The 112334-nt window shown below is 70.3% G+C and carries 117 protein-coding genes, 3 tRNA genes and 1 riboswitch (2 of these 121 only partly in view); of the genes, 60 read left to right on the forward strand and 60 right to left on the reverse strand.

Features of this window, described 5'->3' with window-relative positions:
* Together trxB and trxA are read left to right on the forward strand one after the other, a co-directional pair.
* On the forward strand, nt 1-810 hold the 3' portion of the coding sequence (trxB, locus tag ACIBCT_RS19460; RefSeq protein ID WP_399190626.1) for a thioredoxin-disulfide reductase. It extends 126 nt beyond the left edge of the window; only the last 810 of its 936 coding nucleotides appear in the window; its start codon lies beyond the left edge, outside the window; its stop codon occupies nt 808-810.
* Between the two features lie 103 nt (nt 811-913).
* Nucleotides 914-1237: a thioredoxin gene (gene trxA, locus ACIBCT_RS19465; RefSeq protein ID WP_344892423.1), complete on the forward strand. Its 324-nt coding sequence runs from the start codon at nt 914-916 to the stop codon at nt 1235-1237.
* Nucleotides 1238-1482: 245 nt separating this feature from the next.
* Here trxA and ACIBCT_RS19470 read toward each other — a convergent pair whose 3' ends face one another.
* A complete protein-coding gene (locus ACIBCT_RS19470) occupies nt 1483-2103 on the reverse strand; it encodes a GNAT family N-acetyltransferase (RefSeq protein WP_399190308.1) in 621 nt (206 codons plus the stop codon).
* A 298-nt stretch (nt 2104-2401) separates the two neighbouring features.
* Between ACIBCT_RS19470 and ACIBCT_RS19475 the strand changes: the two genes are divergently transcribed.
* From ACIBCT_RS19475 to ACIBCT_RS19490, 4 genes are all read left to right on the forward strand, one after another.
* On the forward strand, nt 2402-3634 hold the full coding sequence (locus ACIBCT_RS19475; RefSeq protein ID WP_399190628.1) for a PLP-dependent aminotransferase family protein: 1233 nt from the start codon (nt 2402-2404) through the stop codon (nt 3632-3634).
* 96 nt (nt 3635-3730) lie between these two features.
* Nucleotides 3731-3976, forward strand: a complete 246-nt coding sequence (locus ACIBCT_RS19480) for a hypothetical protein (RefSeq protein ID WP_399190310.1) — start codon at nt 3731-3733, stop codon at nt 3974-3976.
* Nucleotides 3977-4151: 175 nt separating this feature from the next.
* Entirely contained in the window at nt 4152-5105 is a 954-nt protein-coding gene (locus tag ACIBCT_RS19485) for a D-alanine--D-alanine ligase (protein ID WP_344892417.1), read from the forward strand.
* Between the two features lie 311 nt (nt 5106-5416).
* Nucleotides 5417-6475 carry a threonine aldolase family protein gene (locus tag ACIBCT_RS19490; RefSeq protein WP_399190313.1) on the forward strand — a complete coding sequence of 353 codons (1059 nt, stop codon included), beginning with the start codon at nt 5417-5419 and terminating at the stop codon, nt 6473-6475.
* Between the two features lie 1557 nt (nt 6476-8032).
* On the opposite strand, the gene ACIBCT_RS19495 is transcribed toward ACIBCT_RS19490, so the two are convergent.
* The 8 genes from ACIBCT_RS19495 to rpmH all read right to left on the reverse strand — a co-directional run bounded on the left by ACIBCT_RS19495 (nt 8033) and on the right by rpmH (nt 13565).
* Nucleotides 8033-9007 carry a ParB/RepB/Spo0J family partition protein gene (locus ACIBCT_RS19495; RefSeq protein ID WP_399190315.1) on the reverse strand — a complete coding sequence of 325 codons (975 nt, stop codon included), beginning with the start codon at nt 9005-9007 and terminating at the stop codon, nt 8033-8035.
* 71 nt (nt 9008-9078) lie between these two features.
* The gene (locus ACIBCT_RS19500) at nt 9079-9945 is read right to left on the reverse strand and encodes a ParA family protein (protein WP_399190318.1); all 867 of its coding nucleotides are present in this window, start codon (nt 9943-9945) and stop codon (nt 9079-9081) included.
* Between the two features lie 238 nt (nt 9946-10183).
* On the reverse strand, nt 10184-10894 hold the full coding sequence (gene rsmG, locus ACIBCT_RS19505; protein WP_399190320.1) for a 16S rRNA (guanine(527)-N(7))-methyltransferase RsmG: 711 nt from the start codon (nt 10892-10894) through the stop codon (nt 10184-10186).
* A gap of 279 nt (nt 10895-11173) precedes the next feature.
* On the reverse strand, nt 11174-11677 hold the full coding sequence (locus ACIBCT_RS19510) for a R3H domain-containing nucleic acid-binding protein (RefSeq protein ID WP_344892405.1): 504 nt from the start codon (nt 11675-11677) through the stop codon (nt 11174-11176).
* Between the two features lie 35 nt (nt 11678-11712).
* A complete protein-coding gene (yidC, locus tag ACIBCT_RS19515) occupies nt 11713-12660 on the reverse strand; it encodes a membrane protein insertase YidC (protein ID WP_399190322.1) in 948 nt (315 codons plus the stop codon).
* A gap of 4 nt (nt 12661-12664) precedes the next feature.
* Entirely contained in the window at nt 12665-12943 is a 279-nt protein-coding gene (gene yidD, locus ACIBCT_RS19520) for a membrane protein insertion efficiency factor YidD (RefSeq protein ID WP_344893437.1), read from the reverse strand.
* A complete protein-coding gene (rnpA, locus tag ACIBCT_RS19525) occupies nt 12943-13317 on the reverse strand; it encodes a ribonuclease P protein component (RefSeq protein ID WP_399190324.1) in 375 nt (124 codons plus the stop codon). Before rnpA ends, yidD begins: the two co-directional genes overlap by 1 nt.
* A gap of 110 nt (nt 13318-13427) precedes the next feature.
* Nucleotides 13428-13565, reverse strand: a complete 138-nt coding sequence (rpmH, locus tag ACIBCT_RS19530) for a 50S ribosomal protein L34 (protein WP_184543430.1) — start codon at nt 13563-13565, stop codon at nt 13428-13430.
* Between the two features lie 540 nt (nt 13566-14105).
* Between rpmH and dnaA the strand changes: the two genes are divergently transcribed.
* The 12 genes from dnaA (at nt 14106) to ACIBCT_RS19590 (ending at nt 28345) form a co-directional block, all read left to right on the forward strand.
* A complete protein-coding gene (gene dnaA, locus ACIBCT_RS19535) occupies nt 14106-15884 on the forward strand; it encodes a chromosomal replication initiator protein DnaA (protein ID WP_399190327.1) in 1779 nt (592 codons plus the stop codon).
* A 608-nt stretch (nt 15885-16492) separates the two neighbouring features.
* A complete protein-coding gene (dnaN, locus tag ACIBCT_RS19540) occupies nt 16493-17632 on the forward strand; it encodes a DNA polymerase III subunit beta (RefSeq protein WP_399190630.1) in 1140 nt (379 codons plus the stop codon).
* A complete protein-coding gene (locus tag ACIBCT_RS19545; RefSeq protein ID WP_399190329.1) occupies nt 17632-18471 on the forward strand; it encodes a 3-keto-5-aminohexanoate cleavage protein in 840 nt (279 codons plus the stop codon). Before dnaN ends, ACIBCT_RS19545 begins: the two co-directional genes overlap by 1 nt.
* A gap of 34 nt (nt 18472-18505) precedes the next feature.
* The gene (gnd, locus tag ACIBCT_RS19550) at nt 18506-19450 is read left to right on the forward strand and encodes a phosphogluconate dehydrogenase (NAD(+)-dependent, decarboxylating) (protein WP_399190331.1); all 945 of its coding nucleotides are present in this window, start codon (nt 18506-18508) and stop codon (nt 19448-19450) included.
* Nucleotides 19451-19676: 226 nt separating this feature from the next.
* Nucleotides 19677-20852, forward strand: coding sequence for a DNA replication/repair protein RecF (recF, locus tag ACIBCT_RS19555; RefSeq protein ID WP_399190333.1), 1176 nt, complete (start codon nt 19677-19679; stop codon nt 20850-20852).
* Nucleotides 20842-21495: a DUF721 domain-containing protein gene (locus ACIBCT_RS19560; RefSeq protein WP_399190335.1), complete on the forward strand. Its 654-nt coding sequence runs from the start codon at nt 20842-20844 to the stop codon at nt 21493-21495. Before recF ends, ACIBCT_RS19560 begins: the two co-directional genes overlap by 11 nt.
* 319 nt (nt 21496-21814) lie before the next feature.
* Nucleotides 21815-23758 carry a DNA topoisomerase (ATP-hydrolyzing) subunit B gene (gene gyrB, locus ACIBCT_RS19565; RefSeq protein WP_399190337.1) on the forward strand — a complete coding sequence of 648 codons (1944 nt, stop codon included), beginning with the start codon at nt 21815-21817 and terminating at the stop codon, nt 23756-23758.
* A 31-nt stretch (nt 23759-23789) separates the two neighbouring features.
* Entirely contained in the window at nt 23790-26357 is a 2568-nt protein-coding gene (gene gyrA / locus ACIBCT_RS19570) for a DNA gyrase subunit A (RefSeq protein WP_399190339.1), read from the forward strand.
* On the forward strand, nt 26354-27256 hold the full coding sequence (locus ACIBCT_RS19575; RefSeq protein ID WP_399190341.1) for a DUF3566 domain-containing protein: 903 nt from the start codon (nt 26354-26356) through the stop codon (nt 27254-27256). The genes gyrA and ACIBCT_RS19575 overlap by 4 nt, the downstream gene beginning before the upstream one ends.
* A gap of 227 nt (nt 27257-27483) precedes the next feature.
* Nucleotides 27484-27557: transfer RNA gene (locus tag ACIBCT_RS19580), tRNA-Ile, on the forward strand.
* Nucleotides 27558-27913: 356 nt separating this feature from the next.
* On the forward strand, nt 27914-28105 hold the full coding sequence (locus ACIBCT_RS19585; RefSeq protein WP_399190343.1) for a hypothetical protein: 192 nt from the start codon (nt 27914-27916) through the stop codon (nt 28103-28105).
* 15 nt (nt 28106-28120) lie between these two features.
* The gene (locus ACIBCT_RS19590; RefSeq protein WP_399190346.1) at nt 28121-28345 is read left to right on the forward strand and encodes a hypothetical protein; all 225 of its coding nucleotides are present in this window, start codon (nt 28121-28123) and stop codon (nt 28343-28345) included.
* A 230-nt stretch (nt 28346-28575) separates the two neighbouring features.
* Here the strand turns inward: ACIBCT_RS19590 and ACIBCT_RS19595 are convergent, their stop codons facing one another.
* Both ACIBCT_RS19595 and ACIBCT_RS19600 read right to left on the reverse strand, forming a co-directional pair.
* Nucleotides 28576-30408 (reverse strand): CDGSH iron-sulfur domain-containing protein, encoded by a 1833-nt coding sequence (locus ACIBCT_RS19595; protein ID WP_399190348.1) that lies wholly within the window; start codon nt 30406-30408, stop codon nt 28576-28578.
* On the reverse strand, nt 30405-30710 hold the full coding sequence (locus tag ACIBCT_RS19600; RefSeq protein ID WP_344892351.1) for an antibiotic biosynthesis monooxygenase family protein: 306 nt from the start codon (nt 30708-30710) through the stop codon (nt 30405-30407). Before ACIBCT_RS19600 ends, ACIBCT_RS19595 begins: the two co-directional genes overlap by 4 nt.
* 65 nt (nt 30711-30775) lie before the next feature.
* On the opposite strand from ACIBCT_RS19600, the gene ACIBCT_RS19605 reads away from it, so the two are divergent.
* Entirely contained in the window at nt 30776-31387 is a 612-nt protein-coding gene (locus ACIBCT_RS19605) for a TetR/AcrR family transcriptional regulator (RefSeq protein WP_399190351.1), read from the forward strand.
* Nucleotides 31388-31549: 162 nt separating this feature from the next.
* Here the strand turns inward: ACIBCT_RS19605 and ACIBCT_RS19610 are convergent, their stop codons facing one another.
* The 3 genes from ACIBCT_RS19610 to ACIBCT_RS19620 all read right to left on the reverse strand — a co-directional run bounded on the left by ACIBCT_RS19610 (nt 31550) and on the right by ACIBCT_RS19620 (nt 34147).
* A complete protein-coding gene (locus tag ACIBCT_RS19610) occupies nt 31550-32107 on the reverse strand; it encodes a cysteine hydrolase family protein (RefSeq protein WP_399190353.1) in 558 nt (185 codons plus the stop codon).
* Nucleotides 32108-32181: 74 nt separating this feature from the next.
* Nucleotides 32182-32880, reverse strand: a complete 699-nt coding sequence (locus ACIBCT_RS19615; protein WP_399190355.1) for an alpha/beta hydrolase — start codon at nt 32878-32880, stop codon at nt 32182-32184.
* 250 nt (nt 32881-33130) lie between these two features.
* Nucleotides 33131-34147 (reverse strand): sigma-70 family RNA polymerase sigma factor, encoded by a 1017-nt coding sequence (locus tag ACIBCT_RS19620; RefSeq protein ID WP_399190357.1) that lies wholly within the window; start codon nt 34145-34147, stop codon nt 33131-33133.
* Nucleotides 34148-34272: 125 nt separating this feature from the next.
* Between ACIBCT_RS19620 and ACIBCT_RS19625 the strand changes: the two genes are divergently transcribed.
* Nucleotides 34273-34827 (forward strand): hypothetical protein, encoded by a 555-nt coding sequence (locus tag ACIBCT_RS19625; RefSeq protein ID WP_399190359.1) that lies wholly within the window; start codon nt 34273-34275, stop codon nt 34825-34827.
* A gap of 259 nt (nt 34828-35086) precedes the next feature.
* On the opposite strand, the gene ACIBCT_RS19630 is transcribed toward ACIBCT_RS19625, so the two are convergent.
* From ACIBCT_RS19630 to ACIBCT_RS19645, 4 genes are all read right to left on the reverse strand, one after another.
* On the reverse strand, nt 35087-35986 hold the full coding sequence (locus tag ACIBCT_RS19630) for a manganese catalase family protein (protein WP_399190361.1): 900 nt from the start codon (nt 35984-35986) through the stop codon (nt 35087-35089).
* Nucleotides 35987-36353: 367 nt separating this feature from the next.
* The gene (locus ACIBCT_RS19635; RefSeq protein ID WP_399190363.1) at nt 36354-36896 is read right to left on the reverse strand and encodes a cysteine hydrolase family protein; all 543 of its coding nucleotides are present in this window, start codon (nt 36894-36896) and stop codon (nt 36354-36356) included.
* An 82-nt stretch (nt 36897-36978) separates the two neighbouring features.
* A complete protein-coding gene (locus ACIBCT_RS19640) occupies nt 36979-37338 on the reverse strand; it encodes a MerR family transcriptional regulator (protein ID WP_399190365.1) in 360 nt (119 codons plus the stop codon).
* Nucleotides 37339-38297: 959 nt separating this feature from the next.
* On the reverse strand, nt 38298-38627 hold the full coding sequence (locus ACIBCT_RS19645) for a putative quinol monooxygenase (protein ID WP_399190367.1): 330 nt from the start codon (nt 38625-38627) through the stop codon (nt 38298-38300).
* Between the two features lie 432 nt (nt 38628-39059).
* Here ACIBCT_RS19645 and ACIBCT_RS19650 point away from each other — a divergent pair, with 432 nt between their 5' ends.
* A complete protein-coding gene (locus tag ACIBCT_RS19650) occupies nt 39060-39776 on the forward strand; it encodes a YqjF family protein (RefSeq protein WP_399190369.1) in 717 nt (238 codons plus the stop codon).
* Between the two features lie 153 nt (nt 39777-39929).
* Here ACIBCT_RS19650 and ACIBCT_RS19655 read toward each other — a convergent pair whose 3' ends face one another.
* From ACIBCT_RS19655 to ACIBCT_RS19665, 3 genes are all read right to left on the reverse strand, one after another.
* On the reverse strand, nt 39930-40397 hold the full coding sequence (locus ACIBCT_RS19655; protein WP_399190371.1) for an ATP-binding protein: 468 nt from the start codon (nt 40395-40397) through the stop codon (nt 39930-39932).
* Between the two features lie 191 nt (nt 40398-40588).
* Nucleotides 40589-40960, reverse strand: coding sequence for an STAS domain-containing protein (locus tag ACIBCT_RS19660; protein WP_399190373.1), 372 nt, complete (start codon nt 40958-40960; stop codon nt 40589-40591).
* Between the two features lie 183 nt (nt 40961-41143).
* Nucleotides 41144-41518 carry an STAS domain-containing protein gene (locus tag ACIBCT_RS19665; RefSeq protein WP_399190375.1) on the reverse strand — a complete coding sequence of 125 codons (375 nt, stop codon included), beginning with the start codon at nt 41516-41518 and terminating at the stop codon, nt 41144-41146.
* A 371-nt stretch (nt 41519-41889) separates the two neighbouring features.
* Here ACIBCT_RS19665 and ACIBCT_RS19670 point away from each other — a divergent pair, with 371 nt between their 5' ends.
* From ACIBCT_RS19670 to ACIBCT_RS19695, 6 genes are all read left to right on the forward strand, one after another.
* On the forward strand, nt 41890-42174 hold the full coding sequence (locus ACIBCT_RS19670) for a GNAT family N-acetyltransferase (protein ID WP_344892311.1): 285 nt from the start codon (nt 41890-41892) through the stop codon (nt 42172-42174).
* Between the two features lie 525 nt (nt 42175-42699).
* On the forward strand, nt 42700-42819 hold the full coding sequence (locus ACIBCT_RS19675; protein ID WP_279778966.1) for a DLW-39 family protein: 120 nt from the start codon (nt 42700-42702) through the stop codon (nt 42817-42819).
* Nucleotides 42820-42848: 29 nt separating this feature from the next.
* Nucleotides 42849-43586, forward strand: coding sequence for an HAD family hydrolase (locus ACIBCT_RS19680; RefSeq protein WP_399190378.1), 738 nt, complete (start codon nt 42849-42851; stop codon nt 43584-43586).
* 162 nt (nt 43587-43748) lie between these two features.
* A tRNA-Ala gene (locus ACIBCT_RS19685) sits at nt 43749-43824 on the forward strand.
* Between the two features lie 924 nt (nt 43825-44748).
* The gene (locus ACIBCT_RS19690; RefSeq protein WP_399190380.1) at nt 44749-45081 is read left to right on the forward strand and encodes a DUF6247 family protein; all 333 of its coding nucleotides are present in this window, start codon (nt 44749-44751) and stop codon (nt 45079-45081) included.
* On the forward strand, nt 45082-45327 hold the full coding sequence (locus ACIBCT_RS19695) for a hypothetical protein (RefSeq protein WP_399190382.1): 246 nt from the start codon (nt 45082-45084) through the stop codon (nt 45325-45327). It abuts the gene before it with no gap.
* A 1040-nt stretch (nt 45328-46367) separates the two neighbouring features.
* On the opposite strand, the gene ACIBCT_RS19700 is transcribed toward ACIBCT_RS19695, so the two are convergent.
* Both ACIBCT_RS19700 and ACIBCT_RS19705 read right to left on the reverse strand, forming a co-directional pair.
* Nucleotides 46368-46667, reverse strand: a complete 300-nt coding sequence (locus ACIBCT_RS19700) for a transposase (RefSeq protein ID WP_399190384.1) — start codon at nt 46665-46667, stop codon at nt 46368-46370.
* A gap of 68 nt (nt 46668-46735) precedes the next feature.
* Nucleotides 46736-47707 (reverse strand): aldo/keto reductase, encoded by a 972-nt coding sequence (locus ACIBCT_RS19705; RefSeq protein WP_399190386.1) that lies wholly within the window; start codon nt 47705-47707, stop codon nt 46736-46738.
* Nucleotides 47708-47856: 149 nt separating this feature from the next.
* On the opposite strand from ACIBCT_RS19705, the gene ACIBCT_RS19710 reads away from it, so the two are divergent.
* From ACIBCT_RS19710 to ACIBCT_RS19725, 4 genes are all read left to right on the forward strand, one after another.
* Nucleotides 47857-48462, forward strand: a complete 606-nt coding sequence (locus tag ACIBCT_RS19710) for a TetR/AcrR family transcriptional regulator (protein WP_399190388.1) — start codon at nt 47857-47859, stop codon at nt 48460-48462.
* Nucleotides 48463-48664: 202 nt separating this feature from the next.
* Entirely contained in the window at nt 48665-49057 is a 393-nt protein-coding gene (locus ACIBCT_RS19715; protein ID WP_399190390.1) for an ester cyclase, read from the forward strand.
* Entirely contained in the window at nt 49050-50168 is a 1119-nt protein-coding gene (locus tag ACIBCT_RS19720; protein ID WP_399190392.1) for a Gfo/Idh/MocA family protein, read from the forward strand. Before ACIBCT_RS19715 ends, ACIBCT_RS19720 begins: the two co-directional genes overlap by 8 nt.
* A 247-nt stretch (nt 50169-50415) precedes the next feature.
* Nucleotides 50416-50937, forward strand: a complete 522-nt coding sequence (locus ACIBCT_RS19725) for a hypothetical protein (RefSeq protein ID WP_399190394.1) — start codon at nt 50416-50418, stop codon at nt 50935-50937.
* Between the two features lie 238 nt (nt 50938-51175).
* On the opposite strand, the gene ACIBCT_RS19730 is transcribed toward ACIBCT_RS19725, so the two are convergent.
* From ACIBCT_RS19730 to ACIBCT_RS19745, 4 genes are all read right to left on the reverse strand, one after another.
* A complete protein-coding gene (locus ACIBCT_RS19730; protein WP_399190396.1) occupies nt 51176-51418 on the reverse strand; it encodes a hypothetical protein in 243 nt (80 codons plus the stop codon).
* A gap of 532 nt (nt 51419-51950) precedes the next feature.
* Nucleotides 51951-52370: a hypothetical protein gene (locus ACIBCT_RS19735; protein WP_399190398.1), complete on the reverse strand. Its 420-nt coding sequence runs from the start codon at nt 52368-52370 to the stop codon at nt 51951-51953.
* Nucleotides 52348-53559, reverse strand: coding sequence for a peptidase (locus tag ACIBCT_RS19740; RefSeq protein WP_399190400.1), 1212 nt, complete (start codon nt 53557-53559; stop codon nt 52348-52350). The genes ACIBCT_RS19735 and ACIBCT_RS19740 overlap by 23 nt, the downstream gene beginning before the upstream one ends.
* 19 nt (nt 53560-53578) lie before the next feature.
* Entirely contained in the window at nt 53579-54097 is a 519-nt protein-coding gene (locus tag ACIBCT_RS19745) for a hypothetical protein (RefSeq protein ID WP_399190401.1), read from the reverse strand.
* A gap of 398 nt (nt 54098-54495) precedes the next feature.
* Between ACIBCT_RS19745 and ACIBCT_RS19750 the strand changes: the two genes are divergently transcribed.
* The 3 genes from ACIBCT_RS19750 (at nt 54496) to ACIBCT_RS19760 (ending at nt 55708) form a co-directional block, all read left to right on the forward strand.
* On the forward strand, nt 54496-54807 hold the full coding sequence (locus ACIBCT_RS19750) for a hypothetical protein (protein ID WP_399190403.1): 312 nt from the start codon (nt 54496-54498) through the stop codon (nt 54805-54807).
* Nucleotides 54808-54926: 119 nt separating this feature from the next.
* Nucleotides 54927-55100 (forward strand): hypothetical protein, encoded by a 174-nt coding sequence (locus ACIBCT_RS19755; RefSeq protein WP_399190405.1) that lies wholly within the window; start codon nt 54927-54929, stop codon nt 55098-55100.
* 125 nt (nt 55101-55225) lie between these two features.
* Nucleotides 55226-55708, forward strand: a complete 483-nt coding sequence (locus ACIBCT_RS19760) for a hypothetical protein (RefSeq protein WP_399190407.1) — start codon at nt 55226-55228, stop codon at nt 55706-55708.
* A gap of 248 nt (nt 55709-55956) precedes the next feature.
* Here ACIBCT_RS19760 and ACIBCT_RS19765 read toward each other — a convergent pair whose 3' ends face one another.
* The 4 genes from ACIBCT_RS19765 to ACIBCT_RS19780 form a co-directional block, all read right to left on the reverse strand.
* Entirely contained in the window at nt 55957-56499 is a 543-nt protein-coding gene (locus ACIBCT_RS19765) for a hypothetical protein (RefSeq protein ID WP_399190408.1), read from the reverse strand.
* A 25-nt stretch (nt 56500-56524) separates the two neighbouring features.
* Entirely contained in the window at nt 56525-56827 is a 303-nt protein-coding gene (locus tag ACIBCT_RS19770) for a hypothetical protein (protein WP_399190410.1), read from the reverse strand.
* Between the two features lie 1589 nt (nt 56828-58416).
* Entirely contained in the window at nt 58417-58779 is a 363-nt protein-coding gene (locus ACIBCT_RS19775) for a hypothetical protein (protein ID WP_399190412.1), read from the reverse strand.
* Nucleotides 58780-58784: 5 nt separating this feature from the next.
* Nucleotides 58785-59048, reverse strand: a complete 264-nt coding sequence (locus tag ACIBCT_RS19780) for a hypothetical protein (protein ID WP_399190414.1) — start codon at nt 59046-59048, stop codon at nt 58785-58787.
* A 145-nt stretch (nt 59049-59193) separates the two neighbouring features.
* On the opposite strand from ACIBCT_RS19780, the gene ACIBCT_RS19785 reads away from it, so the two are divergent.
* A complete protein-coding gene (locus tag ACIBCT_RS19785; protein WP_399190416.1) occupies nt 59194-59718 on the forward strand; it encodes a DUF3841 domain-containing protein in 525 nt (174 codons plus the stop codon).
* A 186-nt stretch (nt 59719-59904) separates the two neighbouring features.
* Here ACIBCT_RS19785 and ACIBCT_RS19790 read toward each other — a convergent pair whose 3' ends face one another.
* The 4 genes from ACIBCT_RS19790 to ACIBCT_RS19805 form a co-directional block, all read right to left on the reverse strand.
* A complete protein-coding gene (locus ACIBCT_RS19790; RefSeq protein ID WP_399190418.1) occupies nt 59905-60834 on the reverse strand; it encodes a CPBP family intramembrane glutamic endopeptidase in 930 nt (309 codons plus the stop codon).
* A 503-nt stretch (nt 60835-61337) separates the two neighbouring features.
* Nucleotides 61338-61589 (reverse strand): Clp protease N-terminal domain-containing protein, encoded by a 252-nt coding sequence (locus ACIBCT_RS19795; protein WP_399190420.1) that lies wholly within the window; start codon nt 61587-61589, stop codon nt 61338-61340.
* Between the two features lie 217 nt (nt 61590-61806).
* Nucleotides 61807-62454, reverse strand: coding sequence for a methyltransferase domain-containing protein (locus tag ACIBCT_RS19800; protein WP_399190422.1), 648 nt, complete (start codon nt 62452-62454; stop codon nt 61807-61809).
* 278 nt (nt 62455-62732) lie between these two features.
* Complete coding sequence (locus ACIBCT_RS19805) at nt 62733-63386, reverse strand: hypothetical protein (protein WP_399190424.1); 654 nt, start codon at nt 63384-63386, stop codon at nt 62733-62735.
* 222 nt (nt 63387-63608) lie between these two features.
* Here ACIBCT_RS19805 and ACIBCT_RS19810 point away from each other — a divergent pair, with 222 nt between their 5' ends.
* The 5 genes from ACIBCT_RS19810 to ACIBCT_RS19830 all read left to right on the forward strand — a co-directional run bounded on the left by ACIBCT_RS19810 (nt 63609) and on the right by ACIBCT_RS19830 (nt 66845).
* On the forward strand, nt 63609-63998 hold the full coding sequence (locus ACIBCT_RS19810) for a hypothetical protein (protein WP_399190426.1): 390 nt from the start codon (nt 63609-63611) through the stop codon (nt 63996-63998).
* Between the two features lie 148 nt (nt 63999-64146).
* Nucleotides 64147-64338 (forward strand): ABC transporter permease, encoded by a 192-nt coding sequence (locus ACIBCT_RS19815; protein ID WP_399190428.1) that lies wholly within the window; start codon nt 64147-64149, stop codon nt 64336-64338.
* Nucleotides 64339-64487: 149 nt separating this feature from the next.
* A complete protein-coding gene (locus tag ACIBCT_RS19820; RefSeq protein ID WP_399190430.1) occupies nt 64488-64955 on the forward strand; it encodes an SRPBCC family protein in 468 nt (155 codons plus the stop codon).
* A gap of 245 nt (nt 64956-65200) precedes the next feature.
* Complete coding sequence (locus ACIBCT_RS19825; protein ID WP_399190432.1) at nt 65201-65581, forward strand: YciI family protein; 381 nt, start codon at nt 65201-65203, stop codon at nt 65579-65581.
* Between the two features lie 31 nt (nt 65582-65612).
* A complete protein-coding gene (locus ACIBCT_RS19830; protein ID WP_399190434.1) occupies nt 65613-66845 on the forward strand; it encodes an RNA polymerase sigma factor in 1233 nt (410 codons plus the stop codon).
* Between the two features lie 96 nt (nt 66846-66941).
* Here the strand turns inward: ACIBCT_RS19830 and ACIBCT_RS19835 are convergent, their stop codons facing one another.
* From ACIBCT_RS19835 to ACIBCT_RS19845, 3 genes are all read right to left on the reverse strand, one after another.
* Nucleotides 66942-68477, reverse strand: coding sequence for an MFS transporter (locus tag ACIBCT_RS19835; protein ID WP_399190436.1), 1536 nt, complete (start codon nt 68475-68477; stop codon nt 66942-66944).
* Nucleotides 68474-68710 carry a hypothetical protein gene (locus ACIBCT_RS19840; RefSeq protein WP_399190438.1) on the reverse strand — a complete coding sequence of 79 codons (237 nt, stop codon included), beginning with the start codon at nt 68708-68710 and terminating at the stop codon, nt 68474-68476. The genes ACIBCT_RS19835 and ACIBCT_RS19840 overlap by 4 nt, the downstream gene beginning before the upstream one ends.
* A gap of 444 nt (nt 68711-69154) precedes the next feature.
* Nucleotides 69155-69778 (reverse strand): hypothetical protein, encoded by a 624-nt coding sequence (locus ACIBCT_RS19845; RefSeq protein ID WP_399190440.1) that lies wholly within the window; start codon nt 69776-69778, stop codon nt 69155-69157.
* 344 nt (nt 69779-70122) lie between these two features.
* On the opposite strand from ACIBCT_RS19845, the gene ACIBCT_RS19850 reads away from it, so the two are divergent.
* Nucleotides 70123-71064: a ribose-phosphate diphosphokinase gene (locus ACIBCT_RS19850; RefSeq protein ID WP_399190442.1), complete on the forward strand. Its 942-nt coding sequence runs from the start codon at nt 70123-70125 to the stop codon at nt 71062-71064.
* An 85-nt stretch (nt 71065-71149) separates the two neighbouring features.
* Here ACIBCT_RS19850 and ACIBCT_RS19855 read toward each other — a convergent pair whose 3' ends face one another.
* Nucleotides 71150-71995, reverse strand: a complete 846-nt coding sequence (locus tag ACIBCT_RS19855; protein WP_399190444.1) for a L,D-transpeptidase family protein — start codon at nt 71993-71995, stop codon at nt 71150-71152.
* A gap of 151 nt (nt 71996-72146) precedes the next feature.
* Nucleotides 72147-73037 carry a GNAT family N-acetyltransferase gene (locus ACIBCT_RS19860; RefSeq protein ID WP_399190446.1) on the reverse strand — a complete coding sequence of 297 codons (891 nt, stop codon included), beginning with the start codon at nt 73035-73037 and terminating at the stop codon, nt 72147-72149.
* A gap of 252 nt (nt 73038-73289) precedes the next feature.
* On the opposite strand from ACIBCT_RS19860, the gene ACIBCT_RS19865 reads away from it, so the two are divergent.
* The 5 genes from ACIBCT_RS19865 (at nt 73290) to ACIBCT_RS19885 (ending at nt 76890) form a co-directional block, all read left to right on the forward strand.
* Entirely contained in the window at nt 73290-73802 is a 513-nt protein-coding gene (locus ACIBCT_RS19865) for a SigE family RNA polymerase sigma factor (protein WP_399190448.1), read from the forward strand.
* Nucleotides 73799-75025 (forward strand): hypothetical protein, encoded by a 1227-nt coding sequence (locus ACIBCT_RS19870; protein ID WP_399190450.1) that lies wholly within the window; start codon nt 73799-73801, stop codon nt 75023-75025. Before ACIBCT_RS19865 ends, ACIBCT_RS19870 begins: the two co-directional genes overlap by 4 nt.
* Nucleotides 75026-75157: 132 nt before the next feature.
* Nucleotides 75158-75880 (forward strand): PadR family transcriptional regulator, encoded by a 723-nt coding sequence (locus ACIBCT_RS19875; protein WP_399190452.1) that lies wholly within the window; start codon nt 75158-75160, stop codon nt 75878-75880.
* 150 nt (nt 75881-76030) lie between these two features.
* Nucleotides 76031-76444: an SgcJ/EcaC family oxidoreductase gene (locus tag ACIBCT_RS19880; RefSeq protein ID WP_399190454.1), complete on the forward strand. Its 414-nt coding sequence runs from the start codon at nt 76031-76033 to the stop codon at nt 76442-76444.
* Nucleotides 76441-76890: a hypothetical protein gene (locus ACIBCT_RS19885; RefSeq protein ID WP_399190456.1), complete on the forward strand. Its 450-nt coding sequence runs from the start codon at nt 76441-76443 to the stop codon at nt 76888-76890. Before ACIBCT_RS19880 ends, ACIBCT_RS19885 begins: the two co-directional genes overlap by 4 nt.
* A 107-nt stretch (nt 76891-76997) precedes the next feature.
* Here the strand turns inward: ACIBCT_RS19885 and ACIBCT_RS19890 are convergent, their stop codons facing one another.
* Nucleotides 76998-78386 carry an ATP-binding protein gene (locus ACIBCT_RS19890; RefSeq protein WP_399190459.1) on the reverse strand — a complete coding sequence of 463 codons (1389 nt, stop codon included), beginning with the start codon at nt 78384-78386 and terminating at the stop codon, nt 76998-77000.
* A 1-nt stretch (nt 78387) separates the two neighbouring features.
* Nucleotides 78388-79056 (reverse strand): response regulator transcription factor, encoded by a 669-nt coding sequence (locus ACIBCT_RS19895; protein ID WP_344892234.1) that lies wholly within the window; start codon nt 79054-79056, stop codon nt 78388-78390.
* Nucleotides 79057-79179: 123 nt separating this feature from the next.
* Between ACIBCT_RS19895 and ACIBCT_RS19900 the strand changes: the two genes are divergently transcribed.
* Entirely contained in the window at nt 79180-79821 is a 642-nt protein-coding gene (locus ACIBCT_RS19900; RefSeq protein WP_399190461.1) for a hypothetical protein, read from the forward strand.
* A gap of 356 nt (nt 79822-80177) precedes the next feature.
* On the opposite strand, the gene ACIBCT_RS19905 is transcribed toward ACIBCT_RS19900, so the two are convergent.
* The gene (locus tag ACIBCT_RS19905; protein WP_399190463.1) at nt 80178-80705 is read right to left on the reverse strand and encodes a hypothetical protein; all 528 of its coding nucleotides are present in this window, start codon (nt 80703-80705) and stop codon (nt 80178-80180) included.
* A 210-nt stretch (nt 80706-80915) separates the two neighbouring features.
* Between ACIBCT_RS19905 and ACIBCT_RS19910 the strand changes: the two genes are divergently transcribed.
* Together ACIBCT_RS19910 and ACIBCT_RS19915 are read left to right on the forward strand one after the other, a co-directional pair.
* Complete coding sequence (locus ACIBCT_RS19910) at nt 80916-81452, forward strand: peptidylprolyl isomerase (protein ID WP_344892225.1); 537 nt, start codon at nt 80916-80918, stop codon at nt 81450-81452.
* A 285-nt stretch (nt 81453-81737) separates the two neighbouring features.
* Nucleotides 81738-82613, forward strand: coding sequence for a rhomboid family intramembrane serine protease (locus ACIBCT_RS19915; RefSeq protein ID WP_399190465.1), 876 nt, complete (start codon nt 81738-81740; stop codon nt 82611-82613).
* Between the two features lie 49 nt (nt 82614-82662).
* Here ACIBCT_RS19915 and ACIBCT_RS19920 read toward each other — a convergent pair whose 3' ends face one another.
* A complete protein-coding gene (locus tag ACIBCT_RS19920) occupies nt 82663-82908 on the reverse strand; it encodes a cell division protein CrgA (protein ID WP_399190467.1) in 246 nt (81 codons plus the stop codon).
* Nucleotides 82909-83119: 211 nt separating this feature from the next.
* On the opposite strand from ACIBCT_RS19920, the gene ACIBCT_RS19925 reads away from it, so the two are divergent.
* The 3 genes from ACIBCT_RS19925 (at nt 83120) to ACIBCT_RS19935 (ending at nt 84544) form a co-directional block, all read left to right on the forward strand.
* Nucleotides 83120-83740 carry a class E sortase gene (locus tag ACIBCT_RS19925; RefSeq protein ID WP_399190469.1) on the forward strand — a complete coding sequence of 207 codons (621 nt, stop codon included), beginning with the start codon at nt 83120-83122 and terminating at the stop codon, nt 83738-83740.
* A 76-nt stretch (nt 83741-83816) separates the two neighbouring features.
* Complete coding sequence (locus ACIBCT_RS19930) at nt 83817-83975, forward strand: hypothetical protein (protein ID WP_399190471.1); 159 nt, start codon at nt 83817-83819, stop codon at nt 83973-83975.
* Complete coding sequence (locus ACIBCT_RS19935) at nt 83972-84544, forward strand: anthranilate synthase component II (RefSeq protein ID WP_399190472.1); 573 nt, start codon at nt 83972-83974, stop codon at nt 84542-84544. Before ACIBCT_RS19930 ends, ACIBCT_RS19935 begins: the two co-directional genes overlap by 4 nt.
* A gap of 213 nt (nt 84545-84757) precedes the next feature.
* Here the strand turns inward: ACIBCT_RS19935 and pknB are convergent, their stop codons facing one another.
* The 7 genes from pknB to ACIBCT_RS19970 form a co-directional block, all read right to left on the reverse strand.
* On the reverse strand, nt 84758-86641 hold the full coding sequence (pknB, locus tag ACIBCT_RS19940; protein ID WP_399190474.1) for a Stk1 family PASTA domain-containing Ser/Thr kinase: 1884 nt from the start codon (nt 86639-86641) through the stop codon (nt 84758-84760).
* Between the two features lie 82 nt (nt 86642-86723).
* Complete coding sequence (locus tag ACIBCT_RS19945) at nt 86724-88268, reverse strand: serine/threonine-protein kinase (protein ID WP_399190476.1); 1545 nt, start codon at nt 88266-88268, stop codon at nt 86724-86726.
* Nucleotides 88265-89722: a peptidoglycan D,D-transpeptidase FtsI family protein gene (locus tag ACIBCT_RS19950; RefSeq protein WP_399190478.1), complete on the reverse strand. Its 1458-nt coding sequence runs from the start codon at nt 89720-89722 to the stop codon at nt 88265-88267. Before ACIBCT_RS19950 ends, ACIBCT_RS19945 begins: the two co-directional genes overlap by 4 nt.
* Nucleotides 89719-91095 carry an FtsW/RodA/SpoVE family cell cycle protein gene (locus ACIBCT_RS19955; RefSeq protein WP_399190480.1) on the reverse strand — a complete coding sequence of 459 codons (1377 nt, stop codon included), beginning with the start codon at nt 91093-91095 and terminating at the stop codon, nt 89719-89721. Before ACIBCT_RS19955 ends, ACIBCT_RS19950 begins: the two co-directional genes overlap by 4 nt.
* A gap of 4 nt (nt 91096-91099) precedes the next feature.
* The gene (locus tag ACIBCT_RS19960) at nt 91100-92410 is read right to left on the reverse strand and encodes a PP2C family protein-serine/threonine phosphatase (RefSeq protein WP_399190482.1); all 1311 of its coding nucleotides are present in this window, start codon (nt 92408-92410) and stop codon (nt 91100-91102) included.
* Entirely contained in the window at nt 92407-92874 is a 468-nt protein-coding gene (locus ACIBCT_RS19965) for an FHA domain-containing protein (RefSeq protein WP_399190484.1), read from the reverse strand. The genes ACIBCT_RS19960 and ACIBCT_RS19965 overlap by 4 nt, the downstream gene beginning before the upstream one ends.
* Nucleotides 92875-92891: 17 nt before the next feature.
* On the reverse strand, nt 92892-93632 hold the full coding sequence (locus tag ACIBCT_RS19970; protein ID WP_344892191.1) for a DUF3662 and FHA domain-containing protein: 741 nt from the start codon (nt 93630-93632) through the stop codon (nt 92892-92894).
* 164 nt (nt 93633-93796) lie between these two features.
* Between ACIBCT_RS19970 and ACIBCT_RS19975 the strand changes: the two genes are divergently transcribed.
* Nucleotides 93797-93882 (forward strand) — tRNA-Leu (locus tag ACIBCT_RS19975).
* Nucleotides 93883-94238: 356 nt separating this feature from the next.
* Here the strand turns inward: ACIBCT_RS19975 and ACIBCT_RS19980 are convergent.
* The 6 genes from ACIBCT_RS19980 to ACIBCT_RS20005 form a co-directional block, all read right to left on the reverse strand.
* The gene (locus tag ACIBCT_RS19980) at nt 94239-94511 is read right to left on the reverse strand and encodes a GlsB/YeaQ/YmgE family stress response membrane protein (protein ID WP_399190486.1); all 273 of its coding nucleotides are present in this window, start codon (nt 94509-94511) and stop codon (nt 94239-94241) included.
* Between the two features lie 119 nt (nt 94512-94630).
* Complete coding sequence (locus tag ACIBCT_RS19985) at nt 94631-95824, reverse strand: ice-binding family protein (RefSeq protein WP_399190488.1); 1194 nt, start codon at nt 95822-95824, stop codon at nt 94631-94633.
* A 301-nt stretch (nt 95825-96125) separates the two neighbouring features.
* On the reverse strand, nt 96126-96809 hold the full coding sequence (locus ACIBCT_RS19990) for a hypothetical protein (RefSeq protein ID WP_399190490.1): 684 nt from the start codon (nt 96807-96809) through the stop codon (nt 96126-96128).
* A gap of 1765 nt (nt 96810-98574) precedes the next feature.
* Nucleotides 98575-99699, reverse strand: coding sequence for an ice-binding family protein (locus ACIBCT_RS19995; protein ID WP_399190492.1), 1125 nt, complete (start codon nt 99697-99699; stop codon nt 98575-98577).
* A 511-nt stretch (nt 99700-100210) separates the two neighbouring features.
* Nucleotides 100211-101245, reverse strand: a complete 1035-nt coding sequence (locus tag ACIBCT_RS20000; RefSeq protein ID WP_399190494.1) for a hemolysin family protein — start codon at nt 101243-101245, stop codon at nt 100211-100213.
* A complete protein-coding gene (locus ACIBCT_RS20005; RefSeq protein ID WP_399190496.1) occupies nt 101242-102729 on the reverse strand; it encodes a hemolysin family protein in 1488 nt (495 codons plus the stop codon). The genes ACIBCT_RS20000 and ACIBCT_RS20005 overlap by 4 nt, the downstream gene beginning before the upstream one ends.
* Nucleotides 102730-103403: 674 nt before the next feature.
* On the opposite strand from ACIBCT_RS20005, the gene ACIBCT_RS20010 reads away from it, so the two are divergent.
* Nucleotides 103404-104378, forward strand: coding sequence for an LCP family protein (locus ACIBCT_RS20010; protein ID WP_399190498.1), 975 nt, complete (start codon nt 103404-103406; stop codon nt 104376-104378).
* Between the two features lie 90 nt (nt 104379-104468).
* On the opposite strand, the gene ACIBCT_RS20015 is transcribed toward ACIBCT_RS20010, so the two are convergent.
* Nucleotides 104469-105116 carry a GPP34 family phosphoprotein gene (locus tag ACIBCT_RS20015; protein WP_399190500.1) on the reverse strand — a complete coding sequence of 216 codons (648 nt, stop codon included), beginning with the start codon at nt 105114-105116 and terminating at the stop codon, nt 104469-104471.
* Nucleotides 105117-105269: 153 nt separating this feature from the next.
* Here ACIBCT_RS20015 and ACIBCT_RS20020 point away from each other — a divergent pair, with 153 nt between their 5' ends.
* The 4 genes from ACIBCT_RS20020 to ACIBCT_RS20035 all read left to right on the forward strand — a co-directional run bounded on the left by ACIBCT_RS20020 (nt 105270) and on the right by ACIBCT_RS20035 (nt 108737).
* Nucleotides 105270-105893: a DM13 domain-containing protein gene (locus ACIBCT_RS20020; protein WP_399190502.1), complete on the forward strand. Its 624-nt coding sequence runs from the start codon at nt 105270-105272 to the stop codon at nt 105891-105893.
* Between the two features lie 142 nt (nt 105894-106035).
* Nucleotides 106036-106641 (forward strand): TenA family protein, encoded by a 606-nt coding sequence (locus ACIBCT_RS20025; RefSeq protein WP_399190504.1) that lies wholly within the window; start codon nt 106036-106038, stop codon nt 106639-106641.
* A gap of 146 nt (nt 106642-106787) precedes the next feature.
* Complete coding sequence (locus tag ACIBCT_RS20030; RefSeq protein ID WP_399190506.1) at nt 106788-107111, forward strand: rhodanese-like domain-containing protein; 324 nt, start codon at nt 106788-106790, stop codon at nt 107109-107111.
* 131 nt (nt 107112-107242) lie between these two features.
* Nucleotides 107243-107355: riboswitch (TPP riboswitch) on the forward strand.
* On the forward strand, nt 107346-108737 hold the full coding sequence (locus ACIBCT_RS20035) for a purine-cytosine permease family protein (RefSeq protein WP_399190508.1): 1392 nt from the start codon (nt 107346-107348) through the stop codon (nt 108735-108737). It overlaps the preceding riboswitch by 10 nt.
* A gap of 150 nt (nt 108738-108887) precedes the next feature.
* Here the strand turns inward: ACIBCT_RS20035 and ACIBCT_RS20040 are convergent, their stop codons facing one another.
* A complete protein-coding gene (locus tag ACIBCT_RS20040) occupies nt 108888-109472 on the reverse strand; it encodes a methylated-DNA--[protein]-cysteine S-methyltransferase (protein ID WP_344892159.1) in 585 nt (194 codons plus the stop codon).
* Between the two features lie 125 nt (nt 109473-109597).
* Between ACIBCT_RS20040 and ACIBCT_RS20045 the strand changes: the two genes are divergently transcribed.
* Nucleotides 109598-111469 carry a PAS domain S-box protein gene (locus ACIBCT_RS20045; protein WP_399190510.1) on the forward strand — a complete coding sequence of 624 codons (1872 nt, stop codon included), beginning with the start codon at nt 109598-109600 and terminating at the stop codon, nt 111467-111469.
* A gap of 175 nt (nt 111470-111644) precedes the next feature.
* Nucleotides 111645-112076, forward strand: coding sequence for an ATP-binding protein (locus ACIBCT_RS20050; RefSeq protein ID WP_399190632.1), 432 nt, complete (start codon nt 111645-111647; stop codon nt 112074-112076).
* Nucleotides 112077-112286: 210 nt separating this feature from the next.
* Here ACIBCT_RS20050 and ACIBCT_RS20055 read toward each other — a convergent pair whose 3' ends face one another.
* On the reverse strand, nt 112287-112334 hold the end of the coding sequence (locus ACIBCT_RS20055; RefSeq protein ID WP_399190512.1) for a YidC/Oxa1 family membrane protein insertase. 648 nt of this gene lie beyond the right edge of the window; the window shows 48 of its 696 coding nt (coding positions 649-696); its start codon lies off the right edge, out of view — the gene reads right to left on this strand; the stop codon is at nt 112287-112289.

Below are 112334 nucleotides of genomic sequence, written 5' to 3' on the forward strand. Positions count from 1 at the left end.
CTGATGAACACCACCGAGGTGGAGAACTTCCCCGGCTTCCCCGACGGCATCATGGGGCCCGACCTGATGGACGGGCTGCGCAAGCAGGCCGACCGGTTCGGTGCCGAGCTGATCGCCGACGACGTCGTCGAGGTCGACCTGACCGCCGACCCCAAGGTCGTCAAGACCGCCACCGACACCTACCTCGCCAGGTCCGTCATCCTGGCCACCGGCTCCGGCTACCGGGAGCTGGGGGTGCCGAACGAGAAGCGGCTGTCCGGCCACGGCGTCTCCTGGTGTGCCACCTGTGACGGCTTCTTCTTCCGCGGCCAGGACATCGTGGTCGTGGGCGGCGGCGACACCGCCATGGAGGAGGCCATCTTCCTCACCCGCTTCGCCTCCTCGGTCACCGTCGTGCACCGTCGTGACGAGCTGCGCGCCAGCAAGATCATGCAGGACCGCGCGTTCGCGAACGAGAAGATCCGCTTCGTCTGGGACAGCGAGGTGGTGGACGTGCTGGGCGAGAACAAGGTGAGCGGGGTGCGGGTGCGCAACCTCAAGACCGGCGCGGAGACCGACCTGGCCGCCACCGGCCTGTTCATCGCGATCGGCCACGACCCCCGCAACGAGCTCTTCAAGGGCCAGGTGGAGCTGGACGACGAGGGCTACGTCAAGGTCGAGGCCCCCACGACCCGTACCAACCTGGACGGCGTCTTCGCCGCGGGCGACGTCGTCGACCACATCTACCGTCAGGCGATCACCGCCGCGGGCACCGGCTGTGCCGCGTCGCTCGACTCCGAGCGCTGGCTGGCCGAGCGCGGCCACGCCTGACACCGGTCCGCGGCACCGGCCGGTTCGACGGCCCCACGTAGTGAGCGGCCCCACGTAGTTACAGGTAGCGCAGTAGTACCGGGAGCAAGGGAGAGCAGGAGCCTTGGGCAGCATCAAGAACGTGACCGACGCCAGCTTCGACGCCGACGTCCTCAAGAGCGACAAGCCCGTCATCGTCGACTTCTGGGCCGAGTGGTGCGGCCCGTGCCGGCAGGTCGCGCCGATCCTCGAGGAGATCGCCGGGGAGCAGGCCGAGAAGCTGACCGTCGTCAAGCTGAACGTCGACGAGAACCCGACAACGGCGAGCAATTACGGCGTACTCCAGATTCCCACCCTGAACGTCTATAAGAACGGAGAGGTCGTGAAGCAGATCATCGGCGCCAAGCCGAAGGCCATGCTGCTTCGCGAGCTCGAGGGCATCATCTAGGCCCCCTGCGGCAGGCGGCTCCCCACGGCCACCGCCGTATCACCCGCTTCCGAGCGGCACACCCACCCCAGGAAGGCCCCCCGTCCCACGCGGGGGGCCTTCCCATGTCCGGGCCTCTCGTGGCCCCTCGTGGCCCCGACGAACACGGCCCACCGAGCCCTCCCGCGCAAGGCCGGACGTCGTCGCGGATCGAGGCAGCGTCCTTCAGCACCCGGACGGGGCCCGGGACGGGGCCCAGAGGGCTCTCAGACGGGTCGCAGGGCCCTCTCCGGGCTCATGGACCCCAGCAGCCTCTCCAGTGCCACCTCGACGTCCTCACGCCACGAGACGGCGTTCTTGAGCTCCAGCCGCAGGCGCGGGAAGCGCAGATGCGGCCGTACCGTCTTGAACCCCACGGACAGCAGGTAGTCGGCGGGCATCAGGCACGCGCCCGGCTGCTCCCACTTCAGGTCGCCGAACGCCTCGATCGCCCGTACGCCGCGCCGGGTCAGGTCCTTGGCCACGCCCTGGACCAGCATCCGGCCCAGGCCGCCGCCGGAGAACTCCGGGATGATGTGCGCGGTCATCAGCAGCACCGCGTCCGCGCTGACCGGCGAGGTCGGGAAGGCCACCGCGCGGGGCACGTAGTGCGGCGGCGCGTACAGCACGAAGCCGGCCGCCACCCCGTCCACGTAGACGATCTTCCCGCAGCTTCCCCACTCCAGCAGGGTGGAGGAGATCCAGGCCTCCTTCTCCAGCCCGGGGTCCCCCGCCTTCACGGCGCGTTCGGCGTTGACCGGATCCAGTTCCCAGAAGACGCACCGGCGGCAGCGGCGCGGCAGGTCGTCGAGATTGTCGAGGGTGACGTTTGCCAGCCGACGCGACACCTGTTGGCCCCAATCCTGGCGAGACGAGTGCAAGCCATGGCGAAAAACGCGCGAAAACGGCGTCCTCAGCTGGCATCGTAGCCCAGTGCGGGTCCTGGTTTCAGGAGGTCCAGTCCCCACACGCAGACGACTACAACCCCTGACGTAACCTGGTTTCTCAAGCATGAGCCCTTTTGTGCTCCAACAACCTAGGAGGTGGACCGTGCCCCAGAACAAAGATCACGGTCAGGCCATCGCCCCCGCCCAGGGGTCGCGCATCGACTCCTACGTCGACCGCTACGCGGCCCGCGCAACCGGGATGGTCGCCTCCGAGATCCGAGCTCTCTTCTCCGTCGCGTCGAGGCCCGAGGTGGTCTCGCTCGCCGGCGGAATGCCCTACGTCACCGCCCTCCCCCTGGACGTCGTGGGGGAACTGGTCGCCGACCTGATCGCCCGGCGCGGCCCGGTCGCGCTGCAGTACGGCTCCGGCCAGGGCGACCCGCACCTGCGCGAGCAGATCTGCGACGTCATGCGGATGGAGGGCATCGAGGCCAACTCCGACGACGTCGTGGTGACCGTCGGCTCCCAGCAGGCCCTGGATCTGATCACGCGCATCTTCATCGACCCGGGTGACGTGGTGCTCGCCGAGGGGCCCTCCTACGTCGGGGCGCTCGGCACCTTCGCCGCCTACCAGGCCAAGGTCATCCACATCGCCATGGACTCCGAGGGGATCGTCCCCGAGTCGCTGGCCCAGACCGTCTACGCGCTGAAGAGCGCCGGCAACCGGATCAAGTTCCTCTACACGATCCCCACCTTCCAGAACCCCGCCGGGGTCACCCTCAGCGCCGAGCGCCGGCAGCAGGTCCTGGAGATCTGCCAGCGGGCCGACGTGCTGATCGTCGAGGACAACCCGTACGGCATGCTCGGCTTCGACGGCGAGCCCATGCGGACGCTGCGCGCCGACAACGCCGACGGCGTGGTCTACCTCGGCTCGTTCTCCAAGACGCTGGCCCCGGGCTTCCGGGTCGGCTGGGCGCTCGCCCCGCACGCCATCCGGGAGAAGCTGGTGCTGGCGATGGAGTCCGCGGTGCTGTCGCACTCCTCCTTCACCCAGCTCGCCGTCGGCCAGTACCTGGCCACGCAGCCCTGGCGCGAGCAGATCAAGACGTTCAGGGAGCTGTACCGCGAGCGACGCGACACCATGCTCTCCTCACTGGAGGCCCAGATGCCCGCGGGCGTCACCTGGACCCGTCCGGCGGGCGGGTTCTTCGTCTGGGCGACCCTGCCGGAGGGGCTGGACTCCAAGGCCCTCCTGCCCCGGGCCGTCGCCGAGCGGGTGGCCTTCGTGCCGGGGACCGGGTTCTTCTCCGACGGCAGCGGGGCGCGGCACATGCGGCTCTCCTACTGCTATCCGGAGCCGGACCGCATCCGCGAGGGCGTCCGCCGCCTGGCCGGGGTGATCGAGCAGGAGCTCCGCCTGCGCGACACGTTCGGCACCGGGTCGTCCCCGGAACGGGCCGGGGTCGACACCCCCGCACCCGACCTCGCCTGACCCCGGGGCCGGTCGGGCCCGCTCGCCGTCGCGGTCAGGGCGATCCCGTCCGTTCCCGCCTCCGATGCTCGTCCGGGCGCCGGTGACCATGTCCCGGTGCTCGTCCGGGCGCCGGTGACCACGTCCGGGTGGTTCCTGGCGCCGGTCACCACGTCCCGGTGGTTCCTGGCGCCGGTGACCACGTCCGCCTCCGCGTCGCGCGGTCGTGCCGGTCCCTGCGGCACGCCCGCGCCCTCGTGCCCGGCGGGCGTTCCTCACCGGGTGCCGGTGACGGTCGCCGGGGACGCCTCGCGCCTGTGGGCACCGGCGGCACGAGCTCTCCCCGCCGGTGCCGTACGGTGACCTTCTGCGCCGGTGCGCGGTGGTCCCCCTCGCCGCCGGCCCGGTGACGAGGGGGACCACCGTTCACACCTGACGGTCCGGTCGTCGTCGCCACCGGAGACGTCACCGATCCGTGCGGCACCGCGCCGCGTTTCTCCCCGGCCCGAGGCCGGGGTCTGGACGCTGGAGGTAACTGATGAGTGATCTGGGCCACGTGCTCGTCCTGGCGGGCGGCCTCTCCTACGAGCGGGAGGTCTCGCTGCGCTCCGGCCGCCGGGTGAGCGAGGTGCTCCGGGGGGCGGGCATCTCCGTGGAGACCAGGGACACGGACGCGTCGCTGGTGCCCGCCGTGCTCGCCGACCCGCCGGACGCGGTCTTCGTGACCCTGCACGGCGGCGCGGGGGAGGACGGCGCCATCCGCTCGGTGCTGGAACTCCTCTCCATCCCGTACGTGGGCGCCGGTCCCGACGCCTGCCGGGTCGCCTACGACAAGCCCACCGCCAAGACGGTCGTACGCTCCGTCGGGCTGCGGACCCCGGCGTCGGTGACCCTGCCCAAGGAGACCTTCCACGACCTCGGCGCCTCCGCCGTGCTGGCCCGCATCGTGGACCGGCTCGGCCTGCCGCTCTTCGTCAAGCCGTCCCGTGGCGGGTCGGCGCTCGGCGCCTCGGTCGTCCGCTCCGCCGAGGAGCTTCCCGCGGCCATGGTGGGCTGCTTCGCGTACGGCGACACCGCGCTGATCGAGCGCTGCATCGAGGGGGTCGAGGTCGCCGTCTCCGTGGTCGACCTCGGGGACGGGCCCGTGGCCCTGCCCCCGGTGGAGATCGTCCCCAACGAGGGGGTGTACGACTACGCGGCCCGCTACACCGCCGGGCACACGGAGTTCTTCGCTCCGGCCCGCCTCTCGCCCGAGGCGTCGGCGGCCTGTGCGGAGATGGCCGTGACCGCGCACACCGCCCTCGGTCTCCGGGACGTCTCCCGCACCGACCTGATCGTCGACGCCGACGGGCTGCCGCACTTCCTGGAGGTCAACGTCGCCCCCGGTATGACCGAGACCTCCCTGCTGCCCATGGCCGCCGAGGCGGCCGGGGACGACCTGGGGACCCTCTGCCGGGTCCTGCTGGAGCAGGCCGCGGCCCGCGGCGCCTGATCCCCTGCCCGTCCGTCCCTCGGCCGGTCGCCGATGACCCTGTCACGTGGAACCGGCCGGTCGTGTCACGTGGAACCGGCCCGGTTTCCGGTCGGTTCCGGTTCCGATCGATTCGGGCTCCGGTCAGCTAGGGTTCCGGTCGGTTCGGGCCTCGCCGGGCCATGGCTCTTGCCGGGCCTTACTGGGCCTTGCCGGGCCTTGCCGGGGAGGGCGACGGCCGGGGGTGGAAAGCAGGGCCTTCGGTCACGGCGTAGGGGGTGACATTTGGACGCGCGAGGCATGGCGATCCGGTCTCCCCCTACGCTGGCCGTGTGCAGACCTCCACCTCATTCCCCAAGAGCTTCGCCAGCGACAACCACACGGGCGTGCACCCCGCGGTTCTCTCCGCCATCTTCGACGCGAACGCCGGGGACGCTCCCGCGTACGGCGGGGACCCCTGGACCGGCGCGATGGAAGAGGCCTTCCGCGGCGCGTTCGGCCCTCAGGCGACCACCTACCCGATGTTCAACGGCACCGGTGCCAACGTCGTGGGCCTCGGGCTCGCCCTCCGCCCGTACGACGCGGTGCTCTGCCCCGCCACCGCCCACATCAACACCAACGAGGGCGGCGCCCCCGAGCGTGTGCTGGGCTGCAAGCTGATCCCCGTCCCCACGACGGACGGCAAGATCTCCCCCGATGACCTCCGGGGCGAACTGGCGGCGGTGGGCAACACCCAGCACTCCCAGCCCCGCGTCATCTCCATCTCACAGGTGACCGAGTGCGGCACCTGCTACACCCCGGAGGAGATCGAGCGGCTCGCCGAGTTCGCGCACGGGCACGGCCTCTTCCTTCACATGGACGGCGCCAGACTGGCCAATGCGGCGGCGGAGCTGGGCTGCTCGCTCCGCTCCCTCACCGCGGACGTGGGCGTGGACCTCCTCAGCTTCGGGGGCACCAAGAACGGCGCCATGGGAGCCGAGGCGCTCGTGATCCTCCGGCCGGAGCTGGACGCCTCGGCGCCGTTCCTCCGCAAGCAGGGCATGCAGCTGGCCTCCAAGATGCGTTTCGTCTCCGTCCAGCTGACCGCTCTCCTCACCGACGAGCTCTGGCGCGACAACGCCGCTCACGCCAACGCCATGGCCCACCGGCTGGCCGAGGGGATCGCGGATCTTCCCGGCGTCTCGCTCCGCTACCCCGTGCAGTCCAACGCCGTCTTCCCGATCCTCCCGGAGAAGGTCATCGCGGAGCTGATGCAGCGCTACCTCTTCCACGTCTGGGACGCCGCCGAGAACGTGGTCCGCTGGGTGACCGCCTTCGACACCACCCCCGAGCACATCGACACCTTCGTCGCCGACATCAGGCTCGCCGTCCAGGGAGCCGCTCGTTCGTGAGCCGTCAGGGCTCAGGGGTGCCGGGTCTTCACGAGGTCCTGGGCATCAGGGAGATCCTGGGTCTTCGGAGGGTTCTGGTCTTCGCAAGGTCCTGGGTCTTCGGGGGTCCTGGGTCTTCGGGAGTCCTAGAGGCTTCACGGGGTCCCGGGTCTTCAAGGCGAAGGGCCGAGCCGTCAAAGACCGCGAGTTCTCAAGTCGTCGCTGTTTCACGTGAAACATGGCCCGCCACCGTGCGGGCCATGTTCGTTTCCGAAGGGGAGTACGGCGTCCAGCCTCGCACGCCAGGATGCCTGTCTCCGTTCCGGCGAGCATGTCCTCCGTCCGGCTGATCCTTAAGGAAGCCCGGCTTCTTCGTCCGAGGAGAGCAAGACGATGTCCCCCACGTCTCCCGCCTCTCCTCCGGGCGGCAGGAGAACGGCAGCCTTCTCCCCGCTGAATCCCGAGGCGAGCCCTTCTACGGGTGGAGCCCCGGGGAGACCGACGAGAGATCCGAGTCGGGACCGAGGGGAGACCCAGGTCAGCTTGACCTACCGGCTTCACGCCTGTCGCTCCGCCTCTTAGGAGGCGCCCTTTCTGTCGATCCATCTCGCACCACGGCTCCCTCCGGCCATGTTTCACGTGAAACATGGCCGTCCAACCGCGCGGGTGGACCGGGTCCGGCCTCCCGGACAGAGGAAAGCATCACTCGTCGCTTACGGAGGCGTCCACCGGGCTCCGGGACCAGAAGGCTGGCCCTCTACAGGGAAACGACAGGCCCGATCAAAGGGCCGGCGTCTCTGGCCGCTGTGAGCGCTGGGGACGACGCTCCAGAAGAAGACCGAGTCCTCAGCCGACCCGTCGTTGTTTCACGTGAAACAACGACGGGCGTTCCCTGGGCGGGGCGGCCGGGAGATGGTCTGGCCCCGGAACAAGAACTTCGGGCAGAACCCGATGCCGACCGTTCCGGCAAGGCGCGACCCAGGGGAAGATCTCAGAATCGCGGATCATCAGAGGCCGCCCTGAGAAGGGTCCGAAGCAGAGCCGTGAGGACGGAGCCTGGAAGGCAAGAACTTCCGGGGGGACCTCGAATGAGAGCGGACCCTCGAACGTCTTCGACGCAAGGACTCCGAAACGGCCGACCGGTGCGCGATCACGGTCTACCGAAGGCCGCGCCTGAGAGGAGTCCGAAGGAACCATGGGAGTTGAAGCCTGAAAGGCAAGGGCTTCCGGGAGCGAACCCTCCGACGGGAGCAAGCCCTCAAGGGTGCCGGCGAAGGGACTCCGAAGCGGCCGAACGGGAGCGATCACGGACGACCTGCCGAGTGGCCGGCCCTCACCTCCGGGTGGTCGAGCGGTCGGCCAGGACCCGCCTCCCTCCGACCGGACAATCGGCCAGGATCCGCCTCCGGTGACCGGCGCGTGGCCATGCCTCGCCTCCGGTTACCGGCGCGTGGCCATGTCTCGCCTCCGGTGATCGGACCGGTCGGCCCGGACTCGCCTCCCGCCGGTCGGGCAATCGGCCAGGACCCCCTTCAGGCCGGAGTCCGGCCCGCGATCGGGCCGGACCACGAGCGCGGGTCACCCCTCCGTCGGCTGCAGCGACCCCGGGGCCATCGTGCCGATGATGCGCTCCAGATCGTCGATGGTCGCGAACTCCACCACGATGCGCCCCTTGCGCCGGCCGAAGTCGACCTTCACCCGGGTCTCGAAGCGGTCGGAGAGGCGGTCGGCCAGGTGCCGCAGGGCGGGCTCCTCGGCGGGCTTCGCCCGGGGGGCGCGCGGGGCCGGTGCCGACGCGGCCTTGGCGTCGCCGACCGCGACGATCTCCTCGACCGCGCGGACCGAGAGCAGCTCCGCCACGATCCGGCGGGCGAGGTGCTCCTGGGCGGCGGGATCCTCCAGCCGGAGCAGGGCCCTCGCGTGCCCGGCGCTGATCGTTCCCGCCGCGACGCTGCGCTGTACCGTGGCCGGCAGGTTCAGCAGGCGGATCGTGTTGGTCACGTGCGATCGGGAACGGCCGATACGGGTGGCGAGCTGCTCGTGGGTCGCGCCGAAGTCGTCGAGCAGCTGCCGGTACGCCGCCGCCTCCTCCAGCGCGTTGAGCTGCTCGCGCTGAAGGTTCTCGATCAGGGCGTCGAGCAGGAGCTTGTCCTCCTGGGTGCTCCGGACGATCGCGGGGATCTCCGACAGCCCGGCGAGCTTGGAGGCGCGCCAGCGACGCTCGCCCATGACCAGCTCGTACTTTCCCTCACCGGTCGCGCGCACCACGATCGGCTGCAGCAGGCCGACCTCGCCGATCGAGGTGGCCAGTTCCCTCAGGGCGTCCTCGTCGAAGACGTCCCGGGGCTGGCGGGGGTTGGGGACGATGTCCTCGACCGGGATCTCCATGAAGTAGGCGCCCATGACCGCCCGGGGACCGGGCTGCTCCGGCACCACCGGCTCGGGGGCGGGCAGCGTCACGGTCATCGACGCCGGCGTCTCCGTGACGACGGCGGGACCGGTCGGGATGAGCGCCCCCAGTCCCCTGCCCAGCCCTCTCGGTTGCTTACTCACGGCCCCTCCCGCGGCTCAAGGTGTCACCCAGACTGACATGTCCGCGGCCACGACCGCGATGCTCCCGGTGCTCATACGGTCACGGCGCGGTAAGCGATCTCTCGTGCGGCGTCCATGTAGGCCATCGCACCGCTGGAACCCGGATCGTACGTCATCACGGACTGCCCGTAGCTCGGGGCCTCGGAGACCCGTACGCTCCGGGGGATCAACGTGCTCAGCACGGTGGCTCCGAAGTGGGAGCGGACCTCCTCGGCAACCTGGGAGGCCAGGCGGGTACGCCCGTCGTACATGGTCATCAGGATGGTGGAGAGGTCGAGCGTCGGGTTCAGGTGGGCCCGTACCAGATCGACGTTCCGCAGGAGCTGGCCGAGCCCTTCCAGGGCGTAGTACTCGCACTGGATGGGGATCAGCAGCTCGTTCGCGGCCATCAGCGCGTTGACGGTCAGCAGGCCGAGCGACGGCGGGCAGTCGATGAGGATGTAGTCGAACGTGACGGCGTCGTACGCGGCCAGCGCGCGCTGCAGGCGGGCCTCGCGGGCCACCATGGAGACCAGCTCGATCTCGGCACCGGCCAGATCGATCGTGGCGGGAGCGCAGTAGAGGCCCGGCATGTCCGGGACCTCCTTCACCACCTCCGCGAGCGGCAGGTTCTCCACGAGGACCTTGTACATGTCCGGGACGTCGCCCCGGTGCTCGACGGCCAGGGCCGTGGAGGCGTTGCCCTGCGGGTCGAGGTCGACCACGAGGACCCGCTGGCCGTGCATGGACAGGGCGGCGGCGAGGTTGACCGAGGTGGTGGTCTTGCCGACCCCGCCCTTCTGGTTGGCCACGGTGAAGATCCGCGTCTTGGCGGGCCGTGGCCAGTCCCCGTCCCGGACGCCCGCGGAGGCTCCGGGTGCGGCGGCGGTCTTCTGGGCCGATGTTTCACGTGAAACCACTGAACTGAGTGCCTCTCGTACCAGCGGCGAGTCGCCGGGGTTAAGGGGGGTCTGGGTCACGGTCGTCGTCCTTTCAACCGGCCTGACTGGGGCACCGGGAGCCGGTGCCGGCCAGCCGAGACCGGAAAGGCGTCCATGTGGCGGAGCCGGGGAGTGCTCCGGCCAGCCGAGACCGCCGGTCGCGCTGGCGATCGCACGTGTACGGTCGTTCACTGGCCTCGTACTCGCTTTGCTCGGTTCATCCACTGGCCTCGCGCTTGCCCCGCGAGGCGCGATCCTTCCGGCCAGAGGCCTTCCGCGCTCCCTGGGGAGCCCGACCGGCGACCACCCGGATGAGAGTTGCGGGCGGCTCGACCTTACCGTGCCCGACCGATGCGAGCTCGGCGGTTTGCACCCCACTCGCCCGCAATTGCTCCTCGGCGTCCGCGAGTTCCTCGGTGGCACGCTCGCCCTTCATGGCCAGCAACTCGCCTCCCTCGCGCAACAGCGGTAACGACCATTTCAGCAGACGCCCCAGCGGCGCCACCGCGCGGGCCGAGGCGACGTCGAATTCGCGCTTCCCGGCGAACTCCTCGGCGCGGCCGCGCAGCACCTCGACGTTGCCGAGCTTCAGCGACGTCATGCACTCCTCCAGGAAGACCGTCCGGCGAAGGAGCGGCTCCAGCAGGGTGACGGTGATGTCGGGCCGGACGATCGCCAGGACCAGGCCCGGCAGGCCGGCGCCCGAACCGATGTCGACCAGGCTCACCCCCGGTCGTACGACCTCGGCGACCACCGCGCAGTTGAGCAGGTGGCGATCCCACAGGCGCGGCACCTCCCGCGGGCCGAGCAGTCCGCGCACCACGCCGGGACCGGCCAGCAGCTTCGCGAACGCCTCCGCCTTGCCCCAGGCGTCACCGGTGAAGACCTCGCGCGCGACCTCGGGCGGCTCGGGGATGTGGTCACTCACTCGACGTTCACTCTTCCCTTGGAAATGTCGGGGTCAGGCCGGTCTCAAGGCTAACGGCCCGCCTCGGCGTCGTCGTACAAGCCGCGCGTACGAGTGCCCGTCCGGAAGTGTCCGGCCGGGACCCGAGCAGGGGGAGGACGACGGCCCGGGACAACGAAAAACCGCCGTCCCCGGAAGAACCGGGGACGGCGGCTCGTGGCTCACCGGCGCGACCGTCACGCGGACGGACCGCACGCGGACGGACCGCACGCGGACGGCACCGTCAGGCGGGCAGGATCGTCACGCGGGCAGGACGACCACGAAACGGCGGGGCTCCTCGCCCTCGGACTCGCTCCGCAGGCCCGCCGCCGCGACGGCGTCGTGCACGATCTTCCGCTCGAAAGGCGTCATCGGCTGCAGCGACTTGGGCTCGCCGTCCCGCTTGACGTCCGCCGCGATCTTGGTGCCGAGCTCGCTCAGCTCGCTCCGGCGGCGGTCGCGGTAGCCGCCGATGTCGAGCATGAGGCGTGACCGCTCGCCGGTCTGGCGGTGCACGGCCAGCCGGGTCAGCTCCTGGATGGCCTCCAGGATCTCCCCGTTGGGACCGACCAGGTCGCCGCCCTTGATGTCCACGACCGACACCACGGCGCGGTCACCTTCGACATCCATGTCGATATCACCATCTATGTCGGCGATGTCGAGCAGACCCTCGACGTAGTCCGCCGCGATCTCGCCTTCCTGCTCCAGGGCGGCGAGATCGGGAGCCGCCTTCGCGGGCTCCTTCTCGGCCTCGGCCTCGGTCACGTCCGGCCACTCCTTCGTGCTGTCGGGATGGGACGTCAGGACTTCTTGCTGCCGGTCCGCTTGCTGCGGGGCTGGCGGGTGGGCTGCTGGCGGATGACCTTCGTCTCCGGCACGGGCGGCGCCTCGGGCTCGGGGGCCGGCTTTTTGACCTTGCTCAGCAGTCCCGGCTTGGGGTCGGGGATCGTGACGTTGCCCTTGGCGTCGGTCACCGGGGCGGGGTTACGGCTGTAGAACCAGTGCTGCTGGCCGAGGGTCCAGACGTTCGTCGTCACCCAGTACAGGATCAGCCCGAGGGGGAAGTTCAGCGAGAAGATCGCGAACAGCGGCGAGATGTACATCAGGATCTTCTGCTGCTGCGCCATCGGGTTGTCCGGCATCTGCGCGATCGAGCGGGTCACGCTCTGCCGGACGGTGAGGAAGGTGGTCAGCGAGCTGACCGCCACGAAGATCGCGAGCACGACCTTCGTGATGATCGGGTCGGCGCTCAGCTTGACGATGTCGGCCGAGCTCGTGAAGAACGTCGCGGGGACGGGGGCGCCGAAGATGTGCGCGGCCCGCGCGTCGTTCACCAGTTCCTGCGTCATGCCGAACTTGACCTGCCCGGCGGCCATGGCCTGGAGCACGGTGAACATCGAGATGAAGATCGGGAACTGCGCCAGGATCGGCAGGCAGCCCCCCAGCGGGTTGGCGCCCTGCCCCTGGTAGAGCGCCATGACCTCCTGGTTCATCCGCTGCTTGTCGTTCTTGTAGCGCTTGCGGATCTCCTGGACCTTGGGCGCCAGCTCCTGCATCTTCTTCGAGGAGTTCATCTGCTTGAGGAAGAGCGGGAAGATCAACAGCCGCATCAGCACGGTGAGCGTGATGATGGTCAGCGCCCAGTTGAGCCCGTTGTCCTTCGGGATGAAGGTGCTGTAGCCCTGGTGAATCCAGGTGATTACTTGGGCGACGGCCGTGTACAGCCAGTTCAGCCAGGACAGCTCCACCGAGCTAGCTCCCTTGCGTTTCGTCGGACCGGCCCGGGCGTGGGGGCACCGGGTCAAAGCCTCCGGGATGGAATGGGTGGCAACGCCCGATTCTCCGGATCGTCAACCATGTGCCGCGAAGCGCGCCGTGAACGGCCACGGCCTCGAGGCCGTAGGCGCTGCATGAGGGGTGGAAGCGGCAGCGGGGACCCAGCAGAGGGCTCACGAACGACCGGTAGAACCGGATCGGAGCCATCAGGATCCTGGCAGCCGGAGAAATTCCAGCGGTCTGCTGCGCCGTCATCATCGCCCATCCGTGCGAGCCCCGCGAGGCTCTAGCCGCCTGAGTAAACGATCCAGCGCGGCATCGAGTTCGGCGGCTAGGCGCTCGCTCCGCGCGGACGCGGCCGGTGGGTTGGCGCGTACAACCAGCAGGCTACCTCGCGGAAGCCGTCCGAGACGGTCTCGCATGAGGTGTCTCAGCCGACGTTTGACCCTGTTTCTGGTGACCGCATCCCCAACGGCACGGCTCACCACGAATCCGACCAGGGGGGGAGCGTCGTCGCCTGAGCGCATGCCGAAATGCGCGACCAACGTGGGGCGGCCTGCTCGGCTCCCCTTCTTGATCGCGCCGGCGAACTCGTCGCCCCGGCGCATGCGGGACGCGGGCGGCAACACCGAAGACCTTGTGGATCCTGGGCGGTAGCGCCCGTCGCCCGCCGGCGGTGATGCCGGCGGGCGACGGGGGTTAAGCCTCCGGGCCCGGGGGCCCCGGGGCGCCCGTGACGTCAGACGGTGATCTCGGCGCGGCCCTTACGGCGACGGGCGGCGAGGATGGCGCGGCCGGCGCGGGTGCGCATGCGGAGCCGGAAGCCGTGGGTCTTCGCACGACGGCGGTTGTTCGGCTGGAAAGTACGCTTGCTCACGAGTGGGCTCCAGGCTCAAGACGCATCCCCAGCACATGGGGACGCTCGACAGTGGCTGGCCTGCCGGGTGCGGGGCATGCGAAATAGCCGCCGCGTGGCAAGCCGACCGTCGTACGTTACGGGTCGGGCGCGTCCCAGGTCAAACCGGAGAGCTTCCGGGAACACGTGGAGAACAGGTTATCCACGTTTCCACAGGCACGTTATCCACCGGCGCCCCGCCGTCCACAGGATGTGCGCATCGTCCCACCCGTACTGCCCTAGGCTGTGGACAACGTCTTGTACACAGCTGTGGACGCGGCTACTGTCGTCCCTTCCAGACCTTCTCTCCACTGCAAGGATGCGTTGGACCGCAGGTACGAGACTGTGCACAACCTGTGGATTCGATGTGGATTTCCAGCGGCGCCCGCCGGGGCGCACGGGGGTCCGCGGGGACGCCGACGTGTGGACGACGCCGAGATCCGGTCCGCCCGGCGGCCATCGATGTGGATAAACGGATCGCGTGTGCCGGCGGGGCCGCGTCGGGAGGAGAGGAGCCGGACCATGGACGGAACGGACCTCAGCGCGGTCTGGGCGCGGGCGCTGGAGAACTCCCTCAACGAGAACGTCCCCTCCCAGCAGCGGGTCTGGCTCAACATGACCCGCCCCTTCGGCCTCATGAACGACACCGTGGTGCTCGCCGCGCCGACCGATTTCGCCAGGGATGTCCTGGAGAACAAGCTTCGTCCCCTGATCAGCCACGCGCTCTCCCAGGAGTACGGCCGGCCGATGCGGGTGGCGGTCATGGTCGACCCCAGCGCGGCCGGTCCCGAGCCGGGTCTGGCCTCCCGCCAGGACCCTTATCCCCAGGCTCCGCAGCAGGGTTATCCCCAGGCCGGCGGGAACCAGCAGGGTTATGCACAGCCTCCGTCGCCCCAGCACCACGGGGGTTCCGGCCCCCAGCACCCCTATCCGGGGGGTGCCCCCGGTAATCCGTCGTCCACCGACTATCCACAGCACCAGCCGTTCTCCTACCCGTACCAGCAGCAGGGCGAGGACTCCTCCGCGCCCTACCTGCCCGCGGACGCCTCCCAGCCCTCGCAGGGGGAGCAGAGACCGGGCTACGCCCGCGGCGGCTACCCCTCGCAGCCGTCCCAGGCGCGGTCCGAGCCCGACTCCTTCGACCGGGGCTCACCCGCCGCGGCGCCGCCCGGGGCGGGCGGCGCGGGCGGGGTGGGCGGGTCCGGCGGCGCGGGCACCGTGCAGAACAGGTGGGACGGCCGGGGGAGCCGCACGCAGGGGGAGCCGGCCCGGCTGAACCCCAAGTACACCTTCGACACCTTCGTGATCGGCTCCAGCAACCGGTTCGCGCACGCCGCGGCGGTCGCGGTGGCCGAGGCGCCGGCCAAGGCGTACAACCCCCTGTTCATCTACGGCGACTCGGGGCTGGGCAAGACCCACCTGCTGCACGCGATCGGCCACTACGCGCAGAGCCTCTACGACGGCGCGCGGGTGCGGTACGTGAGTTCGGAGGAGTTCACCAACGACTTCATCAACTCCATCCGCGACCACAAGGCCGACAACTTCCGGGGTCGCTACCGGGCCGTGGACATCCTGCTGGTGGACGACATCCAGTTCCTGGAGGGCAAGGAGCAGACGCAGGAGGAGTTCTTCCACACCTTCAACACGCTGCACAACTCCAACAAGCAGATCGTCATCTCCAGCGACCGGGCGCCGAAACAGCTGGTCACACTGGAGGACCGGCTGCGCAACCGGTTCGAGTGGGGCCTGATCACCGACGTCCAGCCGCCCGAGCTGGAGACCCGGATCGCGATCCTGCGCAAGAAGGCGATCCAGGAGGGCCTGGCCGCGCCGCCGGAGGTGCTGGAGTACATCGCCAGCCGCATCTCCACCAACATCCGCGAGCTGGAGGGCGCCCTGATCAGGGTGACCGCGTTCGCGAGCCTGAACCGGCAGTCGGTGGACCTGCAGCTCACCGAGGTGGTGCTGAAGGACCTGATCACCGAGGACGCCGGTTCGGAGATCACGGTCGCCACGATCATGGCGTCGACCGCGGCCTACTTCGGGCTGTCCATCGACGACCTGTGCGGCGGGTCGCGCTCGCGGGTGCTGGTGACCGCCCGCCAGATCGCGATGTACCTGTGCCGGGAGTTGACCGACATGTCGCTTCCGAAGATCGGCCAGCAGTTCGGCGGCCGGGACCACACCACGGTCATGCACGCCGACCGGAAGATCCGTTCCCTCATGGCCGAGCGACGCTCGATCTACAACCAGGTCAACGAACTCACCACGAGGATCAAGCAGCAGTCGCGTAATGGGTGAGATCGTCCCGGGCGTGATGCACAGCCTGTGGAAAACCTTGTGGATCAACGATTCGCGGGTGCGGGGGAGTCTCCGGGACCGTCAACCATGATCATCTGCGAAGACGCCGGTCCGAACCGCGTTCGGCACCTGTGGACGACTCTGGGGAGAACATGGGGACAACCTGGGGACAACTCGTGGATAACCTGGGGACGCCCTGTGAAGAGAGTTTTCCACAGGGACAAAAGGGTCTCTTACCCGGTGGATAACCTGGGGAAACCTCGTGGACAACTTGGGGACGAAGACCCCCGGATCTGGGGACGGCCTGTGTGTACCGCGCGGTTCTCCCCAGGCCCAAGAGTTGTCCACAGTGACCGCCCACAGCCCCGGTGGATGAAAAAACAGCACTTGACCTGCGGAAACAACGGCTTTCCACAGTATCCACACCCCCTATTACGATGGCCACTTGTATCTCTAACTAGGAAACCCAAGAGCCATAAGAGGGTTCCGGGAGAGCTCAGGTGCGCGACAGTGAACACTCGAACCCCAGGCACCGAGAACCCAGACGAACCCCAGCGCCGGGCGCACGACGCCCGATGCACAGCTCGACACACAGGAGGCGGATCCACGTGATGTTCCGGGTCGATCGCGACGTGCTCGCCGAGGCGGTGGCGTGGACCGCGCGCAGCCTGCCGGCACGCCCCTCCGTGCCGGTGCTCGCCGGCATGCGTCTCGAGGTCACCGAGACCGGCCAGCTCAAGCTCTCCGGTTTCGACTACGAGGTCTCCGCTCAGGTGACGCTCGAGCTGCAGACCGGGGAACCGGGCGTGGTGCTCGTCTCCGGCAGGCTGCTGGCCGAGATCACCAGGGCGCTTCCCGCACAGCCTGTGGACGTCGTGGTGGAGGGCGCCAAGGCGGTGGTCACCTGTGGAAGCGCCAGGTTCACCCTGCTGACCATGCCCGTGGAGGACTACCCCTCGCTGCCGACGATGCCCCCGGCCGCGGGCCGGGTGGGCAGCGACGTCTTCGCCTCGGCCGTCGGCCAGGTGGCGGTGGCCGCGGGCAAGGACGACACCCTGCCGATGCTCACCGGCGTGCGGGTGGAGATCGAGGGCGACACGGTCACGCTCGCCGCGACCGACCGCTACCGCCTGGCGGTGCGGGAGCTGAAGTGGCAGCCGGGCCAGCCCGACTTCTCGGCGATCGCGATGATCCCGGGCAGGACGCTCGCCGACACGGCCAAGGCCCTGGGCGGCACCGGCGCCGAGGTCGAGATCGCGCTGAGCTCGGCCGGCGGCACCGGTGAGGGCATGATCGGCTTCTCCAGCGCGGGACGCCGTACCACCACCCGGCTGCTCGACCCCGAGTTCCCCAAGTACCGCTCGCTGCTGCCCACCGAGTTCTCGGCCCGCGCGCAGATCCCCACGGCCGCCTTCGTCGAGGCGGTCAAGCGGGTGGCCCTGGTCGCCGAGCGCAACACCCCGGTGCGGCTGGCCTTCCGCGGCGACGAGGTCGTCCTGGAGGCCGGCAGCGGCGACGAGGCCCAGGCGGTCGAGGTGCTCCCGGTGGAGTTCGAGGGCGACGACATCAACATCGCCTTCAACCACCAGTTCCTGCTGGAGGGGCTGGGCGCGATCGACTCGGACGTGGCGCGGCTGCAGATGACCACCTCCACCAAGCCCGCCATCCTCACCGGCGGCAAGCCCGCCGACGACGGCGGCGTCCCCGACTACCGCTACCTGATCATGCCGATTCGGCTGTCCAGCTGATGGCGGACGCCCCCGCGCCCGACCCCGATCGTCCCGGCCGCCCCACCGGCGGCGACCGCGAGGGGCCGGAGGCGTCCCCGGGCCGCGGGGAACGTTCCGCCGCGGCGCCGACATGGCTCAAGGCGTGCCTGAACGGCGCCAGGAGGCCCGACGAGCACCCCGCCCTCCCCGTGACCCCCCTGCAGCTCGCTGAGGCGGCCCGTGAGGCGCGTGGGGCGGGTGCGGACGCCGTGCACATCCATCCCCGCGACGAGGCGGGCAGCGAGTCGCTCAGCGCCTCGCACATCGGCGCGGCGGTCCGCGCCGTCCGCGCGGCCTGCCCGGGTCTCCCGGTCGGGGTGAGCACCGGCCTGTGGATGACCGGCGGGGACGCCGGCGCCCGCCGGGCCGCGATCCGGGGTTGGGAGGCGCTCGACGCCTCCGGCCTGCCCGACTTCGCCTCGGTCAACCTCGCCGAACCCGGCTTCGCCGACCTGTGGAAGGATCTGCGGCGGCTCGGGGTCGAGGTGGAGGCCGGGGTGTGGACGCCGGAGGGCGCCGAGGCGCTCGCCGCCACCGGGCTCGAGTGCGCGCGGGTGCTCGTCGAGATCATCGGCGGACAGGCCGGCACCGCCCTGGCGCGGGCGCACGCCGTCCTGGACCGCCTCGACGAGCTCGGCGTCCCCGGTCCGCGGCTCCTGCACGGAGAGGAGGAGCCGACCTGGATTCTCCTGGACGAGGCGGGGCAGCTTGGACTGGCCACGCGCATCGGCCTGGAGGACGTCCTCCACGGTCCGCAGGGGGACCCGGTGGACGGGAACACCGAGCTGGTGAGGCTCGCGCGGGCGCGTCTGGCATAGGTGGATGACCGAAGACCCTGAAGGGGGTGCTCGTATGCAGATCGGCATGGTCGGACTGGGCAAGATGGGCGGCAAGATGGCCGAGCGGTTGCGCCGCGGCGGTCACGACGTCGTCGGGTACGACCGCGATCCCGCGGTCAGTGACGTCTCCAGCCTGGAAGAGCTCGTCGAACGGCTCCAGGCGCCGCGGGCGGTGTGGGTCATGGTGCCCTCCGGCGAGCCGACCAGGGCCACGATCGAGGCGCTCGCCGGCGTGCTGTCGTCCGGCGACCTGATCGTCGACGGCGGCAACTCGCACTACGTGGACGACCAGAAGCACGGCGCCGCGCTGAGCGCCAAGGGCATCGGCTTCGTCGACTGCGGCGTGAGCGGCGGCGTGTGGGGACTGGAGAACGGCTACGCGCTCATGGTCGGCGGCGAGCCGGCCGACGTCGAGCGGGTGACGCCGATCTTCCAGACCCTCAAGCCCGAGGGCGAGGACGGCTTCGTGCACGCCGGCAGCATCGGCGCCGGCCACTTCGCCAAGATGGTCCACAACGGCATCGAGTACGGCATGATGCAGGCCTTCGCCGAGGGCTGGGAGCTGCTGGAGGCCTCCGACATCGTCAAGGACGTGCCCGGCGCGTTCAAGAGCTGGCGCCAGGGCACGGTCATCCGCTCCTGGCTGCTCGACCTGATGGTCCGGGCGCTGGAGGAGGACCCCGACCTGGAGCGCCTGGAGGGCTACGCCCAGGACTCCGGCGAGGGCCGCTGGACGGTCAAGGCGGCCGTCGACCTGGCCGTCCCGCTGCCGGTGATCACCGCCGCCCTGTACGCCAGGTTCGCCTCCCGTCAGGACGACTCGCCGGCCATGAAGGTCGTCGCGGCCCTGCGCAACCAGTTCGGCGGCCACGCCGTCACCTCCCGGGCGGGCTCGGTCGAGAAGGGCGCCGACTCCCCCGGTGCCGACGTCGCCCCGCCCCCCGAGGCCACCGGCTGAGACGTGCCGGTACGGCCCGCGCCACGCCCGCCGAGGGCCGGACGCGGGCCGTACGCGGGCCCGGTGGGCGCGCGTGAGGGTGCGGCGCGGCCGCAGGCGCGGCGCGGGCGTGGCACGGGCGTGACGGCCACGCGGGCCCGTGCCGAGGGCGTGGCGCGACCCGGCCCGCGGCCGTACCGGGGACGGAACGCCCCGCAGGACGGTGGGGGCGACTAATCTTCCTGGGGTGCATGTCGCCCATCTCTCCCTGACCGACTTCCGGTCCTACGAAACCGTCGATCTCGGCATGGAGCCGGGGATCACGGCCTTCGTCGGGCCCAACGGCATGGGCAAGACCAACCTCGTCGAGGCGCTGGGGTACGTGGCGACGCAGGCGAGCCACCGGGTCGCCAACGACGGGCCGCTGGTCCGCCAGGGCGCGGCGCGCGCGATCGTCCGCTCGGTCGTGGTGCGCGACGACCGGCGCGCGCTGATCGAGCTGGAGATCAACCCCGGCAGGGCCAACCGCGCCAGGCTGAACCGCTCCCCCGTCCCCCGCCCCCGCGAGGTCGTCGGCCTGCTGCGCACCGTGCTGTTCGCCCCCGAGGACCTCGCCATGGTCAAGGGCGACCCCTCCGAGCGCCGCCGCTTCCTGGACGACCTCCTGGTGGCCAGGACGCCCAGGTTCGCCGGGGTGCGCGCCGACTACGACCGGGTGCTCAGGCAGCGCGGCGCCCTGCTGCGCACCGCCGCGCAGGCCCGCCGGGGCCGCGGCCGGAGCACGCGCCGGGCCGAGAGCGACGCGGCGTTCGCCGAGGCCGGCGCCGGGGACCCGCTGAGCACCCTGGAGGTCTGGGACTCCCACCTGGCCGAGCACGGCGCCGAGCTGCTCGCCGCCCGGCTGGAGCTGGTCGAGACGCTGCGCCCGCTGGTCGCCGCCTCCTACGCCCGCCTGGCGCCCGACTCCGCCGCCGCGGACCTGGAGTACCGCGGCACCCTGGCCGCGGGCGCCGGCACCGACCGCGCCAAGCTCGCCGAGCTGCTGCGGTCGGCCCTGCTGGAGGTGCGCGCCTCCGAGCTCGAACGCGGGGTGACCCTCGTCGGGCCGCACCGCGACGACCTGTTCCTGGGCCTGGGAGAGCTGCCCGCGCGCGGCTACGCCAGCCACGGCGAGTCGTGGTCGTTCGCGCTGGCGCTCAGGCTGGCCGCCTACGACCTGCTCAGGGCCGACGGCGGCGATCCGGTCCTGATCCTGGACGACGTCTTCGCCGAGCTGGACAACAGGCGCAGGCGCCGCCTGGCCGAGATGGTCGCCCCCGCCGAGCAGGTGCTGATCACCGCCGCGGTGCCCGACGACGTGCCGGTGGAACTGGTCGGGGGACGCTTCGACGTGACGGAGGGGGGCGTGGCCCGTGTCCGGTGACGACCCGTCCGCCCCGGCCGCGGGTCCCGCGACCGGGCCCGCGGCCTCCGGGACGACAGGGGGCGGCGCGGGCACCCCGACACCCGGCGGCGCGGAGGGCGCAGGTCCGGGCGGGGAGCGTACCGGAGGCGACGGGGTGGCGCCGGGGTCGGCGAAGAGCGCGGCCGCCCGGGGGGCGGCGATGGCCAGGGAGAAGCTGGCCCAGGCCAAGGCGGACGCGGCCAAGCGGGGGCAGCTGCCCCGCCGCGAGCCCAGGCGCCGGGCCTCGGGGGCGCGCAGGGACTCCGGCGACCCGCAGCTGTTCGGGCGGGCCATCGCCGACCTGCTGGCCGACCGGGGCTGGGAGCAGCCCGTCGCGGTCGGCGGGGTCTTCGGGCGCTGGCAGGAGATCGTCGGCGCGGACATGGCCGCCCACACCAGGCCGGAGACCTTCGCCGAGGGCGAGGTGGTCGTGATCGCCGACTCCACGGCCTGGGCCACCCAGGTCCGGATGCTGGCGCCGACACTGGTGAGAAGGCTGAACGAGGAGCTCGGGGACGGCACGGTGCAGCGCGTCAAGGTCCGCGGGCCGCAGAACGGGCCCCGCCGCAACGGGGGCCTGCGCGTCACCGGAAGCCGCGGCCCGGGCGACACCTACGGGTGACCCGCGGGCCTTCCGGCGGTCGATCCGCCGCCCTGGAACGGATCAGCGGGCCCTCTGACGCGACGGACCCCGTCCGCGTAGGGGGATGTTCACGATGATGATCGTCGCGCGACAGGCCATTCCAGAGGCCGTCAATGCCACAGGATGTGCTCTGAGCCGCTAGAATGAAATCGAATTCCGGACACGTCCGTTTGCGTGTCACCCCCGGCGTCCCTGCCGGTTCCCCTGGGTGAGCGCATCGGGGCATTCACGACGGTGACGGGCACGGCGGGGCAACACGGTCTCCCTGCCGCGTGTCCGCGGCAGGAGGATTTCGCACTTGTCCTACGACGCTAGCTCAATCACCGTTCTCGAAGGGCTCGAGGCGGTCCGCAAACGCCCCGGCATGTACATCGGCTCCACCGGAGAACGCGGTCTGCACCACCTCGTCTACGAGGTCGTGGACAACTCCGTGGACGAGGCCCTGGCCGGTCACGCCGACCGGATCGAGGTGACCCTGCTCGCCGACAACGGCGTCCGGGTCGTCGACAACGGCCGTGGCATCCCGGTCGGCAACGTCCCCGGCGAGAACCGTCCCGCGGTCGAGGTCGTGCTGACCGTGCTGCACGCGGGCGGCAAGTTCGACGACAAGTCCTACGCCGTCTCCGGCGGTCTGCACGGCGTGGGCGTCTCCGTGGTCAACGCCCTCTCCAGCAGGCTGGAGGTGGAGGTCCGCACGGAGGGCCACTGCTGGCGGCAGACCTACGTCGACACCCGGCCGACGGCTCCCCTGGTCAAGGGCGAGAAGACCGACGAGACCGGCACCTCGATCACCTTCTGGGCCGACGAGACCATCTTCGAGACCACCACGTGGCACTTCGAGACGCTCTCGCGCCGCTTCCAGGAGATGGCCTTCCTCAACAAGGGCCTGACGATCTCCATCAAGGACGAGCGGCCCGACTTCGTCAACGGCGAGCCCAAGGAGGTCGTCTACCACTACGAGGGCGGCCTGTCCGACTTCGTCCAGCACCTGAACTCCAAGAAGGAACCCGCGCACGTCTCGGTGATCGACTTCGAGGAGCAGGGCGAGGGCATCGCGGTGGAGATCGCGATGCAGTGGAACAACTCCTACAGCGAGTCGGTCTACACCTTCGCCAACACGATCAACACCGCCGAGGGCGGCACCCACGAGGAGGGCTTCCGCGCGGCCCTGACGTCCATCGTCAACCGCTACGCGCGCGAGCAGAAGTTCCTCAAGGAGGGCAAGGACGACAACCTCGCCGGTGAGGACATCCGCGAGGGCCTGACCGCGATCATCTCGGTGAAGCTGGCCGACCCCCAGTTCGAGGGCCAGACCAAGACCAAGCTGGGCAACACCGAGGCCAAGTCGTTCGTCCAGAAGGCGTGCAACGACCACCTGCGCGACTGGTTCGAGCGCAACCCCGGCGAGGCCAAGGACATCATCACCAAGTCCCTGCAGGCCTCCCGTGCCCGTCTGGCGGCCCGCCAGGCCCGCGACCTGACCCGGCGCAAGTCGCTGCTGGAGTCGGGCTCCGGCCTGCCCGGCAAGCTGGCCGACTGCCAGTGGAGCGACCCGGAGAAGTGCGAGCTGTACATCGTCGAGGGCGACTCGGCGGGCGGCTCGGCCAAGGGCGGCCGCGACTCCAAGTTCCAGGCGATCCTCCCGATCCGCGGCAAGATCCTCAACGTCGAGAAGGCCCGGATCGACAGGGTCCTGCAGAACAACGAGGTCCAGGCGCTGATCACCGCCATGGGCACGGGCGTGCACGACGAGTTCGACATCGCCAAGCTCCGCTACCACAAGCTGATCCTGATGGCGGACGCCGACGTCGACGGCCAGCACATCACGACGCTGCTGCTGACCCTGCTGTTCCGGTTCATGCGCCCGCTGATCGAGGCCGGGCACGTGTACCTCTCCCAGCCCCCGCTCTACAAGATCAAGTGGGACCGCAGGGGCGACGACGCCTCCTACGCCTACTCCGACCGGGAGCGCGACGCGATCATCCAGGCCGGTATCGAGTCGGGCAAGCCCGACCCCCGGCCCCGTGACAACGTGCAGCGCTTCAAGGGTCTGGGCGAGATGAACGCCTCCCAGCTCTGGGAGACGACCATGAACCCCGACACCCGACTGCTCCTCCAGGTCACCCTCGACGACGCGGCCCAGGCCGACGAGCTGTTCAGCGTGCTCATGGGTGAGGACGTCGAAGCCCGCCGTTCCTTCATCATTAGGAATGCCCGGGACGTCCGTTTCCTCGACGTGTAGCGGTAGCCGTACCAGAAAAGGATCTTGACCTGTGACGGAAGTCAACACTCCGCCCGGCCCTCCGGTGGACCGCATCGAGCCGGTCGACATCCAGTCCGAGATGCAGCGCAGCTACATGGACTACGCGATGTCGGTCATCGTCTCGCGTGCGCTGCCGGACGTCCGCGACGGCCTCAAGCCGGTGCACCGCCGCGTGCTGTACGCCATGTACGACGGCGGTTACCGGCCCGACCGCGGCTACTTCAAGTGCTCCCGCGTCGTCGGTGACGTCATGGGCTCCTACCACCCGCACGGCGACTCGCCGATCTACGCGACCGTGGTGCGGATGGCCCAGCCCTGGTCGCTGCGTTACCCGCTGGTCGACGGCCAGGGCAACTTCGGCTCGCCGGGCAACGACCCGCCGGCGGCGATGCGCTACACCGAGTGCAAGCTCGCGCCCATCGCCATGGAGATGCTGCGCGACATCGACAAGGACACCGTCGATCTCGTCCCCAACTACGACGGGCGCTCCCAGGAGCCGACTGTCCTGCCCTCGCGCTTCCCCAACCTCCTGGTCAACGGGGCGACGGGCATCGCGGTCGGCATGGCCACCAACATCCCGTCGCACAACCTGCGGGAGGTGGCCTCCGGCATCACCTGGTGCCTGCAGAACCCCGACGTGACCGACGAGGAACTGCTCGAGGCGCTGATCGCCCGGGTCAAGGGCCCCGACTTCCCGACCGGCGCGCTGATCGTCGGCCGCCGCGGCATCGACGACGCCTACCGCACCGGCCGCGGTTCGATCACCATGCGGGCGATCGTCGAGGTCGAGGAGGACGCCAAGGGCCGCCAGTGCCTGGTCGTCACCGAGCTGCCCTACCAGGTCAACCCGGACAACCTCGCGCTGACCATCGCCGAGGCCGTCAAGGAGGGCCGGATCACCGGCATCGCCGACGTCCGCGACGAGAGCTCCTCGCGCGTCGGCCAGCGCCTGGTGATCGTGCTCAAGCGCGACGCGGTCGCCAAGGTGGTGCTGAACAACCTCTACAAGCACACCCAGCTGCAGACCACCTTCGGCGCCAACATGCTGGCCCTGGTCGACGGCGTGCCGCGCACGCTCAGGCTCGACCAGTTCGTCAAGCACTACGTGGCGCACCAGATCGAGGTCGTGGTCCGCCGGACCCGCTACCTGCTGCGCAAGGCCGAGGAGCGGGCGCACATCCTGCGCGCGCTGCTCAAGGCCCTGGAGCGGATGGACGAGGTCATCGCGCTGATCCGGCGCTCGCCCTCGGCCTCGGCGGCCCAGGGCGGCCTGATGACGCTGCTGGAGATCGACGAGATCCAGGCGCAGGCCATCCTGGACATGCAGCTGCGCAAGCTGGCCGCCCTGGAGCGCCAGCAGATCACCGACGAGTACGACGTGCTGATGGCGCACATCACCGACTACCAGGCCATCCTCGCCTCGCCCGAGCGGCAGCGCACGATCATCCAGGACGAGCTCGCCGAGCTGGTCGGACGCTACGGCGACGAGCGCCGGACGGAGATCATCGCCTACGAGGGTGACATGTCCATCGAGGACCTCCTCGCCGAGGAGGACATGGTCGTCACGATCACCCGGGGCGGCTACGCCAAGCGCACCAACACCGACCTGTACCGGGCGCAGAAGCGCGGCGGCAAGGGCGTGCGGGGCGCGCAGCTGCGCCAGGACGACATCGTCGACCACTTCTTCGTCACCACCACGCACCACTGGCTGCTGTTCTTCACGAACAAGGGCCGCGTCTACCGGGTCAAGGCCTACGAGCTGCCCGACTCCGGACGCGACGCGCGCGGCCAGCACCTGGCGAACCTGCTGGCCATGCAGCCGGACGAGATCGTCATGGAGGTCCTGGACCTGCGCGACTACGAGGTCGCCCCGTACCTCGTGCTCGCCACCCGCAGCGGCCTGGTGAAGAAGACGCGCCTTTCCGAGTACGACTCGCCGCGCACCGGTGGCCTCATCGCGATCAATTTGCGCGAGGATGACGAGGTGATCGCAGCCAGGTTGGTGTCGGAGGAGGACGACCTCCTCCTCGTCTCGCGCGGTGCCCAGTCGATCCGCTTCACGGCCTCGGACGAGGCCCTGCGGCCGATGGGCCGGGCGACCAGCGGTGTGATCGGCATGCGCTTCCTCGACGGCGACGAGCTCCTGTCGATGAACCGCATCGCCGACGGCGACGACGTGCTCGTCGCGACCGAGGGCGGGTACGCCAAGCGCACCCCCGCGGACCAGTACCCCGTCCAGGGACGGGGCGGGAAGGGCGTCCTGACGGCCAAGATCGTCAGCGCCCGTGGCAAGCTTGTGGGTGCGGTCATGGTGAGGCCCGAGGACGAGGTCTTCGCGATCACGTCCGCCGGGGGCGTCATCCGGACCAGTGCCGGAGAGATCAAGCAGTCCGGCCGCCAGACGATGGGGGTTCGGCTGATGAATCTCGCGGAGGGGGACAGCGTCGTGGCGCTGGCCCGTAACGCCGAGGCCATGGAGAACGGCGAGGACGGCATCGGGATCGTCGAGGCGCCACAGGACGGCGCGACCGCCGGGCTCGCAGAGCTCGCGGAGCCCGGGGAAGGGGACAACCCGTGAGCGCTCAGGGAAAGCCGGGCTCACGTCCCGCCGCATCACGACGCGACCAGGCGATGGAGAAGATGGACAAGACCGCCGAAGCCGGTGACGTCGAGACGGCCTCCCCGCAGGTCAACGGCGGTTCGCCCGCACCGGGAACCGAGGAGCCGGCAGCCGACGCCAAGGGCAGGAAGAAGGTGTCGGCGGCCGACGACGGCAAGCAGGCCGAGACCACGGTGCGGATCCGTCCCGGATCCTCGCCCTCGTCCCCGCCTTCGTCCCCGCCTTCGTCCGCGTCCGGGCAGGCCCGGCCGTCCGGGCAGCCGCCCAGGCCGTCCGGGCCGGGTGGCCCGCCGCCGCGGTCGTCGGCGCAGCCGTCCGCACCCTCCCAGCCCTCTGTCGCACCGCCGTCCTCCCCGTCCTCCTCGTCGCAGCAGGCAGGGCAGCAGAACCGGGCGGCCTGGTCACCGGGGAGCATGTCGTCCTCCTCGCCCTCACCGGACGGGTCCGGCCGCAAGGCCGGTGACGCTCCCGCCCCGAGGGCGCCCCGCAAGGCACACCTGGTGCTGCGCAGGATCGAGCCGTGGTCGGCCATGAAGTTCAGCTTCGTGGTGTCGCTGGTCTGCTTCGTGGTGCTGTTCATCGCCGTCGCGGTGCTCTACATGGTGCTGTCCGGCCTGGGGGTGTTCGAGAACATCATCCAGCTGGTCAACCAGCTCACCGTCGCCGACGGCAAGTCCACCAGCGGTATCGACGTGGCCTCCTGGTTCGAGCCGGTCCGCATCCTGGGCTACACCGCCCTGATCGGCGCGGTCAACGTGGTGCTCATCACCGCCCTCTCCACCCTCGGAGCGGTGATCTACAACGTCGCCTCCGACCTGGTCGGCGGCGTCGAGGTCACCTTCAGCGAGGCCGAGTAGCCGTTCCCGTCCTCTCCCCGGCCCTGCCGGCCGGGGAGAGCACGGTGACCCCGCCCCGGGCGCCCCGGGAGCGCGACACCGGCACGGTGGGCCCAGGGCGGAAGCCCGGGGCGGTACGGCGAAAAGCATGGCGCAAGCAGGTGCCGAAACAGGGTAAGCTTTTCCCTGTTCGAGCGGACGGGTTCGCCTCCACCAGATGGACGCGAGGCCGTTCACGTGTGTGATGCGGGGCTATAGCTCAGACGGTTAGAGCGCTTCCCTGATAAGGAAGAGGTCCCAGGTTCAAGTCCTGGTAGCCCCACCCAGCTCAGAGGCCATTTCCCGGTTCGGGAAGTGGCCTTTTCGGTCTTCCGGGTGACCGGGGTCCCCCGGCCTCGCCGGGGAAGATCATGTTCATCGCTTCCGCTGCTCACGCCCGGCGGTGGCGTGGTCGCCGCGGGCACCGTCTGCCTCCCTCCTTCGACCGGCCGACCGCTTCCGTCCCGGACCCGTCCGGGGTTCGCGACACCGGTGTCCCTCTGCCGACCACCGAAAAGATCGACTTTGTCGTCGAGACGGTGGACACCTCACCTCGGACCGCCGATTCGGCGTGACTGGTTTGCCGGGTGTCCACTCGGGGAGGGCAGCCCTCGCAGCCATGGTTGGGAGAGGAGCCTCATGACACAGCCACAGCAGCCGGAACTCCGGCGGTCCGGCAAAGGCGGCAGCAGCGACGAGGAACTGGACGTCGTGCCGGAGTCGCCGAGCAATCACGCGGGCGGGCAACCGCACGGCACCGACAAAGGCAACAAGGGCGGCGGCGAAGGGGGAGGAGTTCCTCCCGAGCAGCAATCGCCGTACCCGTCCTGACGACGAGGAGACCTCATGACCAGTCAGCCCGGAAACGACGGAGACCCGATCGAGCGCGGGGGAAGCGAGGAGGCGACCGGCACGCCGCTGACCCCGACGGAGGAGGAGACGTCCAGGCGCCCCGCGGGCGCCACACCCGGCGTCACACCCGCCGCCGGACCGGAGGCGTCCGAGGGGCAGGCCGAAAGCGACGCGGAGTTCGAGCGGCGCAAGGAGCTCAACCCGGACGACTTCGAGTAACGCGGGCAGGCGCGGTCGGCACGTGATCACCGTGCTCGGCCGCGGCGGCCCTGACCACGGGCACCTCGGACCGGCGCGTGGGGAACCACGCCCGGCTGCGTCGCGGGATCACCCGAGCAGCCGGGCGAACGGGTCCGGGAGCCGTGCGGCACCCACCTGGGCAACCCGCTCGACCGGCGCGGGGCCGATCGGAACGATCAGGAACGGCCGGGTCTACGTCCTCCGTCCGTTCACCCCGGGGTGCCCTCGGCGACCCACCGGGCGAAGACGTCGACACGGTCGGCCGGCCAGGGGGCGTCGCACGGCATGTCGCCCCGGCGAAGGCGTACCAGGATGGCCTCGGCGTGCCGGGCGACGTCGGTGTGGGACCACAGGTCGAAGGCGGAGCTCATCGACCTGCGGTCGGTCTCGCGGAACAGCGGCCTGATGTGCGCGGCGAAACCGAGGGGTTCGCCGGGGCCGGGCAGGCCGGCCGCCGGTTCCTCGGCCACCGGGGCCAGGGCGGAGACGCGGGAACCTGGGGTGGCCGAGCACACCCACCACCAGCGGGGTACCGGCATGTGCGGTGGCGGGGCGGCGCCCGGCTGGGAGTTCTCGACCGCGATCCGGGAACCCCACTCCACGTAGGAGACGAAGGCCGCCCGGAACTCCGGGTCGGACGGCAGGCCGGCATCGTCGGCGGCCCGTACGATGAGCCGGGCCCAGCGCGCGCGCCACTCCTCGGTCAGCGCCTTGCCCGCGTGCTCGGCGATCATGTGCTCGTAGCCGCCGTAGCGTTCCGTGTAGAGCCTCGGGCCGCCGAAGGTCTCGCACAGCCAGGCCGCCACGCGCTCGGGATGGTCGGGTGACATCCGGGAGAACAGCGGCGCGAGCAGCGGATCCTGCGGGACGTACGTGCCGTAGAAGATCTGCGTCATCCGGGTCAGCGCCGGCAGTCCCCCGGCCCACTCGTACAGCGTGGGGTTCTCGGAGAGCGGTGGGTCGGTGAAGCCGACATCGTGGTGCATGCCACTGCAGAACGGCTTGTTCCGGGACCGGCCGCACCGGCAGAGGCTGTAGTGCTCGGTCGAGGCGCCGGCGTCGCGCGGCTCGGGCCGGCCGTCGTCACCGGTCAGCGGGATGCCGCCGGTGATCCGGTAGGGGCCGTCCCTGGAGATCTCGACGACCGTCTCACGGCGCTGGGGGGCGGGTTCCTGCCCGTCGATCGCGTAGCCGAGCGCGCCGGAGGGGCAGGTGCGCACCGCTCGCACGATCTCGTCCATCCGGCCGCCGCTGGGCGCCACGAACGGTTCCCTCCCCTGCCGGAACACCGTCGGCAGCCGGTCGGTGCAGAACCCCGAGTGGGCGCACAGGCCACGGTCGTCCAGGACGGTGATCTGGACGCCCTCGTGGCCCTCCCGGTGGCCGGGCACCCGCCGGGGGTCCTTGTCGCCGCTGAACCCGGTGCGCGCGTGGCTGCCGTCGCACAGCGGTTTCATCGCCGAGGCCCCGCACCGGCACAGCGCCATCTGGGGGAGGACCGTGATCGGCTCGCCCAGCCAGTCGGTGATCCGCGAGGGGTTGGTGACCAGGTACGGCCCGTCGGCCGCGACCTGGATCTGCGGTGTCAGGGCGGCCTGGATCTCCCGTAGCTCGGCGACCCGTGCCGCCCTGGTCCCGGCGTCGTCGGTGAACAGCCAGGCCAGATGCTGCAGCGCGGCCGTCGCCTCCTGGACGCCGGTCGGCAGGCCGGGCAGGGTGCGCAGCCGGGTGGCGTCCACGGCCAGCCGCCACAGGCGCTCTCCCGGCGTCCCGGGCTCCGGTTCCGCCGCCCGCCCGTCGTCCTCGCCGGCCGGTGTCCCGGGCTCATGCCCGTCGTCCTCGACGGTCAGGCGGGCGAGTGCCTCGGACAGCGGCCGGACGACCGAGTCGTCCAGCGGTTCGGCGCCCTCCTCGACGGTCATGAGACGGGTCAGGTCCCGGTCGAGCAGGCGGGCGCGCCCCAGTAGCGCCCGTAGTTCCGTGATCGCCGCCTGCCGCGCCGACCGCGCCGTGCTCGCCGCGTCCACCGGCGAGCCGGTCATCGGGCCGTCCCGCTCTGGCGGACGACGTAGTGCTTCATCTCCTGGATCTGCGGGATGAACGGCCGTACGGCGGCGAGGAAGACGCGGAAACCGGGGCTGCCGCGGAAACCCTGTTCGTGCCCCTCCACCGAGTCCCACTCGATCCGCACCACGTAGTTCTCGGGTTCCTCGACGCCACGGGCGATCTCGTAGGCCAGGCAGTGCGGGTCGGCGTCCAGGACGGGGGAGGCGGCCCGGTAGGCCCGCTCGAACTCGTCTGCCTGGGAAGACGGAACGGTATAACGGATGTACTCGATGACCACGGCCACCATCCTCGGCTCGAATGCGATTAATCAATACAATACAGTATTGGATTGGAGCGTCCGGTGTGAGTCAGAAGCAGGGCCGGGCTCGTGACAGCGCGATCGACGATCGGGTCCTCGCCGTCGCGGCCAGGCATCTCTCCCGGTACGGGTACGCGGCCATGTCCCTGTCGGCGGTCGCGGAGGAGGCCGGCACCACCCGCCAGGCCCTGTACCGGCGCTGGCCGGGCAAGGCCGACCTGGCCGCCGCGGTGATCGCGACGCTGGAGGACGAGGAGGGCCCGGACTCACCGGCCACCGACCCGTTCGCCGCGCTGGTGGCCGAGCTGACCGACTTCCAGCGCGGGGTGTCCATGCCCGGAAGGCTGTCGCTGGTGGGCACCATGCTCCAGGACACCACCGACCCCGATGTCCGCGCCCGCTACCGCGCCCGTGTGGTCGCCCCCCGGCGCGCCAGACTCCTGGCCGTCCTGGAGACCGCGCGGCGGCTCGGGCGCATCGACGCCGAGGCCGACCTGGAGGTCGCCCTCACCATGTGCACCGGCTCCTGGTACGGCCGCGAGCTCGCCGGAGCCCCCCTGCCCCCGCGCTGGCCGGAGCGGACGGCCGCGCTGGTGTGGCGGGCGCTCGGCGGCCGGGTTCCGGCCGGACGGCACGATGCCGCCGAGGACGACTGAGCCGTCCCCGGCGGCACCTTCCCTGCACGTCCCTGAGCGTCCCCGCGTGCCTTGGTGCGGTAGGAAGCCCGGGGCGGGAGCCTGAGGGCGAGGGGCTCCGGACGGGGGTCTTCGGAGGTCTCCGGACGAGAGCCTCAGGACGAGAGCCTCAGGACGAGAGCCTCAGGGCGTGCCGAAGTCGACGTCCGCGGTCGTGACCGTCCCGGCCGTCCGCCCGGGCGCCGTCTCGTAGGTCCAGTACAGGTTCGTGTGCGCGATGACCTTCTCCGGGGGCGGCGCCCCCCACTCCGTCTGGTCCTCGGCCGTGTGGGCGTCACTGACCAGGATCGTGTCGTACCCCCGGACGAGCGCGCCGTGCAGTGTCGCGCGGACGCACTGGTCGGTCTGCGCGCCGGTGACGACGAGCCGCCCGACGCCGAGGTCCGACAGCACCGTCTCCAGGGTCGTCTCCTCGAAGGAGTCGCCGTAGTGCTTCTCGACGACCGGCTCGGTCTCGTCCGGAGCCAGCTCGGGGACGATCTCCCACCCCTCGCTCCCCCTTTCGAGGTCCTCGTCGGAGTGCTGCACCCAGACGACCGGGACCCGTTCGCGCCGTGCCTTCCCGACGAGGCCGCCGATGTTCGTGACGACCGCGTCGCGTTCGTGGCCCTTCTCGACGACGGCGTTCTGCACGTCGACGACGAGCAGGGCGGTGTTCGGCCGGTTCTTCAGCGTGGTCATACTCTCCCTTTTGTACCGACGGGGACTTGTGTCCAGGATCACAGTAGGCATCGCCACCGGCAGAGCGACACCGGTTATCGCTCCGGCTCCGATGCCGTACCGGGGCCCGTGTACGCCTCCAGCCGGTCGGCCAGCTCGCGGGGACGGGCGAGGGCGACGGCGTGGCCCCCGTCCATCTCGTCGGGGACGATGCCCAGGCGCTCGCGCACGACGCGGCGGGTGAACTCCGCCGGGAGGAAACGGTCGTCGCGGCAGAGCAGGAACCGCGTCGGCACGGCAGGCCAGGAGGTGAGCGGCCAGGGCTCGGTGAACGGGGTCGCGGACTGGTCGCGGCCCCTGCGCCGGGCCTCCGCCGCCAGACCGGGCGGGACGTCGTGCAGGAACAGGGCGATGTCGTCGTCCGGGGCCCGGCCGTCGAGCTCGTCCCGCTCGCGCCGCGCCCGCTCCCAGCCGGTCGCGGCCCACCAGTCCCCGGCCGTCTCGCCCGGTGAGGGGATCATCGCCGTCAGCAGCACCAGCAGCTCGACCGGTACCCGCTCGCACACCAGCGGCGCGGTGAACCCGCCCAGGGACTGCGCGACCACGACGAGGCCGGTACGGTCGCCCACGGCCTCGACCACGGCGTCCGCGTACTCGGACAGCCCGGCCGAGTCGTCGTCGCACGGCAGGTCGGGCGCGACCACGTCGTGGCCGCGCGCCCGCAGCTCGGCCTCCAGCAGGTGCCAGTACCACGAACCGGACGCGGCGCCGTGGATCAGTACGTAGGTGGTCATGCCGGGTTCCTCCTCGTCGGCCGCGCTCGTCGCGACCCTCACCGTCGAGACGGCGGGACACCGGAAAAGGGGTCACCCCTGCGGCGGGCCGGTGCGTCGCCCGGCCGGACACGGGATCACCGGTGACTCCCCCACGGACGGCGGCCGGACACGGGACCGCCGACCACGGACGGCCGGACGCGGGACGGTCGACCACGGACGGCCGGGGGACGGTCGACCATGGGCGGCCGGACGCGGGAATCGCCGACGGTCAGGGCGACGTCGCCGGCAGCCCGAACGCGGCGAACAGGCGCGGCTCGAAGACGGTGATCTCCACGATCCTCCCGTCCTCGATCCGCAGCACGTCGATCACCTGGGCCCGGTACTCGCGGGCCCCCGGCGGCCTGACGTACCCCGCCACGGCAGGCTGCCGGTTCGCCCGGGTGGGCACGCTCCGCCACCGCCCCCCGTACAGCGGAGAGCCGGGTCCGAAGGCGTCCGCGGCGAAGGCCGTGACCGCCTCGCGCCCGGCGAACCAGAACGGGAGGGGAGGCATCGTCATCCGCACGTCCTCGTGGAGCAGCCGGGCGAGCGCTGAGGCGTCGGCCCGCTCGTGGGCCTCCATGAAGCGCCGCAGGAGCTCCCGTTCCCCGGCGCTCGGGGCCGTGGACGGCGCCCAGTCCAGGCGGCGTTCCGGCAGGTGCGTCCGCAGCGTCGACCGTGCCCGCCGCAGGGCGCTCTTGACCGAGTCGACGCTCGTTCCGAGCAGCGCGGCGGTCTCCTTGGCGGGCCAGCCGAGCACGTCCCGCAGGATCAGTGCCGCCCGCTGGCCGGGGGGCAGGTGCTGGAGGGCGGCGAGGAAGGCCAGCTCGATGGTCTCCCTGCCCACCACGGCCGCGTCCGGTCCGGCACCGGGCGCGAGGGGTTCCAGCAACCGGTCCGGGTACGGCTGGAGCCAGGGGATCTCGGCCGGCACGGCCGGCGCGTGCGCTTCCCGGGGTGCCTCGCGCGGCCGTGGCCGGCGCGGATGCCGGTCGAGGAAGTCCAGGCACGCGTTCGTGGCGATCCGGTAGAGCCAGGCACGGACGGTGGAGCGGCCCTCGAAGGTCCCGCGTCCGCGCCAGGCCCGCAGGAACGTCTCCTGCACCAGGTCCTCGGACTCCTCCAGCGAGCCGAGCATCCGGTAGCAGTGCACCCGCAGCTCCCGCCGGTGGCGCCCGACCAGCTCGGCGAAGGCCGTCTCGTCGCCCGCCCGGACGGCGTCGGCGAGCGCTCCGTCCTCGTTCATGATCCCCCCGGTGTCCACGCCACTCGTCCCCGTTGGGACGGGCGAACGGCCGCGAAGGGGTCGGTCCGTACCCGGGTGAGGTCCGTGACGTCGAACCGTTCGGGGCGAGGATACGTGATGAGGGCATGAGACACAGGTTCGTCGCCGTCCCGGCCGCCGTCGTCGCCTTCGCGGCCGTCATGGCCGTTCCCGGTACGGCGTGCGCCTGCAGCTGCGTGGCGTCGGGCCCCCGGGAGCGGGTCGAGCGCGCGGCGGTCGCCTTCACCGGGACGGTGGTCGCCCTCCGCCGGGTGCCCGCGGCCACCCCCGGGCCTCCCCCGTCGATCGTGTACGTCTTCCGGGCCGATCAGGTCTACAGGGGAAGGACCGGGACCCGCATCGAGGTGGCGAGCAGCACGAGCGGGGCCGCGTGCGGATACTCCTTCGACGTCGGCTCCCGGTACCTGGTGCTCGCCTCGGACGGCGGGAGGAGCCTGGCCGGGAGCGATCCGGGCGTCGCGCTGAGCACCGGGATCTGCCACGGGAACCTGCCCGTCCGGGCCGGTGACCGGCCGTTGCGCGAGCGGGACGGGATCCACCGGGGGGAGCCGCTCCGCCGGGAGCTGCTCGCCGCACTCGGCACGCCCGAGCCGCCGTCCTCGTCCTCGTCGGATGGGGGGATGCGGCGCCGCGGGCGGTGAGACGTCCCGGCCGGCCTCATCGGGGGTGCCGGTCGGGACCACACCCTCCTCGTGAACCGCCGGGCGGCCACCTCTCCGGGTGAACCACCGGAGACCGGCCCGCGGTGACGGGACGTCCGGCGCGTCCGGAAGGGCCGGCGAGAGGCGCGGGGAGGGGTGTGGAAGGAGCGGGGCGCCACCGTGACCCCGGTCGGACGGGTGTCACGGTGGCGCCCTCGGCCCGCCTCGGTTCCGCCGGACCGGATCGGACCGGGCCGGCTCAGGTCAGCTTGTCCTTGAGCTTGCCCAGCGGGCCGGCCTCGGTGCCGAGGGCGGGGCCGCTCGGCGCGCCCATGCTGCCGTCGTAGGTGGCGTAGAGCAGCGGGTCGGGCGGCGGCGGGCTGGCGGGACCGCCGAGCGGCTGAGGGTCGAGAAGGTAGGAGAACTCGTGCCGTCCGTCCGGCATGAGGCCGGACGCCCAGCCTCCCTGCGTGCCCTCGGTCCCCTCCGACAGGTCCCAGATCGCCGAGGCGTGCTCGGCGTACTCCTCGTCGAACAGCGCGTTCGGGGCGACGACGTCCTCCAGGCCGTCCGCCTGGAGCTCCTCGATGGCCTTCAGCCACATGTTCTGGTGCAGGGTGTCGCGGGCCAGGTTGAACTTGAGCATGTCGCGCACGCCCGGGTCGTCGGTCATGTTGTAGAGCCGCGCGGTCTGCAGGCGGCCCTGCGCCTCGGCCGCGACGTTGGCGTAGAAGTCGGCCAGCAGGTTGCCGCTCGCCACGATGAAGCGGCCGTTCCACGGATACCCGTTGCTGTCGGCCAGCACGGGGCCACCGCCGGAGATGATGGCCTGCTGCGGATCCATCCCGCCCAGCACGGCGCCGACCACCGGATCGGCGGCGGCCATCTTCGTGGTCGCGGTGGCGGGCGCGCCCTCCAGAAGACGAGCGATCATGGTGGCGATCATCTCGACGTGACCGATCTCCTCGGTCGCGACATCCATGATCAGATCCTTGTACTTGCCGGGCATCCGGCAGTTCCAGCCCTGGAACAGGTACTGCATGGCGACGGTCATCTCACCGTAGGCGCCACCGAGCAGCTCCTGGAGTTTGTGGGCGTAGACCGGGTCGGGCTTCTCGGGCTTGGCTTCGAACTGCAAGGGCTTGGTGTGCAGAAACATCAACCGCTCCTCGTGTCGGACTCTGGATCAGAGCCCGCGGAGCCATATGCCGCCTTCCGGCGCAGAGCTGACCCCGCTGATGGATCTGATGGGGGTCGTCCAGAAATTCCAACAGCTCCGTCGCCGGGGGAGGCGGAGTAACACGCCCGTACATCTCACCGACTGCTTAAAGTTCCTCCCATACGGAGGATCTCCCTCATATGCGGAGATACGTCTCTGCTTCTCGTACGTGCCGCTGCTCGCCATGAGGAGACCGGCGCCCGAGGCCCCACGGCCCGCCCTCCAGGGCCAGGGCCAGGGCCCGGCCGTCCGGACCCTGGCGGGCCGGACGGTCCCGGGACGGCGAGGCCGGGTACGGCGGTCCGGCTCAGACCTCCAGGCAGCTCTCGGCGGGCAGGAGCTCGGCGCTCATGTTGCGCTCCATCATCCGCATCGACGCCTCGGCCAGGTCGGAGTGGATGTGGGCCACGCAGTCGCGGGCCACCCGCAGGGAGAACTCGCGGACGTAGGCGTCCAGCGCGCTGTAGAGCACACACTGCTCGGTCACCTGACCGGCCAGCACGACGGTGTCGATCCCCTCGCTGCGCAGCAGGTAGTCCAGCGGCGTGCCGTAGAACGCGCTGTGGCGCACCTTGGGCATGAACGGGGAGTCGGGCGGCGCGAGCACCGGCTCGACCAGGTCGGGGCGCCTGCCCGCGAGCGCGCGCCGCTGCAACTCCTCGCGACCGGCGGTGAAGTCCCCGTGATTGTCGTTGACGAATATCAGCCGAGCGTGGGAGCTCCGGTGGGCCCGCCGGATCAGGCCCGAGAGGGGCTCGACGATCTGCTCGACGCTCTTCTCCAGAAGATCTGCATCATCGTGGTCGTAAGGGTTCAGCATGTCGACCACTACCACGGCAATGTTTCTCATCCCGCCTCCCTGCCCCAGGATGTCGGTTTCATCGCGGGGAGGGAGGTAAAGGTGAAGGAGGTAAAGCGGGAGGGGTGAACCCTCACTCCGATGGGCCAGGCGTTCCGGTGGCCTTCTCCGCGCGGGACCGCTGGAGCTCGGCGTTGATGCGCAGCGCCTCGGCGAGCTGGTCCTCCAGGATGATGATGCGGCATGCGGCCTCCAGGGGGGTGCCCTGGTCGACCAGCTCCCGGGCCCGGGAGGCCAGGCGCAGCTGGTAGCGCGAGTAGCGGCGGTGCCCGCCCTCGGAACGCTGCGGTTCGATGAGGCGGGCGGTTCCCAGACTCCGCAGGAAGGCCGGGGTCACTCCCACCAGCTCCGCGGCCCGGCCCATGCTGTAGGCGGGGTAGTCCTCGTCGTCGAGCTTGTCACCGGCTCCGGGGCCGGACGTCTGATCGGCCATGCCGGCCGTGTCCTGCGAACCGGCCCTCGATGGGAGGGCCGGAATTATCGGCGCTTGATCCATACAACCTTCTCGAACGCGAACAGGGGCCCCGGTGCCATAGTGCACCGGGGCCCAAACGAGGTTCAACACCATCTACCGGCCGGTTGGCCGATCTACTTCCACGTGGTCCGCCCAACGGGGCGGAGACGCGGGGAGTCGCGTGTGCGTGACCGTAGATCACCGTCCAATCCGTGGGACTGCGGCACCCGTGCGGTGAGAAACGACCGGCAACGGGCGATCCTGATGGCGTTCAACGCTCCCTTCTCTATCCCTGTATCTCTGACCTCAGGTGATGCCTCGACAGCGCGTCCACGGCCAGGACCCCTTCACTGCGTCGGCCCCGGCACGTCCGACCTTCTGTCGTCCGACTGCTTCGTCCACGGCGGGGGCCCTTTCACTGCTCCGGCCCCGGCACGTCCGACTCTTTTTCGTACCACTGCTTCGTCCACGGCCAGGACCCCTTGACTGCGTCGGCCCCGGCACGTCCGACTTTTGTCATGCACTTGCTTCGTCCACGGCCGGGGCCCTTTCACTGCCTGGCCCCGGCACGTCCGACCTCTGTCCTACAGCTACGTCGTCCACATCATCCACTTCGTCCGGGCAGTTCGTCGTGATGCTCGCGTACTGCTCTGCCCTGTGGATCCGTTCCTTGCGATGTCAGAAACTCTACCCCCGGTCGGGAGCAATGTCTACCGTGGCCACTACAGATTTTCGATTCCCGGGACGAGAGGTCCGCGGGACGACGACACGGGACCGCCGGTGGGCCGGAACGGAGAGGGCGAAGGGGCGCCCGCTTCCGCCGGGACGCGGTCGCGGCGTCCCGCGCCGCGAGACGGAGGATCGGGGGCCCGGACCAGGACCGCTCGGCTCTCGCGGCCCTCCTCGTCCCCCGACCTCGGCGCGCGTGGCGGTCCCGCTCAGTCCCGGGTGGGGGACAGCTCCGCCATCCGCGACCACCCCTCGCCGGGCACCTCCACATTGACGATCTCCGGTGTCTCCGCGATCACCCCGGGCATCCAGGACATGGCGGTCCTGAAGTGCTCGGAGTTCACGTGCTCCTCGCCCGCGGCGGGCGAGGCGAACGCCTCCAGCAGGACGAACCGGTCGGGTGCGTCGACGCTCCTGGACCAGTCGAAGAAGAGGTTCCCGGGCTCCTGCCGGGTGGCCCGGGTGAAGTCCTCGACGAGCGAGAGCCACTCGTCGGCCCGCTCGGGACGCACGGTGAACCTGACCGCGATGAAGATCATGCTGTGCCCTCTCTCGCTCTGCCGGAGCCTGCGGCCGACACCGCCGCCGCTCGTGTGCCGAAGGTGTACGGAACTCCCCGTGCCCGTGGCGTACGAAACCCCGTACACCCGTGGCGTACGGAACCCCGTGCCGTGTCGTGCGGAGCGGTGACAGCCCGCCTCCGTGGCCGCGCCGGCCCGGGCGGACCCCGGGCCGTGGGATCCCCGGCACGCCACGCCGACCTCCTGCCGCCGTCCCGGCGGCATGTCCGCTCTCCCACGGGGAAGATCGGCACACGACGGGCGGTGACGGTCCGGACGGTACGCCGTGGCCGCCCGGCATCATCCCCGGACCGATGGGTCCACGGAAAGGAGCACCCGAGAACCGTCGCCCGGGAACCGTCGCCCGAACCGCCGTACCGGTGGCACCGCACTTCCGCAAAGGAGCCGACCATGCAGGCCCCGCCGTCCCCGCACGTGAACCGGCCGGTCATGTACCACCGCTGGTCCGAGATGACCTTCATGCACTGGCGGTACCCGCCCGCCGAGATCCAGCGGCTGCTGCCCGACGGGCTCACCGTCGAGACCTTCGACGGTACGGCCTGGGTGGGTCTGACGCCCTTCCTGATGGAGGACGTGCGGCCCCCGGGCCTGCCCGCCCTGCCCTGGATCTCGCGTTTCCCCGAGACCAACGTGCGCACGTACGTACGGGACGAGCAGGGGCGCGACGGCGTCTGGTTCCTGTCGCTGGACGCCGGTCTCCTGCCGGCGGTGCTCGGCGCGCGGGCCGGCTACCGGCTGCCCTACTTCTGGTCCGACATGGCCGTCCGGGCCTCCGGCGCGCGCCGTGGCTACCGCTGCCGGCGGCGCTGGCCCGGACCGGCCGGGGCGCGATGCGACGCGGACGTGGAGGTGGGGCCGCCGCTGGAGGAGTCCGAGCGGGACGAGCTGGCGCACTTCCTCACCGCCCGCTACCGGCTGTTCACCACCGTGGGGGGAAAGACGGCCAACGCCCAGATCGAGCACGCCGACTGGCCGCTCCGCCACGCCCGGCTGCTCCGCCTGGACCAGGACCTGCTCCAGGCGAGGGGGCTCACCGCCCCGGACGGCCCCCCGTTGCTGCACGCCTCACGCGGGGTGACGGTACGGATCGGGATGTGGGGCCGGTGACCTCGGCGCATGATGTGGGGCCGATGTTCCCGGTGCGGGAATCAGGGCCGATGACCCCGGCGGGGGCGCAGGGCCGATGACCCCGGTCACCCGTGACGCCCCCCGGTCACCCGTGACACCCGGGACGCCCGGGACGCCCGGGACGCCCGGGACTCAGTGCGAGGACTGAGTCCCCTCCTGGCCGGGGTCCTCGCGCACGGAGCCGGCCGGGCCGCGCGATCCACCGTGGGGCGACGGGACGCGCAGGTCCATCCGCAGCCGGACCCGGGACCCCTCGGTGATCTGCTCGATCGTGAACTCGTCGCACAACTGGGTCATCAGCCACAGACCGAAGCCCCGCACGGTACCGGTGGGGCGCTGCGCCGGGACGTGCTCGCGTCCCAGCAGCCCCATGGTGTCGGTGACGTCGACGGTCAGGTGGGTCTCGTTCCGCCAGATGTCCAGCGTGCCCTTGCCGCCGCCGTGCTCCAGGACGTTGATGACCGCCTCGTTGGTCGCGAGGAGGAGATCGTCCAGGCGCTCGCCCCGCATGCCGGCTTGGACGGCTTGATCGTGCAGACGCTCCCGCAGCGTGCTGAGATCCTCGTCGATCGGCCAGTGCTGGCCGTGGTCGGCGGTCACGACACCCCCTTGACGTCGCCTTATCTGGCAGTCACCGGGGGGCGAGCCGACTTGCTCCAGAATCAGGGCGTTGCTGACGAGTTACACGATGCTAGACACCTGCCCGCTCGTTGCCAACTTACGACCGCCACGGCCATCGGATGTTCGTTCGGCGGGATCCGTCTCGAATATCCGAAGGCCGGGCCGATCGGCTACGACGGCTGGCTCGGGCGAAGGGAACTGACGGCGTCGGCGACGGTGGGCTGGACGCCGAAGGCCTGCAGGAGACCGGTCAGGTGGAAGAGCCGCTCCAGGCGGGGATGCAGGTTGACGAGGACGATGCTGCCCCCGCGGTCCTGGACGGTCTTGCGGGCGTTCAGGAAGGTCTGGATCCCGGTGGAGTCACAGAAGGCCAGCTCGGTCAGATCGATCACAAGATCACCACCGGCCTGGCCGATGGCCTGATTCAGATCATGCTGAAAGCGTTCGGCATTGCTGTAGTCAAGTTCGCCGGCCACGGCCAGCAGGAGCATCTCCTTCACGGCGGGGTCGGACACGTCGGTCACGCGGACGGCAGCGCTCACGGATATACCTCTGCAGACGGTCGGGTGGAGGGGAAGGCGGCCGAGACGCCGCCGGGCCGGCCCAGAGCGGAACGGGAGCGTGAGGACCCGATCGGAGTCGTCCCGGGCACAAGCCCGGTGACGGGGGACGGGGTCGATCCGGCTGCTCTCAGCTGTGGTCCTCCGAATTCCTCTAGAGAACACTTACGGTACAACTGAGGAGCAATTTGTAGTTATCCCACCAGAAGATAGGTTCTCCGGACCGGCCGAAAGTACCTCCGTCCAGCCGCACAGCTCCACGATCCGGCGCGTGTGCGGTGAGAGCCCCTCGACGACCAGCCTGCGGCCGCCGGCCATCCCGGACGCCGCCTCCACCAGCACCCTCAGCCCGCCCACGTCGACGAAGCCGACGTCGCGCAGGTCGGCGTGGAGATCACCGGTGCTCCTCTCCAGCGCCATGTTCAGCGCCCGGACCAGGACGTCCCGCGTACACAGGTCGATGTCGCCCTCGCAGCGCACGCCGGGCGGGCGGCCGGTGAAAAGAACGCGTAGTGAGCCGTGGTCGATGTCACCCGTCATCGCGATCACCTTCTAGGTGCGCATGAAGGTCAGCCGACGTCTGCCCCGGACAGCAGCAGGTGTGTCTGCTGATCGCCATGGATACCGGCAGTGCCGGACCTGCTCTCATCATCCTTCAATCGGGCTCCCCGCGATACGGCTCGCCGCTTCCCAGTTTCCGGTACGTACGAATCGGCGGACCGTTCCTCCGGGGCGGCGGGATCCGGGAGCGGTCCGGTGAAGCGCAGGGGATCGAGGGGGCGACGGGAATGAACGCCGCGCGAGATCGGCTGAGGATGACGACATGGCCCGGCACCCTCGGCGGGCATCCGCCCCCGTCCGGCCCCGGACCCGCGCAGGACCCCGTACGGCCTCTGGTGAAGGAGAAACCCATGCAGGTGGACGTCAGGCTCTCTCCCGGTGGTGACTCCTTCGTGGCGGAGGTGGACGGCAGGCCCGCGGGACGGCTCGATCTCGTCCGGCGCGACGGGGTCATCGTCTACCCCCACACCAAGGTCCAGCCGGAGTACGAGGGCAGGGGGGTGGGGTCCGCGCTCGTCCGCACGGCGCTGGACGCGGCCCGCGCGGAGGAGGCCAGGATCGTCCCGCTCTGCTGGTTCGTGAAGGAGTGGATCGACCGCCACCCCGACTACGCCGACCTCGTCCAGGCCACCTGAGCCCCGCGAGAGCGGTTTCCCCGCCCCGGGCCTGTCCGGTGCTCCCGCCGCCGGTTCTCCCGTCCTCGGCGTTCCCGGGCCGTACTGCCGGGCCGTGGTTCCACCGGGTCCTGGATCTCTGCCATCGGGATCGATAACGAGCGGGTCTGCCCTGTTCGGTCACGTTCGTCCCTGGCCGGATCATGCCGGAGCGGCCGGAGCCGCCGGTCACGAGGGCGTCCGCCCGGGCATGGCCCGTCGCGGTCCGGTGGCCGTGACCCGGGGGCGGCGAGGTCAGGTCCGCGCGGGGGTTATCGTGAGAACGAGGACGGTTTCGCGGCAAGGGTCACGGCGGATCGTGATCATCGGAACGCTGAGCGTACGGCATGATGGTGGCAATCACCCGGTTGGCGTAGATCGGCCCTGACGGCTCGGTCAGGCGAACCGGATCATGGCCCGGTCCCTTGCTAGGCTGCAGGGAACCGTTCGAACCGGGCGTTGTCTCACCCCGGCAGGTGAGACTTCTCAAGAAGATGGGGTCACACCGTGAAGAAGTTGCTCGTTCTGGCGATCGTCGCCCTCGGGGGGCTGCTGGTCTGGCGCAAGGTGCAGGCCGACCGCGCCGAGCTCGACCTGTGGACCGAGGCCACCGGCAGCGAGAACTGACAAACGCGGCTACCGATTCGGGTGCTTTCATGATCCTTGCTCACGATGGAGTGACACCCATCAGGCTTGTCTGCCTGGATCTGGCAGGCACCACGGTCGGTGACGTCGCCATGGTCGAGCGGGCGTTCGCCGAGGCGATCGCCACGCAGGGCATCGTGCCCGGGACCGGTGCGTACGCCCGTGCCATGGTGCACGTGCACCGGTCCCGGGGATGCTCCACGATCGACGTCTTCCGGGGCATCTTCCCGGACAACGAGGCCCAGGCCCAGGCGGCCAACCTGACGTTCGAGCGTTCCTACGAGGGAGCCCTGGACCGCGCGGGTCTCGTCCCCCTGCCCGGGGTCGTCGAGGCCCTCGACAAGCTCCGTGGCGCCGACGTCAAGGTCTGCCTCGTCACCGGCTTCAGCCGCGCCATGCTCGGCCGGGTGCTGGCCGCCCTGAACTGGGCCGACAAGATCGACCTCGCCCTGTGCCCCGAGGACGCCGGCCGTGGCCGCCCCATGCCCGACCTGGTCCTCACCGCGGTGATGCGCCTGGGCATCGAGGACGTCCGCCAGGTCGCGGTCGTCGGTGACTCCGAGAGCGACATGCTCTCCGGCCGCCGCGCCGGCGCGTCCCTGGTGGCCGGGATCCTGACCGGTGTCCACAGCAGGGAACGTCTCCTCAAGGGCGGCGCCACCCACATCCTCGACTCCGTCGCGGATCTTCCCGAGCTCCTCCTGGTGGACACCCTGGTCGAGCCCCCGGTCGCCGCCGCCGCCCACTGAGGCCCCGCCGGGCCCGTCCGCTCCAACCGCGTCCCGCGCCCGTCCCCGGCGCCGCCCGCCGCTTCCAATCAAGTGGCGTAGGAGTCGGTCCTGTTGCTACCGTGTACGACTGAAGCAGGCCGTGTGCGGGGAACATCTCCCCAGGCCACCGGCTTGAATCTCGGGGCCTTAGCTCAGTTGGCAGAGCGCCTGCTTTGCAAGCAGGATGTCAGGAGTTCGAATCTCCTAGGCTCCACCACCCTCACGGACACGAAGAAGCCCAGGTCAGGCGTGGTCGCCGTAACCTGGGCTTTGATCTTCATTCGGCCTTCTTCCGCTCCCGTGCCCGTTGCGTGTCCAATTCTTTCGCCAGAACTCCACCGGCACGCTCCATCGTGACTCCCTGACCCCCTGACTCTGGCTCCCCTGAAGAGTGGGACGACGGCGATGGAATGACCAAGCTTGGAGGACTGCGCGACATCGTGGTAAGGGTTGCGCACAAGGTCTTGTTCGGATTAACTGCTGCGGGGCTATAGCGCCAGCCTGTATCCACGGAACACCTCGGTTGGTATCCCGGCGATCAAGGTTCTCAGAATCGCGCTCTGTTTGTTGTGCCGACAGAGTGGGAGGGCCCATTGCTCGCCGGAGTCTGGATTACAGCTATTGTCGCTGCGATAACCACTGTGGGAGTTATCGCCCGCTACATCGTCGCTTTGATCGGGCTGGTCGTCGTGCTGCGAGGCGCACGACAAGATGACAGGGCAAGGATCTTTAGCCAGTTTGCAAACGCTCTGCGTCCACCCCTTACGAATTTCTTTCGCCGCAAACCGTTGGGGCCCTGACGCCAACCAAAATATCTTTCAACGGATCATGTATGCGACTCTCGGGGCCCTGGCTCACTCAGGCTGATACGGCCGTCCCCGTCGTCACTGTTCTTCTGTTCGGTCCACATGCGTGAGCTCGGCATGTTAGTGATCTTTTGTTCGGCGTTCCGGAGGGCGTGCTGGTGGATCACGCGGCCCGGTCGCTGTCGTGCTCCATCCGCGTCTTGAAGCTGGGCTCGTCTCGACTGTGCGGCCACCGCAGCACCGTTGCCCCTTTTTCGCGTGCTCGTGTGGCTGGATCTCTGAGCCATCCCGTCGGAAGTCTGTAGGCTCTATGAGCAGGGAGAGGAGATTCCAGCATGACCGCACAGCCGCAGGACTTCGTGCCCCCTGTCTCACCGATGCCCGAGAAGAGCTTGCGGGCTATCCGCGCCGCCCTGGTCGTGCCGCAGGATCGCGAAGCGTTCGACGCGGGGCTCAAGGCAGTGCTTGACGAGGTTCGAGTGAGTTTGGATCTCAGTGCGCTTAACGTCTTCGTGCATCGCTGGTGGATCTCCGCGTGTGACTCGGTGCGGGATCCGGAGGGACGTCGCCAGATGCATGCCAGAGCCGAGCAGGTCCTTGCCAGTGAACCGGTCTCCTCCGGAAGGCCGTGGCGTGAGGTTCTCGGCGCTCGTGGGATCGATCTGTAGGTGTACCAGATCACACTCGACCCTCTCGTCGAAGAACAGGTCGCGGCGATCCCTGCGGAGGCGCTACGCCCACTCGCCGAACTGCTCACCTTGCTGGAAGTCGCACCGTGGAGCGGTCAGCCGTACAACTTGGCCAACCCCAAGGCCAACATGCTCACTCACGCGTTCGGCGAGCGAGGGCTCGCGACTTATGTGGTCCTGGACAAGCAACGTGAGGTGTACCTCATCCGGGTCGAGTGGCCATGATCTCCGCTTGATGCGACGGCGGCACGGCGACGTTCGATGGGTACCAACGGCTTCAGCATCTGAGCCCTGCCGAGGGCCAGATCTCTGGGTGACCAACTGGGTGACGACGACCATGGACGAGGCCGGACGACGGTGGATCACCGTGGACCGTAAGCCCAGGTGGGAACGGGTATCGCCCATGGTCCCGCCCCCGCCTGGGTTGCTTTGCAAGCAGGATGTCAGGAGTTCGAATCTCCTAGGCTCCACCTCACGTCAAAGGCCACCTCCCATGATCGAGAAGTGGCCTTTTCGCGTCTGTACAGCAGCGAAATACAGCAACGGCCCCGATGCCGACCGGCGCGGGTCACCTGTGCTGTCGGCTTGGCTAGTCCGGAGGGATCGGGAAGCCGTACAGCTTGGAGATCTCTCGAAGAGCTTCAGCGCAGGCAGATTGCACGGGGGCATAGTCCTTGTACTGAAGCTTGACGCTGGCATAAGGGGTGTTGCCGCACGCACCGCGTTGAGGTCCAGTGCCGTGCCACCCGCATAGACCTTTGTGGCCTTCTCTACCTGGTTCATGGTGCTCGGGGTTCCAGGGCCTTACCCAGATGACGGTTTTCTCCATGGGGCGACGTTAGAGGCGTCAGGTGGCCAAATGGAGGAGATTCGATAGGAACGTGTTGGCACCCCCAAAATGAGCAAGCGTCGAAGGCCGCCCCATGCATGAGGCGGCCTTCATCGATCTCCGGTGGATTGCGAGGGCGTGGATCCGCGGAGCGCCGTAGGTGCCGCGCGAGTATCGATGGATCTCGGTGATGCGTGCGGCCAGGTGTCCATCACGTACCGCCCGAGGACCAGGGACGCCCTGGCGACGGGCATAGAAGGCGGCTCGGGAGACCTGCAGCAGCTCACACGCGCGTTTGGCTTTGTGGCCGCTCTGCTTTTCCGCCTCGATGAAGGGATGCACCCTCACCGGGTCTCCTTGATGCTCCTATGTCGTCAAGCCGCCGCTGCCAGCATCTGTCCAGTCGTTTCGGAGCGGGAAGAAAGCCGTCTTAGATTCAAAGAGTCAAGGCAACACATTGGGCCGGGGTTCGGTAGCCGAGGCACTTGCGGGGGCGGTTGTTCAACCGGGCGGTCAACTCCTCGCGCTCGTCGCTGGTCAGCCCGTCACGATCACCGGCGTCAACCTCGGCCTGGCGGATCCAGGCGCGGACCGCGGTCTCGGTCAGATCGAAGTCTGCCGCCACCTGGCCGACCGGACGGTCACCTCGCCGGCACAGCTCGACGATCTCGGCTTTGAACTCACGGGCGAACGAGCGGCGAGGGCGCGGTTTCTTCTTCCCCATGTGCTCCATCATGGACATCCTTCCGGGGGCGAGCTCCTGATCTCGGATGTCCGTCAAACCGGATCAAGCCCAGTCTTCGATCAGCGGTCGATGGCGGCCATGTTGTCCGCGTCGTAGCGCTCGCCGGAGGCCGGGGGCAGGTCGTTCAGGCGGGCGACGTAGCCGGCAGTGAGCTCGATGTGGTCGGCGGCAGCGTTCTCCTCCAGCCGGGCGACTCGCTTGGTGCCGGGGATGGGCGCGATGTCGTCCCCCTGGGCGAGCAGCCAGGCCAAGGCGACCTGTGCGGGCGTGGTGTCGATCTCGGCGGCTACGGCCCGGACCTCGTCGACGATTCGCAGGTTGCGTTCCAGGTTGCCGTCGGCGAAGCGGTGGTTGCTCCGGCGCCAGTCGTCGGCGTCGAGATCGTTCAGGGAGCGGATGTTGCCGGTCAGGAAGCCGCGGCCGAGCGGGGAGTACGGCACGAAGCCGATACCCAGTTCGCGCAGGACGGGCAAGATCTCGGCCTCCGGGTCGCGGGTCCACAGCGAGTATTCGGACTGGACCGCAGTGACCGGATGCACGGCGTGAGCGCGGCGGATCGTGGCAGGGCCGGCCTCCGACAGGCCGATGTGGCGGATCTTGCCTTCAGCCACCAGTTCGGCCAGCACGCCGACGGTCTCTTCGATGGGCGTGCCGGGGTCCACCCGGTGCTGGTAGTAGAGGTCGATGTAGTCGGTACGCAGACGCTTCAGTGATCCCTCCACGGCCAGGCGGATGTTGGCCGGGGTGCTGTCCGGAGCCGAGCCACCGGTGTGGGAGATCAGTCCGAACTTGGTCGCCAGCACGACCTCGTCTCGGTGCCCCTGCACGGCCCGGCCGACCAGCCCTTCGTTGATGAAGGGGCCGTACCCCTCAGCGGTGTCGATATGGGTGACCCCGAGGTCCAGCCCGCGGTGGATCGTGCGGATCGACTCGTCGTCGAACTGGCCGGCGCCGGTGTAGAACGCCGACATTCCCATGGCTCCGAGACCGATGCGCGAGACCTTGAGGCTGCCGAGCGAAATGGTTTTCATGGCGCGGACTTCCCTTCCCATTACTTAAGTACCGCTCGGTGCAGAACCATAGCACATTAAGACCGTCCGGTACTGAACTGCGTTCGCCACCTTCGGCAGGATGAAACTCATGGTCAGCACAAATCTGTACCGAGGGGTACGCTTGTGGCATGGGTAACTCTCGTAGGGCCGTCATGGGTCGGCCTCGAGGATTCGACATCGACCAGGCGCTGGAACGCGCGATGCGGGTGTTCTGGGCGCGAGGTTACGAAGGCGCGACCCTCGCTGAACTGACCGGCGCCATGGGGATCACCAAGACGAGCATGTATGCGGCCTTCGGCAACAAGGAGCAGTTGTTCCGCAAGGCCCTCCAGCGCTACGGCGCAGGGCCGGCCGCCTACGCCACACGCGCCCTGGAGGAGCCCACCGCACGGGCTGTGGCCTTGGCGTTCCTCCGCGGAGCGGTCTGCACCACGACTCCTCCCGGCGGCCCCTCCGGGTGCCTGGCCGTGCAGGGTGCGCTGGCGTCGAGCGACGAGAGCCGGGCCGCCCACGACCTGCTCGTCGACTGGCGCAACGACGCGGGGGTCCGCCTTGAGGAGCGCTTCCGGCGCGCCGTCAACGAGGGTGATCTTCCGCGCAACGCCGACCCTCGGCGTCTTGCCCGGTTCATCATGACGATGGGTTTCGGCATCGCAGTGCAGGCCGCCAACGGCCTCGGTCCTGCTGAGCTCGATGAGATCGTCGACACGGCGTTGCTCGGCTGGCCTGCATAGCGGCTGCACCCCTTCGCTCGCCCCGGTGAGACATTCTCCTCGCATGAGGGCCGTGACGGTGCGGCAAAACTTCGGTACCGTTCGGAACAGAAGTTGCGAGCAGTGGTTCCTCCCTCTGCCGACGATCACCGCGACGAAACCGTCAAGGGCCCTCGCGAAACACCGAGCATGACCTCCGCTCCGGGGGCCGAAGAAGGGGATCATGTCCGACACCGACCTGCGCGAGTTCTACCTGCGCTACATCGGGGCGCTCAACGCCCACGAGATCTACCGCATGGACGAGTTCATCGACGACGAGACCACTTTGAACGGTGAGCCGGGCACTCGGGACCAGGTCATCGCTGTGCTGAACGGCGACATCGACGCGGTGCCGGACTTCCACTGGAAACTCCAGGAAATCGCGGTCGATGGTGATCGTCTGGCGGCCCGTTTGATCAACACGGGCACGCCTGCGAAGGAGTGGCTCGGCGTGGCTCCCACCGGCGCCTCGTTCGAGATCGTCGAGTACGCCATCTATCGGATCCGTGACGGGCGGTTCGTGCACATGACGGCCCTGCACGACGCCGAGACCTTGAGGCGGCAGCTCGGTGCCTGACCCCGGTAAGCCGATCGGCGTCGGCATCGTCGGCCTGAGCGCCACGGGAGGCTGGGCGGCCGGGGCTCACGTGCCCGCGCTGAGCGCCGTCGAGGGAATCGAGCTTCGCGCGCTGGCGGCGAGCTCCGAAGCCTCGGCCCAGGCCGCGGGAGCGGCGTATGGCGTACCCGCGTACACGTCGGTCGAGCAGCTCGCCGGCGACGAGAACGTCGATCTCGTCGTTGTCGCCGTCAAAGTGCCTCAGCATCGCGAACTCGTGTTGCCCGTGCTGAAGGCGGGAGTGCCGGTGCTCTCCGAGTGGCCGCTCGCCGTCGACCTGCGCGAGGCCGAGGAGATGGAGCGTGCCGCCGGGACGACGCGCACCTTCGTCGGTCTTCAGGGACGCTCCTCGCCTACCTTCCGCTGGTTGGCCGACCTCGTGTCCGAAGGATTCGTGGGGGAAGTGCTCTCCGCCACCGTCGTGGCGTCTTCGACCGAATGGGGCACTCCGGTGTCTCAGAACATGGTCTACACGCTCGACCGCAAGCTCGGGGCCACGATGCTGACCATCGCGTTCGGACACGCGATCGACCTGGTGTCGATGGTCGTCGGCGAGCTTCAGGAAGTGGTTGCTACGACCGCGACCCGGCGCCGACAGGTTCCCCTCGGGCGTACCGGGCAGGTCGTTCTGATGACCGCCGAGGACCAGATCGCGATCTCGGGCACCGTGGCGGGCGGGGCCATCCTGTCCGTCCACCACCGTGGAGGCGCGGCATCGGGTGCAGGGTTCTCTCTGATCATCGACGGCACAGAGGGGAGACTCGAGATCACCGCCGCCGAGTTCCCGCACATCGGTCCGGTCACGGTGTGTGGCACACGCAGCGGCGGCCGGCCTACGAAGATCACGCCGCCCAGCGGCTACGACGACTATCCCGCCCTGGCCGGAACAGTGATCCACACGCTGGTGCACGCCTACGCCGCGATTCGGGACGACCTCGTCCACGGAACGGCTGTCGCCCCGGACTTCACCCACGCCGTCAAGCGCCACCGACTCCTTGACGCGATCGTACGGTCCGCCGCCACAGGCCAACGAAAAGCCCTCCGCCCTCACGACCTTGTGCGCAGTAGTTGATGGTGCGCGACCTGGGGTTACCAGGTGAGTCCGGCGGACTTTGTCGGAGACGAGGCCGGCGATGGCGTTGATGGTCTCGGGGAGGAGTTCGCGGCCAGCCACTCATCGGTCTTCACACCCCGAACGGCGAGGTCCGGCTCGGAGCCACGGTAGCGGGCTTTGAGCAGCTTGGCCGTTGGACGTCTGATTCCGTCGACGTGCAGCGAGCGGAGCGCCGGCCAGGTACCGGGGAGCGCGTTGGCCTCCAGTGCATAGGCGCTATCGAGTTGGCTCCGGAGACGAATACGCCATCGTCTTCTCGGCGGGGGGCGCGTACATCCGCGGCTTCGACCACGAGGCAGTGATGAGCCCCTACGGGAACGACGGGCCATGGCCGGGGATACTCGACTCAGTTCCTGATAGCTTCCGCCGCTGGGTGGAAGAGCCCGCGTTCTGCGACGAGGATGGCATGCCGGTCGTGACCGTCTGTTTGTGGCGCGAGGCCGACGACGAGGGCCGGCGAGTGGGCGAGATCGACTATCCGGACGGCGAACGTGACCCTGATGGATCGGCCCATCTGTTCAAGCTACTCACGGGTCCGTCACCTGAGGCGTTCCAGCGGTTCGCTGAGGACTACTACGAAGTCTCTGTAGATATCGATGCGGTACGGCACGTCTATGCTCTTCGCCCACTCACGCAAGCCGTCGTCACCCTGCTGAACGCCGACCTCACGTTGGAGGACCTTGCTGAGGACCTCGCGACAGCCCGGTACCCATCGCAGCGGCGATGATCGCATCAGCGGAACATCGGATGCTGTACAGCAGCTTGGTACAGCGACGCCGACGCACATGAGCACGCGTCACCAACCACCGTCTGCCGCTTGACCAGGAGGAAGACCCATCGACGTCATGACCGGCTCCTGTTTGCAAGCAGGATGTCAGGAGTTCGAATCTCCTAGGCTCCACCAGCCAGAACACCCGTCCGCTGATCCTGGTGTGAGGTGTGCGGGCCATTGACGGGCTGTTAGCTCACTCCGGCCGGTGTGGCCGCCTCGCCGCCATCGTGCTCCCCCGTTCGTCTTCCACCCGTGCGCTCAGCGCGTCGGCGATCTTCTGATCCGCGTCCCGTGTCGCGTGCTGGTAGATCAGTGCGGCCCGGTCACTGTCGTGTCCCGTCCGAGCCTTGAGATCGGCCAGGCTCGCTCCCGACTGCGCCGCCAGCGTGTTGCCGGTGTGTCGCAGGTCGTGGAAGTGCAGGCCCTTGACGCCCATCTCCTTGAGCGCGTCCGCTCACCTGGCCTCACGCCGGAAGTTGTTGCCCGGCAGGAATCCCCCGCGCTTGCCGAGGAACACGAAGGCGTCCGGCTCGCAGCCACCAAGCGGCGGCGTGCCGCGCCCCCGTGTTCCCCGCCCCGGCGTCCCCGCGCCGCGCATGCGATCTGGCCGCGCATGCGGCCTGGGGTCGGTCACGGCGCGAGCGCAGCGCGGGGCACCGCCGTAGCGGCAGCACGGCGTGCCGACCAACGCGCCGCACACCGGCACACCGCCGCTCGGTAGAGTCACCATTCGCCTGGGTCACGCCCAGCACGGACAGAACCGGCGGTTACCGGTACCGCCCTGGCGATCGCCTGAGATGGTCACTGCCCGAGCGGGGCTGGGGGCGATCGACGGCCTGGTGCTTCTTTCCTCAGCGCCAGCCCACCGGGATGTCCTGGCCATACCGTAGGTCGCGTACGCGATCTTTGGACCTCGGCATTCGACCGGTGCGGGTTCAAGAGTCGTTCCCCATCTCCGCCAGAACGGGTCAGCCGACGGAGTGGGTAAGAGTGCCGGTGTAGACGCCGGGTCTCACCAAGGTGTCAAAGGGGATCCTCAGCCGCAGGGTGGGGATCCAGGCTGCCTCGTTGACCCCGACGGTGGTGGTCCGGGAGAACGCGACCCGGGGGGCGCTGAGGTCCACCTGCTGCGCGGCGGTGGGCTGGCCGGGGATGAAGGTCCCGCCGCCCTGGCTGGTCGTGGCCGGGCCTGACCAGTACGTCAGGTTCGACCGGCTGATCGTGACCACGGGGGTGCCGGACTTGACGAAGTCGGTGGACGACACGGTCGCCGTCCACACCCCCGCTCCGGGGGCGCGGGTGTCGGTGACGGTCACCGTGCCCAGCTGCCAGGAGATCTCGGTGCCCGGGGCCATGGAGCCGAAGTCAACCGCTTGGGGAACGGTCATGGTCAGCGCTCCGGCGGCGCCCGTCGTGAAGGTGGACGGCGACGGGACCGCCCTCACCGGCGGGACGGCGGTGACGGCCCACATGACCAGTGTGGACGCCATGGTCATCGTGGTGATGAGTGCCGTTCTGCGATGCATCGATGTCTTTCGGGGCGACCGGGTCGGGGCTTGCTCGCCGTCGCCTTCTGAGCAGGAAGAACGCGCCGCCGAGGGCCAGGGTGAGCAGGATGAGCACCGGCAGGAGCAGGTCCTCACCGCTCAGCAGGATAACCACCTCACCCGTTCCGGAGTCGGGAAAAGTGATGGTGGCGGAGGCGGTTCGTATGATCATTCCGCTGCGTAGGGTCAGGTCGGCCTTCCATGGGCCGTTGGGTAGGCCTTTGCCCATCTGAATGATTACTCGTCCGGTCTCGCCAGGTTTGAGGAGGACGCTCACCGTGGCGGGATATGGTCCTGCCCGTATGCCCTCGGGTCCGTCGGTGAGCGAGAGCTGGCCGGAGATGTCCAGCGCGCGCCCGCCGGTGTTGACGACCTGGGCCAGGAGCCGGGGGTGTCCGGCGGCGTCACGTTCCGGGATGAGCTTTTCGATGCGCATGTTCGAGGGCCGTTCGCCGCCCGGCCCGACGTCGAGGAACACGCGGATACCGACGCGGGTGGCCAGTCCGACGTTGTGTTCCTTGTCGGGCGGCACCTCCGTCTGCGCCCAGATCTCCGCGAACCGCTCACCGCGCCACGCGGTCTTCGGCACCCGGATGGTGAACAGCGCGGTCCTCGCCCCGCCGGCCGGCACGTCGATCTCGGCCGGTTCGACGCTTATCCAGCTCGACAGCTCGTTCTGGGTGCGCCCGGGAGCGAACACGAACGTCTGATCCTTGATGTCGGCCGCCGCCGCGTACAGGAACACGTGCAGCCGGCGTCCCGTGGTGTTGGACACCTCGAAGCGCCGCTTGATGACGGTTCCGGGGTCCACGTGATCGACCACCCCGGCGAGCGCACGGGGGTCCTTGCGGCGCGACACGGGTGCTTCGAGCAGCCGGATACCGAGCCCCTTGCCGGGGCCGTCGACACCGGCGCGGACCGGCGCGGCGGCCATGGCCGTGGTCGTGGCCGCGACGTGGTCCGCGGTGAGGCTGGAGTGGGCCGTCGTGCCGCCCGCGCCCGTCAGAAGCGCGCACAGCAGGAGACCCACCACCAGCCTGTGAAGCCGCTCAGGAGACGGAATGGGTCACCGTCCCGGTGTAGGTGCCCAGCCCGGCCATGAGGGGGATGGCGACGGTCAGGACCGGGCTCCAGGTCGCCTGGCTGTTGCCGGTGCCACCGGTGTAGCTCATCGAGATGCGCTGCGCGGCCAGGGTCCCCGCCGTGCCGGCGGCGAGGGTCCCGTTGCCGACCACGACGGTGCCCGACTGAGGGGTGTAGGTGGCGTTGGCCGAGGGGATCGTGTCGGCGGGGCCGACGAAGCTCGTCGACGAGACCCGGGCGACCCAGTCGGAGGTGGGCGTGCCGCCGCGGGCGTCGGTGACCGTGACGGTTCCCAGCGGGCCGCTGACGGTGTTGCCCGCCGTGGCGCTGCCCAGGCTGACCGGGCCGGGCGGAGCCGTGACGGTCAGCGCGCCGGAGGTGACGGTGAAGGTCACGATGGTGTCCACGGCGTTCGCCGTCTGACCTCCCAGAGCCATCAAAGCCATCGTGCACCCCGCCAGCATCGCGATCTGTCTACGTCGCATGAAACCCTCCATCATGGTGGGACGCGCCTCGGCGAAGACGCGTGATCGACACACATTGTGAGTTGAGTATTACCCTATGTAGTCGAATGAACGCGTCCGATATGACACGTGCCTGATGGGCCGGAGTGACGGCCGTCCAGGTTCATCGGAACGATGGCGTCACGGCCACGATGGACTAGAGAGGCCGAAACGGCCTTGGCCGGGAGTGGTGGCAGGTGTGGTCGGGGGGCCACGGGCAGGGGCGCAGGCACGGGCGACCATGAACGCGTCGTTCTGTCCGTCGAGGATTGACGGCATCGTGCCGGTCGCCGGCGCCTTGCCCCAGCTCGCTCTCCGAAGGATGGGACGACGGGTGGAGCGGGAAGGGGGCGTGCGCGTCCACACGAGGTTTTCAAGTCGTGCCATTCACATATCAGAAGGTCGGGGAAGAAAAGGGAATTAGCGGGCCTTGCGGACAAAACGCACCTGTCCTCGACCGGCACCGCAACAGCCGGTGGATCACGTACCGAGTCGGCGACGACCCGTACGCGCTCGATCACCTGATGGACGGCCTGCGCTTCCAGATCAGTCCCGACGACGTCTTCGACGACCGCGTGGACCGGGAGAAGAGCGTCAGCTCGGCCTTGACGCTGATCGGACGCTTCACGGGAACCGATATCGCCACCGACCGGTCCGGAGCACAGCACTCCTGTATCGGACCCACCTCCTGACGGCTCATGCTCAGCCGGCGCGGCACGCCATGGCTGCCGCGCCGCTTCCAGTGCTCTGGGCTCGGCGGTCCTGCGCTGGGCTGGACTACGCCGAAGCGATCCTCACCACCCATCGCGCCATGGCCCACACCAAGGGTCACCCCACCGAGGTCACCGAGGTCACCGAGGTCACCGAGGTCAAGACCCCCGTCAACCGCTACGAGATCGGCTACAGCACCGAACTCGCCGATGACACCAGCGCGGTATTCACCCCACAAGAACTCACCGACAACGGCATCACCCTCATGATCTAGCACCTGTTCTGTCGATCAGAGACGGATGGAGTCATCAGGAATCTTCTGCTGGGGAACTGCGGTACATCGCTAACGGGGAAGCTGTTCTTGCCTGTCACGGGCATGAAGGGAACGGAGTCAACAGGTTGAAGCAGGTCGTCCAAGTCGCCAGGCCAGGTATGGTCGTCCTCTGCGCGCTCCTCTTTCTCTCCGGATGTCGGTCGGAATTGTTCCCAAGGGAAGAGCGGGTCGATCCTGGCGTTGTCCGCGACGTACGCAGCATCGTAAAAGTGCTGGCGGAGACTAAGGACGAGGTCACCTGGGACGGCCTGACCCTGGTCAGCGAGGTCCTGGTGATCGATGTCGGAAGCGCCGATTCCCGGCAGGCGCTGAGCAGGGCGAGTGGTCTCCTACAAGAGCACGGGTGGTCGATCATAGATCAGCAACTTCCTGAATCAGTCACCATGGAGTCCAGTCAACGAGAATATGTGCGACTGTCGCTTCATGGGATGGAGTTCGTTGAGTCCGTTGGACCCATGGATCCGCATGAGGAAAGGGTGCTCAAAGACGCTCGGACGCGAGGCGGGTCGAAAGCACTGCTGTTCCTGGAGTTGAGTCCCATTGGATGATCAGCCTTGCGGTCAATGATGCCTTTTGGCGCACTCTTTGGCTTTGATCGTTCACGCCTCCAGCAGATGCACCTCGAAGGTCGGCATACGCGCTGGCCGGGGTCTCAGGGCTCAGGACCCGTGCGACATATCCGGCGCAGGAGGCGGGCGACACCCCAACTAAATGATCTTTGGTATGTCTTGGCGACAGTATCGTGGCCGGCGTGCCGGGGACAGAGTGCGGTCAGGGATCGGCCGATCCGAGGAAGTCAGCCGGCCCAGAGGCGTTGGCCTTGCTTCAGCACGGCGAGGGCTGCGGGACTGCCGGTCGGCCAGATGTCCATGCGGTAGTGGAGGTGGTCGCCGGGTTCGGAATCGTCGTGTTCGGATGCCGGAGGAGCAGAAGGCGTGTAAGACACGCGCACCCGGTAGCGCCCGGCTGCGACGTTGACGTGCCGTTCTTGGCCGGGACCGTCGGCTGGACCGTAGACCGCCAGGTCACCGGTGGGTAGCTCGATGTCGGCCTCAACGACGTGATCGGCTTCTTCGAGACTTGCCATGGGGGCGGTGGGGTGGAACAGCAGCGTCGTCTCCACCATGTCGCTTCGAGCGGTTCCGATGGCGATCGAGTGCGGCTGCACGCCGATGCGGTGGACGTAGACGGCCTCCTCGGTCCACCCGGCAGGAGGATGCTGGTCGTCCTCGGCATGCGATCTCATCCACACACCATGCGCCTCAAGATCCTGCAGATAGAACTGGCCGCAATAGGCAAGAACCGTGAAACGGTGGCGATCAAACGATGAGGGGGGCATCCGCCAACGGTACTGAAGCCGGGCATCACGGCCCGGCCGTCCGGCCTGTCCACCCCATCTGGACCGGCGGTTCGGCCGTCCTGAGCAAAGGGCTCGGATCGTCGCGTTCACCGACCCACGTGGTCTTTTGTGGTCTGCGGACCTTGAAACGGGCGATCGGTTCGGTGGTTGTGCGAGCGACCTCGGAGACGACCTGGCCGGCGCGGGTGATGCGGAAGGTCGCGTCGGCTTCTTCGAAGATCACAGTCGTTCCGGCATGAGCGATGCCGACGCCGATGCGTTGTCCGGCGATGGCGGTCCAGCCGCGGCTGCTGACCCGCCGCTGCACCCGCACCTGCTCGGTGGCCGGTCGGGGTGCGGGTCCGGCGGGGCGGGCATCACGCAGACGGGCCGCCCCATCACCTCATCACCGGTAAGGGGGGTGGGCAGCGTGCGCAGCAGTTCCTGCCCGTCGCTCAGATGCAGTACGTTCTGACCTGAAGGAGAAACGCCCAGTCCTTGACTTTGGTTCCCCAGGGCCGCACGTCATCGATGGCAAATATTGGTAAATAAGAATAAATAACCACTTTTTCAGATAAGCCGGAAATATTGCTTATGCTGAAGTGATGATAACTTTATTCCTGTATGGACTCTTCATCTTGTTTCGTAGATCGAAGCGGGTGAATCGGTAGATGCGAACACTCAGGTCGCCGCCGGGCAGGTTGTCGGGCGATCCCGACCGGTCCGAGCCACTGAGCTCTTTCCATCCTGACGGCGCAGGTCGCAATGGGATGGCTCGGAGAGGTGGCGGACAAGAGGAGGCTCCCGGTAGGACAGCGGTCAATCAAGATCTGATGCTTCACCGGAGCCTTATTGCTGTCTCATCGTGCCTCGATTCCGTCGTCCAACCACACCCCGGCCCGCCTGTCCGACCTCATCCGGACGCGACCGGGCCCTTCTGGTCGACGACCATGATGGTGCCGTCGGCGGAGACGGGGCGCTGGAAGGCAAGGACTTGGCGCGCATAGTCAATGACATGTCCTCCGATGTTTGCGATGTTCCTACTTGACGAGAACGCAGCGGATCCATCACAAGTGATTTCGGCGAGGTGTTCGCTGCTTGATGTGAGGAGGAAATATGGGCAAGTCTGTGCGCGTAATGTGGCTCACCGCAGCGGCGGCACTGGGAATGCTTTTCTCCGCGGCTCCGGCGAGCGCGGCGGACGTAACGGTAGTCGTGTACGTCAATGGAGCCAAAGCTGGCTCCGGCACGTCATACAACAACAGCACCACGGTTCGAGCCTGCGACGTCAGGGCCGACAATCTCGGCATACGTACGGAGTACATCACCGCCAAGGGACTACGCGACTCCGTCGGTGACGGCAACGGGTCCGCTGACGGCTGTGGATCGGAGCGACCGGCCGACGGTGGCAGCATCGATCAACTCAGGGTGTGTGCCGGCTCAGGTACCGCGAACTGTTCGCCCTGGAAGCGCGGATATTAAATAGCTGCAAAAGGCCGTTAGGGGCTGTTCAGAGTTCGGATCATGTGGTTGAGGTGAGGAGCTTCAGCCACACGATCGAGCCTCGGAAGTAGATCCCGGCCTCGTGGCCTTCTGGAGCTTCGTCGTAGCGGGTGGCCCGACCGGGCAAGGCCTTGAGCTGCTGGAAGCAGCGTTCGACGGTGTTGCGCTGCCACTAGCGCTCAAGAGCCTCCCGCGCGGGCCCATCGAGCCGCCGGCCGCTTCCGGTTGCGGTCCACCGGAGCGCCAGATCCCGGCACGGAGGCGGAGGCGATGAGAACGACCCAGCGCTTACGCGTCACGTTCATTGAACGTCAGCCATACGGTGCCGGTTCACCGGAGAACCGAGGCTAAAGATCAACCACTGGGCGGCTACGGGGATACCCGGGTCACCTCGTACTCGGCCAGGTGAATTCCCTATGGCTGCGCGCCCGCGGTGTCCGTCACGCCGGCCGCCAGCTGCGCGACCCAATCGACGATCTTGTCACCCTCGGCGACGCCGTCGCGGCCGACGTCCTCTACGTAGGTGTGACGGGTACCGAGATAGGCGAAGGTGTGAGGGTCGAGGATGAGGACCATCTCCGAGCCGCCGAGCTCCGACACGGGTTCCCACGCGATGCCCAGCCCTCGGTGATCCGTCACGTCCAGGACGTCCTGAAGCACTCGTGTCCCGGGCACTTTTGCCGGCGCCCGGTAGGCCGCGGGCCGCAGGTCCGAGGGGAGTACGGGGTTGGACAGCAACCCGGCGAGGTACATGGCCACCTCCTTCGCTACGTTCACAGCGATCAGCCCGACGGCCATGGTGAGGGCGAGCGCGCCGGTGACCGCGAGCCGCGGCCACCGGCGAGGGTCCTGGTCGTGCTCGTGCGCGCGGCGGTGAGCAGCCGGTCACGGCCCAGGGCCAGCGCATGGGGGCGCGTGACGTATCGATGTATCTCCTCCGCGTGCCTGTCGTACAGGTCGGCGAACCGGTCGGGCTCATGACGGGACCGCTCGATGATGGTCGCGTCACAGATCCGCTCGGCCTCCACGCTCCATCCCGTCGTCATCTCCGGCCCTGTTCACTCATGCGCAATTCCTCGAGGCTCGGGTGGCAAGGTGGGTCATCACCTGCTCTCACCCGTTCACCCGGATCGGCTTCCCGCCCGGACAATCGTGTGGATCGCTCTGTCCCGGCGCCGGCACAATCGTCCGATGCGTTTGTGGACGGTGCAGCATCGAGCGGTTCTCGAGTCGCTGGAGGATGCCGGTGAGCTGCTCGGGGACTGGGACCGGATCATGGTCCGAAACTACCGGGCCTGCTACCAGGAGATGGTGGCGGAGATGGTACGGCGCGGCCTCGTCGGTGGAGACCGGCCACCGGTGTGGGCGTGGGCCGGGCCGGACACCCGCGACAACCGCGTGGCGCTCGTGGCGGAAGCGCTCCTGTGTCCACAGACCCCGGAGGAGTACGCCCGCTATGTGGTGCTCGACCTGGACGTGCCGGACGAGGTCGTCCTGCTCAGCTCGTACGGGCGCTGGAACGAATTCATGGAGGCGGTCATCCTCGGCGAGGAATCGCCGGTCATGGACTGGTCGATCGGACGGGAGGAGCTCAACGGAGTGCAGGCGTGTCTTCCGCGTGTCGCAGCCGGATGGGTGCTCGGTGTCCGTCCGCTGGAACCGTTCAGGCCCGAAGAGGAAGAGGAGGAGGACGAGGACGACGGAATCGGCTCCTGACCGTGCACCGGGAGCCGAGTCGTCGGCCGGCGCATGTCGGAGACTCACCCATGCCCGAGAGGAGCCCGCGGCCTGTCCGCCTCAGGAAGATCATGACTCTGGCGACGGTCGACGGCACCCCGACCGGGCCCGGCCGACATGAGCGGCTGAGCCTGGTCGGGGTGCCGACATGTTGTGACATGTCGCTCAGTTCTGATGTGCGACCTCCGAGGTGGGTTCCTCCTCCGGACGGTAACCAAGACGGCCACGGGTCGCGACGATCACCGCGATCGCCGCCACGGTGCCCGCGAGCAGGGTGACCCGGGACGCCTGCTCGGCGTCGGCGATCGAGGGGAACATGTCCGAGTAGGCGAGCGACATGAAGTTGTTGACGCCGACGTGCAGCAGCATGACGAGCGGCAGGCTCTGGCCGGTCCTGTTGAACACCCAGGTGACGACCACGCTGAAGACGCAGCAGAAGGCGATGAACTCACCGACCCTCATCCACGTGACGGCCGGCCAACCGCCCCACTCGCTCAGGAAGAGCGGCAGGTGCCACAGGCCCCACAGCGGGCCGAGGATGAAGGTGCCGCCCAGCGGACCGAATCTGCGCTGCATGCGAGGCAGGGCGAAGTCACGCCAGCCGGGCTCTTCCGCCAGACCGGTGGTGACCATCTGGATCATCAGGCTCGGCAGGTAGGCCACCAGCACGATGGCAGGCGGCAGACGGATGTCTCCGCCGGACACCGCGAGACCGGAGAGGATGATGGCGGCGGGAACACCGAGGAGGGTCACGAGGTACCAGATCCAGCTGACCCGCCACTTCGTCATTCGCCTGGCCCACCGACGGACGCCTTCCCTGCCGTCCGCGACCGCGGTCACGATGAACGCGGCGAGGATGGGGCCGAGGTAGGCGCCGGGGAGAACCCCGAGGATCTGCGAGCCGCCGAACCGCGTGGGGAACGTGAAATCCCAGACCCCCAGGCCGGTGGACGAAAGAATGTAGGGAATCCAGGCGATCCAGCTCATCAGGTTGGCCAGCACGAAGAAACTGATCAGCGGACTGCGACGGATGATGCCTCGAAGCCCGGTCCGGCTCGGATACTGCTCGACATCCGGTTGGCTGTTGACTGCCATTTCGCCATCTCCTCAGAGGGATTCACCGACAGCCATCAGCACACCAGGCACGGGCCCTCCCGGTCATTCCCACGTACACCCGAACGGAGGTACAGCTAGGGGTACCGGTGAGAGAACGTCCAGGTCGGAGAGTCGCTCAGGAGACGACGACGGCCCTCCTTTCGCATCGAAGCGGGAAGGCATCCGTGTCATGGTCAGCGACCGGTTGCGAAATGAGTCACAGTCCCATAGGTGCCAAGGCACCGGCGCTCCGCGTCACCGCACGGCCCGCCGGCCGCCGACCGGGCGTGCGGGGTGGGCGTCGGTCTTCCGGTATTCGTGGCGGCGGTCGTCATCCCCGTGGTGATGGCCGTCGTGCTCATCCGGCTCTTTCGAAGCCGATGTCTCCGGCGGGGGACTCCGCTCCGGGATGAGTGCGGCTGCCGATCACAGAGCCGTGGTCGGCCGAGACCGAAGGCCCGGTACCCGGCCGCGCCGGTGCCGGGGTCGAAGAGGTGCGCCGGTCAGTCGCCCTGGCCCGGGATTCCTTTGTACGAGTCGGAATCCATGATGGCCGGCAGGTTCCGTTCCAGATCCGCGATGTGGACACCTGACGATGCGAGAACCTGCGTCGGGAGGGAATGGGGGTCCCGGACTATGGCGAGGAACAGGTGCTCGACGCCGACGTGATCGTGATTCAGTCCTCGTGCGATCTCCCGGCCGGCTCTCACGATGTTCTCGTGACGGGGCGTCGGGCGTGGCTCGGTGGGGCTCACGGGTTCTCCCTTTCGTGATCGACGCCGGCATTCTCGAGGCCACCTCTTCATGCTGCCGCAGCGACCCGGTTCGCAGCCGGTCGTCCCGGTGGCGGGGCCGGTCTGCGGGCGGGAAGCCGTCGAGCCGATACGGTCCTGCGATCGGATCGCCGGGGGACGGCCGGTACCTGCCCGTGGCCTGGCATCCGTGCCTCGTGCCGCGGCGCGGGTCACCGGGTCACCGTTTGCGGGCCAGCAGTTGCACTGCTCGCGCCGGGTGGCCGTTCATCGTGACGACGGAGATCCGGCGTTCCTCCATGAGATCGAATTCAGGCAGCAGGGCGTACAGGCCGGCAATGTCGTGGTGTCGCACCACCGCACCGTCGTCGGTGGCGAACACCCCGTACGGGGTTCCGAATCGCCGGGCGTAGGCGGCGTAGCGGTCCCGGCTTCGTTCGTCGTCCTGCAGCACCATGTCACTGATGTAGAGAAGCCCGCCGGGTGCCAGGACGCGGACGAGTTCGGCGATGAGCGCCCGCTGCGCGTCGTCGTCGGGAATGCACGTCAGCACCGCGAACAACAGCACGACGTCGAAGCTCGTCGGCGGGTACGGCAGGTGTGGCGGGGACTCCAGTACCGCGAGGCGCAGGTCGGGGTGCAACCGGTGGCCCCGCGCGATCAGAGCGGAGGACAGGTCCACTCCCGACACGTCGGAGAAGCCCCGGCGGCTCAGCTCGGCGATGACACGGCCGTAGCCGCAGCCGTAGTCCAGGATTCGAGCCTCCCGGCCCATGATCGTCGTCCAGCCGGGATCGACGGGGTGGGTGAAGGTCTTCTCGGCGCCGGCGGTGTCCCAGTAGGTGAGTTGGCGATCAAGACCGTTCATGGGACCACGGTGCGCGGCGCGTCTCGACCGTCCCGTGGGTGGCGATCGGAGTGCCGGGGCGCACCGGTCGTGTCAGTGCCCACCGCCGAGCGTCCGGGCCGGTCGCCGGTCGGGTGCCGACATCGCTCCGGCTGCGCGGAGGCGGCCGTCTCCTCAGCCGGTGGCAGGAGCACGCCTTCGAGCTCCTCGGCCGGTGACAGGGGCAGGGCTTCGAGGTCCTCGGCCGACGACAGGAACAGGCCTTCGCGTTCGGGCGTGAGTACGGTGGCCATGGCCGTTCAGGTCCCTCCTGCCGAGTCGCCCCAGGGTTCGCGCTCCCGCGCTCCTTCGATCACGCGCCCATGCCCGGGTGACGGTACGTGGGTTCCCATGCTGTGAAATTCCGGGCGTTCTGCGAGGAACGCGGGGCCGTAGAGCTGGAATGCGAGGAGAACGCTGAACCATGGCGCGCCGGGACCCGTGAGGCGGAGCGGGTCGATGCCGTTGAAGACCAGGGTGAAGGTGAAGTCCTGCGGTGCGGGCCACAACTCCACGACGGCCCGGTGTTCCCAGGTGACCCACCGGTCCGAGGCGAACGCCATGATCCGATGGCTCGTCAGCATGGTGCGGTTTTGACCGTGGAACCGCCATTGCTGAGCCGCCATGGCCTCGGCCTGGCGTTTCCGGTGCGCGTTTCCGGCGGCGCTCGCCAGCAGGCCGGCGGCGAACATCACGGGCCCGCCGAAGGCGAACGTCGAGTGCGTGTAGGTGACGTCCATGCCGTACCACACCTCGTGGCGCAGCTGGGTGTCTCCGTGCAGGATCTCGCCGGGGAGAAGCCGTACGGTCTGTGGTGGAAGCCGAGGCACCGGGTGCCCGGCCAGCAAGGACTGCCGTAGGTGGGACGCGCTGTGCCAGCCGTGCGCCAGTTCCTCCTCGGTCCACGAATTCATGATCGATCACCACCAAGGCTGCGAAGGGGCATCCGTCATCTTCCCCGGAGCCTGAGCCCGTGGCGATCGTTGAGGGATTAAGGGATCTCCCATATGTGACATCCGTAGCGGGATGCAGCGCTTAATGTCACGCAAAGGAGTCCATAATGCATATGTCCTTTTGAAGTGCGCGTCGCTCCCTCCTGTGCGACGGGCCGGACCCGGAGGTGGCGGGCCGTCCCGGTGACCGCGGTGCCGATGTGGCCGACCAGGTTCGACACCACCACGCCCGCCGAGGTGGCCGAGGTGGCCCGGCGCCTCCCCGGCGCCGTCTTCTCCCGGGTCCGCTTCGCCGGCCACGACCTCACCACGGGTGCGCCCGCGGACGAGTGCGTCCGCGCCACGCTGCGTACGTTCCTGGCGAACCCGCGCGCCTTCCACGGCGCGCCTCGATGCGACCGGACGAACTGCGGTCGTCCGGACGGCGAGGTCACCGCCCGGCTGGACGTCACCGGCGGAACCGGGTCCCACCCGGTGCGCCTTTCGTGGAAGGCCTTCCACGCCACCGACGACACCACCGTCTCCGGCACCTTCGCGAACCGGTCCTTCACCGGGACGATCCCCCGGTTCTGAGCGATCCGGGCGGCGACAGGGGCGTCGGGGGCGTCGGGGGCGACAGGGGCGACGAGGGCAGGCGCACGGTCACCGTGAGCCCGCCCTCCTCTCGCGGTTCGGCCACCACTTCCTGACGGAGGCGCTGCTGCTGTCGGCGCTCGGCGGGGTGGCAGGGCTCGCGCTCGGCGTCCTGGCGACCACCGGGTACGCGCTGTCGCAGGGCTGGCCGCCCACGATGCCCGCCTGGGTGCCGGCCGGTGCCTTCACCGCCACGCTGGTCGTCGGCGCGATCGCCGGGATCCACCCGGCGATCAGGGCCTCCCGTCTGGCCCCCACGGTGGCCCTGGCGGCGAGCTGACGTCCGCCCGCGACCGCGGGGCCCCGACCGGCCTGGCCCGCCCTGTTCTCCGTGCTCAGGGCGGCAAGGTCGGGGGTGTCCCCGCGCCGACGGCCTCGACCGGCCGGACGTGACGGTCCGAACGGAGCCTGCCGCCTTAGGCTTGGTGCATGACGGGCTTTGAGATCGTCACGCATGTCATGGCGCCACCGGAGCGGGTCTTCGACGTCTCGTTGGACGTGGACGTTCACGCGGCGTCGATGGCGGGATCCTCTGAGCAGGCGGTCGGAGGTGTGACCGCCGGTGCCCTGAGGCTGGGCGACACCGTCACGTGGCGGGCACGGCACTTCGGCGTCCACTGGCGGATGACGTCCGTGATCAGCGCCTACGATCGCCCTGACCTTTTCGTGGACGAGCAGGTGTCAGGCCCTTTCGAGCGCTGGCACCACGTCCACCGTTTCCGGCCCGACGGCCGCGGCGGCACGGCGATGAGCGACGTCATCGAGTTCGCCGCGCCTTTCGGACCCGTCGGAGGTATCGCCGAGAGGCTGGTTCTCCGCCGCTACATGGCCGAGCTGATCGAGGCCCGGAATCGGTACGTCAAGAAGGTCGCCGAGACCACGCCCACGGCCGGTTGAGGATCCGTCCCTCCCGGGCGGGACCACCGTCCCCTGCTCGCCGAGACCGTGTGCCCTCGCCGCCTCCCGCACGTCGGTCCGCGGCACGGGTCTCGCCCTGGCCGAGTCCGCAGCTCCCGTTTTCTCTGAAAGTCAGGGATCCGGGGTCGCGGTGTAGAAACGGCCCGCTCCTCGTTCGACGTACAGGTGAGAAAGGGCCGCTCGGCGGAACGGGACGGGCGGCCACCACCGAGGAAGGACACGTCATGAAGGTCATGGTCATGATCAAGATCAACGGTGCCGACGAGGCCGGGATCACTATGACGCCGGAGATGGCGGCGGCCATGGACGCCTACAACGAGAAGCTGACGAAGGCGGGCATCATGCTCGACGGCACAGGTCTGGGGTCGAGCTCCGGCGGGGCGCAGGTCGTCTTCGAAGGGGGGACGACCTCGGTCGTCGACGGCCCGTTCACCGAGAGCAAGGAGATCGTCGTCGGCTTCTGGATCTGGCAGGTCTCCTCCGTGGAGGAGGCCGTCGAGTGGGCCCGGCAGTGCCCCGTCCACCCGGACGGGGCACGGGAGGTCCTGGAGGTGCGGCCCGTCCACGAGGAGGGGGACCCGGAGGCCGCGGGAGCGCGGGGCTGAGGACGTCCCCGGTGTCCGGGAGGAGGACCTGATGGACGTACGGCGCACGGTCGAGGCGGTGTGGCGGATCGAGTCCGCGCATCTGGTGGCCTTCCTGGCCAGGGTGGTCCAGGACCTCGGGCTCGCCGAGGAGATCGCACAGGATGCGTTCGCCTCGGCCCTCGAACAGTGGCCGCGACAGGGCGTCCCGGACAATCCCGGCGCCTGGCTGACCACCGTGGCCAGGCGCCGGGCGATCGACCTGATCCGCCGCGAGCGCATGCGGGACCGCAAGTACGCCGACCTGGCCACCGGCCTCCTGGAGTCGGGACCCGGGACCGGTGCCGCGGCGGACTCGGAGCTGCTGTCGCTGATCTTCGTCGCCTGTCACCCGGTCCTGTCCCGCGAGTCCCGCGCGGCGCTGGCCCTGCGGCTGGTCGCCGGGCTGGGCACCGAGGAGATCGCCCGCGCGTTCCTGGTGCCCTCCGCCACCATGGGGCAGCGGATCTCCCGGGCCAAGCGCACGCTGGCCGAGGCGCAGGTGCCGTTCGAGGTGCCCGGCGACGGGGAGCTGACGGCGCGGCTGTCGGCGGTGCTGGAGGTCGTCTACCTCGTCTTCAACGAGGGCTACTCGGGCACGTCGGGACAGGAGTGGGTGCGCCGGGACCTCGCCGAGGAGGCCATGCGCCTCGGCCGGATCCTGGCCGGCCTGCTGCCCCGCGAACCCGAGGTGCACGGGCTCGTGGCGCTGATGGAGCTGCAGGCGTCCCGCTTCCGGGCCCGTACCGGCCCGGACGGCGAGCCGGTCCTGCTCCAGGATCAGGACCGTTCCCGCTGGGACCGCACCCTGGTGGCGCACGGCCTGTCCTGTCTCGCGCGCGCCAGGAGGACGGGCGGGCCGCTGGGGCCGTACACCGTGCAGGCGGCCATCGCCGCCTGCCACGCCCGCGCCCCCCGCTTCGAGGACACCGACTGGGAGGCCGTCGTCTCCCTGTACGACGCCCTCGTCCAGCTCGCGCCCTCACCCGTCGTGGAGCTCAACCGCGCGGTCGCGCTGGTTCACGCGGACGGGCCCCAGGTCGCGCTGGAGGCGCTCGACGCGGTCCGCGCCGATCCGCGGATGGCCCGCTACCACCTGTTCGGCGCCGTGCGCGGCGACGTCCTGCTGCGCCTGGGCCGGCACGCCGAGGCGGCCGAGGAGCTGGAACGGGCGGCCGCCCTGGCGCCGACGGCACGCGAGCGCACCCTGCTCATGGAACGGGCGGCGGCCGCGGCCTCCCTGTGAACGACCGGGGACGCGCCCGGACCAGGCCGGACCAGGTCGGACCAGGCCGGACCAGGCCGGACGTGCTCCATGAGGGGCCGGCCGCGGCCCGCGTCCTCAGTGCGTCCCGGCGTGGCCGGCCGGCACGTCCCGGAGTCCGGCCAGTACCATCAGCGCCGCGGCGGTGGTGAGGACCGCGCACATCACGGCGCCGCCCCGCAGGCTCGCGGTGACCGCCTGGTACGCGCTGTCCAGCAGGGGCCCGGCCGTGGAGGCGGGCAGGCCGCCGGCGACGGCCAGGGCGCCGCCCACGCTCTCCCGCGCGATCGCGGCCGCACCCTGCGGTACGGCGTCGCCGATGTGGATCGTGGCCCGGTACAGGGCGGTTCCCACGATGCCGATCGTGGCGATGCCCATCGCGATGCCGAACTCACCGGCCGTCTCGGTCAGCGACGCGGCGGAACCGGCCCGTTCCGGTGGCGCGGACCGCATCGCCAGCGTCGCGCACAGCCCGCCCATCGGGCCGATGCCGATGTTCACGACGACCAGGGCGGTGACGGTGAGGGGCAGGTCCCCCGACCCGTCGAGCAGGGTCAGCAGCAGGTACCCGGCGGTCGCGAGGGCGAGCCCCGCGGAGATCACGTACGCGGGCCGGAACCACCGGATGAGCACCGTCGAGAGCTGGATGACGACGAGCATGGCGAGGACCGGCGGCAGCATCCACAGCGCGGCCGCCAGCGGTGACAGCCGCTCGACCGACTGCAGGTACGCCGAGACGAACAGCTGGTTCGCCCCGGTCAGCCCGGCGCACAACGTCATCAGCAGGGCGGTGCGGAAGGTGCGGTCGCGGAACAACCTCAGGTCGAGCAGCGGGTCGGCCAGCCGGTTCTGCCGGCGCACGAACAACGTCCCGCTCACCAGCCCGATCACTAGGGCCACCAGCGTCAGGACGTCGAGACCGTCGCGTGCCGTCTGCTTGAGCCCGTACACCAGCGGCAGGACCGTGGACAGCGACAGGGCGACGCTGGCCACGTCGATGCGTCCCGCGTCCGGGACGCGGTGCTCGGGCAGCAGCTTCGGGCCGAGGACCAGGAGCAGCGCCATGACCGGCACGCCGATCAGGAACGCCGAGCCCCACCAGAACGACTCGAGCAGTACGCCGCCCACGACCGGCCCGAGCGCGGTGCCGCCCATGAAACAGCCCATCCACACCGCGATCGCCGTCGCGTGCCGTCTCGGGTCGGGGAACATCGTGCTCAGCAGCGCGAGCGTGGACGGCATGATGGTGGAGCCGGCCACCCCCAGCAGGGCGCGGGCGGCGATCAGCATCTCCGGGCCGGTGGAGCAGGCCGCCAGCACCGAGGCGGCGGCGAAGCACACCGCGCCGATCAGCAGCAGCCGCTTGCGGCCGATACGGTCGCCGACGGTGCCCATCGTCACCAGCAGACCGGCCAGGACGAATCCGTAGATGTCGACGATCCACAGCTGCTGGACGCCGTCGGCGCCGAGGCCGCCCGCCACGTGCGGCATCGCCAGGTACAGCACGCTCATGTCGAGCGCGACCAGGATCGTGGGAAGCGCCAGCACGGCCAGGCCCACGTACGCCCGGCGCCCGGCGCGGGCCGGGGTGGCGCCGGTGACCGGGGCGTTCACCGGACCGTCCGCACGACCGGGGCGACCGGGGCGACCGGGACGGTCGGGGTGATCGGGTTGGCCGAGGTGACCGGGATGCCGGGGGCGGATGGGGGGGCAGGGGTGGCCGGGGCGGTGTCGGCGGCCCCGGTGGACGCGGTCGCGTCGCCGGGCGCGCCGGTCGGCGACGACGGGGCCGGGCCGGTGCCGGCCACCTCCCGGCACGGCGGGTAGGGCATGTGCGGTATCGGCATGACCAATCTCCGTCTTGTTCGGCGTGGTGTCGCCGGTACAACCCGCGGCGACCGCCGAACTCATCGCCCGGCGCGGAACCGGCCCCGATCGTGCCGGGCGTGCCGACGGTATGACGTGGACGCACCTCCTGGTTCCACGGTCATGAGCAGGGTTCCGGTGACCGGTGCGACCGGCAGTGCGCCGGAGACGGCCCGCGAGCGGTCGACGGCGGCAGGGGAACGCGGCCTTCGCAGAGGCCGGCCCGAGGGCGTGGGAGTCGTTCGTGGCCTCGCCCGAGCGGGTGACCGACACCGTGGAACGCCTGCTCGGGCGACCGGCGCGGACGTCCCGCCCGTGGGCCGAGGAACACGCGGACGACCTCCGCCGGCGTCCGCGGGATTTCACGGGAACGGCGTCCGGCCCGGCTGGTGCGGGCGGCCCGGTCGGTGCGGCCGGTGCGCGGTTCAGAGGCCGGGGGCGGGCCGCTGACCCGGGCACGGCGCTCCGACGCCGATGAGGACCTCCCGGAAGGCGCGCCCGTCCACGCTGACCAGGACCGGAAGGCAGCCGGCCTTCCGGGCGAGGTATCCGCCGACGAAGGCGATCCACTCGTTCCCGGCGTCGCAGCGATTCACCACGCGCATGCCGGTCGGGCCCTGACGACCCCATTTCAGCCAGAAACGGTCGGCCACCCTCTCCGGCACGGCCAGCTCGACGTGCCGTCCGCGCCGCACCATGAGGCCCTGCTTGGCGAACAGGCCCTCGCTCCCGTCGGGCAGCCTCGTCCTGGACACCTGCAGGGCCCGCTCGTGCGTCCTGCTCGTCGGCAGGGCCACGGCACCGCCGACGACCTCCAGGTTCGCGGAGGGGGCGCGTTCGGCGGCGACCATGCCGTCGCACTCCATGACCACGGAGTCCGTCGAGCCTCGCGGGGCCGCCGTGGAGGGCGGGGATGGCGGGGAGGCCGACGGTGGTGGCGGGGAGGACGGGGACGCGCTGCGCGGCCGTGCCGGGGACTCGCCGGACGAGCATCCGGCCGCGCCCTGGAGGGCGGCGAGCAGGACGACCACGGCGACGCGGGTTCGCATGCGCCCAGTCTGCCCGCCGCCCTCCCCTGACGCACCGGCCCGCCGGCCGCCCTCCCGCGACGCACCGGGCCTGACGCACCGGCCTGTCCGCCGCCCTCCCGCGACGCACCGGCTCGTCCGCACCGGCCCGCCTACCCACCGCCCTTTCGCGTCCCCCTCTCCCGACGTGCCGGTACGGCACCTCCGGAGACGATCGTCGTTCCGGCCTGTCCCGGACCCCCTCCGATCGTTCCGCCGGGTCGTCCGAGATGCTTGGAAGCGACACCGGAGTCCGGCCCGGGGCCGCCGGTGACACGGCCGCGGGACCGGCCGGTCCGGACCACCACACAGGCAAGGAGCGCCTCGTGCGAGACATCACCGTGTTCAGCGGTAGTGCCCACCCCGAGCTGGCGGCGGAGATCTGCGCCCACCTCGGGACCCCGCTGCATCCGGTCCGGGTCAAGCGCTTCGCCAACGACTGCATGGAGGTGCAGCTCCAGGCCAACTGCCGGGAACGGGACGTGTTCCTGATCCAGCCGCTGGTCCCCCCGGTCCAGGAGAACCTGGTCGAGCTGCTGCTCATGCTGGACGCCGCCAGGGGGGCCTCGGCGGCCAGGACGACCGTGGTGATGCCGCACTACGCCTACGCCCGCTCGGACAAGAAGGACGCTCCCCGCATCTCCATCGGCGCCCGCCTGGTGGCCGATCTCCTGGTGGCGGCGGGCGCGGGCCGGGTGCTCACCATGACCCTGCACTCGCCCCAGGTCCACGGTTTCTTCAGCGTCCCGGTCGATCACCTGCACGCCCTGCGCGAGCTGGCGGCCCACTTCCGCCGGTACGACCTCTCCGAGACCGTCATCGTCTCCCCCGACCTGGGCAACGCCAAGGAGGCGGCGACGTTCGCGCGGATGCTCGGCGTGGGGGTCGCGATGGGGGCCAAGCAGCGGCTGAGCGACGACCGCGTCGTCATCAGCTCGGTGATCGGCGACGTCGAGGGCAAGGACGTCATCATCCTGGACGACGAGATCGCCCGGGGCACGACGGTGATCGAACTCCTCGACCGCCTGCGCGAGCGTGGGGTCCGTTCGGTACGCGTCGCCTGCACGCACGGCCTCTTCGCCGACGGGGCCGTGGACCGCCTCGCCGACCGGGCCGAGGTCGAGGAGGTCGTCTGCACCAACACGGTGCCCGTCCCCGACGTCAAGCCCGACTCCAGGCTGACGGTGCTGTCGATCGCTCCCGCGCTCGCCGAGGCCATGCGCCGGATCCACGACGGCGAGTCGGTCAGCGCGCTGTTCGACGCCTGATCCTCCCCGGGACGCCCTCCCCGGACAGTGCTCAGCGGACAGTGCTCAGCGGACAGTGCTCAGCGGACCGTGCTCAGCGGGACCTTCAGTAGGCGGGCCGGAGAGCGGGACCGGGATCGCGCGAGGTCCCGCGTCGTTCGCCGGGAGTGCGCAGGTTCGGCTCCCGGCCGGACTTCGAGCGGTGCCCCTCGCGCAGGTGGGAGCGCCGGACATGGACGGGGTGGCCGGGGCGGAGCAGCCGGTACAGGTCGACGGCGTTGTGCAGCGGGACCCGGACGCAGCCGTGCGAGGCGGGGTAGCGGGGGACGAGGGTGGAGCCGTGGACGGCGATGCCGCCGTTGAAGTACACGGGGTGGAACATCGACCCCAGGACCCCGGTGGACCAGCCCGGTGCCCGCTGCCCGGCCCGGAAGTCCCCGACCGGGGTCTCGGCGAAGCCGCAGTGCCCCTCCTCGCAGTACGACCTGCCCGCGCCGGTGGAGATGTGGCTGACCAGCACCGGCCGCCCGCGGCTCCAGACCGTGAGGAGCTGGCGCCGCAGGTCGATCTCGGTCCGCTCGGACTCGCCGTTCCTCACCAGGGGCCTGATGGGCCGGGGGTGCAGCAGGGCACGCCAGGTCGGCGGGTCGATCCTGTTGACCGGTCTCAGCCCGTTGGCCTTCTGAAAGGCCCAGACGGTCATGCGGAGGGCGGGGTCGTACGTGAGGGTGAGATTTCCCGGAGAAAAGCCAAGTCGCTTAAGTCTTTTTTTCACGTTATATACTTCGATTCCCCTGTTGCCCTCCCTGATGGCGGTGAACTGGTCCGGCAGCGGAACGCGCCGGAAATTCGGGGACGGATCGACCATGGCGCCCGCGGTGCCGCAGCACAGGGCCGTGACCAGGGTGAAGGCCGAACCGGCGATCAGACAGCGGTGGATGGTGCTTCGCATATGTGACGTCTATCCGCTGCCAGGTGAGATCAACCCTGTAATGCCGCTTGCCAGTAAGTAAGAGTTATAAGGCCGCGTGCGATCTCATGATCGTCGTAGGGGAATTTTCGATACAAGGGGGATATGTCGTATCGAGAAAGGCGCACGCGTTTTATCGAAGCCGCGTGTAGCGGACCGTCCGGTCGACGGCCCGGAAGCCGAGCGTCTCGTACAGCCGGGCGGGCACCGGATGGCCCGCGTCCCCCCGGGGGTGGACGATCGCGCTTCCCGCCCCCGTCCGCCCGAGCCGGTGCAGCGCGTGCAGGCAGACCGCGCGGGCCAGTCCCATCCGCCGGAAGTCCCGGTGCGTGCCGACCGGCTCCAGCTCCCCGACACCGTTGACCTCGTCCGGCCAGATCAGGCAGTACGCGGCCAGGCGGCCGTCCGGCGCCTCGATGACGCAGTCCAGCTCCGGCCGGTACGGCCACGCGCGCATGACGTTCCGGTAGCTCTCCTCGGTGACCGACGAGGGGGCGAACGCCGACCGGTGGACGGCCACCCTCCCGGCCACGTCCTCCTCGCCGCGCACGTGCCGCGCGGTGAAACCGGCCGGCACCTCCGGCTCCGGCAGGTCGCGCAGGTCGCGCGCCATGCGCAGCAGGAAGGGCGCGTCCGCCGGTCCGGGCCGGTATCCGTGCCGGACCAGGGTCGCGGCGAGCTCCTCCTCGCCCGCGAGGATCGTCACGGCCGTCCCGGTCGTCCCGCTCCGGGAGACCACCCCGTGGAACCAGGCGAGCACCTCGCCGGCCAGCTCGGCGTGCCCGGGATGCACGAACAGCTCCAGCTCGCCCGGAGGCGTCGCCCACCCCCAGGCCAGCGTCTCGTCGCCGCGTTCCCAGAGCACGGTCGGCCACTCCGCCTCCCGGCCCACGTGCTGGAACCGGCTCCACGCGAGACCGCCGACGTGCGGCCTGGCGGCGGGGTGCCAGGCGGCCCGTACGAGATCCTGCATCCTGCGCAGGTCGGCGGGGCCCTCGTAGGGGCGCGCGACGATGTTCCGCACCGTGTCCGGTGTCCTTCCCGTGGGGCGGTCTCGCGGCGAGCGGGGTGTCCCGCCCCGCCACCCCGCATTCTTCCTCCCGCTTCGTGGGGGCGCATCCGGATATCGTCCGGCCCGCCGCCCCTCTCGTCCGTCCCGTCCGTACGAAGGCCGTCCGCGCGGAAGACGCTCCCCGGGGAAGGTCGTCCGCGCGGGGAGGCATAGCGGCGACCCTCCGGCGCGTCTACAGGGGGACGACACGAAGTGGAGGTGATCGTGGACGCCGCAGAGGAGCGACGTTTCCGCGAGTTCGTCTCGGCGCGCTCTCCCGCGCTGATGCGCCTGGCCTTCCTGCTGACCGGGGGCGACCAGCACGCGGCCGAGGATCTCCTGCAGACCGCGCTGGTCAGGACGGTCGCCCGGTGGAAACGGGTGGAGACGCCCGAGGCGTACGTCCGGCAGGTGATGTACCGCCAGCAGGTGTCGTGGTGGCGGCGGCGCGGTGAGACCGTGGTCGCCGACCTGCCGGAGGGAGCCGTGGAGGACGGCACGCGGGGGACGGATCTGCGCATCGTCATGCGCGAGGCCCTGGCCAGGCTCACACCCCGGCAGCGGGCGGTACTGGTGCTGCGTTACTACGAGGACCTCCCGGAGGCGGAGGTGGCCGGAATCCTCGGCTGCTCGGTCGGCACGGTCCGCAGCACGACCCACCGCTCCCTGGCCCGCCTGCGCCACCTCGCACCCGAGTTGAAGGGGCCGCACACGATCTTCGGGGAAGTGACGAGATGACCATCGACGAACTGGTGAGGCAGACCTTCAGGGAGTGGGCGGAGCAGGCCCGGGTGCCGTCCGGCGACCTGGCCGGATCCGCTCTCCGGCGGCGGCGGTGGGCCCGGACGCGGACGTTCGCGGTGGCCGCGGGGGCGGCCGCGAGCGTCGTCGTGGCGGCGGTCACCGTCCCGGCACTGGTCCGGGGAGAGGAGCCGCGGGACGACCGGAGGGGGGGAACGGTCGTGGTCGCCGAGCCGGACCCGTCCACCGAGACCGCCGCGGACCCGGACTCCTCGCCCCCTGAGACCCTGGTCGCCGCGGGCAGGGCGGCGGCCTACTCCTACTACACCTGGGCCGAGGAGAAGATCTCCGAGGACCGCCAGGTCAGGAAGATGACCTGGCACCGCTACGACCGGGAGCTGGGCCGCTACGAGCCCACCCCGTGGGCCTGGCTCGACGTCGCCAGGGGGGGAAGGGCGGCGGCGTTCCTGGAGACGGTGCCCGCGAGCCGGGTGGGGGTTCTCACCGGGCGCGGGACCGAGGTCCACTGGATCACCCTGGATCGTCCCGCCGCGTCCGTGTACTGGTCCCCGGACGCGACCAGGCTGCTGCTCACGAACTACTCCGCCAACCCCGACGAGTCCTACGTCGTAGAGGAAGGCACGCAGCAGACGTCGGCACCCAGCCGCATCGGCTTCACCGTCGTCGAGCTGGCGGAAGGCCGGTCCACCTTCCAGGGCCTGCCGCATCATCCCGACGAGATGGGTACCCGTAGCGATCTCTCCTGGGCGGACGACGGCACGCTCGTCTGGGAGCACAGTTCCAGCGGGTCCCCGATGAAGAGGTACTACGACCTGCGGGGCAACGCCCAGGCCGCGCCGTCAGAGGAGGCCGACACCTACCAGCAGGCCGGCCTCTCGCCGGGCGGCAGGCGTCTGGCCGTTGACGGTCCCGACCGGAGCGCGATCGTCGGCGTCCGGGACCTGACCACGGGGAGCACGGTCCCGTTCAACGCGGCCCCCGGGTACTGGATCGAACAGGCCGTGGCGTGGGCGGACGACGAGCGTCTCATCGTCTGGGCCTGCGAGAGGAAGGGCGAGAACGACTGCGTGGGCGGCGAGTTCCGCAACCGGCTGCTCCTGGTCGGCCTGAACGGCGGCGAGGCCGTGCCCCTGTCCGGCTACCGGGAGAACAACCAGGTGGCGGACAAGACCTGGGAACCGGACTTCACCACCCGCTGACCGTCCGCCCGGGGGCGACCGGATCCGTCCTGTGAGTCGTACGAGACTCCTGTCTTGTACGGCTCACAGGCATGTCGCTATAGTGCAAAACGCCATAAGGAATTTCGCACTAGAGCGTCGACGGGAGCGGTCATGGCACGGGGAGCGGATCTGGCCGGGCTGACCGTGCTCGCGCTGCTCTCGGTCAGACCGAGCCATCCCTACGAGATGCACCGGTTCGTGGTGGACACGCACAAGGACTACCTGACCGGCCTGCCGCGCAGCCTCTACCACGCGGTCGACCGGCTGGTCAGGGACGAGCTGATCGTGCCCGTCAGCACCGGCAGGGAGGGGCGGCGGCCCGAGCGCACCGTCTACGAGCTGACCGGCGAGGGCAGGGCCGAGCTGGCCACCCGCCTGCGCCGGTCGCTGGAGGAGGTGGGGCCGGACGGCCTCGCCTTCACCGCCGCGCTCTCCATGGCGGGATGCCTGCCCCCGATCGAGGTGGAACGGGCGCTGCGCGGCAGGGCCGCCACCCTGGAGGGCAGGGTGGTCACGGCCGACGAGAGCCTGCGGGGGCTGACCGGGAGCGGGCTGCCGCCCGTGCTGCTGCTGGAGGTCGAGTACGAGCGCGCCCTGCGCGCGGCCGAGCTCGGCTGGGTACGCGGCCTCCTGGCCCGGCTGGAGTCGGGCGAGATCACCTGGGACGACCCCGGCAACCGCGAGCTGCTCGGCCGGACCGGCGTGGACGCGGGACCGGCCGGGTCCCACGACCCCGGCGGGGAGCCCGGCCGGTCCCGCGTACCGGAACGAGAACCGGAAACCGGGAAAGGGGAACGGAACGCGCGTACGGACGACCGGAAGGACCGCACGTGAACGAAAGGGCCGCCGACCCGCGGCCGTGAGCGCCGGCCGGGTGCGCCAACACCCGGCCGGCGGAGAAGACACCGAACCGACCGCGAGGCGGCCGTCCCGGACTCCAGAACTCCAAGGATAGGCCCCTCGCCCATCGCGAGGAGAAGACCCATGCCCACCCCCACATCCGCCGACGCCGAGATCCGCGATCTGCTCGACCGCCTGACCGCGGCCTGGAACGCGGGCGACGCCGACGCCTACGGCGACCTGTTCACCGAGGACGCCGACTACATCACCTTCTTCGGGCTCCGCCTGACGGGCCGCCAGGCCGTCACCGAGGCGCACCGCGCCCTGTTCGAGGGACCGCTCAAGGGCTCGCGCCTGACGGGCCTCTCCTCGGGAGAGGGCGGAGCCGACGTCAAGCGGGTACGGCCCGACGTCGCCGTGGTGATCTCCACCGGTGCCCTGGCGGGGGCCGACGCCCCGCCCGACCCCGCCCGGGACTCGATCGTCACCCTGGTCGCCGTACGCGACGACGCCTGGAGGTTCACCTCCTTCCAGAACACCCGCCGGACCTCGCCGTGAGGCCCGCCCCGCTGTTCGAGGCGGCCGGGGTGGTCGGGGCCCCGCCCGGCGAGGTGGGACGGCTGCTGCTGACCGTGCGTCCCGGACCGGTCGGCCGGGACAACCTCTGGCTGCTCACCGCGCACGGCGGCGTCGTCTCGGGCGGGCCGGAGCGGTTCACCCTCAGCACGCCGGCACACGCCATGACCGTCGAGGTGACCGGGAACGGCGGGGACACCATCGCCGTCCAGGGCGGCTGGTGGTACCGCGGTGAGTACACCGTCGCCCCGCACCCGGAGGGGACCCTCGTCACCCACCGGGTCCGCAACGTGGCGAACCGCTGGAGATGGGGCGTCCCGCTCGCCAACCGTTTCTTCGTCGGGTTCCGGCGGGACACCCGCGCCGGGTTCACCGACGGGCTCCGGCGGATCGGCGACGAGCTGGGCTGCCCCGCGCGCCTGCTCTGACCCCCTCGGGGGCGTGATCCCGTACGGGCCGATCCGTGCGGGGTCGTGCGAAGAGCGGGTGTTCCGATCCCGCGCGGGAGTACGGCCCCGCGGGAGTACGGCCCCGCTCAGCGGGACGGGCCCGGTTCCCTCGCCGGGAACCGGGCCTGGAGCCACGCCCCGGGGGATCCGGCGACCACGCGCAGGCCGCCGCCGTGCCGTACCGCGATGTCCCTGGCGATGGCCAGCCCGAGGCCGGAGCCGCCCGCGTCCCTGTCCCTGGCCTCGTCCAGGCGGGTGAACCGGTCGAAGACCGCCTCGCGGTGCTCGGCGGGGATGCCGGGACCGTCGTCGCGCACGTCGAGCACCACCTCGTCCCCCTCGACGGCCAGCCGGACGACGACCGCCGAGGCCGCGTGGCGCACCGCGTTGTCCACCAGGTTGGCGACCAGCCGGCGCAGCTGTCCCGCGGAGCCGAGCACCACCGCGTCGGCCGCGACCTCCAGCCCGACCTCGATCTCCGGCCTGGGCCGCGCCCGCGCCGCCTCCTCGGCGACGACCTGGCCGGCGTCGACCTCCTCGGCGTGGACCGGCTCGCCGGCGTCCAGGCGGGCGAGCAGCAGCAGGTCGGAGGTGAGCGCCTGGATCCGTTCCACGTCGGTCAGCGCCTCGGCCGCCGGCGGTCCCGGCGGGGCCAGCTCCAGGCGGGTCCGCAGGACGGCCAGCGGGCTGCGCAGCTCGTGGGCGGCGTCGGCGACGAAGCGCTTGTGCCGCCCGACGGCCACTTCGAGGCGGTCGAGCGTGCGGTTCATGGTCTCGGCCAGGCGGGCGACCTCGTCGCGCGCCCGCGGCACCGGGACCCTGCGGTGCAGGTCGCTGGCGGTGATGTCGGCCATCTCCGCGCGGATGGCCGAGACCGGCGCCAGCGCCCGGCCGACGGCCAGCCAGGTGAGGGCGGCGACCAGCAGCAGCAGCGCGGGGATGCCGGGGATCAGCAGGCCGCGCAGGGCCCCCAGGGCGTTCTCGGCCGGCTCCAGCGACGCCCGTGCCTGTACGAGCAGCACGCCCTCGGCGGTGTCCACCGGCATCGTGGCCACGGCGAAGGACTCGCCGGGCGCCCACCGCGTCATCTCGTCCTTCTCGGCCGGGACGACCCTCTCCACGAGGGTCGTGAAGGTCCCGCCCTTCGCTCCGGGGGGCGGGACGCCGTCCGACATGCGGGTGGAGAGGACCGGGCCCGGCCGTACGGCCTTCGCGAAGACCTTGATGTCGGGGTCGAGGACGGCCGGTTCGGCGGACCCGATGGTGCCGCTCATCACGAGGTCGCCCCGCACGGAACCGGTGGCGAGCACGTCGGCGGTGGCACCGGCGCGGCGGGCGGCCTCCCCGGCGGCGCTGCGGGTCAGGTTCCCGGTCAGCACCCCGACGAGCACCGCCGCGGCCACGCCGAGCGCGATCGCGACGATGGCGGTGGCGGCGAGCGTCGCCCGGAGCCGTACCGACAGGTGCGACGCCATCTCAGGCCTCCAGCCGGTAGCCGGCGCCGCGGACCGTCACCAGCGACGATCGGCCGAACGGAGAGTCGATCTTGCGGCGGAGCGCGCTCACGTAGACCTCCACGATGTTCGGATCGCCGTCGTAGGAGAAGTCCCACGCCTGGGCCAGCAGCTCCCTCTTGGAGACCACCTCGCCCTGCCTGCGGGCCAGGCCGTGCAGGACCGCGAACTCCTTGGGGGTCAGCGGGATGTCCACCTCTCCCCGGCGGCAGCGCAGCCCCGCGGGGTCCACGGTCAGGTCGCCGACCGTGATGGACACCGGCCTGGCCGTGCCGCCCCGCCGTACCAGCGCGCGCAGCCGGGCCAGCAGCACCACGTAGGAGAAGGGCTTGGACAGGAAGTCGTCCGCCCCGGTGTCGAGCGCCTCGGCCTCGTCGTGCACCCCGTCCTTGGCGGTGAGCATCAGGATCGGCGTCCAGTTCCCCGCGTCGCGGAGCCGGGCGCACAGGGTGTAGCCGTTCATCCGGGGCAGCATGACGTCGAGCACGATCACGTCGTACGGGTTCTCGGTCGCCATCCACAGCCCGTCGCGGCCGTCGTGGGCGACGTCGACGGCGAAGCCCTCGCCCGCCAGTCCCTCCTTGAGCAGATGGGCCAGGCGTTTCTCGTCCTCGACCAGCAGCACGCGCATGTCGCTCAGCGTGCCGCATGCCACCTAAAGCCAACCTGAAGACGCGTTCCGCGGCCTTCAGCCTGGGTTCAGGTGGCGCACGGGAACCTGTGGTCTCCAGACCCGCTCGATGAGGAGAGACCCATGCGTATCCGTATGCTCGCCACCACCCTGGTGACGACGGGAGCCCTGATGGCCACCCTCACCGGGGCCGCCAGCGCCGACGGCACGCCGGACCCCGGGGACGGCGCCGTCCTCGTCACGTGCGAGGGGGGCGGCGCGGTGGCCGTGAGGGTGAAGGCGTTCACCGAGGCCGAGATCGAGGAGATGAAGAAGGCGGGGAAGATACCCGCCGTCCCCGCCCTTCCGGCCCGGCCCGGGACCGGCGGAGTCACCGAGGGCCGCGGGGACGACGGGGTCGTCCGGGCCGTCCCGAAGCCGGGGACCATGAAGTCGCAGGACCTCAGGCCCGGGGACCTGAAGCCGGGGGACCCGAAGCCGGTGGACCCGAAGGCCGTGCCCGAGGGGGCCGACGTCACGGTCATGGTCCGTCCGGACAAGGTCGACAAGGTGGTCGACAAGGTGGAGAAGGGCAGGGGGCCGGAGAGGACGCGCGTGGCCACGCCCGAGCCCGGTGAGGCCGGACCCCTCAAGAAGGGGGAGCACTTCGTGCTCGCGGAGGCCGCGCCGGTTCCGGGCGAGGACGGCGTCGCGCACGGGAAGAGCGAGACCCACATCGCCCTCTCCGGTGACGGGCCCCTCATCACCTGCGCGACGAAGAAGTGACCTCGCACCGACGTCCGGAGGGCCACGGGGGCCGACTCCGGAAGGACTCCGCGGGCCGGCCGGTGAGATCCGTGCGGGAGTGACCCGGCCGGCCCGCGGTCCGCATCCGTGACCCCGCGGATCCCTGCGAACCCCCGCGGGGCGTCGCGACGTCCGGCGGGCCCCGCGTATTCGGGATGCGCGGGGGGCGGGGCATGGGCGCGGGATTCACGGGCGCGAGGCGACCCGCCCTCCGTCCCGAGCACGCCCGGCCGCGCGAGGCCCGGCACGAAGTACGGCCCGCACCATCGTGATGGTGCGGGCCGTACGTCACGGACGTGCCGTACGCCGCGTTCGGGCTGCGGCGTACGCGACCGTCAGGGCTGTGTCTTGGAGGTGTGCTCCGCCCTGGAGTCGTTCGTACCGCTGGACTCGCCGGTCTTCGAGGTGGCGTCACTCGTCACCTCGGGGACCGCGGCCGCCGCCGCCTCCGTCTTCTGTCCCACCCACTGGGACGCGTCGGAGGCGCTCTCCTTGAGCGTGTCCGCCCACTGGTCGGCGTTCTTGCGATACAGCGCGTAACCCGCCGCTCCGAGCGCGACGCCCGTGACCAGAAGGAGCATCGGCCACTTCCTGGACTTCGCGGGAGCGGGATCGATCCTCGCCGCGGCCTGGGACAGCGCGGCGCTGATCCTCGGCGCGAGCTGCTCCTCGATCGAGTGCGCGGCGGCGTCGAGCCTCGGCGCCGCCCACCCACGGGCGACGATGATCTTTTCGCTGGCCGCGTCACGGGCATGACTCGCCGCTTCGCGGGCCTGGTCGGCCATCGGGCCGACCCGGTCCGCGGCTCGGACAGCCTGAGCCTTCACGTGGCGCAGCGACCTTTCCGGTGCCACGATCTTCATCTGGCGCTTTCCAAACACTGCTAGAGGCACAATCAACCTCCCCATTCGTTGGGGCCCCGCCGCCACCCCTTCCCGCTCGAAGGCACCTCAATCATGACGACCCATGGGAGGATGGTTGCGGGCCTGCGGTCGCGGCCGAAATCGTCAAAGCGCCACAAAAGCAATACGTTGCATAGGCATTGCCAACGACCTGAAGGGGGCAGTCCGATCATGGCTGAGAAGTTGATCGCGAACCTCAATACCAACCGCGGTAGCGTGAAGGTCCAGCTTTTCCCGGATCACGCGCCCAAGACCGTGCGCAACTTCGTCGAGCTGGCCGAGGGCACCCGCGAGTGGGTGCACCCGGAGACCGGCGAGAAGTCCACCGCCAAGCTGTACGACGGCACGATCTTCCACCGCGTCATCTCCGGCTTCATGATCCAGGGCGGTGACCCGCTGGGCCAGGGTGTCGGCGGCCCGGGCTACAAGTTCGACGACGAGATCCACCCGGACCTCTTCTTCAACCGCCCGTACCTGCTCGCCATGGCCAACGCCGGCGTCCAGTTCGGCCGCGGCACCAACGGCTCGCAGTTCTTCATCACCGTGGTGCCCACCCCTCACCTGAACGGCAAGCACACCATCTTCGGTGAGGTCGTCGAGGGCCAGGACGTCGTCGACGCCATCGCCAAGACCGAGACCGACGCCCGTGACCGTCCCAGCGAGCCGGTGGTGCTGGAGTCGGTGACCATCGAGCGCGTACAGGGCTGATCCATCGTCCGGCGGCCTCCCCGGAGGCCGCCGTTCGCGTTCCCGCGGCCGGGCCCGCCCGTCGCCGGGAGCGGCGCCCGCCCGGTCCCGGCGCGGTCCCGGTGCGGTGCCGGGAGCGGCGCCCACCCGGTCCCGGAGCGCCGCCCGCCCGGTCCGGGGAACAGCGGCGGCACTCCCGGCGTTCCCGGGAACACGCGTCCGCCACCGGGCGCACGGGTGCCCGCCATCCTGCATAGGCTGGCAGTCTGTGGATGACAGAACGCTCGAAGGGGCCAGCCGCACATCATGACCACCCAGCCGTCCGACGAGCCCGGCACCGTCGTCCCCACCTGCTACCGCCACCCGGGACGTGAGACCTACGTCCGCTGCCAGCGCTGTGACCGTCCCATCTGCCCCGACTGCATGCGCGACGCCGCGGTGGGCTTCCAGTGCCCCGAGTGCGTGGCCGAGGGCGGCAAGGGGATGCGCCAGGCGCAGGCCGTGTTCGGCGGCAGGGCGGTCACCACGCCCAGGGTCACCTGGGCGCTGCTGATCCTCAACGTGCTGGCGTACGTCGCGGAGATCGTGCGGACCGACCAGGTGCTGACCGCCTTCGCGATGAACTCCTACGAGGTCGCCTACAGCGGCGAGTGGTGGAGGATGATCACCGGCGCCTTCCTGCACATGCCGCCGGGGCGGGGCGGCCTGTCGCTGACCCACATCCTGTTCAACATGTGGGCCCTGTACGCCATCGGCCCCGAGCTGGAGCGACGCCTGGGAGCGGCCAGGTTCCTGACCCTCTACCTGCTCGCCGCCCTCGGCGGATCCGTCGCGATCTACCTGTTCGGCATCGCCGCGGTCGGGGCGTCAGGCGCGATCTACGGCCTGTTCGGCGCGCTGTTCGTGCTCGGCAGGAAGCTCGGCTACGACGTCCGCGGTGTGCTCTGGCTGATCGGCATCAACGCGGCGCTCACCTTCGTGATCCCCGGCATCAGCTGGCAGGGACACCTCGGCGGCCTGGTCACCGGCGCCCTGGTGGCCGCCGTCCTCGCCTTCGCCCCGGCCAGGAACCGCAACGCCGTCCAGTGGGGAGGCTGCGCGGTGATCCTGGTCGTGCTGGTGGCGCTGGTCGTCGGGCTGCCGCCGTTCGCGGTGCAGGCCGAGCTCGGGATCATGGGATGATCCACACCCTGATGCTTCCCCAGGGTGTGGACGGCGCCTGTGGAAAACGTCAACGCCAGCGGGTCGACAGGATCACGCCGAGGATGATGAAGGCGAATCCGACCAGCAGGTTCCAGTTCTGCAGGGTGCCGAACAGCGGCGCGGTGGGGGCCACGTAGTAGACGGCGATCCACAGGATGCCGACGATCCAGCAGGTCACCATGACCGGCGCCAGCCAGCGCGGACTGACCTTGATCTGCTGCGAGGCCTGCGGCGGGGTGTAAACCGGCTTCTTGCGAGTCTTGGGCTTGGGCACTGGGGTTCTTCTCCTGCGTCAACCCTGCGCGATCCGGATCGTGCGCAGGCCGTGTCGGTCAGCGTGGTCGCTGGTGGGTGAAGTTCCGTGTAAGGATAGTCCGCGCGCACGGGCCATGGCGATTCCGCGGGGCACCATCCTGTGGCAAATGTTGCGCCGAGGCGGCGATCAGGCGCGGCCGGGGCGGTATCGCCGTGAATAACCTGCCCCCATGAGAGCCATGCTGAGGGTCGCGGGCGATCTGAGCATCACCGCGGGCCTGGTCGTCCTGCTCTTCTGCGCCTACCTTCTCTGGGGCACCGGTTCCTACACCGCCCGGCAGCAGATCCTGCTGCAACGGGAGTTCGTCCACAAGGAGAAGGCGGCTCTCGGGCCGATCCGGCTGGGCGGTGCGGTGGCGATGCTGAAGATCCCCAGACTCGGTGACGACTACCGGTACGCCGTGGTGGAGGGGGTCGACCCGGACCGGCTGCGGATGGGGCCGGGCCACTACCCCGGAACCGCAATGCCCGGAAAAATCGGTAATTTCGTACTTTCTGGCCATCGGACGACCTATGCCGCGCCGTTCAACCGCATCGACGAGCTCCAGCCGGGGGATCCACTGATCGTGGACACCCGCGAGGCCCGCTACACCTACCGGGTCACCGACAAGCGGATCGTCGACCCCACCGAGGTGGACGTCATCGCACCGGTTCCCGGGCGGCCGGGACGGAAGCCGGCCAAGGCGATGATCACGCTCTCCACCTGCCATCCGGAGTACTCGGCGGCCCAGCGGCTGATCGTCTTCGGCGAACTGGACGAGCGCAGGGACCGCCTCGAACGCCCCGAATGACCTGAGAACCGTGACCACCCGGCGGCCGGGACGCCCCGAAGCACGACGGGCCCACAAGAACCGGACAAGGAATCGCATGTACGGATGGATCTGGCGAGCGCTTCCCGGAAGCCTCGCGGTCAGGGTGTTCACCGCCGTGGTGCTGGCCGGGCTGGCCGCGGCCGTACTCTGGTACCTCGTGTTCCCCTGGATCGAACCTCGCATCTCCCTCGACCCGACCGTCGTGGGCCGATGAGCCGCGTCCTCGTCGTCGACAACCACGACAGCTTCGTCCACACCATCGTGCAGTACCTCAGGCAGCTCGGCGCGGCCTGTGACGTGCGCCCGCGCGACCGGGTCGCGGTCGAGGACGCCTCTGGTTTCGACGGGGTCCTGATCAGCCCCGGCCCCGGCACGCCGGAGGACGCGGGGGTGAGCGTCCCGCTGGTCGGCCACTGCGAGGAGCGCGGCATCCCGCTGCTCGGCGTCTGCCTGGGACATCAGGCCATCGCCGTCGCCCACGGCGCGACCGTGGCGCGGGCCCCCGAGCCCGTGCACGGCCGTACCAGCGCGATCACGCACGACGGGCGCGGTGTCTTCGCCGGGCTGCCCTCACCGGCGACGATGACGCGCTACCACTCGCTGACGGTGCTCGCCGGGACGGTCCCGCGGACGCTGGAGGTCACCGCCGTCACCGAGGACGGCGTGGTCATGGGCCTTCGGCACCGCACCGCGCCCGTCGAGGGCGTGCAGTTCCACCCGGAGTCGGTCATCTCCGAGCACGGTCACCGGCTGCTCGGGAACTGGCTCGAAAGATTGGTGTAACGCGGGGCCCCTACTGGACGATTGACCAGTGAGAGCCCTTCCGCCATCGCCCCCGAGTGGCGGAAGGGCTCTTCCCCGTTTCCGGGCCCCGCTCGGTGAACGACTCCGCGATCCCCGCCCCCGGACCTCTCCGGAGCCCGTACCCCGTACCCCGTGAACGAGGAGGACCCCCGCGCGGGCGCGGGGGTCCTCCTCGTCATCGGTGCCGGGACGTCAGTTCCCGTCCGGCGGCGCCTCGTCGAGGATGGTGCCGTCGTCGGTCTCCGTGGGCTCCGGGTTCGGGTCCGTCGGCTCGTCGGGGATGGTCGGCTCCTCCGTCGGCTGGCTCGGCTGCTCGGTCGGCTGCGGCGGCTCACCGCTGGAGACCACCAGCGTGATCGTCGTACCGGGCTGGTACTTGCCGCCGGGCTCGGGAGACTGGCTGATCACGGTGTCCTTGGGCAGGTCGCTCGGCTGCTCGACGACCTTCCACTTGAAGCCCAGCTGCTTGAGCGTCTCCTTGGCGTCCTTGACCGTGAGGTTCGTCACCCCCGGCACCTCCACGGCCTCCTTGGGCACGTAGATCCGGACGCTTCCCCCCTTGTTGTACTTCTTCCCGGCCGCGGGCACGGTCTCGAAGACGATCCCCTGCTTGCGGCTGGAGGCCTTGGACTGCAGGGTGACCTCGAAGCCGGCCTCCTCGAGGATGCTCCGGGCCTCCTCGGCGGTCTTGCCGACCACGTCGGGCACCTCGAGCTTCTCGACGCCCTTGGAGACCTTGAGCGTCACCTCGGCGCCCTTGTCGACCTCGGTGTCGGCGGCCGGATCGGTCTCGATCACGACACCGGCGGGGACCTCCTCGTCGAACTCCTCGGCCGTCTTCACCGTCAGGCCCAGGTCGGTGAGCCTCTTGGCCGCCACCTCCGCGCTCTGCGAGGCCAGCGGGGGGATCTTCACCTTGCCGCCGGTGGCCGGGGTTCCCGACGAGTTGAGGAACATGTACCCCACGCCGATGAAGGCACCGATGACCAGCAGCGGGATGAGGATCCACGCCGCGGTCTTCACCGCGGTGTTGCCACCGGCCGGCTGGCGGCGCCGTCCGCGCTCCCCGCCGCCCGCCGCGCCCTGACCGCCACCCTCGGGGCCGTACTCGTACGCCGGGACGGCCGTGGTGCGCTGGGTGGCCGGGCCGCCGGGGGGCGGGGCCTGCATGGTCCGGGTGGCCGGGTTGTACACCGCGGTCCCGGCGGCCATGGTCGTCGTCTGGGCGTCCGTCGGGATGCCGGACATCGCCCGCTGGATGTCGGCCCGCATCTCCCCGGCGCTCTGGTAGCGGTGCGCCGGGTCCTTGGCCATCGCCTTGAGCACGATGGCGTCGGCCCACGGGGGGATGTCGGGGTCGATCTGCGACGGCGGGATCGGGTCCTCGCGCACGTGCTGGTAGGCGATCGCGACCGGCGAGTCACCGGTGAACGGCGGCTGCCCGGTCAGCAGCTCGTACAGCACGCAGCCGGTGGAGTACAGGTCGCTGCGGGCGTCGACCCGCTCGCCCCTGGCCTGCTCCGGCGAGAGGTACTGCGCGGTCCCGATCACCTGGGCGGTCTGCGTCATCGTCGCGGCCGAGTCGGCCATCGCGCGGGCGATGCCGAAGTCCATGACCTTGACGTCGCCGTTGCGCGTGATCATGATGTTCGCCGGCTTGATGTCGCGGTGGACGATGCCGCCGCGGTGGCTGTAGTCCAGCGCCCGCAGGATCCCGTCGACCAGCTCGGCGGCGCGCTCGGGCAGCAGCCGCCGGTCGGCCCGGAGCAGGTCGCGCAGGGTGCGCCCGTCCACGTACTCCATGACGATGTAGGGCACCGGCGCGCCCTCGGAGACGTCCTCGCCGGTGTCGTAGACCGCGACGATGGACGGGTGGTTCAGTGACGCGGCGGACTGCGCCTCCCGGCGGAAACGCGCCTGGAAGATGTGGTCCCTGGCCAGGTCCGCGCGGAGGGTCTTGATGGCGACGATCCGATCCAGCCGGATGTCTCGGGCGCGATAGACCTCGGCCATGCCGCCACGCCCGACGACGCCGTCAAGCTCGTAGCGATCGCCGAGGCGTCGGGGCTGAGTCATTTCCTGCACTGTCCCTTACCGTTCATCTTGGGTGCCGGTGAGCTCTTGGGCCACCGGTGTCCATCATCGACCCGTTGCCGCATCACGTCTCCTCATTCGGCGGGTTCGTGTCGCCGGGGTCGGGAGTCGCACTGGGTTCTGCACTCGGTGTCGCCGTCGGGGCGGTGGGCGTGGCGGTGGGAGTCGTCGGGCTCGGGCTGGACGGTGGCGACGTACTCGGCCGTGCGGTGGGCGTGGCCGATGTGCTTACCGTAGCCGACGGCGTGACCGTGGGTCGGCGCGACTTCGTCGGCGGGACCGGCGGTCTGCTCGCCGCGGGAGTGCTCCTGTCCGGCCGGGCCGTGGACGGCTCGGTGGCCGGACTCGACCGTACGACCGGCCGGCCCGGCTCGCTGTCACCGGGACCGTCCGCCAGCTCACGGGCGGCCAGCGTGCCCAGTCCGACCGCGGCGGCGCACCCCGCCACGACGGCGACGATCATCGTCGTCCTGCGCCTGCCACGGCGCCCGCCCGCAGGTGGCGGGGCGACCGGGGCGGTGGCCGGCCGCCACGCGCCCGGCAGCGCCTCGCCGGAGCCGGTCCGCCCCTCGCCCCAGCCCTGGCCCTGGCCCTGGCCCTGGCCCTGGTACGCGTTCCCGGACGCCGGCCCCTGGACGGCACCGGGCCCTTGGTACGCGTCGGGGACCACCGGAGGGACCCCGGGGCCGGTGGAGGCGGCGGGCGACGAGGAGGTGACCTCGCGCGGCCACTCGGTGGCGGGTTCTGCGCGCCAGCCCGCCGGGTCGGTGAGCATGCCCAGGCCGGTGGTGCCGGAGGCGGTCAGCGCGTCGAGCAGCACGTCCGCCCGCTCCGACAGCTCCCTGGCGCCGGCCGGCCGTCGCAGCGGGTCCTTGGACAGGCACGCCATGACCAGGTCGCGGACCATCGGCGGCACGTCGTCCGGAAGCGGGGGCGGCGGCTCGCCGATGTGCATCAGGGCGATCGCCACCTGCGTGTCGGCGGTGAACGGCGCCCGTCCCGCCAGGCACTCGTAGGCGACCACGCCGAGGGAGTAGATGTCGGTGGCGGGCGTCAGCGGCTCACCGGACGCCTGCTCGGGGCTGACGTACTGGGCGGTGCCGAGCAGCATCCCGGTCTGGGTGACCGGCGCGGCCTCCAGCACCCGGGCGATGCCGAAATCTGTGATCTTTATCACGCCCGCCTCGGTCACCAGCAGGTTGCCCGGCTTGATGTCCCGGTGGATGATCCCGCCGCTGTGCGCCGCGTGCAGCGCCCTGGCCGTCTGGTGCACCACGTCGAGGGTGACCTCGGGGGGCAGCCTGCCGTCGCGGGTCAGGATGCCCGCCAGCGACTGGCCAGGAACCAGCTCCATGACCAGGTAGGCGACGCCCTCGGCCTCGCCGTAGTCGAAGACCTGCGCGATGCCCGGGTCGGAGAGCCCGGCCGCGATGCGCGCCTCCGAGCGGAACCGCCTGCGGAACTCAGGATCCTCGGCCACGTGCGCGCGCAGCAGCTTCACCGCGACCTCGCGGCCGAGCAGGTCGTCCCTGGCCCGCCACACCTCACCCATGCCGCCCGACGCGATACGCCCCAGCGGGCGGTACCGGCCCCCGAGCAACGCGGTCATCTACCCAGCACCGCTTCCATCACGCTCTTGGCGATCGGGGCGGCGGTCTGACCACCGGAGGCGTCGCTTCCGGCGCTCCCGGACTCCACGATCAGCGCGACGGCGATCTTGGGCTTCTCGGCCGGGGCGAAGGAGATGAACCAGGCGTGCGGGTCACGGCCCTGGGCGGTCTCGGCGGTGCCGGTCTTGCCGCCGACCTTGATGCCGGGGATCTGCGCGGCGCTCGCGGTGCCCTTGTCGACGACGTTGATCATCATCTCCTGGAGCTTGCGCGCGTTGTCCTCGCTCATCGCGGTGGAGAGCACGTCCTGGTCGGCGGCCTCGATCTCGTTGCCCTCGGCGTCCGCGACCTTCTTCACCAGGTACGGCTTCATGACCACGCCGTTGTTGGCGATCCCGGCGGCGATCATGGCCATCTGCAGCGGGGTCATCTGGTTGCTGCGCTGGCCGATCGAGGCCTGGGCGAGGGCGGCCTTGTCCTCCTCGGGCCCGATGCTGCTGCCCGCGACGGCCAGGGGGATCTCCAGCGGCTCGCCGCCGATGCCGAACTTGAGCGCCTGCTCGCGCAGCGCGTCGTAGCCCAGCTCCATGGCGATCTTGCCGAACGGGGTGTTGCAGGACTTCTCCAGCGAGAACGAGAGCGTCACGCGCCCGGCGCCGCACGCCGCCCCGCCGTAGTTGGGCAGGTCGGCGGTGGTGTTGGGCAGGTCGAGCACCTGCGGGGCGTCGACCTGGCTGTCCGGGCCCAGGGTGTCGTCGCTGTTCAGGTACGCCGCCATGGTGACCACCTTGAAGGTCGAGCCCGGCGGGTAGGTGCGCTCGATGGCCCGGTTCACCAGGGGCTTGTCCTCGTCCTTGTCCAGCTTGGTGTAGGCCTTGTTGACGACCACCTTGTCGGGCTTGGACAGCGGGTTCGGGTCGTAGGTGGGGATCGAGACCATGGCGAGGATCGCCCCGGTCGCCGGCTCGATCGCGACCAGCGCGCCCTTCTTGCCGCTGTCGCCCAGCGCCTTGTAGGCCGCCTCCTGCGCCCTGGGGTCGATCGTCAGGTCGACGTTGGCCCCCTTGGACTGCTTGGCGGTGAACAGGTCGATGCTGCGCCGGATCAGCAGGTCGGCGCTGCTGCCGTCGAGCAGGCTGTTCCTGGCGCCCTCCATGTCGCGCGCGCTCTCCGGCGCGAAGAACCCGGTGATGGGCGCGTAGATCTTGCCCTCGGGGTAGCGCCGCTGGAAGCGGAACTCGGGGTCGCCGGTGTCGAAGGACTCGGCCAGCACCTTGTCGCCCGCGGTGATCCGGCCGCGTTCGACCTCGTACCGCTTGTAGAAGTTGCGCTCGTTGCGCGCGTTCGCGCGCAGGTCGTCCGCCCGCACGGCCTGCAGGTAGTTCACGTTGATCATGAGCAGGCCGAACATGACCATGCAGGCGAAGGCGGCGCGCTTGAGGGGACCGTTCATCGCTGGAACACCTGCGTCATTCCTTCGTCCTGGATGGCCTGGGGCGGGGGCTTCCTCGCCGTGTCGGACATGCGTACCAGCAGCGCGATGAGGATCCAGTTGGCCAGCAACGCGGATCCGCCCTGCGACATGAAGGGGGTGACCAGACCGGTCAGCGGGATCAGGTTGGTCACGCCGCCGACGATGATGAAGACCTGCCAGGCCAGGATGAACGACAGTCCACCGGCCAGCAGCTTGGAGAACGGGTCGCGGGCCGTGAGCGACGTGCGCAGGCCGCGCTCCACCAGCAGCGCGTAGACCATCAGCAGGGCCATCAGCCCGGTCAGGCCCAGCTCCTCACCGGCGGCGGGGAAGATGAAGTCGGAGAAGGCCAGCGGGATCTCGTACGGGTGGCCCTGGCCGAGACCGGTGCCGAGGATGCCGCCCTCGCCCATGGCGAACAGGCCCTCCATGAGCTGCGCGCTGCCACCAACCTGGTCGAAGAGCGCCGGGTCCTCGGGGTTGAGGTAGACCGTGAAGCGTTGCTGCACGTGGTTGAAGAGCATCCCCGCCAGGACCGCGCCGCCCACGAAGAGCAGGATTCCGATGAGCACCCACGAGGTGCGCTGGGTGGCGATGTAGAGCATCGCGATGAACGTGCCGAAGATCAGCAGCGAGGAGCCCAGGTCCTTCTGCAGGATCAGCACGCCCAGGCTGAGACCCCAGGTGATGAGGACCGGGCCCAGGTCACGGGCCCGGGGCAGGTCGATGAAGAGCAGCCGCCGCCCGGCCAGGGCCAGCACGTCGCGCTTGGCGACCAGGTAGCCGGCGAAGAAGACGACCAGGGCGAGCTTGGTGAACTCCGCCGGCTGGAGGGTGAGGCCGCCGACGCCGATCCAGATGCGGGCGCCGTTGATCTCCCTGCCGATGAACGGCAGCAGCGGCGCGACCAGCAGGGCCAGGCCCACCGCGCCCATCGTGTAGGTCAGACGCTGCAGCGCGCGGTGGTCGCGCAGCACGATCAGCGTCAGCGAGAACATGACGACCCCGACGGCCGTCCACAGCAGCTGGTTGGTGGCCGAGGCGCCCTTCATGCCGGACGCCTCCAGCCGGTAGATGATCACCAGCCCGATGCCGTTGATCAGCGTCACCAGCGGCAGGATCAGCGGGTCCGCCCAGGGGGCGAACCTCGCCAGCACCAGGTAGGCGGCGAGCATCAGGCCGCCCAGCCCCAGGCCGTAGGTGAGCATGCCCGACGGGATCTGGTTGTCGAGCGCCAGCCCCACATTGGCGTACGCCAGCATCACGATGGCGACCGCGAACGCCAGCATCGCCAGCTGGGCCACCCGCCGTTTGGCGGGAAGCGGGACGGGCTCGGCGCTAGGGGTGCTCATGTCTCTACTGTGACCTCGTGGATTCGGGGGTTCTCACGGGTGTGGGCGAGGCCGAGGCGCTGGGTGTGGCGCTCGGCTTCTTCGCGCCGCCGGATCCGGCGGCGGTCGTCTTGAGCTCCTCGATCTTCTTCAGGCCCGCCTCGACCCCGGCCACCGGGATGCCGTCGCGCACCTGGCCCTGCTGGAACGCGCCAAGGGCCGACACCGACTCCGTGGTGCTCTTGGCCACGTCGAACAGCTCGAAGGGGCCGACGTTGGTCTTCACGCCCTGAAAAACCACGATCTCGTTACCCCTGGCCCCTACGAAGTACTGGTCCTCCAGCCACTGGCTGCCGAAGTACCAGCCTAAGCCGCTCCCGAGCACGACGACGCCGCCGGCCGCGGCCAGCAGGGGCCACATCCGGCGGCGTCGGACGGGTCGGGCCGCGGCCCTGACGACCGGCTCGTCGGGGTCGTCGTCGGAGATCACCGGCTGCGGCATGGTGACCGCCCCGGCGGCGCGGCCGGCCGGGGTGTCCGGCGGTTCGGACGGCGCCCCGCCGGAACCGGCGGCGCCGACCACGGCGGCCTCGGTACGCGGCGTGAAACCCTCGTCGACCTCCAGCACGTCGGCCACGACGCAGGTGATGTTGTCGGGACCGCCGCCCCGGTTGGCCAGGTCGATCAGGGCCCGCACCACCCCCTCGGGATCGTCGATCGTGGAGAGCGTGTGGTGCAGGGTCTCCGCGCTCACCACCCCGGACAGGCCGTCGGAGCACAGCAGGTAGCGGTCGCCGATCTGGGCCTCGCGCAGGGACAGGTCGGGGTCGACCTCGCCGCTGCCGTCGAGCGCCCGCAGCAGGATCGAGCGCTGCGGGTGGGTGGCGGCCTCGTCCTGGGTGATCCGGCCGTCGTCCACCAGCGACTGCACCAGGGTGTGGTCGTGGGTGATCTGGTAGAGCTCACCCGCGCGCAGCAGGTAGGCCCGGGAGTCACCGACGTGGACCAGGGCGACCCTCGTACCGGACCAGAGCATGGCGGTCAGGGTGGTGCCCATGCCCTTGAGGCTGGGATCCCGGCCCACCATCTCGTGCAGCCTGCGGTTCGCGTCGCGTACCGCCGCCTCGATGGCGCTGAGCAGGTCACCTCCCTGCGCGTCCACGTCGAGCGAGGACATCGCGGCGATGGCGACCGAGCTGGCCACCTCACCGTGTGCGTGGCCGCCCATGCCGTCCGCGACGGCGAGCAGGCGGCCGCTGGCGTAGGCGGAGTCCTCGTTGCCTTCGCGGAGGAGGCCGACGTCTGAGCGGGCGGCGTAACGGAGTGCGATGGTCATTTGCGCAATTCGATGACGGTCTTACCGATGCGGATCGGAACACCGAGCGGCACCGGAGTCGGACGGGTGACTTTGGAGCGGTCGAGATACGTGCCGTTGGTGGAGCCGAGATCTTCCACGATCCACTGACCGTCCTGGGGGAAGAGCCGGGCGTGCCGGCTGGAGGCGTAGTCGTCGCTGACTACCAGCGTCGCGTCGTTCGCCCGGCCGATGGTGATGGGCGTCTCCGTGAGATCGATGGTGGTGCCTTGGAGGGGACCACCGATGACGACCATCTGCCGTGGTTCCCCCTTCTTGGATTTGGCCGCGGGCTTCACCGGCTTGGGGACCTTGCGCGCGGGGACGGCGACGGCCGTGCGCGAACCGAACAAGTCTGTCCGGATCACACCGACCGCGGCAATCACGAAGAACCACAGCACCGCGAGGAAGGCGAGCCGGATCAGCAGCAGCGTGAGCTCGGACATGGACCGTCTGTTTACCTTTAATCGCGCCGGAAAACCAGAGTCGTGCGCCCCAGCGTGACACGAGTGCCGTTCTGGAGCTCGACCCGGCGAACCGGCTGGCCGTTGACGAAGGTGCCGTTCGTGGAGCCGAGATCGACCAGCGCGACCTGGGGGCCCTCCACTCGCAGCTCGGCGTGGTGCCGGGACACACCCGGATCGACCAGCCGTAGATCACAGTCGGTGCCCCTGCCGAGCAGGGTCACCGGGGTCGTGAGGTCGAAGGACCGCTGGCCCTGCGGGTCGTCCTGGGTGGAGACCAGCAGGCGGGGACGACCCTGGAAGGCCTGCCGCTTCCCGGGGGGCACGTCGCTCACCGGTGTGCGGATCTCGTCCTGCTCGACCGTCGCGCCGCGGATCACGCCGGAGCGGATGCGGAACAGGCCGACCGCGAGGTCGTCGGCCATCTCGAAACGGACCCTGACCGGCCCCACGAAGGAGTAGCCCTGTTCCTTGGCGTACTCCCTGGCGAGGTTGGCCAGCTCGTGACTGATGCTGTCGGCGTAGACCTCCAGGCGCTCGCTGTCGGTCGTGGACAGCTCGACCACGAAGTCGTTGGGCACCAGGGTGCGCCCCTGGGCGACGATCGCCGCCCGCTCGTCCATCTCGCGTTGGACCGCACTGGCGACCTCTACCGGCTGAAGGTCAGATTTGAACGCCCGCGCAAAGGCACCTTCAACCAAGCCTTCGAGCCTCCGCTCGAAACGCTGAAGGACTCCCACCGGGTACCTCCCCTCATCCGTCTATGTGGTCGCGGTCGCTCGGGGGCTTGTCGGCTCGTCCTCGCTCTCTCGCACCCGCCGCTCCGCTCTGGCATCTAGGAGGATCGTATCCGGGTTCATGGGTAACGGCTGATCCGTGCTAATGTTTCGACCGCACCCAACAAGGGCGGGTGGCGGAACGGCAGACGCGCACGGTTCAGGTCCGTGTGTCCGAAAGGACGTGAGGGTTCAAATCCCTCCTCGCCCACCAGGATCCACCGGTGAAACGGGTGGGTCCACAGTGACGAAAGAGGGCCCCGGTTCGCAAGAGCCGGGGCTTCTTCGTTTTCCGTGGTCTTCCAGGTGTCCGCGCACGGGCAGAGATCTATCCGGACCCGCTTGCAGACGGCTTTCGCGTGACTTGCGCTGTTTATTACGCTGACGGCTGAGAGCCGCGACGGGCCGCGGGACCGCCGGGCCCCGCCGACCGGCCGTTCCGCCCCATGCCGCAGGCGGCCGCGGCCCGGGATCCGGGCCACGGCCGCCACACGTCACGGGATGCCGGCGCACGCTCGCCCCGGATTCCTCCGGTTGACCCCGGATTCTTCCAGGACGTACGCCGATCGGTCAGCGGACGCCGCGCCTGCCGTACATGCCGGCCACGAGGGCGACGCCGGCGGCGGCGAGGGCGACCTGGATGATGATCTCGATCCAGTCGATGCCCCTGGTGTCACCGACTCCCAGGGCGTTGGCAAGGAAGGACCCGAGCAGGGCCGCCACGATACCGATCACGATGGTCAGCCAGATCGGGATGTTCTGCTTCCCGGGGACGACCAGTCGTCCCAGAATGCCGATGATGGCACCGATGACGATGGCGGTGATGATGCCGGTGACTGTCATGTCCACACTTCCTCATTGATCGACTGCAAGCCGTATGCCCGTGACGGGGGGCATGATGCATAACGGAACGACGACACCGGGTGAACATTCCCCCACTGCCCCTGCGTGACTCCCGTCCCTCAGGCCACCGAGTGGGTGATGGTGGCGGTGTAGATCCCGATGACCACCCCCACCGGCGGCGTCACGGTGATCGTGGGGTCCCAGGTCGCCGAGTTGTTCCCGATGCCGTCGGAGGCGGAGAAGGCCACACGCGCGGAGCCCAGGTCACCGGCGGTCCCGGGGGTGAAGGTCGCCTCACCGGTGGTCCGCGTGGCCGGGCCCGGCGAGTAGCCGACGAGCTCCCCGGGGATGGTCTCGGACTCGGTGCCCTCGCCGGTGGTGAAGTCCGTCGAGCCGACGGTCACCACCCAGGCGGCTGGCGAGGCGCCGCGCTCGTCGGTCACGGTCACCTCGCCCAGGTTGTTCGACAGGCCGCTTCCCCCGGCCGTCACGGACCCCAGGTCCGCGCCCGGGGGCACGCTGATGGACAGGGGGCCGGGGGCGGGGGCGGTGGGGGCGGTGACGGTGTTGGTGTCGAGGGTGACGGCTCCGTTGCGGGCCAGCAGGCGGCCGTCGACGGTCACGCCGGTGGTGGCGGTGATCGAGGTCAGCGCGAGGACGGTGCCCACGAGGTCCGAGCCGGTGCCCAGCGTGGCCGAGCTGCCCACCAGCCAGAACACGTTACGTGCCCGGGCGCCGCCGACGAGGTCGACCGTACTGGCGGAGGCGGTGACGAGGGTGGAGGCGGTCTTGAAGATGAAGACCGCGTCGGGGTCGCCCTGGGCGTCCAGGGTGAGCTGCCCGGTGATGCCGAAGGTGCCGGCCGCGGAGTCGTAGGTGCCCGGGGTGACGGTGGTGCCGCCCAGCTCGGTGGGCAGGGTGGCGTCGACGGCCTGACCCGCGGCGTCGTCGTAGGCGACGGTGAGGTCGCTCCGGGCCTGGGCGGCGGCCGTGTCACCGGCGTGGACGGTACCGCTGACGGTGCCGGGCGGGAAACCGGTGATGGCCGTGCCCGGGCTCACCCCGAGATCGCCGGTGAGCACGGTGGCGCCGGTGTTGGTGACCGTGCTGCCGCCCAGGACCGCGAACGCGCCGGCCGTCCCCAGCTCCACCGGCTCCGCGACGCTCAGGCCGGGCCGCGCGGCGGCGAACGTGATCAGAAGGGGGACCAGGAACACGATCACCAGCGCCGGGACCACCCCGGTGAGAGGGCGGAGCCCGGTCGGTCTCGAAGCGCCGGTACGTCGCGGCGGCACCGAGACGGAAATCCTCATGCGTCCCTCACCCACGAGTGGCGTCACCGGGAAAGGTTGCGACGACCGCGGAGCCCGGTTGATCTCGTTGTAGCACCCGATCGCACCGTCACACCGGCGGCGTGCCGTCCGGCGGACGGCTCTGTCCGGGCGCTTTCCCGCGGGGCGATCGTTCTCGGTGCCCCTCGTGCGCCGGGCCCGTCTGCGGGGTCCTCCCGGGGCGGTGGGCCGGTCCTCCGCGGGCGTGCGACGGAGCGGCCCGATGGAGCGGCCCCATGGAGCGGCGCGGTGGAACGGCCCGTGAGCCTGTCGGGCCGTTCCTTCATATGGCCGTCATATCCGCCGCGACCGTCTTGCGCGTCCCGAGGAACTCGAAGTCGTAGACGGTGTTGTTCACCTGAAGCCCGTCGATCGCCCCGATGAAAGGGCCGTCCGTGCTGGCGAACCCCAGGCTGAAAGTGATCACCGCGTCCGGCAGCCTGGCCTTGAGCTCGTCGAACGTGCACGGGGTGGCCTGCGTGCAGCCGATCAGGGTGCCCGTCGCTCCGGTGGCGTACCAGGCGCTGCCGGCGGCACCGGCGTCGTACTGCTGCCAGGTGTTGACCGTCGGCGTCGCCGGAGCCGACGGGGCGGTGGACGCCTCCGGCAGGTAGATCAGCTTGGTGACGTCCGTCGTCCCCACGTTGGGGTCGGCCTCGATGGTGAGGGAGGGCAGCGACACGTCCGCCATGGAGTCGGTGCCCGCGAACACCCAGTAGCTCAGGGTGGTGATGTCCCCGACCGGCAGCTCCGCGAAGTCGGTCTCGTTCCCGAAGGCGATCTCGTCGGGTTCGTCGTCGACGATGATGCCGATGCTGCCGCTGCCGTAGGGCGGTGGCACGTCGGCGGCGGAAACGGTGGGATCCGTGCGGGCGTACGGGCCGGTGCGGTAGACCGCGCTCGGGTCCCCCAGCGTCTCGCGACCGATGATGCCCCACGTGTCGTCGGCGCACACCGTCTCTCCCACCGGGCCGATGGGTCCCGCGGGTCCCGCGGGCCCGGTCAGGCCGATCGGTCCCTGGGGTCCGGTCGGTCCTTCGGGTCCTACGGGTCCGGTCAGGCCGGTCGCTCCCTGGGGGCCGGTGGCTCCTTCGGGTCCTGCCGGTCCGGTGAGGCCGGTGGCTCCTGCGGGTCCTTCGGGTCCGGTCGGTCCTTCGGGTCCTACGGGTCCGGTCAGGCCGGTCGCTCCCTGGGGGCCGGTGGCTCCTTCGGCTCCTGCGGGTCCGGTGAGGCCGGTGGCTCCTGCGGGTCCTTCGGGTCCGGTCGGTCCTTCGGGTCCTACGGGTCCGGTCAGGCCGATCGGTCCCCGAAGGCCGGTGGCACCTGCCGGTCCCGTCGCTCCCGTCAGGCCTGTGGCTCCTGTCGTCCCCGCGGGTCCGGTCAGGCCCCTCGGCCCCTGGAGACCGGTGGCACCTGCCGGTCCTGTCAGGCCGGTGGTGCCCGCCGGTCCTGCAGGTCCCGCGGGCCCGGTCAAGCCCGTCGCCCCTGTCAGACCCGTCGGTCCCGCCGGGCCGGTGGCACCCGTCGTCCCCGCGGGTCCGGTCAGGCCCCTCGGCCCCTGGAGGCCGGTGGCGCCCACCGGGCCCTGCGAGCCGGTCGCGCCCGTGGCACCCACCGGTCCTCGAAGGCCGGTGGGTCCTGTCGCTCCCACCGGGCCTCGCAGGCCCGCCGGTCCCGTCGCACCGGTCGCACCCGCGGGTCCGGTCGCACCTATGGGCCCGGTCGCACCCGTGGCACCTCTCGCTCCCGTCGCTCCCGCCGGGCCTCGCAGACCCGTGGCGCCGGTGGCACCTGCCGGTCCCGCCGGTCCCGCCGGACCGGCAGGACCGGTCGGACCGATGGTGCCCACCGCCCCCTTCGGGCCGACCGGACCCATGGGGCCGCTGTGGCCCCGCTCACCCCGGTCGCCACCGCCCGGCATCATCCTGCCCGCCGGTCCTGTCCTGCCGGCAGGTCCGGGCTTGCCCAAGGGACCGGTGGGACCCATACGCCCGGTGGGTCCCATACGGCCGGTGGGCCCCATCGGACCCGGCGGTCCCATCAGGGCAGCCCCCGGTCCTGCCGGGCCCACGGGACCGGCAGGACCGGCAGGACCGGTGGGGCCTACCGGTCCTGTCGGACCGGTAGGCCCCACGGGCCCCGGCGCGCCGTCCGAACCCGCGGGGCCGACGGGGCCCGCAGGGCCCGTCTCGCCTCGTGGCCCACGTCGTTCGGGCGTCCGGCGCGGACGGCATGAATCACAGACACGCGGGCCGCGTGCGCACACGCAGCACTTTCTTCCGCATCGACGAGGACCACAGCACCGCTTCCGGCAGTGGCCCTTCACAACCGCCTGAGGATGGTACGGGTGGAATCCTCGCCCGCACGCCGCGGTCGTTCTTCCGGAGCCGTCGAACCGGCCGAAACCGATGATGCCCGCTTTTTCGCCGGAGGAGTTCGCCGCCGCCGTTTCCGGTGCGGCGAGAAAGGCCCCGATCGCGGCGACCGCGATGCCCAGGAGCCGAGCGCCCCTGCCGGGCCGCGAGCCCGTGATGAATCTGTCTCGATGAGAATTCATTTCGTTTCCATGTTGCTCGGCGGCTCGCGGAGACGATGTCCGCGATGCCTGATCGGTGGCCACCGGGGAGCCACCCGCAGAGGCTTTGAAATGCGTCGTCCCGGTCAGGACCGGAGCGCTCGCCCGGGGCACGGAAGCCGCGGCGGACGCACGGACAGGGCCGTGTCGATCCCGGTCAGACGTTTCGTCGGGGAACGGACGACCTCGTCTGGAGGCCGCGGCGGACCGCCTGCCCGCACGCCGGTACCAGGCAGAAACCGTCGGCGTCCACGTCCTGCGTGAACACCGCCGACGTGCTCGGGTCGAGCGCGTCCGTGCCCGGGAAGACGGCCGTGATCTGCCGTGCGCCCTCGGTGAGGCCGCTCACGGTCAGGTCGGCGTGACCCGTGGCGTCGAGCTGGGCGGTGCCGAGGCTGACCCCGTCGGCGAAGAACTCGACCGGCCCGGAGGGAACGACCGAGCTCGAGGACCTCACCGTCGCGGTGAAGGTGATCGGACCCTGCTGCGTCATCGCGCACGACGAGTTCACCGTGGTGGTGGTCGTCCTCGGCGGATCGACCGCGCACTGCGACACGGTGACGGTGTCGGAGTCGAGGGTGACGGCTCCGTTGCGGGCCAGCAGGCGGCCGTCGACGGTCACGTCGGCGCCGGCGGTGATCGAGGCCAGGGCGAGGACGGTGCCCGCGAGGTCGGAGCTCGCGCCCAGCGTGGCCGAGCTGCCCACCAGCCAGAACACGTTGCACGCCTGCGCGCCGCCGGTGAGGGTCACCGTGCTGGCGGCGGCGGTGATGAGGGTGGACGCGGCCTTGAAGATGAAGACCGCGTCCGGGTCGCCCTGGGCGTCGAGGATCACCTCTCCGGTGATGCCGAAGGTGCCCGCGGCGGAGGTGTAGGTGCCGGGGGTGACGGTGGTGCCGCCCAGTTCGGTGGGGATGACGGCGTCGGAGGGCTGGGCGGCGGCGTCGTCGTAGGCGATGGTGAGGTCGCTCTGGGCCTGGGCGGCGGCCGTGTCACCGGCGTGGACGGTACCGCTGACGGTGCCGGGCGGGAAACCGGTGATGGCCGTGCCCGGGCTCACCCCGAGATCGCCGGTGAGCACGGTGGCGCCGGTGTTGGTGACCGTGCTGCCGCCCAGGACCGCGAACGCGCCGGCCGTCCCCAGCTCCACCGGCTCCGCCGCGTACGCGGCGTGCGGTGCCGCCACCAGGGTTCCCATCGCGACGATGATCGCGACGGTCCCGTTCCGCCAGGGGGACAGGCTCTTTCGTGGTACGGAGAAGAAAGGTCTTCTGTCTACCATGATTCTGTTCTTTTCTCTTGATATTTCCCGTCCACGCGCATTGCCGACGATGCGCAATTAATTCGGATCCTACTGATGGGTGGCGCCGTTTCCGTCATACGACATGCGCGGAGAACCGATGTGCGCATCTGTTCGTTGCATATCTGGTAATGAGGGAAGTGGAGGGATCAATCGCAGAATTTCGTGTTTTTGGCGTCCCGCCGTGAGGGCTCGGAATCACGGTTCCGGGGATGATCGTTCATCGGGATCCGGGACGGGAGGGTCACCCAGGGAGCCTCGCCGTAGCCGTAGCCGTAGCCGTAGCCGCAACCGCAGTCGTGGCCGTGGGGACACGGCGGCCGCTGCCTCCACCGCCACGTTCGGAACGGCGGGAACGGCGCGGAAAGCGGCGGGGGGGGGGGGGGGGGGGGGGGGGGGGGGGGGGGGGGGGGGGGGGGGGGGGGGGGGGGGGGGGGGGGGGGGGGGGCCCCCGGCCCCCCCCCCCCCCCCCCACGGTGGAAGGGGAAGCCCGCTATCGGGCCGTGAGCGCCCGTACGTCCAGGATCTCGCCGAGCAGGTCCGTGAGGCTCACCATGCCGATCACCTCGCCGCCGCCGTCGGTGACGAGTCCCAGGTGGGCGCGGGCGTCCTGGAGGGCCGAGACCGCGTCGGGAATCGTGGTGCCCGCCTCCAGGCGGGGCACCGGGCGGGCGAGCTCGGCGGGAGTCGCCTCGGGACGGACCAGGACGTCCCTGACGTGCACCACGCCCAGCACGTCGCCCGGACGACCGGAGGTGACGAGCATGCGCAGGTGCCCGTCGCGCGCGGCGACCTCGCGCATGTGCGCCCCGGTCGCGTCGGCGGGCACCGAGGTGGTCTCCGCCAGCGGCAGCATCAGCCGTTCGACGGGCTGCTGGTGGACCCGCAGGGCCCGGGTGAGCAGGTCGTGCTCGTCGCGGTCGAGCAGGCCCATCCGGCCCGACTCCCCGACCAGCATCGCCAGCTGGACCGGGGTCCTGGTGGTGGCCAGCTCGTCCTTGGGATGGACCCCGAACAGCCTCAGGATCTGGTTGGTCAGGCCGTTCAGCGTGGCGAGCACCGGGCGGACGACCCAGGTGAACCCCCGGAACGGCAGGGCCAGGGCCATCGCCGCGGTCTCCGGGTGGGTCAGCGCCCACGACTTGGGCGCCATCTCGCCGACGACCATGTGCAGGAAGGTGACGAGGGCCAGTGCGATCACCAGCGAGATGGGGACCTGGAGCGACTCGGGTACGCCGACCGCGGCGAAGACCGGCTCCAGCAGGTGCTCGATGGCGGGCTCGGTCACCATGCCCAGCCCGAGCGAGCAGAGCGTGATGCCGAGCTGCGCCCCCGCCAGCATCAGCGAGAGCTCCCTGCCGCCGCGTACGGCGGCGCGGGCCGTGATCCGGGTCAGACGGCCCCCCTTGGCCGCCAGCTCCTCCAGGCGGTGCCTGCGGGCCGAGATGACCGCGAACTCGGCGGCCACGAAGAAGGCGTTGCCGATCAGCAGGGCCACGCCCAGCAGCAGTGCCGCCGTGGTGCTCATCGTCGCCTCCCCCCGCTCCGCTCGATCATGGGCGCCTCGGGACCGCGTTCGATCATCCGTGGCTCGGGTGTCATCGTCTCGCCGTCTCTCCCGGCGTCCGTCGCCGTTCCCTCCGCCGCGTCCGTCCCGGCGCCGTCGTCCCCCGGGGGGGTGGCCAGCGAGAGCCGTACCCACTCGGGGACCCTGCGGTGCACCGACAGGACCGTCAGCACCGCGTCCTGCTCGTCGGCGCGGTCGTTCTCCAGCGGGTCGTTCTGCAGGGTCAGCGTCACGGTCACCCGGTCGCCAGGCTCGGCCATCCGGCCGAGGGTGGCGAGCACCAGGCCCGCGGCGGTGTCGTAGTCGTCGCTCTCGGGCAGCTGCAGGCCGATGGCCCGCTCGATCTCGTCCAGCCGGAGCGTCCCGGGCAGATCCCAGGTGCCCTCCTCACCGGCCACGACCCCGGCCGGTTCGGGATCGTTCTCGTCGATGAGCTCGCCGACGAGCTCCTCGGCGAGGTCCTCGACGGTGACCACTCCGGCCAGGCCGCCGTACTCGTCGATGACGCACGCCAGGTCGTCGCGGGCGACGCGCATGCGCTCCAGCACGACGGGCAGCGGCAGGGAGGTGGGCACCAGGAGCGCGGATCGGGTGATCTTCTCCAGCGTGCCCTCGGTCAGCCCGGACCTGAGCAGCTCGCGTACGCCGGTCACCCCCACCACGTCGTCGCCGTTCCGGCTGCACAGCACCGGGTAGCGCGAGTGGCCGTGGGTGCGCACGGCCTCGATCAGGTCGGAGATGGGCCGCTCGTCCCTCAGCAGCACGACGCGCGGGCGGGGCACCATCACGTCCTCCGCGGTGCGGTCGCCGAACTCCAGCGCGCGCTTCAGCAGGTCCGACAGCCGCGGCGGCAGGTCACCGGCCATTGCGGAGTCGGAGATGATCCGGGAGAGCTCCTCGGGGCTGGCACCGTGCTCGATCTCCTCCACCGGCTCCACGCCGACCAGGCGCAGCAGGCCGGTGGCGGCGGAGTCGAACAGCCGGATGACCGGCCCGGCGATCCGCAGGTAGATCATCGTCGAGCGGGCGAGGAACTTCGCCACCGGCTCCGGACGGGCGATGCCGAGGTTCTTGGGGGCCAGCTCGCCCAGGACCATCTGGATGACGGTGGCGACCGCGACCGCCAGCGCCACGGCGATGCCGGGTACGGCTCCCGGCGGCACGCCGGCGCTCTCCAGCCAGGGGCGGATGACGGTGGCGATCGCGGGTTCGGCGATGAAGCCGACCAGCAGGGCGGTGACGGTGATGCCGAGCTGCGCGCCGGACAGCATGAAGGACAGGCGCCCGGTCACCGCCAGTGCCCGCTCGGCGGCGGCGTCCCCGGCGTCGGCCTGCTCGCGGAGCACGCCGCGGTCCGCCGCGACGAAGGCGAACTCCTGGGCGACGAAGTAACCGGTGGCGAGAGTGAGGAGAAGTACGGCCAGCAGGCCCAGAGCCGTGTTCACCGGGGGATGCTCCCGACCGGTTCAGCGGGTCCCGTGCGCGTGCACGGGCAGGTACTCCACGGGTCCGCAGTGGACACGATCATCCTTTCGAGCAGAGGTAGTCCTCTACCGTAACGATCCGGGTGGGGCTTGATGTTTCCGGATCGGCCGTCGAGCGCATTATTGGTGGCTAACCACCCCTATGAGTACTTTTGCATAAGGAAACCTTGGTGACCCGGCGGCATGCGCGTGAGCCACGACGTAGCGTCGATAATGACGTTTTCACCAAAGATCGAGAAGTGGCGGGACACGACGTGGCTGACAGGCCCGAAGACGACGATCGCACTCGTGCGCTGCGATCGCCCACGCCGGGGTCCGTGCCGCAGGGAGCGGCCGGACGGCCCGCCCCTCCCTCGCGAGGCGGGCCGGCGTCGCCCCTTCAGGAGGTGACGGCGCCGCGGCGCGGGGCCTCCGCCCGTGAGGCGTCCACCGGGCAGGAGGCGCCCGGGGAGGTGCCGCGCCCCCGGGGAAGCTCGCGGGTGTACGGCAAGGCCAGGCCGGGTTCCAGCCCGGTCAGGCCGTTGAAGGCGTCCTCGGCCCCGGCCCCCGGCGTTCCGGCGCCCGCGGGCCCGCGGGCGGGAGGCCCGGGGGGTCCGGAAGGTCCGGCAGGTCCGACAGGTCAGGGAGGATCGCGCGTGTCAGGCTGGCGGCCCAAGCGTCCCGGACGGCTCGCGGTACGGATCCTGGCCGGTGTGGTCGTCGTGTTGCTGGTCCTGGCCGTCGGCGGGTACTTCGTGGTCAGCTCGCGGCTGGTCACGATCGACGCGCTCGGCGACTACGAGGGACGTCCCGCCGACACCCCGGGCACCAACTGGCTGCTGGTCGGCTCCGACAGCCGGGCCGGTCTGACCGCGGCCCAGCGCAAGAAGCTCGCCACCGGCAAGGCGGTGGGGCGCCGTACCGACACGATGATGCTGCTGCACATCCCCGACGGCGACGGCCGCCCGACCCTGGTCAGCCTGCCCCGGGACTCCTACGTGCCGATCGACGGCCACGGCAGCGACAAGCTCAACGCGGCCTACGCCTTCCAGGACGGCGGGCCCAAGCTGCTGGCCAGGACCGTGGAGAAGGTCACCGGGCTGCGGCTCGACCACTACATGGAGATCGGCTTCGGCGGCTTCGTCGGCATCGTCGACGCCATCGGCGGCGTGGAGATCGACGTCAAGCAGGCCATCAAGGACCCCAAGGCCGGGATCAACCTGAAGAAGGGCCGGCAGGTCATGGACGGCGGGACGGCCCTGGGCTACGTCCGCACCCGCGCCACCGGCAACATCCCCGACCTGGACAGGACCCAGCGCCAGCGCCAGTTCTTCTCGGCGGTGGTGAAGAAGGCCGCCAGCCCGGGTGTCCTGATCAACCCCTTCACGTCCGTCCCGCTCGCGCTGAGCGCCGCCGACTCGGTGTCCGTGGACGAAGGGACAGGGGTGTTCAACCTGCTCTCCCTGGGCCTGGCCATGGGCGACAACCCGGTCACCACGGTCGTCCCGGTCGGCTCCCTGCCCACCATCAACGGCCAGTCCGTCGTCAAGTGGGACCGGGAGAAGGCCCTGCGCATGTTCGAGGCGCTGGCCCAGGACAAGGCGGTCCCCAAGGACGTCCTGGCCAAGTAGGCGCTCCGCCGGGCGGGACGTCCGGCGGATGAGGCCGAGCCGGTGAGGGGCCGGTGAGGGGCCGGTGGGAGGGCGGTCGAGGGGCCGGTCTCAGCTGGTCGTGGTGGTGACCACGGCACCGGCGATCACGGCCGTCATCACGGCGGCGTTGACGGCTGCGATGGTGTCGGAGACCGCCTTGCCGGCCCATCCGCCCTCGACGATCTCCTTGATCCGCTCCTTGCTCGCGTCGGGGAACGCCTTACGGTCGATCTTGGCCGCGTGCAGGATCGCGATCAGCACCGTGACCCGCTCGTCCGGGACGGCACCCGACAGCACGCCCTGCACCCGCTCGCGGATCTCCAGCTCGACACGCGGGTCACGCTCGGGGTAACGCGTGCTCGGAAAGATCCCCAGCACCTTGTGCCGCTCCTCGTCCAGCACGCCCCGCTCCGCCAGGCGGGACAGCAGGCGCCTGCGGAGCTTGTCGGTCTGAAGCTTCTGCACCCACCACTCGGGCTTGCGCGCCTTGGTCTCCGCCGCCATCCGCGCGAGCGGCCCGTCCAGCTCCTCGTCGCCCAGGGGGGTCGTGTCGCGGACGGTGACCTTCTTGTCGGCGAGGTCGATCCGTCCGGCGACGGTGAGCTCGCCCAGCAGCGCGCCACCGAGCGCGGCGTTCAGCTCCGTGGAGCCGATGAGCTGCTTTCCGTCCTGCTCGCCGTACGCGAGCAGAAGCACTTCCTCTGCGATCGTCGTCATGGCCCAGACACTACGTCGCGGCTCCGGGGCGGGCGTAAGCACTCCGTAAGCGATGGGCGTCCCCGTCGGCGATAGCGTCGCCCCGAGGTCGCGGGAACGCCCGTCGGCCTCGTTCCCGGGCCGAGGCCGGGGGCTCGACGCTGGAGGTGTCCGATGAGGGTCAAGAGGTTGCTCCGGCATCCCGTCACCCGGGTCGTGCTGGTGATCGGCGCGGTGGCGGTCGGTGTCGCCCTGTACCTGTTCCAGCCCTGGCGGCTGTTCACCGTCGTGGAGGTGAACGAGGCGCTGCCGGTCGCGGAGGCGCCATCCTCCCCGGCGTCCCCGGGGGCCTCGGCGTCACCGGAGTCCGAAGCGTCCCCGGCGTCTCCGGAGTCCCCGGCGGACGGCGGGACGGGCGAGCCCACCCGCCCCGCCGAGACCTCCTCGGCGCCGAAGAGCCTGGCCACGGGCACGTTCGTCTCCCACGAGCACGACACCGCCGGTACGGCGAAGGTGCTGGAGCTGCCCGACGGGAGACGGATCCTGCGGATCGAGGACCTGAACACCTCCGACGGCCCGGACCTGAGGGTCTGGCTGAGCGACCAGCCCGTCAAGCAGGGAAGGGCCGGTTGGTTCAACCTGGACGACGGCAGGCACCTCGAACTGGGCGACCTGAAGGGGAACAGGGGGAACGCCAACTACGCCATCCCGGCCGGGGCCGACCTCGACGACCTGAAGAGCGTGACCATCTGGTGCAAACGCTTCAGCGTCTCCTTCGGCGCCGCCGCCCTGAGGTGACCGCGTCCGGGGGACGTCCCGAGGCGATCCGCGCCTCCGGGAGCGAGGGTCGGGACCGTCCGAAGCGTCTTGCGCCTTCGGGAAGCGGAGGCCGGGACCGTCTCGGCGCGGCCGGACGCCCGCCTGGCACAATGCCCGGACTATGAGCGTTTCCGAGGAACTGCATGTCATAGGCCGCCCGCTCGTCGAGGCGCAGCTGGCCCACCCGACGGTGGCGGGCATCGCGCGGGGGGACCTGCCCGAGCCGGTGTTCCGGTCCTGGCTGGAGCAGGACTACCTCTTCCTGCTCGACTACGTGCGCGTCTTCTCGCGGCTGGCCTGGCAGGCCCCCGACGGGCATCTGGGCGACCTCGTGGACCTGGCCCACTCCACCTTCCACGACGAGCTGAACCTGCACCGGTCCCTGTCGGCCGGGTTCGGCGCCGACCTCGACGGGGCGACGAAGGGACCGGCCTGCGCGGCCTACACCGCCTTCCTGCTCGACTCCGCCGCGGTCTACGCCGACGGCCTGGCCGCGCTCTATCCCTGCATGTGGGGCTACTCCACCCTCGGCAGGAGGCTGGCCGAGAACCCGCCCGAGGAGCCTCGCTACCGCGCCTGGGTCGACACCTACGCCCACCCGGGCTTCGCCGAGCTGACCGGGAGGATCGCGGTGATGATCGACGAGGCGGCACCGGACCCGGACCGGGCCCGGAGGCTGTTCACCGAGGGGATGGCCCATGAGATGGCCTTCTGGGACGTGCCCTGATCTCGTTCCCGTCCGTCCTCCGGCTTTGTGGCACCGGATGACCGACCGTGCCGGTTCGTCCTTCGCCGGGGAGGATCGAAGGTCCGGATGAGGGCGTCCGAGTGGCTTTGCGCCCCATCGGGTGGCGGAGTTGGAACAATGAGCGCATGAATGTTCCTGAGGTCGAGGTGCAGGCCGTGCCGGATGACGCGTTCCTGCTCGACGTACGCGAGAACGACGAGTGGCGCGCCGGGCACGCGCCGGGAGCCGTCCACATCCCGCTGGGAGAGTTGCAGTCCCGGGTCGGTGAGGTGCCCAAGGACGCTCCCGTCTACGTGGTCTGCCGGGTCGGCGGCCGTTCGGCGAGCGCCACCGCCTGGCTCAACCACGGCGGCTGGAACGCGATCAACGTGGAGGGCGGAATGCGGTCCTGGGACTTCGCCGGCCGCCCGATGGTCGCCGACGGTGGTCACGACCCGTTCGTCGCCTGAGCCGTCCTGGTCGCGGAGCCGTCCGGGTCGTGAGGCCGCCGGTTGGACGTCCGCGCGGACCCGGTACTGGCCGAACACGGACCTATGGTGCATCATGATGGGCGCGAGCTGGGGTGACCCCGGCTTCGCGTACCACCCGACGCGGGAGCTTGGGGCAACCAGGCTGAGAGGGCAGCTACAGCTGCTGCCGACCGCATGAACCTGTCCGGGTAATGCCGGCGTAGGGAGCATGTGATGGCGTCTGCCGCCGTTGACTCTGCGAGTTCCACGAATCCGGGGGCGGCCGAGGCCCCCCTCACCCTCGACGAGGCTCCTCCCCGGGCGCTCGGCGTGCTCGACCAGGGCGCGCTCTGGGCCAACCTGGGCGTCAGCCTGCTCGGCTTCTCCGGCGCGATCGCGCTGATCGACCCGCTCGGCGACCGGCCGCTGAGCTTCGTGGCCGCGATCGTGGCCGCGGTGGTGGGCAGCCTCGTCGGCACCGCGATGGTGGGCCTGGCCGCCATCCCCGGGCAGCGGACCGGCGCCCCGGCGATGGTGCTGCTGCGCGGGTTGTTCGGGGCGAGGCTGTCCTACCTGCCGACCGTGCTGAACATCGTCCAGATGCTCGGCTGGGGCGCCTTCGAGCTCTGGGTCATCGCCCAGGGCGCGCAGGCCATCGCCGGATCCTTCGGGGTCGAGGTGCCCTACCCGGTCTGGGTGGTCATCGCGGGGGTGATCACCACCGCGCTGACCATCCGGCCGCTGGGAGCGGTCCGCCTGCTCCGCCGGTACGTCACCGCCGCCGTGGTGGTCTCGATGATCTGGTTCCTGGTCGCCCTGTTCCAGCGCGGACCGGCGATCGGCGGCGGATCGTGGGAGGCGTTCGCCCCCTCGGTGGACTACGTGATCGCGCTGTCGGTCTCCTGGGTGCCGGTCGCGGCCGACTTCGCCCGGTTCTCCCGCTCGGGCAGGGCCTCCTTCGCGGGCGTCGTCGGCGGCTACACGATCGCCCAGGTGGCCTGCCTGGTGCTGGGCATCGCGGCGCTCGCGCTGGTCGGCAACGACCCGGACAGGGTGTGGGAGCCCTTCGTGGCCGCGGCGCTCGGCCCGCTGTTCTTCGGCGTCCTGGTGCTGCGCGAGACCGACCAGTCGTTCGTGAACGTCTACTCCACCGCGACCTCGCTGCAGAACCTGCTGCCCCGGCTGGACCGCAGGATCATCTCCGGGGCCATCGGCGTGCTGGTCACGCTGCTCGCGATCTTCGTCGAGGCGGACACCTACACCGGTTTCCTGGGCATCATCGGTGCGGTCTTCGTCCCGATGTTCGCGGTGCTCGTGGTCGACTACTTCCTGCTCGGCGGCGCCGCGCACTGGGACACCTCCGCCACCGCGCCCTCGCGCGGGCTCATGATCGTCCCCTGGGTGCTCGGCTTCGCGGCCTGGTGGATGCTCACCGCGCTGCCGGTCGCCCCGGAACTGGCGTGGTGGACCTCGTTCTGGACCGGTGTCCGCGACCTGGTCGGGTTCGTCCGGCAGCCGTGGATGAGCGCGGCCGTCGGCGCGTTCCTGGTCGCCGGGCTCGTGACCCTGGCCGTCGGCGCGCTCCAGCGCCGCTTCCGGGGCGCCGGACGAGGCGGGAGGCTCTGACCGTACGGGAACGAGGGCGACGGGGGGCTTCCGGCCGTGCGGGCGGGAGCCTCCGGCGTGCGCGGGCGGAGGGCTCCGGCCGTGCGCGAGCGGGATCTCCGACGGTGCGGGCGAGGCTGCGGGAAGCCGGTCGTGCGGGACGGGCGAGGGCTACAGGACGCCGGATCCGCGGGCGGCCGCGGTGGACTCGATGTGCAGCAGCCGCTCCTTGGCCGCCGAACCCCCGGCGTACCCGCCGAGGACGCCCTCGCTCTCGACCACCCGGTGGCACGGCACGATGACGCAGACCGGGTTGCTGCCCAGCGCGTTGCCCACCGCGCGCAGCGCCCGGGGCCTGCCGATCCGCTCGGCGATCTCGCGGTAGGTGGTCACGGTCCCGTACGGTACCGAGAGCATCATCTGCAGTACGGTCCTGGAGAACTGGGTGGCAAGGCGCAGGTCGACCGGTGTCGCGAAGGCGCGGAGCCGGGCGGAGAAGTAGGCGTCCAGCTCCCGGCGGACGGGGTCGAGGCGCCGGGCGTCCGGTCCGATGAAGGTGCCGACCTCGCGGCTGACCCGCTCGAAGACGACGTTCTCGTCCTCGTAGCTGCAGGCCACCACACCCCGGGCGGTGACGGCCAGGGTGAGACGCCCCAGCGGCCCGTCGAGCGTGCCGAACGCGATGTCGGGATGACTCGTCCCGACATAGTCGGGCGAGGTCACCCGTAGCAATGCATCGATGTCGCCGGATGACATGGCCCCACCCTTTCGTATCCAGGTGTGTGGTGACCGCAGAGTATCGGACGGATCGCCCGGCCAGTGGCAACACGTGCGGGCCGAAAGTGCCAAGATCAGACCGGTCGAGGCGGCACTATGGGTGGGTGGTGGACTACAGGGCCGGGATCGCCGGGGGCATCGGCCGGGAGGTCGTCGCCGCCGCGCCCAACGCGATCGTGGCCATCGACCGCGAGCAGACGGTCCTGGCGTGGAATCCCGCGGCCGAGCGGCTGTTCGGCTGGCCGGCCGGGGAGATGATCGGCCGCCGGGCGCCGGTGGTCCCCGAGGAGCTGACGGCCGAGCACAACGCGGTCCTGGAGAAGGTCCGGATCGACGGCCAGGTGTCGCTGCGGACCAGGAGGTTCCGCCGCGACGGCAGCCTGCTCGACGTGCGGGTCGACACCGGCGCGCTCTGCGGGCACGACGGCACCCTGCTGGGGTACGTCAGCGTCTACCACCTGGCCCAGGACGACGAGAGCGCCAACGACCGCAACGCGCGCCGCGGCCGGCTGGTGCGCCGCCTCACCGACGTGGTCGCCGACATCAACGCCGAGCTGGAGCTGCCCGCGGTGCTCGACCGGATCGCGGCCAGCCTCGCGGAGCTGACCGGCGCCGACGCCGGTGGCTTCGTGCTCATCGAGGGCGACCGGCTCCGCCTGGTGGCCCGGCACAACCTTCCCGACGCGCTGCGCGACTCCACCGCCGACCTGCGCACCAGCCTGGTCGGCAGGCTGCTGCGCGAGGGCAGGACCCTCATGCTGGAGACCGGCGACCAGGCCCGGCTGGACGAGCTCATCTGGTCGCGGCTGCCCGGCCTGCACACCGTCGCGCTCGGGCTCGCGTCCATGGGCGGGCGGCCGTACGGCGCGCTGTACGCGTTGTTCGCCAAGCGCAAGGCGGGCCACCTGGAGCTGGAGCTGCTGGAGCTGCTGGCCGGTCACGCGGGCATCGCCGTGGGCAACGCCATGGCCTACCAGGAGGCCCTGCGGCAGCGCGCCCACGAGCGGGCGGTCTTCGACGCCAGCGCCGACGGCATCGCGGTCCTCGACGACCTGGGGCGGGTCGTGCAGTGGAACCCGGCCGCGAGCGAGCTGACCGGCTTCCACGCGGCCGAGGTGATCGGCGGGCCGCCGCCCTTCCGGCTGCCCGCGCCGGGGGAGAAGCTCACCATCCAGCTCCCCTCGGGGACCTGGCTGGACGTGCTCTGCGCGGAGATCGTGGAGACCGGCGAGATCGTGGTCGACTTCCGCGACGTCACCCGCGCCAAGGAGCTGGAGGAGGCCAAGGACCTCTTCCTGGCCACCACCAGCCACGAGCTGCGCACCCCGATCACCGTGGTCCGGGGGTTCGCCGCCACGCTCGACGCGCGCTGGGACGGCATGACCGACGGCGAGCGCCGCGCCGCCGTGCACACCATCGCCGAGCGGGCCCGCTCCCTCGGACAGCTCATGGACCACCTGCTGCTGGGCGCGCGGGCGGGCGCGGGCGAGCTCACCCTGCGGATCGAGGGCTTCGACCTGGCCGAGTCGGTGCGCTCGGCCACGCTGGGGCTGCCGGTCCTGTCCGACCTGCACCGGGTGGAGGTGGACGTGCCCGGCGACCTTCCCCGGGTCTCCGGCGACGCGCTGGCCACCGACATCCTGCTGGGCCAGCTTCTGGAGAACGCCTTCAAGTACTCCCCGGACGGCGGCCTGATCAGGGTCCAGGCGTGGGTGGAGGGCGAGCGGGTGGTGCTGGTGGTCGACGACGAGGGCGTGGGCATCGCGCACGCCAGCCGGGAGCGGGTCTTCGAGCGTTTCGTCCAGGCCGACAGCGGTGACCGCCGCAGGTTCGGCGGGGTCGGTCTCGGCCTGTACATCGTGCGCAGCCTGGCGCGGGCCCAGGGAGGAGAGGTCTCCGCCCATCCCCGGCCCTCGGGAGGGACTCGGATGAGGCTCGCCCTGCGGATCGACGACACGCCCGGCGCCCTTACCTGATCGACACGCCGAAGCGGTAACGAGACCGTAACGGATGTGCTGATCTATTGTCGAATGTGCACAAGCTGTAGTTGACACTCGGTTTCCATGGCTGCGTAACGGGGCATTTCGGTCGTACTGGGGTGAGTTCCTCAGGGGGGTTCAGGGATACGGGGAGGTGAGTGCGTCGAGCGTCGTGTTGTTGCCGTATGCACCGTCCAGCGTCGCTGTCGCACGCCAACGCCTCTGCTCTGACCTGCAGGAACGGGGCGTGTACAAGGACGCGGTGGAGGACGCGGTGCTCGTGGTCAGCGAACTGCTGAGCAACGCGCTGCGTCACGCACACCCGTTGCCGTCGGGGCAGATCAGGGTGTCTTGGGAATGGAACGAAGAACACGTCGAGGTCGCTGTGAGTGACGGCGGCGCGGCGACCGAACCGAGGGCCGGGCGCCCGGCACTCTCCTCCCTGGGAGGACGGGGTCTCGGAATCGTCGAGTATCTGGCCTCCACATGGGGGGTCAGACACGAAGGGGGCGTGACCACGGTGTGGGCGGTGGTCACGGTGGCCGACACGTTGGGTAACGGCCGTGTCTCCACTCCCGAGCCCGCGCTCAGAGAGTGCGGCTGACCCCTTCACCGGATCCGCCCGCGATCTCCGTCCCGTCCCACCTGTCATGGGACGGGACGGAACCCCCACCGGCCCCTCCGGATCACCCGCCCAGACCACCGGCCCCCTGCCGCGTGCCCGCTTCCTCGGAGACCACCGGGCCCCTGCCCGCTGGCCGGGCCCGGGTAGCGGTGGCCGTTCGGCTGGCCGGGCCCGGGTACCGGTGACCGTTCAGCCCGCGGTGAGCGCGGGACGGTGCAGCACCGCCCGCTCCCCGGC

The sequence above is a fragment of the Streptosporangium sp. NPDC050855 genome (assembly GCF_044456585.1).
GTDB lineage: Bacteria > Actinomycetota > Actinomycetes > Streptosporangiales > Streptosporangiaceae > Streptosporangium > Streptosporangium longisporum.

Coding starts and splice junctions, on each gene's coding strand:
- ACIBCT_RS19755 (WP_399190405.1), top strand. CDS start 54,927: ATGGCCCACACCAAGGGTCACCCCACCGAGGTCACCGAGGTCACCGAG.
- ACIBCT_RS19595 (WP_399190348.1), bottom strand. CDS start 30,408: ATGACCGGCTCGCCGGTGGACGCGGCGAGCACGGCGCGGTCGGCGCGG.
- ACIBCT_RS20025 (WP_399190504.1), top strand. CDS start 106,036: ATGAGCGTTTCCGAGGAACTGCATGTCATAGGCCGCCCGCTCGTCGAG.
- yidD (WP_344893437.1), bottom strand. CDS start 12,943: ATGACGGCGCAGCAGACCGCTGGAATTTCTCCGGCTGCCAGGATCCTG.
- ACIBCT_RS19640 (WP_399190365.1), bottom strand. CDS start 37,338: ATGGCCGATCAGACGTCCGGCCCCGGAGCCGGTGACAAGCTCGACGAC.
- ACIBCT_RS19610 (WP_399190353.1), bottom strand. CDS start 32,107: ATGACCACGCTGAAGAACCGGCCGAACACCGCCCTGCTCGTCGTCGAC.
- ACIBCT_RS19870 (WP_399190450.1), top strand. CDS start 73,799: ATGACCATCGACGAACTGGTGAGGCAGACCTTCAGGGAGTGGGCGGAG.
- ACIBCT_RS19700 (WP_399190384.1), bottom strand. CDS start 46,667: ATGATGGAGCACATGGGGAAGAAGAAACCGCGCCCTCGCCGCTCGTTC.
- ACIBCT_RS19745 (WP_399190401.1), bottom strand. CDS start 54,097: ATGCGACGTAGACAGATCGCGATGCTGGCGGGGTGCACGATGGCTTTG.
- ACIBCT_RS19960 (WP_399190482.1), bottom strand. CDS start 92,410: ATGACCATCGCACTCCGTTACGCCGCCCGCTCAGACGTCGGCCTCCTC.
- ACIBCT_RS19905 (WP_399190463.1), bottom strand. CDS start 80,705: ATGAAGATCGTGGCACCGGAAAGGTCGCTGCGCCACGTGAAGGCTCAG.
- ACIBCT_RS20000 (WP_399190494.1), bottom strand. CDS start 101,245: ATGAGCACCACGGCGGCACTGCTGCTGGGCGTGGCCCTGCTGATCGGC.
- ACIBCT_RS19995 (WP_399190492.1), bottom strand. CDS start 99,699: ATGGTAGACAGAAGACCTTTCTTCTCCGTACCACGAAAGAGCCTGTCC.
- ACIBCT_RS20030 (WP_399190506.1), top strand. CDS start 106,788: ATGAATGTTCCTGAGGTCGAGGTGCAGGCCGTGCCGGATGACGCGTTC.
- ACIBCT_RS19680 (WP_399190378.1), top strand. CDS start 42,849: ATGATCCTTGCTCACGATGGAGTGACACCCATCAGGCTTGTCTGCCTG.
- ACIBCT_RS20035 (WP_399190508.1), top strand. CDS start 107,346: ATGGCGTCTGCCGCCGTTGACTCTGCGAGTTCCACGAATCCGGGGGCG.
- ACIBCT_RS19880 (WP_399190454.1), top strand. CDS start 76,031: ATGCCCACCCCCACATCCGCCGACGCCGAGATCCGCGATCTGCTCGAC.
- ACIBCT_RS19585 (WP_399190343.1), top strand. CDS start 27,914: ATGACACAGCCACAGCAGCCGGAACTCCGGCGGTCCGGCAAAGGCGGC.
- ACIBCT_RS20040 (WP_344892159.1), bottom strand. CDS start 109,472: ATGTCATCCGGCGACATCGATGCATTGCTACGGGTGACCTCGCCCGAC.
- ACIBCT_RS19915 (WP_399190465.1), top strand. CDS start 81,738: ATGACCACCCAGCCGTCCGACGAGCCCGGCACCGTCGTCCCCACCTGC.
- ACIBCT_RS19735 (WP_399190398.1), bottom strand. CDS start 52,370: ATGACCGTTCCCCAAGCGGTTGACTTCGGCTCCATGGCCCCGGGCACC.
- ACIBCT_RS19670 (WP_344892311.1), top strand. CDS start 41,890: ATGCAGGTGGACGTCAGGCTCTCTCCCGGTGGTGACTCCTTCGTGGCG.
- ACIBCT_RS19900 (WP_399190461.1), top strand. CDS start 79,180: ATGCGTATCCGTATGCTCGCCACCACCCTGGTGACGACGGGAGCCCTG.
- ACIBCT_RS19830 (WP_399190434.1), top strand. CDS start 65,613: ATGGACGTACGGCGCACGGTCGAGGCGGTGTGGCGGATCGAGTCCGCG.
- ACIBCT_RS20015 (WP_399190500.1), bottom strand. CDS start 105,116: ATGACGACGATCGCAGAGGAAGTGCTTCTGCTCGCGTACGGCGAGCAG.
- ACIBCT_RS19710 (WP_399190388.1), top strand. CDS start 47,857: ATGGGTAACTCTCGTAGGGCCGTCATGGGTCGGCCTCGAGGATTCGAC.
- ACIBCT_RS19910 (WP_344892225.1), top strand. CDS start 80,916: ATGGCTGAGAAGTTGATCGCGAACCTCAATACCAACCGCGGTAGCGTG.
- ACIBCT_RS19545 (WP_399190329.1), top strand. CDS start 17,632: ATGGCGGACGCCCCCGCGCCCGACCCCGATCGTCCCGGCCGCCCCACC.
- ACIBCT_RS19650 (WP_399190369.1), top strand. CDS start 39,060: ATGCAGGCCCCGCCGTCCCCGCACGTGAACCGGCCGGTCATGTACCAC.
- ACIBCT_RS19765 (WP_399190408.1), bottom strand. CDS start 56,499: ATGCCCCCCTCATCGTTTGATCGCCACCGTTTCACGGTTCTTGCCTAT.
- ACIBCT_RS19485 (WP_344892417.1), top strand. CDS start 4,152: ATGAGTGATCTGGGCCACGTGCTCGTCCTGGCGGGCGGCCTCTCCTAC.
- pknB (WP_399190474.1), bottom strand. CDS start 86,641: ATGACTCAGCCCCGACGCCTCGGCGATCGCTACGAGCTTGACGGCGTC.
- ACIBCT_RS19845 (WP_399190440.1), bottom strand. CDS start 69,778: ATGCGAACCCGCGTCGCCGTGGTCGTCCTGCTCGCCGCCCTCCAGGGC.
- ACIBCT_RS19895 (WP_344892234.1), bottom strand. CDS start 79,056: ATGCGCGTGCTGCTGGTCGAGGACGAGAAACGCCTGGCCCATCTGCTC.
- gnd (WP_399190331.1), top strand. CDS start 18,506: ATGCAGATCGGCATGGTCGGACTGGGCAAGATGGGCGGCAAGATGGCC.
- ACIBCT_RS19475 (WP_399190628.1), top strand. CDS start 2,402: ATGGTCGCCTCCGAGATCCGAGCTCTCTTCTCCGTCGCGTCGAGGCCC.
- dnaA (WP_399190327.1), top strand. CDS start 14,106: ATGGACGGAACGGACCTCAGCGCGGTCTGGGCGCGGGCGCTGGAGAAC.
- ACIBCT_RS19630 (WP_399190361.1), bottom strand. CDS start 35,986: ATGTTTCTGCACACCAAGCCCTTGCAGTTCGAAGCCAAGCCCGAGAAG.
- ACIBCT_RS19705 (WP_399190386.1), bottom strand. CDS start 47,707: ATGAAAACCATTTCGCTCGGCAGCCTCAAGGTCTCGCGCATCGGTCTC.
- ACIBCT_RS19780 (WP_399190414.1), bottom strand. CDS start 59,048: ATGACGACGGGATGGAGCGTGGAGGCCGAGCGGATCTGTGACGCGACC.
- ACIBCT_RS20020 (WP_399190502.1), top strand. CDS start 105,270: ATGAGGGTCAAGAGGTTGCTCCGGCATCCCGTCACCCGGGTCGTGCTG.
- ACIBCT_RS19930 (WP_399190471.1), top strand. CDS start 83,817: ATGTACGGATGGATCTGGCGAGCGCTTCCCGGAAGCCTCGCGGTCAGG.
- ACIBCT_RS19690 (WP_399190380.1), top strand. CDS start 44,749: ATGACCGCACAGCCGCAGGACTTCGTGCCCCCTGTCTCACCGATGCCC.
- ACIBCT_RS19950 (WP_399190478.1), bottom strand. CDS start 89,722: ATGAACGGTCCCCTCAAGCGCGCCGCCTTCGCCTGCATGGTCATGTTC.
- ACIBCT_RS19590 (WP_399190346.1), top strand. CDS start 28,121: ATGACCAGTCAGCCCGGAAACGACGGAGACCCGATCGAGCGCGGGGGA.
- ACIBCT_RS19800 (WP_399190422.1), bottom strand. CDS start 62,454: ATGAACGGTCTTGATCGCCAACTCACCTACTGGGACACCGCCGGCGCC.
- ACIBCT_RS19945 (WP_399190476.1), bottom strand. CDS start 88,268: ATGACCGCGTTGCTCGGGGGCCGGTACCGCCCGCTGGGGCGTATCGCG.
- ACIBCT_RS19820 (WP_399190430.1), top strand. CDS start 64,488: ATGACGGGCTTTGAGATCGTCACGCATGTCATGGCGCCACCGGAGCGG.
- ACIBCT_RS19620 (WP_399190357.1), bottom strand. CDS start 34,147: ATGAACGAGGACGGAGCGCTCGCCGACGCCGTCCGGGCGGGCGACGAG.
- ACIBCT_RS19980 (WP_399190486.1), bottom strand. CDS start 94,511: ATGACAGTCACCGGCATCATCACCGCCATCGTCATCGGTGCCATCATC.
- ACIBCT_RS19875 (WP_399190452.1), top strand. CDS start 75,158: ATGGCACGGGGAGCGGATCTGGCCGGGCTGACCGTGCTCGCGCTGCTC.
- ACIBCT_RS19805 (WP_399190424.1), bottom strand. CDS start 63,386: ATGAATTCGTGGACCGAGGAGGAACTGGCGCACGGCTGGCACAGCGCG.
- ACIBCT_RS19985 (WP_399190488.1), bottom strand. CDS start 95,824: ATGAGGATTTCCGTCTCGGTGCCGCCGCGACGTACCGGCGCTTCGAGA.
- ACIBCT_RS19665 (WP_399190375.1), bottom strand. CDS start 41,518: ATGACGGGTGACATCGACCACGGCTCACTACGCGTTCTTTTCACCGGC.
- ACIBCT_RS19855 (WP_399190444.1), bottom strand. CDS start 71,995: ATGCGAAGCACCATCCACCGCTGTCTGATCGCCGGTTCGGCCTTCACC.
- ACIBCT_RS19635 (WP_399190363.1), bottom strand. CDS start 36,896: ATGAGAAACATTGCCGTGGTAGTGGTCGACATGCTGAACCCTTACGAC.
- ACIBCT_RS19645 (WP_399190367.1), bottom strand. CDS start 38,627: ATGATCTTCATCGCGGTCAGGTTCACCGTGCGTCCCGAGCGGGCCGAC.
- ACIBCT_RS19615 (WP_399190355.1), bottom strand. CDS start 32,880: ATGACCACCTACGTACTGATCCACGGCGCCGCGTCCGGTTCGTGGTAC.
- ACIBCT_RS19840 (WP_399190438.1), bottom strand. CDS start 68,710: ATGCCGATACCGCACATGCCCTACCCGCCGTGCCGGGAGGTGGCCGGC.
- ACIBCT_RS19715 (WP_399190390.1), top strand. CDS start 48,665: ATGTCCGACACCGACCTGCGCGAGTTCTACCTGCGCTACATCGGGGCG.
- ACIBCT_RS19935 (WP_399190472.1), top strand. CDS start 83,972: ATGAGCCGCGTCCTCGTCGTCGACAACCACGACAGCTTCGTCCACACC.
- ACIBCT_RS19790 (WP_399190418.1), bottom strand. CDS start 60,834: ATGGCAGTCAACAGCCAACCGGATGTCGAGCAGTATCCGAGCCGGACC.
- ACIBCT_RS19625 (WP_399190359.1), top strand. CDS start 34,273: ATGAGACACAGGTTCGTCGCCGTCCCGGCCGCCGTCGTCGCCTTCGCG.
- ACIBCT_RS19785 (WP_399190416.1), top strand. CDS start 59,194: ATGCGTTTGTGGACGGTGCAGCATCGAGCGGTTCTCGAGTCGCTGGAG.
- ACIBCT_RS19730 (WP_399190396.1), bottom strand. CDS start 51,418: ATGGGCGTCAAGGGCCTGCACTTCCACGACCTGCGACACACCGGCAAC.
- ACIBCT_RS19955 (WP_399190480.1), bottom strand. CDS start 91,095: ATGAGCACCCCTAGCGCCGAGCCCGTCCCGCTTCCCGCCAAACGGCGG.
- ACIBCT_RS19925 (WP_399190469.1), top strand. CDS start 83,120: ATGAGAGCCATGCTGAGGGTCGCGGGCGATCTGAGCATCACCGCGGGC.
- ACIBCT_RS19890 (WP_399190459.1), bottom strand. CDS start 78,386: ATGGCGTCGCACCTGTCGGTACGGCTCCGGGCGACGCTCGCCGCCACC.
- ACIBCT_RS19965 (WP_399190484.1), bottom strand. CDS start 92,874: ATGTCCGAGCTCACGCTGCTGCTGATCCGGCTCGCCTTCCTCGCGGTG.
- ACIBCT_RS19825 (WP_399190432.1), top strand. CDS start 65,201: ATGAAGGTCATGGTCATGATCAAGATCAACGGTGCCGACGAGGCCGGG.